Here is a 114,149-nt window from a genome sequence, read left to right on the forward strand (position 1 = left end):
CAGCGCGGTGTGCTTGGTGCCCTCACCGCCGGTGATGCCCTGGACGATGACCTTGCTGTCTTTGTTCAGAAAAATCGACATATCAAGTGTCCCTTACTTATTGGCCAGCTCGGCGGCCTTGTCGGCACCGGCGTCCATGGTCTCGGCCTGGATGACCAGGGGGTGGTTTGCCTCGGCGAGGATGCGTCGGCCCTCTTCGACGTTGTTGCCGTCGAGACGAACCACGAGCGGCTTGTTGGCCTCGTCGCCGAGGATCTGCAGCGCCTTGACGATGCCGTTGGCGACCGCGTCACACGCGGTGATGCCACCGAAGACGTTGACGAAAACGCTCTTGACCTGGCTGTCGTTCAGGATGACGTCGAGCCCGTTGGCCATCACCTCGGCCGACGCGCCGCCACCGATGTCGAGGAAGTTTGCCGGCTTCACGCCGTTGTGCTTCTCACCGGCGTAGGCGACCACGTCGAGCGTCGACATGACCAGACCTGCGCCGTTGCCGATGATGCCGACCTGGCCATCGAGCTTGACGTAGTTGAGGTCGTTCTCCTTGGCCTTGAGCTCGAGCGGATCGGTGGCGTCCTTGTCCTCGAACTCGGCGTGCCCGGGCTGGCGGAAGTCGGCGTTGGCGTCGAGCGTGACCTTGCCGTCCAAAGCAAGGATCTGATCGTCAGGCGTGCGCACCAGCGGGTTGACCTCGACCAGGGTGGCGTCCTCCTTGACGAACACCTCCCACAGCTTCTGGATGGTCACCGCGGCGGCGTCGAGCACCTCGGCCGGCAGGTGGCCCTGCTCGGCGATGGACCGGGCGAACGCCAGGTCGACACCCTTGACGGCGTCGACGGGCACCTTGGCCAGCCGGTCGGGCTTGGTCGCGGCGACTTCCTCGATCTCCATGCCACCCTCGACCGAGCACATTGCGAGGTAGGTCCGGTTGGCGCGGTCGAGCAGGAAGGAGATGTAGTACTCCTCGGCGATGTCGCTCGCCTCGGCCACCAGCAACTTCTTGACGATGTGGCCCTTGATGTCGAGGCCGAGAATGTTCTGTGCGTGCGTGAACGCGTCATCGGGCGTCGCGGCGTACTTGACACCACCGGCCTTGCCACGGCCGCCGACCTTGACCTGCGCCTTCACCATCACGGGGCGGCCGATCTCCTCGGCGATCGCCTTGGCGTCCTCAGCAGAGTCGGTCACCCGGCCGGGAGTCGTGGGAACGTTGTGCTTGGCGAACAGCTCTTTCGCCTGATATTCGAAAAGATCCATGTGCTTCCTAGCTAGGCGGTGTCGTCTGCTTGGCTTCGAACGCGCTCCGAAGCCGCCCGGTCCGGTACCTCTGACGGGCCCGGAGGCACTTTATCCACCGCCGGGTGAGCCGTAGGCACCGCCTACCACTGATGTGGTAGATCTCACCGGGGCCCTCTGGTGATACAGATCACATTCTGCGGCGGAATAGCCGCATAAGTTGCCACCATCATTGGGATTTGGTTAACGTGCCTCTGGTCCTCATAACAGACCGGTCACGACGAGAAGGATTTCCCGGGTTGCCGCAGCATCGTTCGTCCGTATCTCCGCAAGGAGTTTCGACGAAGATTCGCGACCGCAAATTCATGTCGTCCGACGAGCTGGACGCCGCGGAGATCACCGACATCATCCCCTTCAACGAGTTCGGCGACCTGGCCGATCTCGACTTCCGTGACTGCACCGCCTTCGACCGCGAGGCTCAGGTCATCCACGCCCCCGAGCTGGACGACATGCACGACACCGACGACCTGACGCCCGAACAACTGGCCGTCCCCACGCGCTTCCGCCCCAAGTCCGGCAGTGAGGGACCGTCCCGCTACGCGTACCGCGACAGCCACACCGATGTCAGCGACGGCACGGCCGCCACCGACATCATCAACATCGGCAGCCGCCGCGGCGGCGCCCACCGCAAAGAGGCCACCGGCCCCGTCAAGAGCCGCCTGATGATCGCCGCGATGGCCGCGGGAGCGACCGCCGCAGGCGCATATTCGCTCAACACGAGCGCCCAGGCCGACCCCGCCGACACCGTCCTCGCGTCGGCCAAGACCACCGCGAGCGGTGTGTCCGTGACCGGCAAGGTCGACGGCATGCAGATCGTCTCGGTCGCGTCGACCAACGATTCGTCGGTCCACGCCGAGGAGATCACCAAGGCCGCGGCCTTCGCCCAGGAACGCGCCGAGCGCGAGGCACGCCTGGCCCGCCCGCTGTTCGTGATGCCGACCAAGGGCGTGTGGACGTCGGGCTTCGGTTACCGCTGGGGCGTGCTGCACGGCGGCATCGACATCGCCAACTCGATCGGCACCCCGATCCTCGCCGCGTCCGACGGCGTCGTCGTCGACGTCGGCCCGACGGCCGGTTACGGCGCGTGGGTGAAGATCCGGCACTCCGACGGCACCGTGACGCTCTACGGCCACATCAACACGTGGCTGGTGAGCGTCGGCGAGCGCGTGATGGCAGGCGACCAGATCGCCACCATGGGCAACCGGGGTAACTCCACCGGCCCCCACCTGCACTTCGAGGTTCTCCTCAACGGCTCCGACCGCATCGACCCGGTCGGCTGGCTGGCCAAGCGCGGGCTCAGCCCGGGCAGCTATGTTGGCTGAGTGAGCGAAACCGCCGGAACCAACGGCCGTCCCGGCCCCTCCGACGATCAGACCCGCATCATCCGGCGTCAGCCCGAAAATCAGCACTCCGCTCCACTACCCGCGCAGGGCGATCTCAAAACGGGCATCATCCGGCGCCACCCGACCGGGGCCATACCGGCCGCGGCCGACGCCGAGCCCAGCACGAGCCTGATCGGCCACCCGGTCGACGACACCAAGACGTGGGGGCACCGCCCGCTTGCGGGGGATTACATCCCCCGCGCGCGGCCCGTGGCGATCCCGCGCGGCGCCGGGCAGCCCAATCCCAGGACCGCCATCGTCGCGGCCGTGGTGAGCATCCTGAGCGGTTGGGCTACCGCGCTCATCGCCACCGACCTGATCGCGGGGTGGTGGCGCACCGACCGGTTGTTCTGCGTCGCGATCGGGTTCCTCGCCGCGATCTCGGCGGCCGCCACCATCGGTGGGCTGATTGCTTTGCTGCTCCGCCGCCGCATGGGACGGCTCCTGATCGTGGTCGGCTCGATCATCGGTTTGCTGATCTTCGGCAGCCTGTTCATCGCGGGCGCCAGAGTGCACCCGGTCGTGTACGCCATGCCGGTGCTTCCGCTCGCGAGCATCCTGTTCACCCTGCTGCCGTCGACGCGCAGGTGGAACGCGAGCGCTCACAGCTTCCGGTCAGGCTGATCCAAACAATCGACCGCAAACCCGTGATGACCTGTACTGGATCGGATTTCGCGTGCGCTCGCGCCACCACCGATCCGGAGGCCCACAGGAATGTTCAGTCGAATTCTGCGCGCCGCCATGGCCCTGGCAATCGTCGCCACCGCAGTGGCCTGCTCGAACTCGGGTGACAGCAAGGGATTCACCCTGCGCATCGGTGCGACCTCGGTCACCGGAACACCCGCGGGCTCACTCGGCTGGGGTGACCGGCAGGGCATCCTGGCCGAGAAGCTCAAGGCCGCGGGCGTCGACAAGATCGAGTACTCGTTCTTCCAGTCCGGCAGCGACGTGGTCTCGGCGCTGGTTGCCGGCGCGGTCGACGTCGCCGCGGTCGGCGACAACCCGGCCCTGCGGGCCCGCAGCCGCGACCCCAAAGTCGTTATCCTGTCCCTGGATTCGATCAACGGCGACAACCAGTTGGTGGGCGCCAAAGGCGGACCCACCGATATCCGCGGGCTGATCGGCAAGACCATCACTGCGCCGCAGGGCACGATCCGCGACCGCACCGCACGCCAACTCATCGACGCCGCAGGCCTCACCGGCCAGATCCAGGTGCGCGACGTCCCCACACCCGAGTCCATCGCGGGTCTGAGTTCGGGGCAGATCGACGCCACGATCGTCAGCGGTGCCAGCGCCGTCGAACTGCAGGAGAAAGGCTTCCCGATAATCGACAGCCTCGCTCGGCACGGCTTCGGCAGCACCGGGGCCAACATCGCCCTTTCGTCGTTCACCGAGGCGCATCCAGGCTTCCGCGACGCGTGGCAGGATGCCGTCACCGCAGTCAACCGCAACATCGCCGAGAACTTCGACGACTACCTGCACTGGGTCGCCGACACCGACGGCACCAAGTTCGAGTACGTCCAGAAGTCCACGCGGGTTGAGGAATTCAACACAGAGCCGTTCCCCGAGGCAGGTATCGACCAGCTCGAAGCCGCGTACAACTTCCTCAACGCAGACGGCTCGTTCGACAACGAGTACTCGGTGCGGGATTGGGTGGGTGCCAAGTCATGACGGCCGCCGTGCGCACCGCCGCGGTCCGGGACACCGGACCGGATCTGGTCGAGGTCGTCGGAGGCCGCAGACACCGACGTGGCGTGTGGGCGCGGATTCCGCGCCCGGTACGCCGATTGCTGGGCCCCGCACTGATTCTCGCCGCGTGGGCCGTCGGCGCGGCGACCGGCCTGCTCAATCCCGACCTGTTCCCGGCACCCACGCATGTCGCGGCCACGGCGTGGCGGCTGCTCGGTGACGGTCAGCTCGCGACGCATGTCGGTGCGTCGGCCACCAGGGTGCTCACCGGCACGGTGCTCGGCATACTCATCGGTGTGCTGCTCGCGGTCGCGGCGGGGCTCACGCGTACCGGCGAGGATCTGCTGGACTGGAGCATGCAAATCCTCAAGGCCGTACCGAATTTCGCGCTCACGCCGCTGTTGATCATCTGGATGGGTATCGGCGAAGGCCCCAAGATCGTGCTCATCACGACCGGCGTGGCGATCGCGATCTACATCAACACCTACTCCGGGATCCGCGGCGTCGACCGTCAACTCGTCGAGATGGCCCAGACCTTGGAAGCTCGGCGGGCGACGCTCGTGTCGCAGGTGATCCTGCCGGGCGCGATGCCGAATTTCCTTGTCGGCCTGCGCCTCGGGCTGTCCAGCGCGTGGCTCAGCCTGATCTTCGCCGAGATGATCAACACCACCGAGGGCATCGGCTTTCTGATGTCACGCGCTCAGACCAATCTGCAGTTCGACGTTTCCCTGCTGGTGATCGTCATCTACGCCGTCGCAGGCTTGTTGTCCTACACGTTGGTGCGGGTGCTCGAACGGTTGTTGTTGTCGTGGCGCAACGGGTTCGAAGGCGTGTCATGAGCCCAGCCGTCGTCACGGTCCGGGGGTTGCGGCGCGCGTTCGGCGCGCAGCAGGTGCTCGAGGATCTCGACCTGGACATCGCCGACGGTGAGTTCGTCGCGATGCTGGGCCGGTCCGGATCGGGCAAGAGCACCCTACTGCGGGCGCTGGCCGGGCTCGACGACCAGGTCTCCGGATCGATCGTGGCACCGCGGTCCCGCGCGGTGGTTTTCCAGAATCCCAGGCTGCTGCCGTGGCGGCGTGCGTTGGCCAACGTCACGTTCGCCCTGCGCGACGCCGGGCCCGACGCCCCCAGCCGCTCGGCCCGCGCCCGCGCCGCACTCGACGAGGTCGGGCTGTCCGACAAAGTACGGGCATGGCCGTTGTCGCTCTCCGGCGGTGAGGCTCAACGGGTTTCACTCGCCCGCGCGCTGGTACGCGAGCCGGACCTGCTGTTGCTCGACGAACCGTTCGGCGCGCTCGACGCACTCACGCGGCTCAAGATGTACCGGCTGCTGCACGAGCTGTGGTCCCGCAGGCACATGGCAGTGCTGCACGTCACGCACGACGTCGACGAGGCGATCCTGCTGGCCGACCGTGTCGTCGTACTCTCCGGCGGTCGCGTGTCACTGGACCGGACTGTCGGACTGGACTTTCCGCGTAGCCGCGGCGGTGACGCAGGGTTCGACGAGCTACGCCGTGCGCTGCTGGCCGAGCTCGGCGTCCGCAAGGAGGTGGGGCATGGCTGACACTCTGAGCACCGACGTCCTGGTCATCGGTGGCGGCCCGGCCGCCACCTGGGCGGCGATCTCCGCCGTGGAGAGCGGTGCCCGGGTCGTCCTGGTGGACAAGGGTTATTGCGGCACGAGCGGGGCCACCGCCGCGGGCGGCAACAACCTGTGGCTGATCGCGCCCGGCCCGCGCCGCGAAGAGTCGGTCCGCGAACGCGAACTGGCCGCGGGCCGGATCACCGACTCCGAGTGGATGTTCCGCGTGCTGGCCACGTCGTGGGACCGCGTCGAGCAGCTGGCCGACTGGGGCTACCCGTTTCCGGTCGGTGACGACGGCCGGCCGATGCGCAGCAGCCTGCAGGGCCCGGAATACATGCGTCGCATGCGTCGCAAAGCCCACCGCAGCGGGGTACGCATCCTGGACCACCATCCCGCGCTGGCCTTGACCGCCGACCCCGACGGCGTCGTCAACGGCGCCACCGGCATCGCCCGGCAGGACGGCGGCCGGCCGTGGCAGATCAGCGCCGGGGCCGTCGTGCTGGCCAGCGGGGGCACGGCGTTCCTGTCCGGCACGTTCGGCACCAACACCAACACCGGCGACGGCCTGCTGATGGCCGCCGAACATCACGCCGAGCTGTCCGGCATGGAGTTCTGCACCGCCTATGCGCTGGCCCCCGAGTGGGGTACCCACACCAAGGGCCGCATGCTGCAGTGGGCCAGTTTCTACGACGAGCACGGCCGGCGGTTGGCCTCGCGACCCGGCCTGGCCGGCCGCCAGGACGCCCAGTGGGAACTCGCGCAGGGCAAGCGCGTGTTCGCCCGGCTGGATCGCGCGCCCGGGCACATCCGCCAGACCATGCGCGATGCGCAGCCCAACTACTTCCTGCCGCTCGACAAGGCCGGGATCGACCCGTTCACCACGGCCTACCCGATCCGCATGGTCTACGAGGGGTCCATCCGCGGCACCGGCGGGCTGCGACTGGTCGGACCTGATTGCGCGACAACCGTTCCCGGGCTCTACGCCGCGGGAGACGCGGCAACCCGCGAGCTCATCACCGGGGCGCTGTCCGGCGGCGGCAGCCGCAACGGGTCGTGGGCGATCGCGTCAGGGACGTTCGCGGGCCGCGGTGCCGCGGAGTTCAGCCGCGGCCGCAGCGCCGGCCCCGCCGTCACTCTCCCGGCACGCCCGTCCCGCACCGGCGGGCCAAGCGCCGACGAGGTGATCCGCGCCGCGCAGGCCCACGTCCTGCCCCCGTTGCGCAGCTACCTCAAGTCTCAGGACCGGCTGCGGGATTCCGCCGCGGCGCTGGAGACGTTGTGGCGCGACATCTCCGAGGGCTTCGCACCGGTTTCCGCGCGCGATGCCTACCGGCCGCGTCAGGCCGAGGCCCTGGTGGCGGCGGCTCGGTGGATCACGGCGTCGTCGCTGGCCCGGGCCGAGACCCGCGGCCTGCACCGCCGCGAGGATCTGCCCGCCGCGGACGGCGCGTTCGACCACCGGATCCTCGTTGGTGGCCTGGCCGACGTCTGGACCGCACCGGACCCCGTTGCCCCTCGGCTCGTCTCGTCAGAGTCGGCGGCATGATCGAGATCGTCAGCACGACGGCCTGCATCGCGTGCGATATCTGTATAAAGGTGTGCCCCACAGATGTTTTCGACCGTGGCACCGACGGAGTGCCCGTGATCGCCCGGCAGGCGGACTGTCAGACCTGCTTCATGTGTGAGGCGTACTGCCCCGTCGACGCGCTGTATGTTTCACCGGTTGCGGAACCCGTCGGGCCGGGCAGCCCGCATGCCTCGGTGGAGGCCGTCGCCGCGGCCGGGTTGTTCGGGGAGTACCGCGAGCTGATCGGCTGGGGCGCCGGACGCACGGCAGGTGCGCGGCTGGACAAGAATCCGGTGCTGGCTTCCGTCCCACCGCTGCCCGAGTCTCGGCTGCCGGTGCCCGCGGTGGTGGTCGACGGACCGTGGAATCACACAGGCGCTTCCCAGGCCTGAGTACGCCAGACGTCGATTCCACAACCCGTCACATGGCCAGCAGCTTCTTCTGCACCTTGCCCATGGCATTGCGTGGCAGTTCCTCCAGGAAGACCACTTCGCGCGGTCGTTTGTGGTGGGACAGTCGCGTCGCGACGAAGTCGATCAACGACTCATCGAGTTTCGTGCGGACATCGTGGTCGGCGACGACGTAGGCGACGATGCGCTGCCCCAGGTCTAGATCGGCCTTTCCGACCACGGCGACCTCCCGCACCGCGGGATGAGAGAGCAAGGCCGCCTCGACTTCGCCCGCACCGATGCGGTAGCCGCCCGACTTGATCAAGTCGACCGACTCACGGCCGACGATGCGGTGGAATCCGGCCGTGTCGATCGCGGCGATGTCACCGGTCCTGAACCAGCCGTCGTCGGTCCACGCCGCCGTGGTCACTTCGGGAAGGTTGAGGTAGCCATCGAACAGCATCGGCCCGCGGACTTCAAGGCGGCCAATGCTTTCGCCGTCGCGCTGCACGATCTCGCCGCCCTCGGTGCGGATGCGGGTTTGCACGCCGCGCAGCGGTTCGCCGACCCAGCCCGGGCGCCGCTCGCCGTCAGCGCGGGAACTCAGCGTGATCATGGTCTCGCTCATGCCGTATCGCTCGACGGGTGCGATGCCGGTGAGTTCGGCGACGCTGTCGAACACCGGGACGGGCAGCGGTGCGCTGCCGGACACCAAGAGCCGGGCGTGCCGCAATGCACGTGCCGACGTCACGTCAGCGGCGATGCGCGACCACACGGTGGGTACGCCGAAATACATTGTCCCGGTTGCGGCGGCGTAGTTCTCGGGCCGTGGCTTACCGGTGTGCACGACGCGTGAGCCGATCCGCAGTGATCCGAGGACACCGAGTACGAGGCCGTGCATGTGGAAAAGAGGCAGCCCATGCACGACCGTGTCGGACGGGGTCCATTGCCAGGCATCGGCGACCGCATCGATCCCCGCGGCCAATGCCCGATGGCTGAGATTGACCCCCTTTGGCGCGCCTGTCGTCCCCGAGGTGTACAGGATCATCGCGATGTCGTCGCTGGACGGTGTTGTAGCGCAACGCTGTCCGCCCTTGCGGCCATGCGGCACCGCCACAGCCGGCAGGTCCGAGGCAGGATGCGCAGGCCCCGCCCAGCACGTCACCCTGGCGTCGCCGAGAATGTGTTGGAGCTCGACAGGACCGGAGTCCGGGGAGATCGGTACCACAGGAACACCGGCGAGCACACACGCCGTGACGGCGACGACCGTATCCAGTGTCGGCGCAGCACAAACCGCAACGGGCTGCCGGGCGGGTAGCTCGGCACCGAGTGCGCTTGCGGCGTCCAGCAACTCGGCCCGCGACATCGTCGCAGTGCCCACCGTGATTGCATCGGCGACGTCGTGCGTCGTTGCATCAGCAGGATCGAGTGAGGTCAGAAGCATGGTGGAACAGTCACTTTCGTCATGTTGTTCGAAACTGCGCTGTTCTTCCCGCAGTGAACGCGGCAAGTCCGGCGACGAGGTCTGGGTTCGGCATGGTTCGCCAGTGCCGATCCAGTTGATCTGATACGCGGCCGTGCGCGGCGGCTTCATCGGTCATCTGTTTTGCGGCTGCCAACGTCATCGGCGACCGAGTTGCGATGGTTGATGCGATTCGGCGCACCACAGCGTCGAACTCCGCCTCGGGCGCGATGTCGGTGATCAGTCCGTATTGGCGGGCCGTCGACGCGGTGAGCGGGTCGGCAGTGAAGATCAACCGCTTGGTGGCGGCGGGTCCGATGATGCGGACAAGCCGGTCGATGGAACTACTCGGGTAGACGAGACCCAATTTCGCCGGTGTGATGGCGAAACTTGCTTGCTCCGCAGCGATCCGGAGATCGCAGGCCACCGCCAACTGGGTTCCTCCGCCGATGCAGTGACCGGCGACGGCGGCGATCGTGGGCTTCCGGCATCGCGCCAGCTTTTCCTCGATCGTGACGAAGTCGTCTTCGAGGCGTCTCTCGTGGCTGTGGGCGAATTCGGAAATATCCAGGCCGGCGCAGAAGTTGCCGCCGGCGCCGGTGAGGACGACGACGGCTACCGCCGGGTTGCGCTCGACGGCGTCGAGGTGGCCGCCCATGGCCGTCAGCATCTCCCGGGTCAACGCATTCGCCCGCGCGGCGTTGTGGATGGTGATGGTCGCGATTCCGTCGTCGACGGTGAGCGCGACGGCACCGTTCGGTGTGGTGTTCAACGGTTCGGGCTCAGAACAGGGTTCCGGGGCCGACCAGGGCGCCGACCAGGAGGACAGGTCCGATGACGACCATCGACAGGCCCCACCGCATGAGCAGGCGTGTCATACGCGGTCGCTGCTGCTCGTCGACGGTGGATGCGACGTAGGTGGCGCCGACCGTGGAGAACGGTGAGACGTCGACGATCGAAGCGCACACACCCAACGCACAGATCAGCGCCCAACCGGGGATGCCGCCGGTGGCCACCAACGGAAGAGCCAGCGGGACAAGGGCGGCCAGCATGCCGGTGGTCGAGGCGAACGCCGACACCAATCCGGCGACCAGGCAGATGAACAACGCGGCGATCAATGGAACGCTCATGTGCGAGGCGTATTCGCCGAGTAGGTCCACCGCGCCCATGTGGTCGAGAACTCCGACATAGGTGATGATTCCGCCGACGAGCAGGACTGTCGACCAGTCGATCTTCGTCACGGCCTGTCGACCGGCATCCGGGTCGATCAACGTCAGGACCGCACCGAAGGCGAAGCCGAGCACCCCGATGTCCGGATCGAAGCCCATCAGAGGTAGCACAGTCACCGCGAGCACCAGTCCGAGCATGCACACGACGGTGGCAATCTGGTTCGGGGCGAATCGCTTTCGCTCCGACGACGGCGTTGCACCGAAATCGCCGGCAGCGGGTTGAGCTCCCGTGCCGCCCGAACGGGATCCACCGACGCCGACCATCTGTTCAGTCCTGGAGGCCACCTCGGCATCCACCGGGGCGGGCCGCAGCAGCCGCAGTCCCCCGAACATGCAGAACGCGGCGACGAGAAGCCCCAGGTTGACCGCGAGCGCGACCGAGAACAGCAGCATCGGACTCAGGTCGATGCCGGCCTCGTGCGCAGTGCCGTACGTGACGATGCCGAACAGGCTGGTCGGGGCGAACGCTCCGGCACTCAAACCGGTGCCCATCGACAGCGCCATCAACATCGGGTCGATGCGGCGCTTGTCGGCGACCAGCATTCCCACCGGCGCCATCACCAATCCACCCAACGGCGAACCCATCGCGGAGATGGCACCCGTCAGCAGGAAGAACACCAATGGCAACAAGGCTTCCCGGTCTCCGACCTTCTCCAACGCAGCCTCGATGATCCGGTCGATGGTCCCGTTGCTGTGAGCGATGCCGAAGAAATACGTCACCCCCACCAGCAGCACCAGGATGCTGAGTGGGAAGCCCGCGATGACGTCGTCGATCGGCATGTGGGCGAGCCAGATGCCGGCACCGCATGCGGCCGCGAACATCAACACTCCGATGTGTGCTCGCCGGACGGTGGCGACCACGAAAACCGCGACGAACAGCGCGAGCGCCGTCAACTGTATTGCCATTGCTTTGTCCTTCCGCAGGGAAGCCGATTCGAAGGGCTTCCCATTCGGTCCACTGTGTGGCACAGTGGTCTATCAGATGAACCAGTGGCGTGTAAGGTAGCTCACAAGGCCGGGCGCCGTCAATCAAGGAGACGCGTGACCACGAACAGCGTCGTATCCGCATTCCGGGTGCTTGAAGCCGTGGGAGAGCTTCAGCCCGTAGGCCTCTCCGACCTCACCCGCGCGGTCGAACTACCCAAGAGCACGGTCCAGCGCTGCCTGCTCACACTGCAGGAACTCGGCTGGCTCAGATCCACCACCACGCAGCCGACCCGGTGGAACCTGACTTATCGCGCCTTCTCGGTCGGTTGCCAGGCGCGCGATCATCAATCGATCAGGGAAGCCGCGCTGCCGTTCCTCAACCAGCTGCAACTCGACACCACCGAGACCATCCACCTGTGTGCGCCCGATGACCGAGAACTGGTTCTCATTGAGCGCCTCGACACTGCGCACCCGTTACGCGCATTCCTGACGCTGGGCACACGAATTCCCATGCACGCGTCCGCGACCGGGCTGGCGTACCTCGCCGCCAGCCCGCCCGACTTCGTCGACACCTACCTGCGCCTCGACCTCGCGCCGCGCACCGACAACACCATCACCGATCCCGAAACCCTGCGCGCGACACTCGATGAGATACGCGAGCGCGGGTATTCGATCAACCAGGAGGGCCTCAGCACGGGGATCACCGCGCTCGGCGCCGCAATCCTCGACAGCCAAGGCACGCCCGTCGGCGCCCTCTCGGTATCAGGCCCCAGCAGCCGAATCACACCCGACAAGTTCGCCGCGCTCGGTCAGGCGGCCAGGGATACCGCCGACCGGGTCCGCACCGCATTGTAAACCGTTGCGCCGGAACCCTTAGAGCTTCTGCACCGGCGCGTGATTGTGCATGAGCTTGACGCGGCCCGCGCTGCCGAAGTCGATCAGCGACATGGCCGACTCTCCCACCCCGGATACTTCCTCGACACGGCCAAGACCGTACTTGTCGTGGGTGACGCGGTCGCCCGGCTCCAGCGTGATGATCGGGCGGTTGCGCGCGGGCGCGGGCCGAGACGGCGACGGACGTGGTGTGCCGTAGCGACCCGCGTTGCCCATCGGCGCGCTGAGCGACGACGGCTGTTCGATGCGCCGCCAGTTGATCAGCTCCTGCGGAATCTCGCGCAGGAAGCGGGATTCCGGGTTGAGCATGGGCTGCCCCCACGACGAGCGCACCTTGGCGCGGCTCAGATACAGCCGCTGCCGGGCCCGGGTGATGCCGACGTAGGCCAGCCGGCGTTCCTCGGACAGTTCGGTCGGATCACCCAGCGCCCGCATGTGCGGGAACATGCCGTCCTCCCAGCCGGTGACGAACACCGCGGGGAACTCAAGGCCCTTGGCGGTGTGCAGCGTCATCATGGTCACCACACCGGCGCCCTCTTCGGGGAGCTCGTCGGCGTCGGCCACCAACGACACGCGCTCCAGGAACTGCGCGAGCACGCCGGTGTCGGGAATGTCCTCGTCGACCGGCTCGTCGTCGGCCAGCGCCTGCGCGTTGGCCAGGTCAGTGCTGAATTCGTGTGCGACGCTGACCAATTCGTTGAGGTTGTCCAGCCGCGCCAGATCCTGCGGGTCGCTCGACGCCTCGAGTTCACGGCGGTAACCGGTACGTTCCAGCACCGCCTCGACCAGGTCGCCGAGCTCGTCGTCGAGCTTGCCGCGCAGATCGTCGAGCATCTTGACGAACGACGCGATGGCCTTCTCCGAGCGGGTGTTCAGCATCGGCACCCGACCCTCGGCGGCGGCCTGCAGAGCCTCGTTGAAGCTCAGCCCCGTGTTCTCCGAGTACACCGCGACACACGCCTCGGCCCGGTCACCGATACCGCGGCGCGGCGTGTTGAGGATGCGGCGCATGCTCACCGAATCACCGGGATTGTCGAGCACACGCAGATAGGCGACGATGTCGCGAATCTCGCGACGCTCGTAAAAGCGCACGCCGCCAACGACTTTGTACGGTATGCCGGCGCGGATGAACACTTCCTCAAGCGCGCGTGACGAGTTGTTGGTGCGGTAGAACACCGCGACGTCACCGTATTTCAGGCCCGCGCTGTCGGCCAGCGCGTCGATCTCCTCGGCGACGAACCGGGCCTCGTCGTGCTCGTTGTCGGCGACGTAGCCGACGATCAGCTCACCTTCGCCGGCATCGGTCCACAGCCGCTTCTCGCGCCGGCCCGCGTTGCGCGCGATGACCGAGTTGGCCGCGTTGAGGATGGTCTGGGTGGAGCGGTAATTCTGTTCCAGCAGAATGGTTGTCGCGTCGGGATAGTCGCGCTCGAAGTCCTCGATGTTGCGGATCGTCGCGCCGCGGAACGCGTAGATCGACTGGTCGGCGTCACCCACCACGCACAGTTCGGCGGGCGGCACCGAATCGGCCTCGGACACATGGTGGCCCACCAGCTCACGCACCAGGACGTACTGCGCGTGGTTGGTGTCCTGGTACTCGTCGACCAGGATGTGCCGGAAGCGCCTGCGGTAATACTGCGCGATCTGCGGAAAGGCCTGCAGCACCGCGACCGTCTCACCGATCAGGTCGTCGAAATCGAGCGCGTTGGCCGCGCGCAGCCGGCGTTGGTACTCGCCGTACACCTGCGCGATGATCCCGGCCATCTCCTCTTCGGCTTCCGACGCCTCGGCGGCGGCCTGCTCGGGGCCGATCAGCTCGTTTTTGAGGTTGGAGATGCCGTTGGCCAACAGCCGCGGCGAGTACCGCTTGGTGTCCAGGCCCATGTCCTTGCCGATCATCATCAGCAGGCGCCGGGAATCGTCGGAGTCGTAGATCGAGAAGTTGGAGTTCAGCCCGGGCAGCAGCGAGGCCTGGTTGCGCAGGATCCGCACGCACGTGGAGTGGAACGTCGACACCCACATGTTGCGGGCCTTCGGGCCCACCAGCTGTACCACGCGTTCGCGCATCTCGGCCGCGGCCTTGTTGGTGAACGTGATCGCGAGGATCTGGCCGACGCCGACCTCGCGCGCGGCCAGCAGGTAAGCGATGCGCCGGGTCAACACGGCGGTCTTGCCCGAACCTGCGCCAGCCACGATCAACAGCGGCGAACCCTCGTGCAGCACCGCCTCGCGCTGCTGCGGGTTGAGGCCTTCGAGCAGTTGGTCGGTTTCAGTGGCCACGGAAAGGGAAGTCATCTCGGTTCCAAACCTACCGCGCACGGCCGACAATCTTTGCGCAGGCACAGCATGGAATGGCACACTCGAATACGTGCTCACCGAGCAGCGGCGATTTTTCTACGGATACCGGCCTGCGGTACGGGGCTTTGATCTGCTCCTCGCGTGCGCCGTGGTTTAGCTGCATCCCTTCCAGCCCCGCGGTCCGCATCCGGATCCGGGGCTCGTCTCTTGTGTGAGGCCCGGAACCGGAATGAGACCCCCGCACAACGAGGAGCCCACCATGACTGAGACGATCGAAACCGTGCCTGAGATCGATGACCTGCGTCGCGAGATCGACGAACTCGACGCCACCATCCTGGCCGCGATCCAGCGGCGTACCGAGGTGTCCAAGGAGATCGGGAAGGCCCGCATGGCCTCCGGTGGCACCCGGCTGGTGCACAGCCGCGAGATGAAGGTCATCGAGCGCTACAGCGTGCTCGGTCCCGAGGGCAAAGATCTCGCCATGCTGTTGCTGCGCCTCGGCCGCGGCCGCCTGGGACACTAGCTCTCCGCTTTCTCCGCGAAACTGCATTCCCGGCGGTAAAACCGGGCACTAAGCAACCCTGCCCTCCGTCTGGCGACGGACCCAGGCTGCCCTCACCCGATCGAGGATGTCGTGCGGACGATCCTCTTTTATGACGCGGACATGCAGCCAGCCCGCGCGCTGGATTTTCCGGAGCCTGATGACGTCCCACGCATAGGTGGTGCGATCGGTGCGGTGGTGATCGCCGTCGTACTCGACAGCGATCATGACGTCCTCCCACCCCATGTCCAGGTAGGCGAACTCGAAGCCGTTCTCGTCGAGCACCGGAATCTGGGTCTCGGGTCGGGCATATCCCGCGTCGATGAGCAGCAGGCGCAGCCACGTTTCCCTCGGCGACTGCGCACCGGCATCCATCACGGCCAGGGCTTCGCGGCACCGACGCACGCCATGAGCACCGCGGAATTCATCGACGAGCGGCATGACGTGATCGGCTGCCAGGCCGGTCGCTCTGGCAAGCGCGTCGAGGTGTTCGATGGCGGCTCCCCGAGGCAGGAACCGGCCGAGGTCCAATGCCGTCCGCTGAATCGTCGCGACCGCCATACCGTTGATCTCGACGACATCGTCACAGGTGAAGCGGTCGTTGTGGGTGATGATGCCTCGCGGCGGGCGATGGTTCTGCCAGATCAGTTCGATCGGGGCGTCGGCGTCCACCCATTTCGCACCATGCAGAGCCGAGGCGGCACGTCCGGTGATCACGCCTCGTCGCTTGGACCACAACCAGGCGCCCACGGTGTTGCCGTACAGCGACGGCTCCGCCATCCGCGGTTGATAGACGTCGGGAAAAATCGGCCGATACGCCGACCGCAGTCGACCACGAGTGAGTTCGCCGCGAGCCAACGCTTCGCTGCCCAGGAAAATCGTGCCCATGCCGTCGGATCCTGCTCGGCCGCTCCGACACGCTGCCGTCATCCCCCGCGAAACTGCATTCCCGGTTGCTGCGCCGCCGATTTAACGACCGGGAATTCCGTTCCGCGGGGAAACCGGGGAAGCCGGGGAAGATAGAGAGTCGAGCAGCCACGGCGTGAGCCACTTGACGGCCTCGGCAGTCGGGTGCACGCCGTCACTACGCATCCGGATGCCGTCGACCTTCGCGGTGTAGGAGCCGCCCGGGTTGAGCTTGGCGTTGAAGTCGAGCACCGAAACGTTCGGCCGCTTGGCAGCCACCTTGCGCAGCAACGAGTTCCACTCCTGCACGCGCGCCGGCTGGTCCTCGGGGTAGAGGCTGCCGTCGGCCCGTTCGCCGCGGCGGTTGTACGGCGCGGTGGTCACCACGACCTTGGCCCCGGTCGAGGACAGGATGTCCAACGCGCGCTGCAGCTCGCCCTGCAGATACGTGTCGTACGCATCGTCGCCGATGTGCGTCCAGTTTCCGTCGTGCACGCGGTCGACGATCTCCCAGCGGCCGATCATCAACAGCACGGTGTCCGGGCGGTCGTGCTTGATGCGCTGGGTCCAGCGTTCCGGCCAGGTGTCGCACTCGGGCTTCTGGTTGAGGGTCTCCCCCGCCGAGCGGTAGGGCCCGCCGCGGGTGATCCCGCAGCCGATCGTGGTGTAGTCGCTGAAGCTGAAACCCGGCGTCTTCGGCAGATAGCGCATGAGTGTCCACGCCACCGAGTCACCGAACACCGCGACCGTCTGGGTGCCGGGGGCGCGCCGCGCGGGCGGCGAGCCGACCGCGACGGGTACCTCTGCGCCGACGTCGACCCCGGTGAGCGCCGTCGACATGACGTCGGGTCCGGGTGGCTGCGCGGGGCGGCCGCCCACCGGGATGACGACTGTCGTGACGACGGCCGCGGTGGCCACCGTCGCGGCCGCGAGCCGCAGCATCGGCACATGGGTCGGGCGCCACCGCCGTACGGGCTGCTCGATCGCCCACCACGACAGCGCCGACACCGCGATCGTGACCCCGAACCGCAACGCCATGAGCGACCACCCGGTCAGCCCCGTGCGTTCGCCGTTGAGGATCAGGAAGATCGGCCAATGCCACAGGTAGACGCCATAGGAGATGGCGCCGAGGGCGACCAGCGGCCGCCAGGCCAGGGCACGTGCGACGTACCCGTCCTGGTCGAGCGCGACGGGCGCGACCAGCAGGATCGCGCCCACGGCCACGACGATCAGCAGCCCGTGCCGGAAATCGCGGGCGTCGCCCGTCGCGAAATGCGTGGCCGCCGCGAGCACCGCGATGCCGAACACCGGCAGCACCCACGCGATCCAGCGCCGCCAACGGGTTCGGATCAAGGTGCCCGAGACCGTGAGCGCCGACCAGTCCCGCACGAGCAGCGCCGCCGCCGCGGCCCCGACCAGCAATGCCTGGGCCCGGGTGTCGGTGCCGAAGTACACGCGGTTGAGCGACTCGGGATTCACCATGAGGATCGCCTCGGCGGCCGACGCGACGACACCGACGGTCGCGATCGCGAAGACCGTCATGCGCACCGCCCGCACCGAACGCCGGCGCATCAGCAGGATGGCGCCCACCAGCAGCAGCGGCCACAGCAGGTAGTACTGCTCTTCGACACCCAGGGACCAGGTGTGCTGCAGCGGTGACGGCGTCGCGCCCTGGGTGAAGTAGTCGGTCTGCTGGGCGACGAAGACCCAGTTGGCAATCCAGAAGAACGCGGCGACGGCGTCATCACGCAGCGACGCGACAGCTTCGGGCGGGAACAGGTCTCGCGCCGCGACCACCGCGAGTGTCATCACGATCATCGCGGGCAAGAGTCGGCGCGCCCTGCGGACCCAGAAGCTCTTGAGGTCGACGCGGTCGGTCCGGCTGAACTCGTCGAGCAACAGCGACGTGATGAGGAATCCGCTGAGCACGAAGAAGACGTCGACACCGATGAAACCGCCCGCCATGCCGGGCACCCCGGCGTGGCCGGCCAACACGAGCAGCACCGCAATGGCGCGGATGCCGTCGAGCGCAGGGATTTCGCGACGGGCAGGGATCGTCCGACGTCGAACGGCAGCGCCTGCCGCAGTCACGTCCATGCCCTCCCGTCTGGCGTTGAACGACAACACTATCTCCGGCGAGCAGACGCCAAAGTCCCCCGACACCGGCGTGTCGGGGGACTTTCGCGACTGTTCGCGCTATTTGGTGACGTGGCCTACTTCGTCAACGCGATGTATTTGGTGTCGAGGTACTCGTCGATGCCCTCGGTGCCGCCCTCGCGGCCGAAGCCGGACTCCTTGATGCCGCCGAACGGGGCCGCCGGATCGGAGATGACGCCGCGGTTGATCCCGACCATGCCGGACTCGATGGCCTCGGCCACCCGCAGGGCCCGATCCAGCGACTGCGTGAAAACGTAGGCAGCCAAGCCGTATTCGGTGTCGTTGGCGGCCTTGAGCCCCTCTTCCTCGGTGTCGAATCCGGTGATCGGCGCGACGGGCCCGAACACCTCCTCCTTGAGGATGCGGGCGTCGGCGGGCACATCGGTCAGCACGGTGGCCGGGTAGAAGTTGCCGGGACCACCCGGGGCGACGCCGCCGACCGCGACGGTCGCGCCGCGCGACACCGCGTCGGAAACCAGTTCGGTGACCGTGGCGACCTGATTGGAATTGATGAGCGGACCCAATGTGGACGACGGGTCGATGCCCTTGCCGAGCGTGAACTCGCTCATGCGCTTCACCAGCTTGTCGGTGAACTCCTCGCGAACACTGTTGGCGACGTGGAACCGGTTGGCCGCAGTGCAGGCCTCACCGCCGTTGCGCATCTTGGCCAGCACGGCGCCTTCCACCGCGGCGTCGACGTCGGCGTCGTCGAACACGATGAACGGCGCGTTGCCGCCCAACTCCATCGACGTGCGCAGCAGCTTGTCGGCCGACTGCTTGACCAGTGCCTTGCCGACACCTGTCGAGCCCGTGAAGGTCAGCTTCCGGAGCCGGCCGTCGTCGATGAGCGCGGTCGAGACACCGCGCGCATCGTTGGTCGGCAGCACCGACAGCACGCCCTTGGGCAGGCCGGCCTCGTCCATGAGCTTGGCCAGCAGCAGCATGGTCAGCGGGGTTTCCTGCGCGGGCTTGACGATCATGGTGCAACCCGCGGCAAACGCGGGCCCCATCTTGCGGGTGCCCATGGCGAGCGGGAAGTTCCACGGCGTGATGGCGTAACACGGGCCGACGGCCTGCTTGGTGACCAGGATGCGGCCCGTACCGGCCGGGCTGGTCTGGAAGCGGCCGTCGATGCGGACCGCCTCCTCGGCAAACCATCGGAAGAACTCGGCGCCGTACTTGACCTCGCCCTTGCTCTCGGCGAGCACCTTGCCCATCTCGAGCGTCATCAGCGCCGCGATGTCGTCGGCCCGTTCGGTGATCTTCTCGAACACCGAACGCAGGATCTCCCCGCGTTCTCGCGGTGGCGTCGCGGCCCAGTCGGCCTGTACGGCGCACGCCGCGTCGAGCGCGGCGGTCGCGTCGTCGGCCGTCGCGTTGGCGACGGACGCGAGCACATGGTCGTCACTGGGGTCGAGCACGTCGAACGTCGACGAGGCCGCGCGCTCCTCACCGCCGATCCACAGCCCGGTGGGCACGGATGAAATCAGGTCTTCAATGGCCATACATCCATCATGTACACCTTCGAACCGCGTGCCGCACTAAGGTCAACGGAATGAGTGCTGACATCTCCTCAACACCCGCATGGCAGGCCTTGTCGAAGCACTTCGACGATATCGGCGACAAGCATCTGACCGAACTTTTCGCCGAGGATCCCAAGCGCGGCACCGAGCTCACCCTGACCGTCGGCGACCTCTACATCGACTACAGCAAGCACCGTGTCACGCGGGAAACGCTGAAGCTGCTGACCGATCTGGCCCGTGCCGCCGGACTCGAACAGCGCCGCGACGCGATGTTCGCCGGTGAGCACATCAACACTTCCGAGGACCGCGCGGTCTTGCACACCGCGCTGCGGCTGCCTGCCGACGCGGAGTTGACGGTCGACGGGCAGGACGTCGTCGCCGACGTACACGACGTGCTGAACCGCATGGGCGATTTCACCGACCGGCTGCGCTCGGGTGAGTGGACCGGCGCGACCGGTGAACGCATCAAGACCGTCGTCAACATCGGTATCGGCGGTTCGGACCTGGGCCCGGTGATGGTGTACGACGCGTTGCGCCACTACGCCGACGCGGGCATCTCGGCGCGCTTCGTGTCCAACGTCGACCCGGCCGATCTCGTCGCAACCCTCGACGGACTCGATCCCGCCACAACGCTTTTCATCGTCGCGTCGAAGACGTTCTCCACCTTGGAGACGCTGACCAACGCCACCGCGGCGCGACGCTGGCTCACGGCCGCGCTCGGTGACGCCGCGGTGTCCAAGCACTTCGTGGCGGTGTCGACCAATAAGAAACTCGTCGACGACTTCGGCATCAACACCGACAACATGTTCGGCTTCTGGGACTGGGTCGGTGGCCGCTATTCGGTGGATTCGGCGATCGGCCTTGCCGTGATGGCCGTGATCGGCCGCGAACGGTTCGCCGAGTTCCTGGCCGGGTTCCATCTGGTCGACGAGCACTTCCGCACCGCCCCGCTCGAAGCCAACGCGCCGGCCCTGCTCGGCCTGATCGGGCTGTGGTACTCGGATTTCTTTGGCGCACAATCACGTGCGGTACTGCCCTACTCCAACGACCTGTCCCGGTTCGCGGCATACCTGCAGCAGTTGACCATGGAATCCAACGGCAAGTCGGTGCGCGCGGACGGCTCGCCGGTCGACGTCGACACCGGCGAGATCTTCTGGGGCGAACCCGGCACCAACGGCCAGCACGCGTTCTATCAGCTGCTGCACCAGGGGACTCGGCTGGTGCCCGCCGATTTCATCGGGTTCTCCCAGCCCACCGACGATCTGCCGACGGCTGACGGCACGGGCAGCATGCACGACCTGCTGATGAGCAACTTCTTCGCGCAGACGCAGGTGCTGGCCTTCGGCAAGACCGCGGAAGCCATTGCCGCAGAAGGCACTCCGCCCGCGGTCGTGCCGCACAAGGTGATGCCGGGCAACCGGCCGACGACCTCGATCCTCGCCACGAAGTTGACCCCCTCGGTGGTGGGTCAACTGATCGCTCTCTACGAGCATCAGGTGTTCACCGAGGGGGTCATCTGGGGGATCGACTCGTTCGATCAGTGGGGTGTCGAACTGGGCAAGACCCAGGCGAAGGCCCTGCTGCCGGTGATCACCGCGGAGGCGTCACCGGCTGAGCAGTCCGACTCGTCGACCGATGCCCTGGTACGCCGTTACCGCGTGGAGCGCGGGCGTTCGGCGTAGCCACTCCTACTTACGGTCCGGGGATCGTCGCGCAGCCCACGTTCGGGATGCAGCCGCTCGCACCACCGGGGCCCGCGGTTCCGCCGGGGCCGTAGGGAATTTCGCCGGTGGCGCCGCCAGGTCCGGCGGTGCCGCTCGGGCCGTAAGGAATCTCGCCGGTCGCGCCGCCGGGTCCGGCGCTGCCGCCGGGGCCATACGGAATTTCGCCGCTGGCACCGCCAGGGCCGGCCGTGCCGCCCGGGCCGTAAGGAATCTGGCCCGTCGCTCCGCCAGGTCCGGCCGTCCCGATATCGGCACACGGTGTGCCGTCGGCGTTGACGCACGGCGGCGGAGGTGGCGGCTCGGCCATCGAAACCGGGGCCAGTGCGATCCCAGCTGCCGCGCCTGCAATGAACATTGGGGTGAACAGCTTTGCCTTCATGAAGACCGTCTACCCACCAGCCCCGGTGGCTGAAACGTGACGCGGGGGGTCGCGGGGCGGCGTGTCGCGGGGCGGCGGCGGGTACCGACTTGCCCGGCTGTTTGCGACAAAGTCGCAGAAACAGCCCCTTGGGGCACTCCAACCCCTTGCACCCCAAAGGAAACATCCCACCAGCCCGACCAGCCTCAAAAATCCCGCTGTTGCTCACCGGCCCCAGGCCCGCTTGTGCGCGACTTCGTCGCGCTTATGCGGGCATGTGAAAGGTGCTAGCTGCCTGTGCTGTTGAGACAAATGTGTCGAACGCGGCTGTTGCCAGTGGTGTCAGTGAGCCCAGTGTCACGCCAGTTGCGCCCTCTGCGACTTTGTCGCGCACAGCCGGGCACAACAACACCCCGGCCCGGAGCCGTGACGGGTGTGGCCCTGTGACGAACCAGTGGCGAACCCCGCCTACGCGAAACGCTTGGTGTACTTCGGCGGCAGCAGCCGCATGACCTGGGTCAACGGCGCCCACGGCCAGCGCGGTACCACCGCGCGACCCTTTTCCTTCTCGATCGCGTCGACCATGGCGCGCACGCCGGTCTCGGTGTCGACCATCAGCATGGTCGTCGCCGACTTGGCCGTCATCTCCGATTCGATGTAGCCCGGCTCGATGACCGTCACGCGGATCGGCCCCTTGTCGTACTCGGCGCGCAGCGATTCGCCCAGCGACGTCATGCCCGCCTTCGACGCGCAGTACGCCGCCTTGCCGCCGGGTACGCCCGTGTTGCCCAGCACCGACGAGATCAGCACCAGATGCCCGCCACCGGATTTCTTGAACATCTCCAGCGCAGTCTCGATCTGCACCAGACCCGCGATCAGGTTGGTCTCCAGCGTGGCCTTGTTGGCCCACGGCTTGCCCTCGCCCAGCGGCCAGCCCTTGCCGATGCCGGCGTTGACGATCACGCGGTCGATCCCGCCGAGCTCGTCGGACAGCTCGCCGAACACACGTGGCACGGCCTCGTGGTCGTTGACGTCGAGCGCCGCGACGGCCACCTTGATGTAGGGGTGGCGGTCGGCCAACTCGGCCTGGAGCTCATCGAGACGCTCGGTACGACGCGCGCACAGGGCGAGGTCACGCCCCTTTGCGGCGAACTGGCGTGCCATGCCTGCTCCGAGGCCTGAGCTGGCACCGGTGATGAGGATCTTCTGACGGGTCACTTGTGCAGGATAACCTGGTTAGACAGCTGTCAAGAAATGCCCGCCGTACGGGATGGCCGCACCAGTATGAGCACCAGGACGATTGCCACGACGGGCACCACAGTGAGGATCCAGCCGAGGGTGTGGATCGCCTCGATCATGCTCGCCTCGGCACCCTCGACGACTTCGCGGGCACGTTGCGGATCCAGCACGTTGGCCCCCGCGACCGAGCCCGCGCCACCGTGGGCGGCCCGTAGCGCCTCACGGGCCTGCTCGACGGAGATTCCCGCGCCGGCCAGCTTGTCATGCCCGGACGACAGGAACACCGCGGTTCCGATCAGGGCGAAAACCGCCGGCCCGAGCGAGTAGGCAGCCTGTCCCACACCGCTTTTCACCGCCGCGACCGCACCGCTCAACTCGACGGGAGCGGTTTCCAGCATGATGGTGGCCTCGATGGTCTCGGCGACCGCGGAACCGATCGAATTGAACGCGACGGCGGCGAACACCACCCACATGGGACTGTGCTCGCCGAGCATCGTCAGCACCAGCAGCCCGGCCAGCAACAGCAGCATCCCCGCCACGAGCACGGCGCGACCACCCAACCGCGCCGCGACGCGGCCCGCCGCCGCGGCGGCGAATGCCGACAACAACGCGGCAGGCGCCATCAGGAGACCGAGCAGCGTGGTGGGTTCGTCCCGGATGGTGACGAGATAGAACGCGAGCAGGATCGTCGTGCCACCGGTCAGGAAATTGAAGCTGACCCCGGCGTACAGCGCGGCGTCGAACGCGCCGGATCGGAAGATCCGCATGTCCAGCGCCGGATCGGCGGTGCGCAGTTCGACAGCGACAAATGCGGCGCCGGTGACCAACCCGGCGACGATGCAGATGATCGCCGTGGCGTGCACCCCCGCCTGCAGGCGCGAGAGACCGTAAACCGTCGCGAGCAGTGCGGTGGCGACCAGCAGCAGTCCGCCTACATCGAGCCGGCGGGCGGCGCGAGGCGTCTCGGGTACGTACCGCAGCAGCAGCACGAGCGCGATGAGCGCGACCGCGGGGGCGACGAGAAAGCACGTGCGCCAGCCGATTTGCGCGGCGAGCAGGCTGCCGACCGCAGGCAGCGGAACCGCCACCGCGAAGCATGCCCCGAGATGCAGTGAGATTGCGATCGCGCGCCGCTCGGGCGGAAAGACCACATTGACGATGGCCAGCGACAATCCCAGCTGTAATGCGAACGCGACACCGACTGCGGCACGGGCGAATACGAGCACTGCGGCGTTGGGTGCCGCGGCGGCGAGGACACCGAAGACGACGGTGCCCACGAGGCCCAACGTGTACATGCGCCTCATGCCGTACTTGTCCCCGAGCGCACCCGCCCCCAGCACCGCGGCCGCCAGCGTGAGCGTGGCGATGCTCGCGACGAAGCTGGCGGTGCTGGCCGACATGTGCAGGCCTGCGCGCACCGCGGAGATGTTGGCCGACAGGATGACCGGGTCGGCCGCCGTGATGCTGGAACCCAAGCCTGTCGCGAGGATGGTCATGGTCGCGGCGGTGCCCGATACCCAGGTGGGCTGATCTGCTGTGACAGTCAATTTCCCTCACAATGCATCCGGGCGATGATGCGGATTCCCGAGCAATCTTGGCAGCGCCACGCTGCCGGGACAACGATATCGAAGTTATTGACGCAGAGGAAAGCCAAAGCCGCTGGTATTCATCGTAAAAACGGACCTATCCCAGCACCGGACGTGCTACAACTTCGCCTAGCCACGGCGGCTCTGAGCAAAGGAGCGGATCCCGGTGTCACTCAATGCTGCGGAGTTGTACGCCGCGAAACTCACCACGGCCGACGCCGCCGTGTCCCCGATCGCATCCGGCGAGACCGTGTCGTGCGGCATGGCGATCGGTCAACCACCGGCCTTGCTGAGCGCAACGGCAAACCGGCTACGGAGCGGAGACCTGGGCGGCATCCGGCTGTACTACAAGATCGCTATGGAGCCACTGGGCAAAACGCTGCTTGCCGAGGACGTCATCGAAAAGGTGGATGCCCACAGCTTTTTCGTCGGGGATCCCGACCACGAGACGATCAAGCGCCAGGTGCAGACCGGGCACAAACTCGTGAGCTTCGTGCCCGTGCATTTCAGCCAGATCCCCCGCTTGTTCGAGGAGATCATCGACCTCGACACGTTCCTGGTCACGGTGTCCCCCATGGACGCGGGCGGGTATTTTTCGTTGGGCACCAACAACGACTTCGCGTCGGTCGCCGCTCGCCGGGCCAAACGGCTGATCGTCGAGGTGAACCGCAACATGCCGCGGGTGTTCGGCCAGTCGCAGATCCACGTCAGCGAGGTGGCCGCGATCGTCGAGAACGACGTCCCGCTGATCGAGGCGGGCGCAGCCGAGCCGTCGCCAGAGGGGCTCGCCATCGGAGCCCTGGTGGCTCCCATGGTTCCCGACGGCGCCACCATCCAACTCGGCATCGGCAAGATCCCGGCAGGTGTCGCGCTGGCGCTGCAGGAACACTCGGACCTTGGCCTGCACACCGAACTCTTCTCACCGGTGATGGCGGACCTCATCCGCACCGGTGTGATCACCGGTGCGCGAAAGACCCGACACCCGCACAAGCACGTCTACACCGTGGCCTTCGGCACGACGGATTCCTACGCGTTCATGAACGACAACTCCGCGATCGAAAGCTATCCGTCGTCCTACGTCAACGACATCCGGACCATCGCGGCCCACGACGACTTCGTGTCGGTGAACACCGCGATCGAAATCGACCTCTACGGGCAGGTCAATGCCGAGTTCATCGGCGATCACGAATACAGCGGCTCAGGAGGGCAGTTCGACTTCGTCAAGGGCGCGTCCCTGGCGCGCAACGGGAAGTCGATCATCGCCCTGGCGTCGACGGCCAGGCACGGCACGGTGTCGACGATCGTGCCGAAGGTCGCGATGGTGACCGATCCGCGGATGGATGTCGAGTGGGTGGTCACCGAACACGGCGCCGTGAACCTGCGCGGCAAGTCGACCAAGGAGCGTGCCGACGCGTTGATCTCGATCGCTCATCCCGACCATCGGGCCGAATTGACCGCGGCCGCACGTAAAGTCACGTTGATCTGAGCGCGCCGTGGCCCTCATCCAGACCTCGCTGGCCGACGACGTCGGTACCGTCGCGTTCGACCGCGACACCAAACGCAACGCGCTCTCTGCCGAACTGATCGCGGAAACCATCTCTGCGCTCGACGGTTTCAAGCAGAAGCGCGCCCGCGTGGTCGTGCTGCGCAGCGCGTCAGCGGGCAAGGTGTGGTCAGCCGGCCATGACGTCGCGGAATTGCCGGTGGCCGACGTGGATCCGCTGCCCTACAACGATCCGCTTGAGCAGTTGCTGCGCGCGGTCAAGGGCTTCCCCGCCCCTGTCATCGCGATGGTGCACGGCTCGGTGTGGGGCGGTGCCTGCGATCTCGTGATCGCCTGCGACCTGGTCTACGGCGACGAGACTGCCGCGTTCGCGATCACGCCGGCCAAGCTCGGGCTGCCGTACAACGTCGGCGGATTCGTGAACTTCATGAGCCGGCTGCCGCTCAACGTGGTCAAGGAGATGTTCTTCTCGGCCGATCTCATAGACGCCGAGCGAGCCGAACGCGTCGGCATCGTCAACCAGATCGTGCCGGCCGACCAATTGCAGGACACCGTCTACACGATGGCGCGGACCATCGCGTCGCGGTCCTCGGCGGCTGTCGCCGCGGCCAAGGAATCGCTTCGGGTGCTGTCACAGGCAGTGTCGATCGACCCCGCGACCTTCGAATACCTCCACGGACTGCGTCGTGATGTGTACTTCGGGCCCGACTATCACGAAGGCACGCAGGCCTTCCTGGAGAAGCGAGCGCCGAAGTTCTGACGCGAGAAAGGAATCCAAGGTGAAGATCCGAGCACTGGCCGTGGCCGCGGCCGTCGTCGGCCTGGGCTACAGCGGCATCGCGCCGGCACCGCCGGCCCGCGCCGATCACCCACTGTGGGATTGCGGTGGCTATCCCGCCGACATCTGTGCCAACTTCCCGTGGAACGCCCACGCCGGTACGGCGTTCACGTGGAACGGGCCCGAGCCTCCCCCACTGGATTTCAACGAGGGCCGCTTCGCCGGATGTGACTACAACTGGTATTGCATCTGGCATCGCATCAGGGGTGAGAACGACCTCTGACGGCGGCTACTTGAGCAGCCGAGACATCCGCCGGTCGGCCAGCACCTTGCCCCCGGTCTGACACGTCGGGCAGTACTGGAACGACTTGTCGGCGAACGACACCTCCCGCACGGTGTCCCCGCAGACGGGGCATGGCAGCCCGGTGCGGGCGTGCACGCGAAGCCCGGAGCGCTTCTCGCCCTTGAGCGTTGCGGCCTGCTGGCCCACCGAGCGTTCGACCGCGTCGGTGAGCACCGAGATCATTGCGTCGTGCAAAGCGCCGAGCTGGGCATCGGAGAGTTTGTCAGCGGTCGCGAACGGCGACAGCTTGGCGACGTGCAGGATCTCGTCGCTGTAGGCGTTGCCGATGCCGGCGATCACCTTCTGGTCGGTGATGACGTTCTTGATCCGGCCCGAATGGCCTGCCAGCAGGGCTGCCAGCGCCGTCGAATCCAGTGAGAGCGCGTCCGGGCCGAGCGACGCGATCTGCGGCACGTCCATCGGATCGGAAACGACCCACACCGCGAGGCGCTTCTGCGTGCCGGCCTCGGTCAGGTCGAATCCCGTTCCCTCCCCCAGGTGCACGCGCAGCGCGATCGGGCCCTTCCCCGACGGCTTGAGCGGCGTGGGCGCGAGCTTGTCCGACCAGCGCAGCCACCCGGCCCGCGACAGATGCGTGATGAGCCACGCCTCTCCGGCCTTCAAGCCCAGGTACTTGCCCCACCGCCCGGCATCCGTGACGGGCTGACCGTGCAGTGCGGTCACCGGCGGATCGAACGTCTTGAGCACCGACAGCGCCGCGACGTCGACCCGCGCCACGGTGCGTCCGACGGCGTGCTGGCGCAGGTAGTCGGCCAGCGCCTCGACTTCGGGGAGTTCTGGCATGCCTCCCAGTGTGTCAGCCGAATGCCGAGCATGCTGTACACATGCCGGACCGGCCCGCACCCAAGCCGACGACGAACCCGCTGCGCCGCATCTTCGTGCTCAACCCGGCGCCGCGGCGCTGGCCGTTCGCACTGCGGGCCGGGGTCTGCATGGCGGTGCCGGTGCTGGTCGGCTGGCTGGCGGGCGACACCGCGGCCGGTCTGATCGCGACCATCGGCGGGTTCACGTCGCTGTACGGCAGCGGCAGGCCGTACCTCAACCGCGGGGTCTACCTCGGCGTGGTCGCGGCATGTTTCGCCGTCGCGGTGGCGCTGGGCGACTGGGCCGCGGCGACACCGTGGCTCGGCATCGTGACGGTGTCGGTCATCGCCGTGATCGCGGTACTGGTGTGCCACGCGCTGGCCATCGGTCCGCCGGGGGCGTACATGTTCGTGCTCGCCTGCGCCGCGGGCACCGGGGTCGCCAGTGCGCACCTGTCCCCGGTCCGGATTGCCGCGCTGGTGGCCGCGGGTGGCGCGTTCGCGTGGGTCGTGCACATGGTCGGTGCGCTCGTGCGGCCCCGCGGGCCGGAACGCGCCGCGGTCGCAGCCGCGGCCGACGCCGTCGCGGGATACCTCGATGCCATCGGCGGGGATGCGGCTGCCGAGGCCGAGGCGCGGCACCGGGCCGCTCACCTGCTGCACAGCTCGTGGGTCACGCTCGTCACGTTCGAGCCCGTGCAGCCCAAACCCGACGACACGCTGTACCGGCTGCGCGTGGTCAACCGTAAGCTGCACGCCCTGTTCGCCGAAGCGATGCGCGCGGCCGACGCCGGCCGACCGGCACCCGAAGGCGGGGCCGCGCTGGCCCGGCACCTGGCAACCGTGCCCGCCGACGCCGTCACCGACGAGCATGGCGCGGAAGGCGTTCCGCTCGGTCGCCCCAGCGCGGTCTCATTGTTGCGGCGCGCTGTCACCCCCGGCTCGGAGTCCCTGCGCCTGGCCGCGCGTGCCGGTGTCGCAGTGCTCATCTCGGGCGTCATCGCCTCCGCGCTGACCATGAACCACGCCTACTGGGCGATGGCGTCCGCGGTGCTGATCCTGCACCAGGGCTTCGATTGGCTACGCACCGTGACACGCGGCGTCGAACGCACGCTGGGCACGCTCGTGGGGCTGGGCGTGGCCGGGATCATCCTCGCGCTGCACCCGCAGGGGCTGTGGCTCGTATTGATCATCGGCGCACTGCAATTCACGGTCGAGATGTACGTCATGCGCAACTACACGCTGGCCGTCGTGTTCATCACTCCGGCCGCGCTGACCATCGCGGCGGGCGGAATGCCGGTGGCCGACCTGGGCGAACTGCTGCTGGCGCGCGGCGGCGACACGCTGATCGGTTGTGCGGTGGCACTTTCGGTGTACTGGCTGACGCAGCGCAGGCGTGCACCGACCGGGCTGAGCACCGCGATTGCCGCGACGCTCGACGCCGTCGACACAGCGTTGACGCACCTGGCCGCAGGCGTCGTCACGTCCGATCGAGCCCGCACCGACCGCCGCGATCTGCAACTGCGGACGATGGCCCTGCTGCCTGCCTACGACGCGGGCATCGGTGGTTCCTACGCGCAACGCGTTGCCGCCGAAGGCATGTGGCCGGCTGTGGTCACCGCCGAGCAGCTGGCCTACCGCACCCTGGCGGCGTGCTGGGCCCTCGAGCACGACAACGACACCGAGGCCGCACGCGACACCGCGGCGGCGTTGGCCGAGCAGGTGTCAGCGGTCCGGCTGCCAGACCAGGGACAGTAGCCAGCTCACGATCGACAGCACGATCGCGGCCCAGATCGCAGTCCACCAGAAGTCATCGATCTGCAGACCCCAGTGCGTCGTGTGCTCGGTGATCCACGACGTGATCCACAGCATGAACGCGTTGATGACGATGTGGATCAGGCCCAGCGTCAGGATGTAGAGCGGGATCGACAGGATCTGCACGACCGGTTTGATGATCGCGTTGACCACGCCGAAGATCACCGCGACGACGAAGATGATCCCGACCCGGGCGAGCGCGGAATCCTCACCCCCGACAAAGCTCATCCCCGGCACGATCAGCGTGACAATCCACAGCGCGAGCCCGGTCAGCCCGGCACGCAACAGAAATGAGCCCATGGCGCTCAGTCTGCCGACCGAAGCAGGTAGGTGTCCATGATCCAGCCGTGCCGGTCGCGGCCCTCGGCCCTGACCCGCACGATCTCGTCCCCGACCTCGCCCACGGTCCCGGCCACCAGGAGTTCGTCGGGCGTGCCGAGATAGGCACCCCACCAGATGCGGGTCTCTGGCGGACAGTGCTGAAACGAGCAGTCGGCGTCGAGCATCACCACTGCACTGCCTGCCAGGCCCTCCTCGCGCAGCTTGCGGCCCGTGGTGATCAACACGGGTTCGCCGACGTCGTTGAGCGGGATGCGGTGCCGCGCCGTCAGCACCTGGATCGCCGTGATGCCGGGGATGACGTCGTGATCGAATTCGACGTGCTCGGCGACCCGCTCCAGGATCCGCAGCGTGCTGTCGTACAGCGACGGGTCGCCCCAGGCCAGAAATGCGCCGACACCGTCGGCGCCGAGTTCGGTCTTGATGGCCTGTGCCCAGATCCTGGCGCGCTCGGCATGCCAGTCCGCGACATTCTGGCGGTAGTCGCCGCCCGACGCGCGCACCGGGTCCGGCAGCTCGACGAACCGGTAGCCGGGTTCTTCGATGAACCGTTCGCAGATCAGCCGACGCAGGGCAACCAGCTCGTCCTTCTGGGCACCCTTGTCCATCGCGAAGAACACCTGCGTGTCGTTGAGCGCGGAAACCGCTTGTGCCGTCACGAAGTCCGGATCACCAGCGCCGATACCGATGACATGGATGTGGCGCACACCCCGAAGCGTAACGATACGGACAACCAGACAAAGTATGCGGTACCGTGGGTATTGACTAAGCGTTCCGGATGGCCGTAGTTTCAAAAACCTCCGAACTCCGCGAAGGGACGTCAACGGTGACTACCTCGATCAAGGCGGTCAACGCCGCCACACGTGACGAGTTCTCCGAGCGCCTGCTCAAGGGCTCGGTGAAGAAGTCCTATGCGCCCATCGTCGACATCGACTGGGATACGCCGCTGGACCCGGACAAGTTCTATCTGCCCCCGAAGACCGTGTCGCTCTACGGTACAGCGTTGTGGGACAGCATGTCTCGCGAGGAGCAGATCGAGCTGTCCCGCCAGGAGCTGGTCAACACCCTGTCGGCGGGCATCTGGTTCGAGAACATCCTCAACCAGGCCCTGCTGCGCAAGATGATGCATCAGGATCCGACGGCCCGCGCGACCCACTACGAGCTCACCGAACTCGGCGACGAGACCCGGCACATGGTGATGTTCGGCAAGGCCATCGAACGCGTCGGCGCCAAGCCCGTGCGGCCCAGGCTGTATCAGCGCATCGTGATCAACGCGCTGCCGTTCGCTTTCCGCGGTTCGCTGCTGTGGGTGGCCGCGCTCATCGGTGAGGAGATCTTCGATTCGCTGCAGCGGCAGATGATGGACGACCCCGAACTGCAGCCGATCATCCAGCGGCTCATGCGGATCCACGTCACCGAGGAGGCCCGCCACATCCAGTTCGCCCGCGACGGCCTGCGCAAGCGCGCCCCGCACATGCGCCGGGTCAACCGCATGTTCGTGGCCAACATCAACGGGCTCGGCGGCGTGTTCTTCCGCTTCCTGTTCACCAACAAGGTGCAGTACCAGCGGGTGGGCCTCGACGCCCGGGAGGCCCGCCGGATCGCGCGCCACAGCCCGCACCGCCACCAGACCCAGATCGCCGGATTCGCGCCGCTGGCGGCGTTCCTGGAAGAGGTGGGCCTGATGGGGCGTGTCGGCCGGAGGATGTGGCGTCGTACCGGGTTCCTGCCGCGGTGAACCCCATCGACATCGCGGTCATCGACGTCGACGCGGCCCTGCTCGGCCCGCTCGGCACCGTGACGGTGCTGCGCGACGTCACCGCGCAGACGTTCGACGAGTCCACCCACACGTGGGCATTGCAGACCGCTGCCGGGCCGCGGCATGCCCGCATCGTGATCAGCCGCGGTGCGGCTGATTCGCCCCTGCGGCCGTACCGCGGCGTCGCGGTGCACGGCAGGCCCAACTGGTTCTTCATCTCGGATTCCCGGCAAGCCGCGTACGTGCGGGACTGCCTGACCGCTATGGATCGCGACCGCGCGACCCGCATCGAGGTGCGCCACAGCACGCAACGGCTGTTCCACGATCGTCCCGCGCCGTGGCCCACCAGTTGGCGGCGGCGCCGCGAGCTGCGGCGGCGGATTCCGGAGGATTTCGACCTCGACTCGGCCGCCGGTGTCAGCGACGAGGTCTACGACGGCCCGGCCACCCTGCACATGGCCGGGGCAGACCGTGCGGTGCACGTCCGGTTGACGGGCCACCTGGATCCGATCGACGGTCGCTACCACTGGCAAGGCACCATCCTCGATGTTCACGACGCCGTCAGCGGGAGCGTCACGCTGACCGTGGGCGACCGGACAGCCGACGCCCGCATCACCGAGCGCACCGCGCAGGGCACGTTCTCGATCGCCGGGGTGGGTGCGCCGCCGTTCGTTCTCGACGACGTCGAGGTCATCGTCCCCGGCTGAGTACCGGCGCAGCCAGCAGTCCGACCGCGAACACCGCGCCGACGATGCCGGAAACCAGCAGCGGCAGCTGCCCGGGCTGATCGGGTATCGCGCCCCACACCAGACCGGCCCACACGCCCGCACCGAGCACCGCGAAACCGCTGAGCCCCTGGAACACGCCCTGCGCACTGCCCTGCAGATCGTGGGACACGAGCGACGAGATCCACGCCTTGCCGACACCGTCGGTGCAGCCCGTGAACAGCCCGTACGCCCCGATCAGAAGCCAGGCCAGCACCGGGTCGGTGGTAAGCCCCAGGCCGGTGTACCCGATCGCGAAGAACACCAGACCCATGCCGAACACCGGAACCCGGCCGATGCGGTCGGCCAGCACACCCGCCGGGAAGCTCGCGACCGCATAGACCGCGTTGTAGGTCACGTACGCGAGGATCACCTCGACCACCGAGAAGCCGATCTCGTTGAGCCGCAACAACAGCAGCGCGTCGGGGAAGTTGACCAGACCGAACACCACCAGCGCGGCCGTCACGCGCCAGTACCGGCCCGGCAGGTCGCGCACGTGCGAGAACGTCGGCTGCCGCGACGTGCGCGTCGTCGACCTGCGCTCGGCCACCAGGAACACCAGCGCGACGCTGAGCACCGCAGGCACCACCGCGACCCACAGCAGCGGCGCGATCTGGTGGTCGAGCAGTTCGTAGCCGAGCAGCCCGAGCAGCGGGCCGGCCACGGCCCCGAGCGTGTCCATGGCGCGGTGGAAGCCGAACACCCGCCCCCGCGCCGCGGTGTCGATGTCGGCGACCAGTAGCGCGTCGCGCGGTGCGCCGCGGATGCCCTTGCCGAGCCGGTCGACGACCCGGCCCGCCAGCACGCCCGGCCAGGCGCCCGCGGCGGCCACCATGACCTTGCCCAGCGCGGCCATGCCGTACCCGGTTGCGATCAACGGGCGCTTGGCAAACCGATCCCCCAATGGCCCCGCAGCGAGCTTGGTCATGGCGGCGGCGCCCTCGGCCGCGCCTTCGACCGCGCCGACCACGGCCGGTGGCGCACCGAGAACCGCGGTCAGGTAGATCGGCAGCAACGGGTAGAGCAGCTCGCTCGCGGTGTCCTGCAAAAAGGACACCGCGGAGAGCACTCGGACATTGCGGGTGAGCCACGCGCGCACCTGAGGAATTCTGCCGTGCCAGGGGGCGCGGATGGGATTGTCCAAGCGTAGTTTGGGTAGTCAACGCACAGTGAGGCTGCGCGATGACATACACGGATGAGCCCCTTGGGGTGGTGGCGGTCGGCGCCTCGGCCGGCGGCGTGGAAGCGCTGACCCAGTTGGCCTCCGGACTGAGCACAGATCTGTCCTACGCGGTGCTCGTGACCCTGCACATGCCTGCCAATGCCCCCAGCGTGCTCGCCAGGATTCTCGATCGTGCCGGCCCGCTGCCGGCCAAGGCCGCAGAAGACGGTGAAAGCCTCGAACCTGCCACCATCTACGTCGCCGTCCCGGACCACCATCTCCTGGTCCATGATCACCGCACCAGACTGGCCGAAGGCCCCACCGAGAACGGTCACCGACCCGCGATCAACGCGTTGTTCCGTTCGGCCGCACTGGCGTTCGGCCCGCGCGCCATCGGCGTGCTGTTGTCGGGCGTGCTCGACGACGGTGTGCTCGGCTTGGGCGCGATCCGGTCGCGGGGCGGCGTCACCATCGCGCAGACACCGTCCGACGCGCTGTTCCCCGCCATGCCGGGCAACGCGGTCCAGGCAGGAGTGATCGACCATCAGGCCGATGCCGACAACATCGGCGCGCTGCTCGAGAAGCTGACCGGGCGGGCGATTGAGGAGAGCGACATGGAACCCGACGCCGCCATGGAACTGGAGAACAGAATCGCGATGGCGAAACGATTTTCGACCGATTTCGACAGTGAGGCGCTCGGTCCGCCGTCCGGCTACGTCTGCCCGGACTGCAACGGCTCGCTGGCCGCGGTCGGCGAAGGCAACTTCCGATGCCGCGTCGGCCACGCCTGGACGGCCGAGGCGCTGTTGCACGCCCGTGACAAAGAGGTGGAGGGTGCGTTGTGGGTTGCTCTACGTAGCCTGCAGGAAAAGGCCAAACTGTCGCGGCGCCTCGCGGAAAAGGCGGGGCCCGGCCAGATGGCCGACCGATACGTTCAGGTCGCCGACGAGGCCGAGCACGCGGCATCGGTGCTCGGCGAACGATTGTCGACGGCCAACCGACGCTCGGAGGATCGCGGTGGCTAACGCACGAAGTCCGATCGCGGTATCGACACAGAATCAAGGCAATACCAGTGTCCTCGTCGTGGACGGCATCCTCGACACGACCACCTATCGGGGGCTCCGGGACACCGTGATCAAAGCCGCGCTCGAAGAACCCAGCGCGGTCATCGTCGACGTCAGTGATCTACATGTGCGCTCAGAGTCGGCGTGGTCGGTGTTCACCAGCGCACGTTGGCATGTCAGCGTGTGGCCCGACGTCCCGCTGATCCTGGTGTGCCGACACATTGCCGGGCGCAATGCGATCAGGCGCAACGGTGTGACCAGGTATGTCCCGGTGTTCGACACGATCGAATCGGCGAGCAGCGCCGTCGGCGCGGGAGAACTCGAACCCCGACGACGAGCCCGTGCCCAGTTGCCCGCGGTGCATTCGAGCCTGCGGCGCGCGCGCCAGTTGACCGTCGAATGGCTGCTGAGTTGGTCTGCGGCCAAACTCATTCCGGTCGCCACGATCATCGTCGACGTTCTCGTCGAGAACGTGCTGGAACACACCCAGAGTCCGCCGAGTCTCATCGTCGAGATCCGTGGCGACACCGTGACACTCGCGGTGGAGGACTTCAGCCACGCACCGGCCGTGCGGCACGAGGATCCGCTCCGTGGCGCCGACACGGTTTCCGGGCTGACGGTGGTCGCCGCACTGGCCCGGGTCTGGGGCAGCACACCGACGTCAACCGGCAAAACCGTGTGGGCGGTCGTCGGGCCCGAGAACTCCATCTAGCCGCGATCTAGCCGCGGGTAGTGTTCAGCAACACGACCTGTTGCCTGCGGATGGGACGCCATGGAACCGACCGACGAATCCTTCGAGGCGCTGCTGCGCTACATGCGTGATTCCCGCGGCTTCGACTTCACCGGTTACAAACGCACGTCTCTGATGCGGCGCGTGCGACACCGCATGGACCATGCCGGCTACGAATCCTTCGAACAGTACCTCGACGTCCTGCAGGCCAGCTCCGAGGAATTCTCGGCATTGTTCAACACCATCCTGATCAACGTCACCGCGTTCTTCCGCGATCCCGACGCCTGGGAGTTCGTACGCACCGACGTGATCCCCCGTGTGCTCGCCGAACGCGGACCGGACGACCCGATCCGGGTGTGGAGCGCGGGCTGCGCATCTGGCCAGGAGGCCTACACGCTGGCCATCCTGCTCGCCGAAGCCCTGGGCCCTGACGCCTTCCGGCAGCGGGTCAAGATCTATGCCACCGACATCGACGAGGAGGCCCTTGCCGAGGCCCGCGCCGCGTCATATGACGAGCGAAGCGTCGAATCGGTGCCACCGGACTTGCTGGCGCGCTACTTCGAACAGCTCAACGGCCGGTACGTCTTTCACAAGGATCTTCGGCGCGCAGTCATCTTCGGCCGCAACGACCTGGTCAAGGATGCGCCGATATCGCGCGTCGATCTGCTGGTGTGCCGCAACACGCTGATGTACCTCAATGCCGAGACACAGCGAAATGTGTTGAACCGGCTGCATTTTGCCCTCGCAGCGCAAGGCACGCTGTTTCTCGGCCACGCAGAGATGCTGCTCAGCCATGCCGACCGGTTCACGCCGCTGAACCTCAAGCACCGCGTGTTCCGCAAGGCGGCCGGCTCGCACACCGGGATGGAGCGCTACGACCCGGCCGCGTCGATGTACGACCGCCACGGCGAGCTGCCCGGCCTCAGCACAGTGCGCGAACTCGCGTTCCGCGCAAGCCCTGTCGCGCAGATCGTGGTCACGGGTGAAGACACCGTGGCGATGATCAATCAGCAGGCCGAATCGATTTTCGGGCTGTCGGCCCGCGACATCGGGCGGCTGCTGCGGGATCTGGAGGTCTCATACCGCCCGGTCGAGCTGCGCGCCTACATCGAGCAGGCCAAGGTCGAGAGGCGCTCCGCCCGGATCCAGGACGTCAAGTGGCAGCGGCCGGGCTCGGAGACCGTGTGGTTCGAGATCCACGTCAACCCGTTGGTGGACGCCGAGAACGGCCTGCTCGGCATCTCGATCGTGTTCTTCGACGTCACCGCGACCCGCGCGCTCGTCGACAAGGTGGTGCAGACCAATCGGCAGCTGGAGGCCGCCTACGAGGAACTGCAATCCACCAACGAAGAGCTCGAGACCACCAACGAGGAACTGCAGTCGACGGTCGAGGAGCTGGAGACCACCAACGAGGAGCTCCAGTCCACCAACGAAGAGCTCGAGACGATGAACGAGGAGTTGCAGTCGACCAACGACGAATTGCACACCATCAACGACACGTTGCGCGAACGCAGCATCGAACTCGACGACGCACGGACGTTCCTGGACTCCTTGGTCAACTCGATCCACGTCGGCATGGTGGTGGTCGACCGGGAAATGCGGGTTGTGGTGTGGAACCGGCACTGTGAAGATCTGTGGGGACTGCGCGCCGACGAAACCACCGGCACCGTGCTCACGTCGTTGGATGTCGGACTACCGCTCGAGCCCGTCCGGCCGCTCATCGGCAACGCCTTCGTCGACTCCGGCCAAACCGGAGAGGTTCTCCTCGACGCGGTCAACCGGCGTGGCAGGAACATCCGCGTCAGGGTCACGTGCACCGCTTTCCGCTCCGCCGAGGGCGGCGTCAAGGGTGCGTTGCTTTTGATGGAAGAGCAGGCCTAACCAATCCGACCAGGCGGTCTCACGCGCCTCGGGAGTGGCCGCCGCCCGGATGTGCGCGTTGGCGGTCCTGGCGTCGGCCGCCGCGGCGGTGTCGTGCCAATCGGCGGCATTGCGATGCATCTCGGCCGCGTCCTGGTGCCTGCTCGTATCACCATTGTTCGCCATCATGGCCGCCTGTTCGTGCGCCGCGGCGGCTCGCCGATGCGCCTGGCCGGCCTCGAAGTGTCGCTTCGCGGAGGCCTGGTGGGCCTCCATGGCCTGCTGCCACGATTGCTGTGCCCGCAGCTCCGCGGTCGCCACATCCTCGGCCGTCGGGGCCAGCCCTTGCGCGAGCGCGGCCCGCCGTTGCTGAAGCTCGGCGATCCGCAGCCGCGCGGCCGCCGCTCGCGCCCCGGGCGGGATTCGGTCGAATCCCTCAGTCGTCAACGACATCTCGTGCCCGCGCTGAATTCACGATCTCATGCGCGAGATCCGCGAGCGGGGTGTTGGAGTTCTGTGACAGGCGCTTGAGCACCTCGAAGGCCTGGACGGCATCGATCCGGTAGCGCTCCATCAACATACCCTTGGCCTGGCCGATGATGTCACGCGAGGCCAGCGCGCTGCGGAACTGCTCGTCGCGACGCAGCAGATTCCACGCCAGCGCGGTGTGGGTGGCCACGACCAGGCCGGCTTCCACCGACTCCGCGTCGAATGCACCCGACTGTTCGGCGTAGAAATTCAGCGCGCCCATGGTCTGCTTGTCGGCATAGAGCTGGAAAGCGATCACCGAACGGATCGGGGTCTCCTCGACCGCATCGCGGCAGTATGCGGGCCACCGCGATTCGTTCTCCATGTCGTTGATCCGGATGACGTGCTGTTCCCATGCCGCGCTGAGGCACGGCCCTTCGGCCCGGCGTTGCTGGATCTCATCGAGCACCTTCGGGTACTCGCCGGTCGCCGCGGCGGTCCGCACCTTGCCATCGCGAACGGCGATGGTGATGCCCGCGTGCCGGGCACCGGGCACATATTTGACACCGTTCTCGGTGAGTTCGCCGAGGACGGTGTCGACGTCGGCGACAGGATGCTCCTGGATACCACGAATCAACTCGCTGATCTGCGATGCCATCACCTGCTGGGGGCTCACTGACATGGTTTTTGCTCCGATCGCCTGCCGCCCATGGAGATGTGTTCATCGTGCGCTGAAGCGAGGGCCGTGGCAACTGTTCGGGCGTCTTCCAAGCAGGACCGTCGCCGGTCGGCGACATGTTGCCGGTGTTGAATGCTACTGGCCATTTCCCGCAAGGCTACTTGCGCCGACTTTCCCCACAGATTTAGAACACGTTCTAGTCTGGGCGTCATGCGGTTCACCTATGCCGAAGCCATGACCGACCCCACCTACTACATCCCGCTCGCCCGGGCCGCCGAAGCGGCCGGGTATCACGCGATGACCATCCCGGACAGTGTCGCCTACCCGTTCGAATCCGACTCGAAATATCCCTATACCCCTGACGGGAACCGGGAGTTTCTCGACGGCAAGGCCTTCATCGAGGCCTTCGTGATGGCGTCGGCACTGTGCGCGGTGACCACGACGCTCAAGTTCAACTTCTTCGTCCTCAAACTGCCGATCCGGCCCCCGGCCCTGGTCGCCAAGCAGGTGGGCTCGCTCAACGCATTGTTCGACAACCGGCTCGGCCTCGGGGTTGGCACCAGCCCGTGGCCCGAGGACTACGAGTTGATGGGCGTGCCGTTCGTGCGCCGGGGCAAGCGGATGGATGAGTGCATCGACATCATCCGCGGCCTGACCAGCGGCGACTATTTCGAATACCACGGCGAGTTCTACGACATCCCCAAGACCAAGATGACCCCGGCGCCCTCGAAACCCGTGCAAATCCTGGTCGGCGGCCACGCCGACGCCGCGCTGCGCCGCGCCGCGCGCTGCGACGGCTGGATGCACGGCGGCGGCACCGACGATCTCGACACACTCATCAAGCGGCTCAACCAGATTCGTGAGGAAGAGGGGCAGACCGGCCCGTTCGAGATCCACGTCATCTCAGGTGACGCCTTCACGGTCGACGGCATCAAACGCCTTGAGGACAAGGGTGTCACCGACGTGATCGTCGGATTCCGGCTGCCCTACATCAAGGGCGAGGACACCGAACCGCTCGACCGCAAGATCCGGCATCTGGAGAAGTTCGCCGAGCATGTGATCGCGAAGGTCTGACTTTCCGGCTCAGGCCCGGTCGATCGCGGCCGGGCTCAGCACCTCGTCCAAAACCATGGTGGCGCAACCGATCACGCCCGACCGGTCCCCGTAGGTCGACGGCGCGACCTGCAGCGTCCGAGTGGCCAGCGCAGTGGCGTTGCCGTACAACGTTTCTCGCAACCCGGCGACAAAGATGTCGTAAGCCCGCGCCATGTCGCCCGCCACCACGAGCATCGCGGGGTTGAGCAGATTGACCGCGGCGGCGAGCACTTCGCCGATGTGGCGACCGCTGTCGCGGATCATCCGGCGCGCGTCGGCGTCGCCGTCGTGCGCGAGCTGCACCAGATCGCGCACATGGTTGACGCCTTCGCGGTCCAGCTCGGCCACCAACGCCCAGCCCCCGGCGACGGCCTCCAGGCATCCGGTGTCGCCGCACCGGCACGGCAGGCCTGCCGCGGCCGGGGTCTTGTTGTGGCCCAACTCGCCCGCGGCCTGGACCGCACCGCGTTGCAGCGCACCGCCCGCGATGATGCCGGTGCCGATACCGGTGGACGCCTTGAGCACGAGCAGATCATCGACGGCCCGCCGGTCCTCGCTGCGCCGCTCGGCGAGCGCGATGACGTTCACGTCGTTGTCGATGACGACGGGGGCGTCGGTGAGCTCGCGAAGGTAGGTGTGCAGTTCTACTCCGTCCCAGCCGGGCAGGATCGGCGAGTCGAGGCTCGCGCCGCGCACGCGGTCGACCGTGCCCGGCAGGCTCGCCCCGACCCCGTAGACCGGCTCGCCCGCGCGGGCGTCGAGCATCGCGTCGAGCCGCTTGACCACGTCGGGCATGAGGTCGCCGGGTCCGAGATCGGGCTGCTGATCGATGTCGGTGAGGTCGAGCACGTCGCCGGCCAGGTTGCACACGGCCAGCCGGGTCCGGCTGCGGCCGATGGCCGCGGACAGCACCACGCCCGCGTCGGCGTTGAACGACAGCAGCGCGGCCGGACGGCCGCCCGTGGACGGCGCCTGCTCGGTCTCGACCACGAGCCCACGCTCGGCCAGGACCGCCACCCGGGCCGCCACCGCGGTTCGCGACAGCCCGGTCAGCTGACCGATCTCGGCGCGGGTGACATCCCGGCGTGCCCTGATCAGCGCAAGAACATCGCCGACAGTTGACATGCGTCCAGCGTAACTTCGCTCACTTTGGCATTCAAAATGCAAAAGTAAGTTGATGGAACATCAGAAGTGCCGCTAGCGTTGCAAGCGCAGTTCTCGCCAATGCCGTCCGAGAGCTCCTTTTCAAGCCTCTATCGGAAAGCCGTATCGCCATGACGACTTCCCTCGAACGCCCCGCCGGCCCCGCCTCGGTTGTCGCACCTGACCCCACGGTGCGATGGCTCGCGGTGTTCGCCCTGGCCATGGGCGGCTTCGGCATCGGTACCACCGAATTCGTCGCGATGGGCCTACTGCCCGACATCGCATCGGGCTTCGGCATCACCGAACCCACCGCGGGCCATGTGATCTCCGCCTACGCCCTCGGCGTCGTGGTCGGTGCACCCGTCATCGCGGCCCTGACCGCGCGGGTACCCCGCCGCATCCTGCTGCTCGGCCTGATGACCGTCTTCACGCTCGGCAACCTGGCCAGCATGGTCGCGCCGTCCTACGAAACACTGGTCGCTGCCCGATTCGTGGCCGGTCTGCCGCACGGCGCCTTCTTCGGGATCGCCGCGCTGGCGGCCGCACACCTCATGGGTCCGCAGAACCGGGCCAAGGCCGTCGCGCATGTGCTGTCCGGCCTGACGATCGCGACGGTGCTCGGCGTGCCGCTCGCCTCCTGGCTCGGTCAGGCCCTGGGCTGGCGCAGCGCGTTCGGCCTCGTGGTGGCCATCGGACTGGTCACCCTCACGGCCCTGTGGTTCTGGCTGCCCGATCAACTGCGGTCCATGCATGTCACGAGCCCCTTGACCGAGCTCAGCGCGCTGCGCAGGCCGCAGGTCTGGCTCGCGGTGCTCGTCGGCATGATCGGCTTCGGCGGCATGTTCGCGGTGTACACCTACATCAGCACCACGATGACCGACGTCGCCGGGCTCTCACGCTCGCTCGTCCCGGTCGCGCTCATGATGTTCGGGCTCGGCATGGTCGTCGGCAACCTCGTCGGTGGCCGGCTGGCCGATACGTCGGTGATCCGCGCGCTGTACCTGTCGATGAGCGCGCTCGGCGTGCTGCTCGCGGTGTTCGTGGTCGCGTCGCACAATCCCTGGACCGCACTTCTGGTGCTGTTCGGGATCGGCGCCGCGGGCTCAGCCGTCGGCCCCGCGCTGCAGACCCGGCTCATGGACGTCGCGCACGACGCGCAGACGCTCGCCGCGGCGCTCAACCACTCGGCGCTCAACATCGGCAACGCGACCGGTGCGTGGGTCGGCGGGCTCGTGATCGCGGCGGGCTACGGCTACACCGCCCCGGCCGCCGCAGGCGCACTGCTCGCGGTCGGCGGGCTGCTGGTGTTCACCGTTTCGGTACTGCTGCAGCGGCGCACCGCTACTCGTCGATGATGTGGACCGCGGCCTCTTCCGCAGAGGCCGCGCCCCCGTCGATGCCGACGTCACTTCCGAGCAGTTCGGCCTCGTCGTCCTCACCGAACCCCGCATTGGGCGCCACCAGCCGGCCCGAGCGCCGATCCCCCACCTCGTCGTCACCGGCCTGCTCGTCCCGATAGTCGTCATCGTCGAGTTGCATCGCCGGATCGGGTTCTTCCTCGGCCAACAACTCGTCGAGCGTCTCGTGGTCGCGGGGCTCGCGCCAGCGGTCCGGCGGCGAGTAACCCTCGTCGAGCAGGTCGTCCACACCCCGGTCGATCAGGGTGTCTTCCTGAGTCAACTGGTCATCCTCGTCGACGCTGTATTCGTCAGGACTGCTCATGACTCAACGATGCCCCATGCGGGCCGGTCCTCGCACGTCGAAGTGAGACCGAAGAGACCAAACGGGCAGGGGCAGGGTGTGCGGGGCTACAGTCCTCGGTGCGCAGCGCTCAGCTGGGCATTCGGGCTCATGTGGATAACCGCGTAGGCTGAGGTCATCGGCGGTACTTCGTCGCGTGACTGGATCAATGTCATGCCGTCGCCGGTTCGACAACATTGACCGGCTCGCGGTCAAGGCGGGAGCGTCACGATGACGCCGAAGATTCATACGTCCCCAACTCAGCGCACAGCGCCCGAACACACACCGCGATTGCGGCTGAAGCCCAAAGCTCCGTGTACCGGATATGTGGACGGCGCATGGTGGCCGCACACCAGCAACCTCAGTACAGAGCTACCAGACCTGTTGGCGGTGTTGTCCGTGCGCCTCGGACAGATCGACCGCGTGCTTTACAACGTCCACGAGTGGTCCACAGCGCCCACGAAACTCACCACCGGTGGACGGCGGGTTCGTCTCGACGGATACCAGCGGCAACCGGTCAACACCATCGAAGTCGTTGGGCTGGACCGCAACAGGATCGTGCTTCTTACGGTCCCTGCCGCGACAGATCCGGCCGAAGCGCACTGCGCGCTCATGAGTGCGGCGAGCCCCAACAACCGTTCGACGGTGACCGACCTCCTTACCGCCGCGCAGCACGCAGACTAGTTGCGTCAATTTTCCGTTGAACTTCAACGGATTTCGGTGCATATGCGTGCATCCATCCCACACGAGAAGACAGGGTCTGCATGGCTGAAGGGAATGTGACGTGGTTCGACCATGAGAAGGGCTTTGGCATCATCTCTCCACGGATGATCCGCAACCGCACCGATATCGGTTTGTCCATCGCGAAACAGCGTGCATCATATGCCGATTCGCATGTCGATCTGGCGCCCGCCGAATGTCTCTCCACCGTTGGGCACGGAAAGTGATGGTCCGCAGCATTGCCGTTGATGGACGTTTGGCGCTGTGAAAAGAGATGTGGGCGTACAGCTCGATGTCGAGATCGCCGGGCCGACTTCATTGGAATTCCAGATTGCCGTTGCTCAGCAGATGAATACCGAAGTGTTCGAGTCGTTTTGCTTTGATATGAACGGCGAGCGGGTACAGCCGATCGAGATCATGGGAATGCACGGTAGCCGTATCCACAAACTGGAGGCCGAACAAGGCCGGCTAACTGTCGATTACACGGCCACGATAATCGGCCGCGCCGAACCGTCGCCGGTGACCGAGTACGACCTTTCCATGTATCTACGTCCGAGTCGGTATGCCGAGGCCGACAAATTCTTTGGGTTCGCCGCAGCAGAATTCGGCAACTACTCAGACTCGGGAACGCTGTTGGAGAAGGTTTCGTCATGGGTTAGCAACAGGCTGAGCTATGTCCCCGGCTCAAGTGATCCGATCGACGGCGCGGTCGACACCATGCTGGCCGGTGCGGGAGTATGTCGCGACTTTGCGCACCTGGTGGTGGCATTACTGCGGGCGGTAAACGTACCCGCTCGGGTCGTGTCGGTATACGCACCGGGTTTGCAGCCAATGGATTTTCATGCGGTAGCCGAGGCATTCGTCGACGGCTGCTGGCGCGTGATCGACGGGACGCTGTTGGCGCCGAGGCAGAGCTTGGTACGCATCGCCACCGGGCGCGACTCCGCCGACACGGCGTTCCTCGACAACCACATGGGGTCGGTCACCCTTGCCGAGATGAGGGTAATCGCCGTAGTCGACGGCGAACTCCCAAGGGATTCAATCGACCAGCTGGTATCGATCTGCTGACACGGCAAGGCTCAGAAAGAGGATCACCTTGAACGCTCCATCCATGACGTATCGCGCAACCGGCCATTCCGCGCGGCGAGGTCATTCTGTTCCGCTGACATTCGGGCTGCTCACCACCTACCCGCCGACCCCATGCGGGCTGGCGACGTTCAGCGCAGCGCTTGCCATAGGGTTGGCCGCCCACGGCGCTGACGTGCACGTGGTGCGGGTAACCGATGATTTGCCGTCAACCAGCAGCCGCGTCGTCGGGGAACTCATCAACGGTTCGACGGCCTCGGTCGCGGCGTGCCCGGATCTACTCAACCAGAATGATGTCGCAGTTATCCAGCATGAATACGGCATCTATGGTGGTGCTGACGGGGATGAGGTCGTGGACATCCTCGGCAGTTTGGACATCCCATCCATCGTGGTCGCCCACACGGTTCTCGAGAAGCCGACCAGACATCAGCGTTCAGTACTCGAAGCGATTGTGGCGCTGTCGGATCGGGTCGTCGTGATGTCCGAGGCGGCGAATCGGCGATTGTGCCGGAGCTTCGATGTCGAGCACCGGAAGGTCATCACGATCCCGCACGGTGCAACCGTCCCGGTCACAGCCCCGCCCAAGCGCGCAGGCAGACCCACCCTGTTGACGTGGGGCCTGCTCGGACCCGGCAAAGGTGTCGAACGGGTCATCGACGCAATGAGCGCGCTGCGCCAGCTCAACGACCGTCCGCGCTATCTCATCGCCGGCCAGACACACCCGAAGGTTCTCGCCGTCGATGGCGAGCGGTATCGCGATGCCCGCACGGAGCAGGCGCGGCGCAGGGGTCTGTCCGATGCTGTGCACTTCGATCCCGACTACCGCGACGCGGCGTCACTGGGGGCGCTGGTCCAATCCGCTGCAGTGGTCGTGCTGCCCTACGACTCGACCGATCAGGTCACCTCTGGTGTGCTTGTCGACGCGGTGGCGAATGGACGTCCCGTTGTGGCCACAGCATTTCCGCACGCAGTCGAACTCCTGGGTACCGGGGCGGGCATCGTCGTCGGCCACAACGATCCCGATGCGCTGACCTCGGCGCTGCACGGAGTGCTCACCAAGCCACTACTCGCCCGCGACATGGCCGCGGAGGCTCGCCGGCTAGCTCCCACGTTGGCGTGGTCCGCCGTGTCCGAGTCGTATCGAACAGTGGCGCAAGAGATTCTGTCGGAACAGGCGATGAACTTGTGACCGACATACCGCAGCCCAAGTTTGACCATCTGTTACGGATGACGGACGCGCGCGGAACGTTCGAGCATGCCGAGTTCGCTGAAGCGCGGACGGAAACCGGGTACTGCACAGATGATATGGCGCGTGTCCTCGTCGTCACCGCGCGGGAACGCGGCGCCGGCGGAGCAATCCACCGCCTTGCCGGAGTAGCGCTGCGGTTCCTCAACGAGGCACAGACCCTGAGTGGCGCATGCCGTAATCGGATGGACAGCGCGGGCACATGGGTCGACGAACCGGCCGTGGAGGATCCCTGGGGTCGTTGCCTGTGGGGCCTGGGGACCGCCGCCGCACACAGTGATGTCCGAGTGGTTCGGAAGTTGGGCGTCATCCAGTTCGAACGCGCCGCGCAAAGCCGGTCTGTTTGGCCACGGGCGATGGCATACGCGGCACTGGGTGCCGCGGAGCTACTCACGGTCGTACCCGGAAACGCGGCGGCTCGGGCACTTGTCACCGACTACGTTGCTGGGATCCCCGCGCCAACCGGCAACCCGGCATGGCCGTGGCCCGAGACGCGGCTCACCTACGCCAATGCGGTTCTCGCAGAGGCGATGATTGCGGCAGGTGTTGCGCTCGACATGTCCCCTCTGTTGAACCGAGGCTTGGATCTGTTGGGTTGGCTGGTCGAGAGCGAAACATCGGACGGCCACCTCTCACCGACACCGATCACGGGTCGATCGGTCCATGATCTACGCCCGGGGTTCGATCAACAACCGATCGAGGTCGCTGCCCTTGCGGATGCCTGCGCCAGGGCCGCCACAGTGGACCCGCGGCCAATCTGGCCCGTCACCGTACGAGCGGCGGCGGCCTGGTTTCAAGGCGCCAACGACGCCGGGGAGGTCATGTGGGATCCACAGACAGGTGGCGGATTCGACGGTCTTCATGCTGACGGGGTCAACCTCAATCAGGGCACAGAATCGACACTGGCCGTGATCTCGACTTTTCAGCAGGCACAGCGTTTCTTGCCTGATCCGCCGTGACGTCACTCCGCGTCGTCCGCAGTCCGCAGCGCGTGGTGGCCGACCCGTCGCGCGTCGTCACCCGGTTGTTCGTACCGGGGCAAGAGGGGTTCGAACGACAGGAATCCCGGGCGGGGGCGGCGCTCGCGCGAATCTTGGCGCTGGACGAGGCTGAGGTGCGTTTGGCACTGGAAGACGTCATAGGTCGCCATGGCGGGCGCCACCGTAATCTCGTTGACACCCTCCGCCGGCACGCCGACGAACTCGCGGACCGGTTGAGCCCTGGCACAGACCTGTCCGAACCACGAAAGTTACTGCTGGGAGCTGTGTTCACCAATGAGTACGCCGTGGAGGGAGCAGCGCTGTGCAATCCCAGCATCGTGCAGCATCCGGATCAGGCGGGAACGCTGACGGGCAGCCTGAGATTCGTGATGAGTGTACGAGGAATTGGCGAGGGGCACCGTTCGACCATCGGTTTCCGGACGGGCACGATCGACACAGCCGGCTGCGCCGTCGTTTCCGACGCGGCGCCGTTCGCCACTACGCAGGAAGCCGTGCCGACGCTGCTAGACGCGGCTGTCTTCCGCTGCGAGCTGATGAGGCTGAACGACGCGGGCGAAACGGCCGAGTACGTGTTGGGCGCACTCGGAGACCGGTTCACCCGCTCTGACCTCGACGAGCGACTGGATCTGTTGCAGCGACACCGCAGCACTCGCCGGCACGCGCCGGAGACGATCGCGTTGTTCAGAGGTATCGCCGACCGGGCTTACGACGTCGAATTCCCCAGCGATACCGAGCTTTCCGAGCGCATACTGTGGCCGGCGACCGATGCGGAGGCCGCCGGTGTCGAGGATGCTCGCTTTGTCCGCTTCGTCGACGACGACGGAGCGGTCACCTTTTATGCGACCTACACGGCGTACAGCGGCACCCGCATAAGTCAGCAGCTCCTGACCACCACGGATTTCCGGACCTTCACCTCGGCACCGATGGTGGGGCCGGCCACCGCCAACAAGGGCTTGGCGTTGTTCCCTCGCCGCATCAACGGGCGTTTCGCTGCCATGTCGAGATCCGACCGCGAGTCCAATACCATCGCCTTCGCCGATCACCCTTTGGTGTGGGGCAATTCGCTGCCGTGTCAGCGCCCGTCAGCACCATGGGAAACACTGCAATTGGGCAACTGTGGTCCGCCTATCGAAACGGAAGCCGGCTGGCTGGTGCTTACGCATGGGGTGGGCCCAATGCGCAACTATCGCATCGGAGCCATCCTGCTCGACCTCGACGATCCGACCCAGATAGTCGGTCGAATGACCGAACCGCTACTTGCCCCAGCCGTCGACGAGAGGGACGGCTACGTGCCCAACGTCGTTTACTCCTGCGGCGCGCTGGTGCACGCCGGGATCCTGGTACTGCCGTACGGTTACAGCGACGTCGCCATCGGGATCGCGAACGTGTCCATGCGCGAACTCATTGGTGCTTTGACCACGTGAGCCGTGCCGCCGCTAATCCGTGTGTCCAACACCGCAGCCAAGTCGGCCGGTCGGTTTGCGGTTCCTGACGGCGTACGGCACAGCATCGGTCGTCAACGGGTACCCGCACCACGCTCGTTGCAGGCATGGGAAACCGCGCGACCGCCCAAAGCGGTTATTTGGCAAGGCTCCCCGACACCCGTAGACTCGATCGATGGCGCCGAAATGCCCCCGATGCGGCAGCACCGGCATGTATCCACTACCCAAGACCACTCCTAGTCCCATCGCCACCGGTGGCACCAGCGGGCGGCGCTGGGAATGTTTCGACTGCGGCAAAAAAGTCTTCCGTAAAGGATCGGACCCTGACGCTCCTGCCGTAGAGCAGGTCTGAACTCGACGACGCTCGCTCAAACACGGTGACTTGACGACTCCGAGGCGTCGAAGTAGTGGCTCCTTCGATACGAAAACTGTTCGTCTACAACATGAGTGATTACATTTCTGGTCGGTTCAGCTCAGCACGTTCATGGTCGGCCTCCACCTCACAGCGAGCGGCTGATGATCTCCTTCATGATCTCGCTGGTACCGCCGTAGATCTTGTTGACGCGGGCCGCAGCGTAGGCCCGGGCGATCGGGTACTCCATCATGTAGCCGTAACCCCCGAAGAACTGCACACACCTGTCGACGACTGAGACGCCCTTGTCGGCGGCGACGAGTTTCGCCATCGACGCGGTGGCCGGGTCGATCGCGCCGTCGATCAGCTGCTGCACGCAGTAGTCGACCGTGGTCTTGATGGACAGCACCTCGGCCTTGAGCTCTGCGAGTTCGAACCTGGTGTGCTGGAACTTGATCAGCTCGCGCCCGAAGGCTTCCCTCTGCTTGGTGTACTTGATGGCCTCCAGCACCGCGGCTTCGGCCATGCCCGCACAGATGGACGCGATCACCAGCCGTTCGCGGGCCAACTGCTCCATCAGCTGGTAGAAGCCGAGACCCTCCTGTGCGCCAAGCAGATTGGCTGCGGGCACGCGCATGTCGGTGAAGAACAGTTCGCGTGTGTCCTGGCCGTGCTGGCCTACCTTCTCCAGCACCCGGCCGCGTTCGAAACCCTGCAGCTGATCATTGGTCTCGGCGACGATCAACGACACCCCCGCCGCGCCGGCGGCCGGATCGGTCTTGGCGACGATGACCAGCAGATCGCAGTGTGAACCATTGGAGATGAACGTCTTCGAGCCGTTGATCACGTAGTCGTCGCCGTCCCGGACAGCCGTGGTGCGCACGGCCTGCAGGTCTGATCCGGTGCCCGGCTCGGTCATCGCGATCGCGAGCACCAACTCGCCGCTGATGACCTTGGGCAGCCAGCGCCGCTTCTGCTCGTCCGTGCAGTAGGTGTTGAGATAGTGCGCCACGATCGGCGAGTGCACCGACCAGCCGGAGGCCGAATCATGGGCGAGCGCAAACTCTTCGGCGACGATGGCCGAGTATCCGAAGTCACCGCCCGTCCCGCCGTACTCCTCGGGCAGGTCGAGGCCGAGCAGACCTGCGTCACCGAGCTTGGTCCAGAACTCGCGGTCCACCTGATGGTTGCGGGCCCAGCGTTCCTGGTTGGGGGTCGCTTCCTTACGCAGAAACTCCGCGGCGTGCTTGCGCAACTCGCGGTGCTGATCGCTTTCCCACGTGGCGCGGTAGTTGGGGAACAGTTCCGACATGCCGCAGACGATACACTTGTATCGTTTGTTGGTCGATCGTATAGGGGTGCGGATGCTCGACGAGGATCTGACCGCCAAGGCTCGCATTCGTAACGCAGCCCTGGAGCTGTACTCACGCCATGGCGCCGAAGGCGTCTCGCTGCGAGCCGTCGCCGCGACCGCCGGCGTTACCCTCGGCCTGGTCCAACACCACTTCAAGACCAAGGCAGGACTCGGCCAGGCGGTCGACCGACTCGTCGCGGAGCGCTTCGCGACGACGTTGGCGCAGGTTCCACCCGACGCCTCGACCGCCGAGCGCGACGAGGCCGTGCGGGAGATGCTGCGGAACAACCCACCGGTGGTGAACTATGTGCGGCGCGCGCTGCTCGATCCGGCGGCAGACCGACTGCACCTGCTCGACGTTCTCGTCGAGCTGACCCAGCGCGAGGTGAGCGCGCTGCGCCACGCCGGCCGTGCATCGACAAAACGCCGTGAGTCCACGCAGATCGTCGCGGTCCTGGTACGGCAGATGGGCGAACTGCTGCTGCAGCCGATGGTGGACGCGATCTGGGACCGCGTCGCCACACCGGCCGTCGACGGCAAGCCACGACTGCGCGTCAGCGTCGACGACTAGACACCGCGCATTCTGAGAAACTTTGCAATTTCCGCTGTGAATTCTGGAATTTTCCGACGCGATCCGGAATTGGAGGTTATAGGCGGCAACCGGAAGTAGCGGGACTACCGGTACGCCTGCAATGGAGGGTTGGGAAATGAAGAAATCTGCGTTCGTTGTGCTCGGCGCGACCGCGCTGGCCTCAACTGCATTCGCCTTCGGCGGCACGGCCGCCGCCGCACCGACACAGCAGTCGGTGGACCAGACCGTCAAGAGCCTCGAAACCAGTGGCTACCACGTCATTGTCAACCGGACCGGGGCTGCGCCGCTGTCCAGTTGCACAGTCGCCGGGGTCCGCCCGGGACAGACGCACGTCACCGAGGACTCCCGCGGTGGCGGCTCGATCAACGCCACCGTCATCTCGAAGACGGTATATGTCGACGTCCTCTGCTGAGTGGGAATAAAACAAGGCACACAATTGTTAAGGGAGCCAAACCGCTCATAACGGTTTGACGAGAATTGATGCCTGCAATCGGCCGCACAATTTGTGCGGCCGATTGTTTTTGTGTTGCGGTTCGCGAGCGATCCGACTTGTCGGACGGTCGGCGTAGCCTATCGAACATGAGTTCGACATTGATATCGGAGCGGGACATCGAGCGGACGGTCGTGGGCGACGCCCTCGATCACCTGAACGCGGCCTGCAGGGAAATAGACGCGCTGTCGGTGCACGCACTGACCCGGACGGAACTCCAGGAGGTCTTGAGCCGGCTCAACGCCGGTGAGAAACGCCTGGCGACCGCTCAACAACGGCTGCTCGGCCGGATGGTGGCCACTCACAACGTCTCGCCACCTCGGTTCGACCCGGCCGAGGTGCTGGCCAGGAGGCTGCGCATCTCACCGGCCGAAGCGCGGAGGCGGATCGCGGAGGCGGGCGAACCTCCGGGCTGAGGTCACCGCCGCGTTCGACGGCGCGCAGAGTGGGTACCCGAGTCGTCGTGGCTTTCGACCTCACCCCCACTGCCGCACAGCACGACCTGGCGCGACGGACTCACGAGTTCGCCGTACAGGTCGTCCGGCCGGTCGCGGCCGACTACGACCGCCGGCAGGAGTTTCCGTGGCCGGTGCTCGAAGAAGCAGCCGCTCAGGGTTTCTACAGTCCGCTGTTCTACCGCGACCTCATCGGTGACCCGACAGGCCTGTCCCTGCCGATGTTCATGGAGGAGCTGTTCTGGGGCTGCGCGGGCATCGGCCTTGCCGTCGTGATGCCGGCCCTGGCGCTGTCGGCGATCGGGCAGGCCGCGTCACCCGAGCAGATGCTGCAGTGGGCGCCCGAATGTTTCGGCACACCCGGCGATCTCAAGCTCGCGGCGTTGGCCATCTCCGAGCCCGAGGGCGGCAGCGATGTGCGCAACCTCCGCACCCGGGCACACCGGGACGGGTCCGGACCGGACGCTGACTGGATCATCAACGGCCACAAGATGTGGATCGGCAACGGCGGCATCGCCGATGTGCATGTGGTCAACGCGGTGGTCGACGAAGAACTCGGCCACAAGGGGCAGGCCCTGTTCATCGTGCCAGGTGGTACGCCGGGGCTGGAGATGGTCCGCAAACTCGACAAGCTGGGCTGCCGCGCCTCGCACACCGCAGAGCTGAAGTTCAACGACGTCCGGGTGCCTGCCGCGAACCTGCTCGGCGGACACGAGAAGCTCGAGCACAAGCTCGCGCGGGCTCGCGAAGCCGTCGAGGGTGCGCGGCATTCCGGCTCGGCCACGTTGGGCACCTTCGAGCAGACCCGGCCGATGGTGGCCGCGCAAGCCCTCGGGATCGCCAGGGCCGCATTGGAATACGCCACCGAATACGCCAACCGCCGGGTCGCCTTCGGCGGTCCGATCATCGACAATCAGGGCATCGCGTTTCCGCTCGCCGACCTGGCCACCCAACTCGACGCCGCGCGGCTGCTCACCTGGCGGGCATCCTGGATGGCGGCCACCGGGGTGCCGTTCGACCGCGGCGAGGGTTCGATGTCGAAACTGGCGGCCAGCGAGGTCGCGGTGCACGCCACCGAACGGGCCATCCAGACGATGGGCGGGTGGGGCTACGTCTCAGATCACCCGGTCGAGAAGTGGTACCGGGATGCCAAGTTGTACACCATCTTCGAGGGCACCAGTGAGATCCAGCGCATCGTCATCTCGCACGCGCTCGGCGCGGCCGACGGAAAGCCACCGCTGCACGTCGACCTGGAACCGTCCGGCGGGCCGTTGAACCGGTGGTTCGGACGCGGCACGCCGCTGCGCACCCGGGCGGCCAACGCGGCGCTGTCGGCCAAGGACAGCGTGCCCGCACCGATCATGCAGCTGGCGATGAAAGTGCTGCGCCCGCCCCGCAAGTGACCGTCATGGCGCCGTCACCGCATCGGCGATTTCCTCGCCGAGTGCGCTCGTCGTTGCGGTACCGCCCATATCGGGAGTGAGGGTGTCACCGCCGCGCGCCAGGACGGTCTCGATGGCAGCGAGCACCGCGGCCGCGGCGTCGGGCTCACCGAGATGTTCGAGCATCAATGACGCGCACCAGATCTGCCCGACGGGATTGGCGATCCCGCGCCCGGCGATGTCGGGCGCGGAACCGTGCACGGGTTCGAACAGGCTCGGGAAGGTGCGCTCGGGGTTGATGTTGGCGCTGGGCGCGATGCCGATGGTTCCGGTGCAAGCCGGGCCGAGATCGGAAAGGATGTCGCCGAACAGGTTTGAGGCAACGACGACGTCGAACCAGTCCGGGTGCATCACGAAGTTCGCGGTCAGGATGTCGATGTGGTACTTGTCCACGGCGATGTCGGGATAGTTCGCGGCCATCGCCTGCACCCGCTCGTCCCAGTACGGCATCGTGATCGCGATGCCGTTGCTCTTGGTGGCCGACGTGAGGTGCTTCTTCGGGCGGCTCTGCGCAAGGTCGAACGCGAACTTCAGGATCCGGTCGACACCGACCCGGGACATGACGGTTTCCTGTATCACCACTTCCCGCTCGGTACCTTCGAACATCTTGCCGCCGACGCTGGAGTACTCGCCCTCGGTGTTCTCCCGCACGACGTAGAAGTCGACGTCGCCGGGGTTGCGCCCGGCCAGCGGGCTGCGGACGCCGGGCATCAGCCGGACCGGCCGCAGGTTCACATACTGGTCGAAGGCGCGGCGGAACTGCAGCAGGCTGCCCCACAGCGAAATGTGATCGGGCACCACCTCGGGCCAGCCGACGGCCCCGAAGAAGATCGCGTCGAATCCGCGCAGCTCGTCGAACCAGTTGTCGGGCAACATCTTTCCGTGTTTGACGTAATAGTCGGCGCTGGAGTGGTCGAAATGCTCGAAGTCGAACGTCAGCCCGAACTTCGACGCCGCGGCGTTCAGCACGCGCAAACCCTCGGGCATGACCTCGGTGCCGATGCCGTCTCCCGGGATCACGGCGATGCGATGGGTCTGGGTCATGCGCGTGGTCCTCTCGTCGATCGCCTGCCTACTCCACAATGATTGCAGCCGGAACCACCGACGATGGGATGCCTGGTCCATGACTGTCACGATCGACGAGTTCGAAGTCGCGGATCCGCCGGACGCCTGGATCCGCGCTGGGTTCACGGTCGACTCCGACGCCGTCTGTCGTGTCGGCGGAGTTCGCGTCCGGCTGGTCGAGCGCGGCAGCGGCATCACCGCGTGGTCGCTGCGTGGCCTCCCGCCGGCCGTGGGCCTCGTAGACGGAATCCCGACGAGGGACTCGGCCACGGCCCCCGCACGGCCGGCCACTCACCCGAACGGCGTGACCGCGATCGACCACGTCGTGGTGATGTCCCCGGATCTGGATCGGACCGTCGCAGCACTGGCCGCGATCGGGGTGGCCCCGCGCCGCGAACGCGACGGCGAACTCGGCGGACGGCGGATCCGGCAGGTTTTCTTCCGGTTCGGGGAGGTGATCGTCGAGGTGGTCGGGTCGCCCGAGACCGCGGGTGTCGGCCCGTCGACGCTCTGGGGCATCACGTATGTCGTCGCGGATATCGACGCGACCGCACTGTTCTTCGGCGACCGCATCGGGCCGGTCAAGGACGCGGTCCAACCGGGCCGCCGGATCGCCACTCTCCGCCACCGCGACCTGGGCATGTCGTCCCCGACCGCGGTCATCTCGGCGAGTCGATGATCCGGGGAACCGCCACAGTTGCCTATCCTCAGCGCATGACCGACCGCGGTGCGCACTTCGACGGCATCCAGATCGGCCGGCCCGCGACGGGCGCGCTCATCGATGCGGGCTACCGAACCGTCGCGGATCTGCCCGCAGATCTCGATACGCTCCTCGCCCTGCACGGCGTCGGACCGAAGGCAGTGCGGCTGCTGCGTGAGGCACAGGAGAATTGATGAGTAGCGATGTCGTCGTCATCCACACCGACGGCGGATGCCGGCCGAACCCGGGCCCGGGCGGCTGGGGCGCGGTGCTGCGCCACCGTGAGCATGTGCGCGAGATGTACGGCGGCGAGTCCGGCGTCACGAGCAACAACCGCATGGAGCTGACGGCGCCGATCATGGCCCTCGAGGCACTCACCAGACCCGTGGTGGTGCACCTGTACACCGACAGCACGTACGTCCGCAACGGCATCACCAAATGGGTGCTCGGGTGGGAACGCAACGGCTGGCTCACCGCCGCCAAGGCGCCCGTGAAGAACGTCGACCTGTGGCAGCGGCTTCAGGCCGCGTGCGCGCGCCACCAGGTCGAGTGGTTCTGGGTGAAAGGACACTCAGGTGTCGGCGACAACGAGTTGGCCGACGAGCTGGCGACGCGGGGTATGCAGGAAGCGCTCGCCCCAGTCCACTGACCGCAGCGCGGCGACGCCGGCATCCGAAGAGGCGCAGTACATCACGGGAACCGAGCTGGTTGGCGCCGGCGGCCTCATCGAGAAGCGCGGCTAGGCTTGCCCGTATGGCGATCACGGTGTTGTTGGAACTCAAGTTCAAGCCCGAATCGGTGGGCGCAGCGCGCGAGTTGTTCGGTAGGGCGCTGCAGGACACGCGAAACTTCGAGGGCAATCTGGTCACCGATGTGATCATCGACGAAGCCGACGAAGCACACTGGATCATCTACGAACGCTGGGATTCCGTCGAGCACGACGAGGCGTACCGGGCCTTCCGCGCGGCCGAGGGCAGACTCGTCGATCTGCCTGCCCTGTTGGCCGAACCCGCCGTCAAGACCCGCTACCTCGACAGCGACGTCTGATGCTCGGGGTGTACGGGCGGCGAGGACGCCCATCACCCGGCAGCGTCGACCAATGCCGGTGCGGCGACGAATAATTCGGCCACCGCAAGGCGGCGGGCGGCGCGGTGCAGGGTCACCGAATCCAGCGCACCGGCGGGCGTGAAGGACAGGTCCAGGTGCAGAACACCGGCGGGGGTTCCCAGCCTCAGGCTGCGTGATCCCGATCGGCGCATCGCATGTGAGACGACGCTGCCACCCACGGTGGACGCAGCTGCGACGGCGACGGCAGAGGTGAGGCCGATCGCGGGGTGCGGGGCAAGCATCGACACCATGCGCACCGAGACGTCGTACTCGTCACCGCTGATCGCTTCGCCCGTGGTGGTGCGATAGTCCCGCGGCGGGCCGACGATACCGACCTTGGGAATGGCGTGGCTGATCGGATCTCCGGGCTTGCTCAGACCCATCCGCAGGGACGCCTCCTGCCGCAATGCGACGAGCAGCGGCAAGTGCTCGGCGATGGTGGCGTTGTCCTCGGCGCCCGTGAGACCCAGCCCGGCAGCGTCGAACAGTGCCGCCGGGGCGCCGGCAACGACCATGGTGGCCGCGTAGCGACTGCCGGCCGCGGCGACTGCGTCGATCGCGTTACCCGTGGGCAGCATCTGCGTCCCTGCCGAAAGACCGGTGAAACTCAGCCCGACAGGCACCCCCAGCGCGGTCGTGCCGGGCACAGCGGCATTGCCCTCGCTGGGGATCCGCCCACCGGGCGTGGGGATCTCGGCATTGAGGACTGCGCCGGTGTTCTGGTTTCGCATCCGGACGACGGTCACCCCGTCGTCGACGGCGACAAGACCGGACTGCAGCGCATAGAGGCCGATCGCGGTGGCGCAATTGCCACAGTTGCTGCCCCACTCCACCCGGCGGTCGCCGATCGCCACCTGGGCGAAGAGGTAATCGATGTCGATGCCGGGTTGCGGCGACCGGCGCACGATGGCCGCCTTCGATGTGGTCGAACTGCCCCCGCCCACGCCGTCCAGCTGGCGCGGATCGCCGGAGCCGAAGGCCGAGGTCAGCAGGGCGTCGAGGCCTCCTGCCTGTGCGATGAGCGGATCGACGTCGACGGCGTTGAACAGCCAGCACTTGCTGGTACCACCGCGCATCCAGGTGCTACGAAGCGTGAACATGTCTACCTGCCTTCCGCACTACGCGGCGAAAACCTGACCAGAGACAACCCTGATCGATATGGGAGTGAAGAACAATCGCGAATTTGGAGAGGGGGTTCCAGTTTTGCTAAACCCCGTGCTGCGCGGGCCTAGACGAGGGCCGGCACGGCGACCAGCAAGAGCCAGCACAGGGCGGGTGCGACGGCGACGACAACGCCGGCGTTGAGCAACAGTTGGCGGTAGAACCGCGGCCTGTCGATGCCTTGAGCGTTGGCCAGCACCAGCGCGCCGTTGGTCGAGAAGGGCGAGACGTCGACGACCGTTGCCGATATCGCCAGCGCCGCGACCACGCCGACAACCGGCAGTGCCCCGGTTTGCAGCAGCGGTAGCGCCATGGGGATGACCGCGGTGAGCAGGGCCGTGGACGACGCGAATGCCGAGGTGACGCCGATGACGTAGCAGAGCACGACCGCGACCAGCAGCGGCGCGCCAACGGTGATGGCCATCTCGGCGAGATGGTCGATGGTGCCGATCTCCTGGAGGACAGAGATATAGGTGACCATGCCCGCGACGAGGAGCACGGTCGACCAGCTGATCCCGGCGATGGCCTCGCTCTGCTTGGACAGGTCGGTGAAGGCCAGTACCGCGCCGGCGGCGATCGCAATGAAGCTGATCGGCAGGTGGAACACCAGCACGAGGACCAACACGATGCCGATGAGGGCCAGGGTGAGTTTCTGCACACGGGTCACCGGCACAGGCGCGGCGTCCAACAGAACGTCGGTGGACACGGGCCGGGTGAGCAGTCCGGTGCTGGTGGCGCCGGAAACGCCACCGGCAGGCACACGGTCAGGACCATGCGCGGGAACCGCACCGGACGGCCGGGTATCGGAGGATCCGTCGGTGATCGCGCTGCCCGTGGCGCTGAACTCCAGGTTCTGCATGCGGGCCAGGGTTGCGTAGCCGATCACGGTGAGCACCGACAGCAGCAGGTTGATGCCGTAGCTGGCAAAGAACAGCGTCCAGGCGCTCATGCTCAGGCCGCTGGACTCGACGATGTCGTGGACCAGCACACCCGAGACCGAGATCGGGGAGAACGCACCCGCGTGGGCGCCATTGATCGTCATGATGCCCATGACCAGCGGGCTCATCTTGGTCCGCGCGGCGAACGACATCGCGGCCGGCGAAATCAACGCGACCGCGGCCGGGCTGAAGGTACCCAGCGCGGTCAGCACCGAGGCACAGAAGAAGAACACCCACGGCACGACGGTGACGCGCCCCCGCACGCCGCGGATGCACGCGTTGACCAGCAGGTCGATCGTGCCGTTCTTCTTGGCCATGCCGAAGAAGTACGTCACGCCGATGATGGTCAGCACGATCGAGCTGGGGAACTCCGCCAGAATCTCCTTGTCGTCGTATCCCAGCATGAACGCGCCCACCGCGAACGCGCCGATGAAACCCAGCATTCCGATGTTGATCGGGAAGAAGGTCGCGATGACGAACATCGCCACCAACGCGATCAGGGGCAGTAATTCGACAGAGGTCATGATGTGCTCTCAGTTTCCGGCGTCACACGCGTGCATTGATGATTACGTGAATCACAGTAGGAACGGCCGCACTTAACGACAATGTCGAGTTAGTACAGTGTGGTTCAATTCTGCTTAAGGCTGGCCCGCGACGAGGTGATGCGATGGATACGAACCGCATGTTCACGTTGCGCGAGGTCGCCGCCCACGGATCCATCACCGCGGCAGCCGAAGCCCTCGGCTACACCACCTCCGCGGTGTCGCAGCAGATCGCGAAACTGGAGAAGGAGGCCGGGCAGCCGCTCGTCGAGCGGCACGCACGCGGCATCGTGCTGACCGAAGCCGGACGGTCGGTGGTCCGGCATGCGGAACGCATCATGGTCGAACTGCAAGCCGCCGACGCCGAGCTCGCCGAGATTCGGGGACTACGCGCCGGCGTGCTCGCTATCGGCACCTTCCCCACAGCCGGTTCGTCGCTGTTGCCGCTGCTCGTCAAGGAGTTCAAGACGCGGCATCCGGGAGTGAACCTGACCGTGCTCAGCGGCCGGTTCGCCCGGTTGGTCGACGCGCTGCGCCGACGGGAGACCGAGTTGTCCCTGTTGTGGGATTACGAATGGAACCGGATCGACGATCCGACGCTGACCTATCACCATCTGATGAACGATCCGACGATGCTGCTGGTGTCCGAGCATCACCGGTTCGCCGATCGCGACTCGATCAACATCAACGAGTTGCGCCAGGAGGCCTGGGTCGTGCGTGCCGACGACCATCCCGTGGCGCAGACGCTGGAAAAGCTCTGCGCGCAAGGTGGATTCACGCCACGCACCAGCGTGTTCGCCCACGATTACGGCGAGGTGCAGGCCATGGTCGCGGTCGAACTCGGGGTGGCGATCGCGCCGCGACTCGCCGTGCTCAACCCGCGACCCGACGTGCGTTCCATCAGGCTGGGGACGCGACCACCGCAGCGCCGGATCCTCATGGCCCATCTCGCCGAACGGCGGCTGAGCCCCGCTGCGCACGAAGCCATTGCGGTGAGTGCCGCTGCGGCACGCCGACTCGAGGAGGGCTTCGACGCCCGGTGACCGGGCCCGATCACTCCCACACCACCTCGTCGGGCGTCTTGTCGGGCCGCAGCCCGCGCCAACTCGGCTGGCGCAACCGGTGGTCGGTGGTGCGTTCGCTGTAGCGGACCTCGCCGACCAACTCGGGCCGCACGAACGTCACTCCCCTGGCGTCGAGCCGGGGCAGCGGTTCGTCGAACGGTGATTCGTCGGTGTGCAACGGTTTGAGCAGCTCTTTGAGCTTGGCCAGTTCCTTCTCGGTGAAGCCGGTGCCGACGCGCCCGGCGAACTGCAGACCGCCGGGCCCCGGGACGCCGAGCATCAGCGCGCCGATCCCGCTCGAACGGCCGCCCTCCCCCTGGCGCCAGCCGCCGATCACCACTTCCTGGGTGTTCCAGAACTTGTCCTTGATCCACGAGGCCGAGCGGCGGCCCGGCTGGTAGGTGGAGTCGCGCTTCTTGGCGATGACCCCTTCGAACCGCTTCTCCCGTGCGTGCTTCATCGCTGCGGGCCCGCCGTTGCCGGGCAGCAGGTCGGGAACGATCACGCCGCCCCCGGCGGCCAACGCCTCCAGGAGCCGGCGGCGGTCAGAGTACTTGGCGCGCAACAATGATCGGCCGTCGAGCCACAGGAGGTCGAACGCCCAGAACTCGACCCGGGTCGACCGGGCCCGGTTCTGCATCTCGCCGAAGCTCGGTACCCCGGTCTCGTCGAGCGCGACGACCTCGCCGTCGAGTACCACATGATGGTCGGCGAGGTCGGCGGCCAGGGCCTTGAGTTGTGGATATTCACCGGTGACGTCGCGCCCCCGGCGGGAGCGCAGCTGCAATCGCCCTCGGTTGGCGTCGACGATCAGGCGGTAGCCGTCCCACTTGCCCTCGAAGGCCCATTGCGTGGCCTTGAGTTTGGCGACTGACCCCTCGGTGGCCAGCATGGGCGCGAAGTCCTGGGGCTGCGGGGATTTCTGGTCCTTCATCCGATGCGCAAGCCAGTTCTTGCCCTCGGTCTGGATGAGCGCGTATCGCCCGTCGATGCGGTCACCGCGCAGCGTGAAGATGACCTCACCGTTCGTGGCCTCGGGATCGTCATTGACCCGGAACTTCTCAGCCTCGTACGTTCCGGTGTCCCAGATGACCATGTCACCCGCGCCGTACTCGCCTTTCGGGATCGTGCCGTGAAAGTCCAGGTATTCGAGCGGATGATCCTCGGTGTGCACCGCAAGGTGATTTACCGAGGTGGTGTCGGGCAGGTTCTTCGGTACGGCCCAGCTCACCAGCACGCCGTCGCGTTCGAGCCTCAGGTCGTAGTGCAGCCTGCGTGCGTGATGTTCCTGGATCACGAACCGGTCGTTGTCACCCGTTGTGGCAACGCTTTTCGGAACCGGTTCGGGTGTTTTCGACGCATCGCGCATGCTGCGGTACGTCGTGAGCTTGTCGGCAACGGGCGCATCGTCGTCGAGCCCGGCCAGCAGGTCGCCGTCCTCGGAAACCCGTTGCAGCACTTCGTCGAACCGCAGGTGTCGCAGGTCGGGGTCGCCGATCTCGTCCCAGGTCCGCGGTGCGGCAACGGTGGGAAACTCGCGGCCGCGCAGCGAGTAGGGCGCGATGGTGGTCTTGGACCCGCTGTTCTGGCTCCAGTCGAGGAACACCTTGCCTGCGCGCAGGCTCTTGGTCATGGTCGCCGTCACCAGTTCGGGCATGGCATGTTCGAGCTGCTGGGCCACGCGCCGGGCCAGCACCGAGGCGCCGTGCGAGCTGACCGGTTCGGTGAGCGGCACATACAGGTGCAGGCCCTTGCTGCCGCTGGTGAGCGGATACGTCGTCAAACCGATGTCGCCCATCAGCTCACGCACGGCTTGCGCCACCTCGCACAGCTGATGCATCGTGACGCCCTCGCCTGGATCGAGATCGAACACGATGCGGGTGGCCGGTCCCTGATCGTTGCCCGCGAAACGCCATTGCGGCACATGCACTTCCAGCGCGGCCTGCTGGCCGATCCAGGCCAGGCCCTCTCGGGTGTCGATGATCGGGTAGGTCGTGGTTCCGGACTTGTGCACGATGGTGCCGCGCGCCAGCCAGTCGGGCGCCGACGACGCGAGTTGCTTCTCGAAGAACGACGCTTCGGTGACACCGTTCGGCCAGCGTTTGCGGGTCACAGGCCGGCCGGCGATGTGCGGCAGCATCACGTCGGCAATGCTCAGGTAGTAGTCGAACACCTCCGCCTTGGTGGTGCCGGTGGCGGGATAGAGCACCTTGTCGGGATTCGTCAGGCGAACCCGTTCGTAGCGCTCCATCCCTCCAGGTTAGATGCGCGCGCCCGTCTCGGGATGGAACAGATGCACGACGCCGTCCGGGTGTTTGCGCAGCCGGATGGTTTCGGCCAGCTTCGGGGCGGTGCGCGGATTGCACCGGGCCACCAGTTCCACGCCGGATCCCGAACCGGCGTGCGTGTAGACGTAGGCCTCGCTACCGAGATCCTCGACCAGGTCGACGACGACCTCGACGCCGCCGGAATCGGTGATCTCGAGCTGCTCGGGCCGGATACCGATGGTCACCTCGGACAGCCCGTTCAACCGGGACATCTGGTCGCGTTCTAGTTCCAGCGTCGAGTTCTCGCCGACCCGGACGCCGTCGGCCACCGTGGGCAGCTTGACGAGGTTCATGGCGGGTGAGCCGATGAATCCGGCGACGAATTCGTTGACTGGTTTGTCGTAGAGCTCCGACGGAGAGGCGAACTGTTGCAGTTTGCCGTTGCGCAGCACCGCAACCCGGTCGCCCATGGTCATGGCCTCGACCTGGTCGTGCGTCACGTAGACGGTGGTGGTGCCCAGCCGGCGCTGCAGTGCGGCGATCTGGGTGCGGGTCTGCACACGCAGTTTCGCGTCCAGGTTGGACAGCGGCTCGTCCATGCAGAACACCTGTGGTTCACGCACGATCGCGCGGCCCATCGCCACGCGCTGGCGCTGGCCACCCGAGAGCTTGGCCGGCTTGCGGTCCAGGAACGGCTCCAGGTCAAGCAGTTTCGCGGCTTCCTCGACCTTGCGGCGCCGCTCGTCGGCGGGCACACCGCGCAGCTTGAGCGCGAAGCCCATGTTCTCGGCGACCGTCTTGGTCGGGTACAGCGCGTAGTTCTGGAACACCATCGCGATGTCGCGATCCTTCGACGGCACCCCGGTCATGTCCTTGCCGCCGATCTCGATGGCGCCCTCGTCGATGTCTTCGAGGCCCGCGAGCATCCGCAGTGCGGTGCTCTTGCCCGAACCCGACGGGCCGACCAGCACCACGAACTCGCCGTCGGCGATGTCGAGGTTCAGCGAGTCGACGGCGAGCTTGTCCGACCCCTCGTAGATGCAGGACGCATTGCGATAAGTGATTGCAGCCATTGCTCTCAACTCCCTATTTGATGGCACCGAAGGACAGTCCACGAACCAGCTTGTTCTGCGCGATCCAGCCCGCGAGAACCACCGGCAGCGCGGCCATCGTTGCCGCCGCGCACAGCTTGGCCCAGTACAGGCCCTCACCCGCGATGAAGCCGACCAGGAACACGGGCATGGTCTGCGCTTGTACCGCAGTCAGATTCACCGCGAAGAAGAACTCGTTCCACGAGAAGATCACGCAGATCAGCGCGGTCGCCGCGATACCGGGTGACACCAGCGGCAGGATCACCTCGCGCACCGAACGCCATGTGCTGGCCCCGTCCAGACTGGCGGCCTCCAGCAGCTCGCCGGGCACTTCGAGGAAGAAGGACCGCATCATCCACACCGCGACCGGCAGGTTCATCGACGTGTAGAGGATGATCAGGGCCCAGATGTTGTCCAGCAGACCGATGTTGGACACGATCACATACAGCGGGATGATCGCGGCCACGATCGGCAGCATCTTGGTGCTCATGAAGAAGAACAGCGCGTCCTGGGTCTTGCGGACCGGTTTCAGCGACAACGCGAACGCCGCCGGAATGCCAAGGGCCAGCACCAGAATAGTGGACACCGTGGTCGCGAACAGCGAGTTCAGCAGGCTTGTGCCGACCCCTTGCGAGAACACGGCCTTGAACTCGTCCAGCGTGGGGACGAAGAACAGCTTCGGCGTGGTGGTGTAGGCGTCGACCTCTTGTTTGAACGCGGTCAGCACCATCCAGAACACCGGGAAGAAGAACCCGAGCCCGACGATCCAGGCCACCACACCCCACGGATCGAACTTGCGCCGCTTGACCTTTGCCGGGGTCTCGGCCTTCTCCGGCGTCGCACTTGTCGTGACGGTACTCATCAGGCCGCCTCCTCCTTGCCCGTGAACGATTTGAAGATCAGCCGCAGCGCGAAGCTCGCGATGATCATCGTGAAGATCACGACGATCACGCCCATGGCGGCGGCCTGGCCGATGTCGAAGCCCAGGAACGCGCGCTGATAGATGTAGAAGGGCAGGTTGGCGCTTGAGGTGCCCGGTCCGCCCTGCGTCATCATGTAGATCTGGTCGAACGTGTTGACCAGGTAGATCGCGCCGAGCACCGTGCCCAGCTCGATGAACCGGCGCAGGTGCGGCAGCGTCAGTTCCCGGAACAGCTGGAACGCGCCCGCACCGTCGACTCGGCCGGCCTCCAGGATGTCTCGGGGCATCGACTGGAGGCCGGCGAGGATCAGCAGCATCATGAACGGGGTCCACTGCCACACCAGGGCCAGGATCACCGAGGACAGCGGGAACCGGCTGACCCAGTCGATGTGTTCGAGGCCGAACGGCGTGAGCAACCAGTTGACGATGCCGAAAACCGGGTCGAGCATCGCGGTCTTCCACATCAGCGCGCCTGCGACCGGAGTCACCAGGAACGGCGTGATGAGCAGCGTGCGAACCACGCCGCGGCCCAGGAAGACCCGGTCGAGCAGCAGTGCCAGGATCAGCCCGAGCACCACCGAGATCAGCACGGTCGCGACGATGATGATGACCGTGTTGACCGCCACCTGCCAGAACGTGCTGTCCCCGATGACATCGAGATAGTTCTGCAGGCCGACGAATTCGCGCGAGCCCGGGCGGACCAGGTTCCACGACAGCGTCGAGTAGTACAGCGTGAACAGGAACGGGATCTGGGTGACGACGATCATGAAGATCAGCGCCGGCAGCAACGGCCCCCGCAGCCGCCAGCCCTCGGCCCGCGAAACCCCGGGATCCTGCTTGGATTTGATGCGTGCGACGTGTTCGGCCTGGGCCGCGGCTTCGGCTTCGGCGCGCGCCTGCGTGGTGGTCATGGCTTCTCCTGATAGGTCCGGCCGACGACTTCTGCGTACTTCTGGGACTGATCGAGCGCTTCGGAGACAGGCTTGCCCGCGATGGCTGCGCTGATCTGCTGGCTCACCCGCGTGCCGAGATCCTGGAACTCAGGGATCGCCAGGAACTGCACCCCGGTGTAGGGCACGGGTTGCACGGTGGGTTTGGCGGGCGTGGCGCCCTCGATCGAATCTAGCGTGACCTGCCCGAAAGCCTTTGCGGCCTCCTTGTATTCGGGGATCTCGTAGGTCGAGAGGCGGCTGCCGGGTGGCACCCTGGCCCAGCCGAGTTCCTCACCGACCAGCTTGATGTAGTTCTTGTCGGTCATCCACGAGATGAACTTCCACGCCGCATCGGGCTTGTCGCTGCTCTTCGGGATGCCGAGCGCCCAGGTGTAAAGCCAACCTGAGTTGGGCTTTTCGACCGTCGGCGCCATGGCGTAGCCGACCTTGCCGACGACGTTGGACGAGGCCGGATCCTCCAGCACCGACACCGCCGAGGTGGCGTCGTACCACATGGCCGCGCGGCCCTGCGCGAACTGGGTCGCGCACTCACCGAAACCGCTTGTCGCAGCGCCGGGTTCACCGTGGTTGCGCACCAGGTCGACGTAGAAGTTGACGGCCTTCTCGACCTCCGGGCTGGTCAGCTGGGCGTTCCAGTCCATGTCGTACCAGCGTCCGCCGAACGTGTTGATCACGGTGTCGAGCGGGGCCAGCACCTCACCCCAACCGGGCTTGCCACGCAGGCAGATCCCGACCATGTCGGGGCTGTCGAGCTTGGCGGCCGCGTCGGCGACCTGCTGCCACGTCGGGTTGCGGGGCATGTCGATGCCGGCCTGCTCGAACAGATCCTTGCGGTACATCAGGAACGACGACTCGCCGTAGAACGGCACCGCGTACATGTTGCCCTCGTAGGACAGCGATTCGCGCAGCGACGGGATGAAGTCGTTCTCGTCGTACCCCGGGGTCTTGCGGGCGTAGTCGGAAAGGTTGACCAGCCAACCGTTTTCCGCCCACTGCGGGGTTTCGTAGTTGCTGATCATGACGACGTCGAATTCGCCGCCACCCATCGCGGTCGACGCGGTGATCTTGGCCCGCGCCTGGTTCTCCGACAGCGTGACGAACCGGAGCTTGATGTCCGGATTGGCCGCCTCGAACCGGCTCGCCAGCTCTCGCGCGTCGGTCATCTGCGAGTTGGACACCATCGCGATGGTCACGGTCTGGTCGGTGGCACCGAGGGTGCCCGCACCGGCGCAGCCCGCTGTCATGACCAGGCCGGCCGCCGCGAGACAACCCGCGAGCCGGCGTAGCAGTGAGTGTTTTCTGGGCATCTTCCAACCACCTTTCACTGCGCCAATAGCCAACGGGCGCAGTCGATATCACAGACCAGGAGACGAGCCAGCTTGCCGCGGAGCGCTCCCAGAATGGCCTGGTATTTCCCGGCACCGCCGGAGACCAGGAGGGTTTTCTCACAGGTACGGATGTCCTCCAGCGGAACCGACATGGCCCGCTGCTGAAGTTCGTCGTGCACGGGCTCGCCGTGCGCGTTGAAGAACCGGCCTCCGATCTCGCCGACGGCGCCGAGGGCGACGAGCTCGTCGAGCATGCGGGTATCCAGGAAGCTGCCCTCGAACAGCGTCGTCGACGTCGACACCGCGCCGACCCCGAACAGCATCATGTCGGCTCGCCGGCCGGCATCCAGCGTGCGCGAGATCACCGAGTCGCCCCGCATCGACACCACGGTCGCCGGGTCGGCGTACAGCGGCGCAGGCAAGCGGAAGGTCTCGGCGCGTAGCGTGTCGGCGCACCGGGTGAGGATCACCTCGGTGCCGGTCTGGTAGGCCGCGGTGGACATGGCGCCGTCGAGCTGCACGACCGCGCGGCAACTCGCCACACCGGAAACCAGGGCCGTGGCCACCGAGACCTGCTCGGGCCCCCACGTGAAACCCAGGACGTCGTCGGCAGCGATGCGGCGCATCAGCATCGCGGCGCCGGCCCGCCCGGCGTTGGCGGCCACGATGGCCTCGGTGAGGCCGAAGCGGTGTTCCAGTTCCCGTTCTTCATCGGCGTGCAGATCCTCGGAGATATCCGGGGGCACCACGACCTCGATCCGCACCAGTCCGTTGGCCTTCGCCTTGGCCACGAGCCGGCCCGCGGTCGGCCGGGACACTCCGAGCCGCGACGCGATCTCGGCCTGCGTCAGGCCGTCGAGGTAGTACAGCGTCGCCGCGCGCAGGGCGAGCCGCAGATCCTCGGGCGTCGGTCCGGTCACCGATTCTCACTTCCCATCCTGTGAACATCTGCTCAGGGGTGCGATTAGATGCTCAACACGCTAACATGGGAAATGTGACGTACACAACACCCTCGGTGCCCCCGATGCGCTTGGCCGCGTCGACGCTGGCACAGCTGCCGATTTCCGGCCCCAGCTACGCGCGCGACAAGGTGCAGATAGGCATCGTGCATTTCGGCGTCGGCGGCTTTCACCGGGCTCATCAGGCGATGTACGTCGACCAACTGCTGGAGAAGGGGCTGGCCAACGAATGGGGCATCTGCGGTGTGGGCGTGTTGCCCGCGGACCGTCGCATGGCCGACGTGATGGCCGCGCAGGACGGCCTGTACACCCTGCTGCTTGAACACCCCGACGGGCATCGCGAAGCCCGCGTGATCGGCTCGATCGTCGACTACCGCTACGCGCCCGACGACCCGGAGGGCGTCATCGAACTCCTGGCGAGCCCGTCGACCAAGATCATCTCGCTGACCATCACCGAGGGCGGCTACAACATCGACGCCCCGGCCAGCGATCCGAACGTGTTCGGCCTGGTCACCGAGGCCCTGGCGCGGCGCCGCGAGCGTGGCGTCGGATCGCCGACCATCGTGTCCTGCGACAACATCGAGGGCAACGGCGACGTGGCCCGCAATGCGTTCACCACCTATGCCGAACGCCGGCATCCCGGCCTGGGCGACTGGATCGCGGCCAACACCCGGTTTCCGAACTCGATGGTCGACCGCATCACCCCGGTGACCACGCCCGAGGTCATCGCGACCGTGGAGAACGAGTTCGGCGTCGCAGACCAGTGGCCCGTGGTGGCCGAGCCGTTCACGTCCTGGGTTCTGGAGGACTCGTTCTCAGCGGGCCGCCCGCCGTACGAGGAGGCTGGCGTCCTGCTGGTCGACGACGTCACGCCCTATGAGCTCATGAAACTGCGGCTGCTCAATGCCGGACATCAGGCGCTGTGCTACTTCGGCTACCTGGCCGGCTACCGCCTGGTGCACGACGCCGCGGCGGACCCGCTGTTCGCTGGATTCCTGCTGGACTACATGGACTCGGAGGGCACGCCGACCCTGCGGCCCGTGCCGGGCATCGACCTGGCCGACTACAAGCGCACGCTCATCGAGCGGTTCGCCAATCCCGGGGTGCGCGACACCATCGTGCGGCTGTGCTTCGGATCCTCCGACCGCATCCCCAAGTGGCTGCTGCCCGTGGTCCGGGAGAACCTGAAGACCGGCGCACCGGTCCGGCTGTCGGCGGCCGTGGTGGCGAGCTGGGCCCGCTACGCAGAGGGTGTCGACGAACAGGGCGAGCCGATCGACGTGCAAGATCAGCTGGCCGATGTGCTGATGCCGCTGGCCCGGTCGCAACGCGACCACCCCACTGCTTTCATCGAGTACACCGAGTTGTTCAGTGACCTCGCGACCGAGCCGCGCTTCGTCGAGGCGTATCTGTGGGCGCTGGATTCGCTACACCGCCACGGCGCCAGGGCCACCCTGGAATCATTGCGGTCATGAGCCGCGCCCTGGTTATCGGTGAAGCACTGATCGACATTGTCGAGCGCAACGGGCGCATCACGGGCGAACACGTCGGCGGCAGTCCACTCAACGTGGCGGTGGGCCTGGCCCGGCTGGAGCGCGACGTGGACTTCCTCACCCACATCGCCTCCGACGACCGCGGCAATCGCATCGTGGAGTACCTGAAAAGCTCTGGTGTCCAACTTGTTTCGGGTAGCAGGACGGCCGCGCGGACTCCCACCGCGGTGGCCACGCTCGACGACACCGGGTCGGCGCGGTACACGTTCGACATCGACTGGCAACTCGCAGGTACACCCGAGGTGGCACCGCCGCTCGTGGCGCATACGGGTTCGATCGCCACGGTGCTCGAACCGGGATGCCGGGCCGTCGCGGCCCTGCTCGACGCCTACCACCTCTCGGCCACGCTGACGTTCGACCCCAACGTGCGGACCGCGCTGATCAGCGACGACGAGGCCGCGCGCAACCGCATCGAACGCCTCGTCGAACGCTGCGACGTGGTCAAGGCCAGCGACGAGGACATGCGGTGGATCGACCCGCGACGCTCCCCCGAGCAGATCGCGCAGACCTGGCTCAACATGGGGCCGTCGATCGTGGCGGTGACCATGGGCGAGCAGGGCGGGTTCGCGGTGTGCCGCGCCGGTGTGGTCCGGGTGCCGTCGCGACCGGTGCAGGTGGTCGACACGGTCGGCGCGGGCGACGCGTTCATGACGGGGCTGATCGACGGGCTGTGGTCGCTCGACCTGCTCGGTGCGCAGCGCCGCCGTGACCTGGCAGCCATCAGCACCGACGCGTTGACCGAGGTGCTGTCGACGGCTGTGCTGACATCGGCGCTGACCGTCGCCAAGGCCGGGGCCGACCTCCCCGACCGCGCCGCGCGGGACGCCGCGGCGCAGGGCGCTCAGGGTTGACCGACTGCACTCGCGATCAGCTCGGCCACCGCACCCGCCTGTGTCTCGGGCAGGCGCGAATAGCCGCACACCAGACCGCGGGCACCGGGCCGACCGGCGAAGAACTTCGACAACGGCGACAGCGCCACTCCCCGGTCCCGTAGCGTCGCGGCAATCGCAACGTCGTCGGCAGCGTCCGGAAGCCGCAACACCACGTGCAGCCCCGCCTCGACACCCATCAACCCGACGCCCGTGCACGCTCGGCCGAGCGCACTCACCAGCGCTGCGCGTCGCGCCGCATACGTGCGTGCCGCCCGGGCGAGGTGCCGCGTCAGCGCACCCGAATCGATGAACCGCGCCAACGCGAAAGTGGTTATTCCACAGACTGATTCACCGGTGCGCTCGAGGGCTTCGACGACCGCGGCGCGCAGCCGGGGCGGGGGCAGCAGCCAGGCCACCCGCAACGCGGGCGTGAGGATCTTCGATGCCGTCCCGACATAGGCCACGCAGTCGCGCCCGCCGTCGATGCTGCGCAACGCGGGCAGTGCCGATACGTCGTACCGGAATTCACCGTCGTAGTCGTCTTCGATGAGCAGGCTGCCGGCCCGCGTGGCCCACCGCACCAGACCCGCACGACGCGGGGCGGGTAAGCGCGCTCCCAGCGGATACTGGTGTGCCGGAGTGCAATACACCGCCGTGTCGGATTCGCGTAGCGCTGCGGGGTCGAGGCCGTCATCGTCGACTGCCACGGCGCGCGTTCGGGCGCCGGACATCTCGAATGTGCGACGCGCTTCGGCGTAACCCGGTTCCTCGAACGCGATGTCGCGCCCGGCGAGCTCGGCCGCCGCCGCGATGACGCGCAGTGCCGACGCGACCCCGGGGACGACGACCAGTTCGTCCGGTTCGGCGACGATCCCGCGCGTGCGGCGCAGGTGCCCGGCCAGCGCGACGCGGAGCTCGGGGTGGCCCCGCGGGCCCGGCGCGGCGGCAGGCACTGGAGCAGCGGCCGCGGCTCGCCAGGCCCGGCGCCAGTCGGTGGTCGAGATGAGGTCCGGGTCCGGGTGTCCCGGCAGGAGATCCCACATGGGCGCCCGCGGTATCGGGGCGGCGGCCGCCGCAGCCGCGGCAGCGCTCGACGCGACATGGGAGGCCGCGCCGGCGCTGGCCGCGGCGTCGGCGCCCGCGGCGATCCGGGTGCCCGACCCGGGCCGCGCGGTGGTGTAGCCGGCCGCGGCGAGCTCGTCGTACGCGTCGACCACCGACGACCGTGCCACGGCGAGTTCGGCGGCCAAGCTGCGCGTCGAGGGCAGCGCGTCGCCGGGCCCGAGCCGGCCCACTCGGATCTGCTCGATGACAGCTTCGGCGATGCGCTGCCGCAGCGGCGCCCCGTTCGGTGAGAGTCGCAGGCCCAGGTTGACCTCGGGGGCGTGACGCGCCATACCGCCCACAATAGTGGTCTGGTTGTTTTCCGCAGTTCTGGATCTTCTACCCAATCCAGAAAGCATCGAGAATTTGGCGCGTGAATCAGATCAGACGACAACCGGACCGCGCCCGCAGTGACCGGGCCGACCTCGACGCGGTCCTCGACGCCGCAGCCGTGGGCACCCTCGCCACCGTGGTCGACGGGCAACCGTGGGTCGTGCCCATGCTCTACGCGCGCGACGGTGACCGCGTCCTGCTGCACGGCTCGACAGGCGCGGGCGCGCTGCGCCATGTCGCGGCCGGGGCGCCGGCCGCCTTCTGCGTGACGCTGCTCGACGGCATCGTGGTGGCGGATACGCTCTTCGATTCCTCGGCCAACTACCGATCGGCCGTCGTCCGCGGGAACCTCACGGTGATCGACCCCGCCGACGCCACGCATGCGCTGAACCTGATGAGTGATTCGCTGATCCCGGGCCGCAGCGCGGAGGTCCGCGCCAGCACCAAGAAGGAGCTCGCCGCGACCCTGGCGATGGCCCTGCCGATCACTCCCGACGGCTGGACCGTCAAGGTGCGCGATGCCCCGCCTGCGCAGCCCGAACAGATCGCCGACTCCAGCGGCTGGGCCGGTGTGGTTCCGCTCCGCACGGTGGCAGGCGAGCCGATCCCGGCGCCGTGGATAGATGCCGACGCCATCGTTCCCGAATCCGTGCACCGCCTGGTCAAAGGCACCTGACGCGGCACACCGACCGGTCAAGTCTTCGCGCCGGCGCCCATCCCAGGCCATACTGGGCAAATGCGATCCATCTGGAAAGGTTCGATCGCCTTCGGCCTGGTGAACGTGCCGGTCAAGGTCTACAGCGCCACCGAGGACCACGACATCAAGTTCCACCAGGTCCATGCCAAGGACAACGGGCGCATCCGGTACAAGCGCGTGTGCGAGGTCTGCGGCGAGGTGGTGGAGTACCGCGACATCAACAAGGCCTACGAATCCGACGACGGGCAGATGGTGGTGATCACCGACGAGGACATCGCCAGCCTGCCCGAGGAACGCAGCCGCGAGATCGAGGTGGTCGAGTTCATCCCGGCCGAGCAGCTCGACCCGCTGATGTACGACAAGAGCTACTTCCTGGAGCCCGACTCGAAATCCTCCAAGTCGTACGTGCTGCTGGCCAAGACGCTCGCCGAGACCGAGCGCATCGCCATCGTGCACTTCTCGTTGCGCAACAAGACCCGGCTCGCAGCGTTGCGGGTCAAGGACTTCAGCAAGCGCAATGTGATGATGATCCACACCCTGCTGTGGCCTGACGAGATCCGCGATCCCGATTTCCCGGTGCTGGACAAGGAAGTCGAGATCAAACCGGCCGAGCTGAAGATGGCCGGCCAGGTGGTCGAGTCGATGACCGACGACTTCAAGCCCGATCAGTTCCGCGACGACTACCAGGAACAGCTGCACGAGCTGGTGCAGGCCAAACTCGAAGGCGGAGAGGCGTTCGCGGTCGAGGAGCAACCCACCGAACTCGACGAGACCGAGGACGTCTCAGACCTCTTGGCCAAACTCGAGGCGAGCGTCAAAGCCCGTCGGGGTGGATCCGGCAAGGACTCAGGCAAGGACTCGGACAAGGACGAGTCCAAGCCCGCCAAGAAGGCTCCGGCGAAGAAGGCCGCGGCCAAGAAGGCTCCCGCGAAAAAAGCCGCCGCCAAGAAGTAGTGGAGTGCCGATCGCGGCGCGAGGCGGCCGGCCGCTTCAGCGCTTGCAGTCCAGGTCGACGTAAACCGTCGTGTACTGCAGCACCTGCCCTGGCCCCATGAGCGTGAAGTTGCCGTTGACCGGTGGCTGCGGACCGGTCACGGAGCGCCCCTGCCGGATGGCGCTGACGGTGCAGTCATCGATCGACCCGTTGCCGACCTTGCTCAAGATGACCCGATAACCCTCGCTCTGCAGCTGGTTGATGGTCTCGGTGGCCGACAACTCCGGTGACGGCGCGGCGGCCGCCGGTGCCGCGACACCCAGCCCGCCACTCATCAGCCCGAAACACATTGCAGCCAGGCGCTTCTCAGTCGGTTTCACGGGGCTTTACCGCTCCTTTCTGGTTCGGTCAATGTCCGTTAACCCTAGGCAGCGGATCTTCGGCGGCGCTCAGTGAGACCGCCAATTCATATGGAACGCATACGATTACCGCTCACACCCAATTCAGGTTGAGCTCATAGGATGTGCCCGAATCGCGTCAGGCGGGCAGGTCGACCCGCAGGGTCTCGTACTCGTCGAGGATGCGACGCAGCGCCGCGTCCATCGGATGGGCCGACTCCAGGTCATGGCAGCAGCGCCGGTCCACCGCGACGACTTCGCCCGGATGCAGGGCGACACCTTCCACCTGGTCCACGAACGCGTCGAACAAGCCGGCCGGTGTGGCGAGGTAGTGCATGTGGTGTGCGCGGTCGTCGAAGTTGGCGGCATACATCAGCCCGCACTGGGTGATCACGAAGCACTCCGAGGTCATGCCCGACCCGCCCGCCTCGGACCTGCTCCAGACCAACGCGGCGTGCCGGGCCTCGGCCACCCGGTCCTGGACGTCGTCGGTCGAGGTGAGCAACCGGTGCACCAGCGCCCTGCCCACCCGCGGATAGACGTCGACCTCGGGTCTGAAGTACCGCTGGAAGACGTCACCGAAGAAGTCGTAGGCCTGATCGTTCATCGCGGCTCCCCACGTCGTGCGGACACCTCAATTGTGCGCCCGCCGGCCGCCGCTCTGGGCCGGTTTGATCTAGTTGCAACCGCTCGCGTTGACCCATCGACCGTTGTAGCCGATGCAACCGGTCACGTTGGATCCCGGCGGCGGTGGTGGCGGCGGATCCTCGGGCAGCGGGGCGTAGTACGCCGGCGGCGGGACATAAGGAGCGACGGCGTCGGCGATGTTGATGCAGCCGCCGACGGAGATCCGGCGCCCGGCGCTCGCACACACGTCGGCGTTGGCGGTCCCTGCCGGAGCCACCAGCACGATGACACCCGGCAATGCCGTGAACGCGAGCGCGGCCGTCGCCGCGCGGAGCAAGGACGAGCGATTCGATGGCCTGAACATCATTGTCCTAGAGGCTGATCGGGCGGGGCGATCCCGCAGCGGTTGCGGAAGTCGACGAGGGGTTGACGGATGCCGACGAGATCGGCGTGCGCCTGCGGGTTGGCATCGAAGTAGACGCGGGTGGCTTCCGGCACCTCGTCCTGAGGACGGCCGCGCAGGCTGCTGTAGAAGTCGTTGACGTCGGGATGCGTGAACAGGTACGCCGACGTGGCAGCCGCGACACCGGACGCGATGCCTGCGAGGTCGGCGGCCGTGCAATTGGGTGGGCGCGGTGGCGGCTCGGCCGCGGCGGTCGCCGAGGTGAGTAGAGCGGTGATCGCGGCCCCACCGACGAGTGCCGGGCGTACCACGCGCGCCACAGACCGTGCCACGGCGGACCTCCCTTCCAGAGGTGGCCAGGCGACCATGACGTTGCCTGTGCGCTGAAACTCTAGCAGCCGTGACCGGAGCCGCAGTCCGGAATTGACGTCACCGTCGGGGTCATGGGTTGGGTTGGCGGCCTGGCGATTTAGCATCCCGGTAGGCGGTCGGCGGCAGGCCGAACCACCGCTTGCACGATCGGGTCAGCACGCTCTGCTCGGCGTAGCCGAGCTGCCGGCACAGTTGATCGAGCGTGAGATCGGTGTCCAGCAGCAGGCGCTGGGCAGCCTCGCGCCGGGTCTGGTCGACCAGGTCGGCGAACGTGGCCCGCTCTACGGCCAGCCGGCGCTGCAGAGCTTTGGGGTGCAGGCCGATGTGACGCGCGATGTCCGTCAGACCGACGGCTCCGGTGGGCAACAGCTGGCGCACCAGAGTGCGTACCAGCTGGCTGGTCTGCGGACTGAACTCGCCGATGACCTGCGCCAGATAATCCACCGCGGTCTGGTGGGCGAGCCGATCGGTCGGCAGTGGCCGCAGCAGATCGGTGGTGCGCAGCGTGAAGCCCCCGACCGGTTCGGAAAAACTGGGTGGGCAGCCGAAGTAGCTCTGGTAGTCGTCGGCAGGGGTCAGCGCGGGATGCGGCAGGTGCACCGCGACAGGCCGGTAGGAGGCACCCAGGAACAGCCGCAGCACCTGCAGCGTGACACCCAGCGACAACTCGATGGCCTGGGCCTGGGGCGGGGGCGGGTCCAGCACGTACTCGAATTCGAAGCGTCTCAGATCGGGGTCGAGGTGGGTGGTCACACGTGCGGTGATCGACGGGCTGTAGGCGGCCATGAACCGGTCGAAGATCAGGAAGGCCTCAGCGACCGTCGCGGCGTTGCGGCCAGCCAATCCGACCGGGCCGAGGATGTCGATCCCTTGGCGCAGCGCCAATCGTCGTCCGAAATCCGGGGTTTCCAGGGTCTCGGCGGCGTCTTCGAGCATTCGCGCGCCGTTGGGCAGCGAGATGAACCGGTCATGACGCCCCACGTCGTCGTAGGGAATGTGGGCGTCGGCCACCAGCGAACGACTGTCTCCGCCGAGTTCGGTAACGAGCTGATGAAAATTCGTGAGCGCCGTCCCGCGAATCACGGCCATGTCCCAGACTGTCAAAGATTTGTCCTGGAATGTCAAGACGGCGGGCGTGGGTTTGCTGCACAGTAGATGCCCGGGTCGGGGCCATGTTCCAAACCGAGGAAAGGAGCACGGTGTCTGACGTGCAGGGAGACCAGTTGGTGGCGCCGGTTTTGCCGGGCGGTGGGGTGTTGCCGTTCGCGCCGGTCCCGTCGGGCAGCATCGCGGGCCGCACGCTGCAGGAGTCCACGTACAGCCCGCGGCCCGTACCCAAGCGCCTGCACGACGACTCGCCCAACATCGTCATCGTGCTCATCGACGACGCGGGGCCCGGGCTGCCCTCGACGTTCGGCGGCGAGGTGACCACCTCGACACTCGACCGCATCTGCGCTGAAGGCGTGTCCTACAACCGCTTTCACACCACGGCGATGTGCTCCCCCACCCGGGCTTCGCTGCTCACGGGCCGCAATCACCACGAGATCGGCAACGGCCAGATCGCCGAACTGGCCAACGACTGGGACGGCTACGCCGGCAAGATCCCGCGATCCAGCGCCACCGTCGCCGAGATCCTCAAGCAGTACGGCTATGCGACGTCGGCATTCGGCAAGTGGCACAACACCCCTGCGGAGGAGACCACGGCGGCCGGGCCGTTCGAGAACTGGCCCACCGGCCTGGGATTCGAGTACTTCTACGGCTTCCTGGCCGGGGAGGCGTCGCAGTACGAGCCGAACCTGGTGCGCAACACCACCGTGGTGCCGCCGCCGAGGACGCCCGAAGAGGGCTACCACCTGTCCGAGGATCTGGCCGACGACGCCATCTCGTGGCTGCGCAGGCACAAGGCGTTCAACGCCGACAAGCCGTTCTTCATGTACTGGGCCAGCGGGTGCCTGCACGGCCCGCACCACATCATGAAGGAATGGGCGGACAAGTACGCGGGCAAGTTCGACGACGGCTGGGACGCCTACCGGCAGCGGGTTTTCGAACGCGCCAAGGACAAGGGCTGGATTCCGCAGGACTGTGCGCTTACCGAACGCGATCCGCAGCTCGCGGCCTGGGACGACATCCCGGAGGACGAGAAGCCGTTCCAGCGCCGCCTCATGGAGGTCGCCGCCGGGTACGCCGAGCACGTCGACGTCCAGGTGGGCCGCATCGCCGACGAACTCGAATCGTTGGGCTACTCCGACAACACCCTGTTCTTCTACATCTGGGGTGACAACGGCTCGTCCGGCGAAGGCCAGAACGGCACGATCGCCGAGCTGTTGGCGCAGAACGGGATTCCCACCACTGTGCGCCAGCACATCGATGCGCTTGACGAGCTCGGCGGCCTCGACGTCCTGGGGTCTCCGCTGGTCGACAACCAGTACCACGCAGCGTGGGCCTGGGCGGGCAGCACGCCGTACAAGGGCATGAAGCTGCTCGCTTCGCATCTCGGCGGCACGCGTAACCCCATGGCGGTGCGGTGGCCCGCCCGGATCAACGCCGACACCGCACCGCGCGATGTGTTCCTGCACTGCAACGACGTGGTGCCGACCATCTACGACGTCGTCGGCATCGCGCCGCCGCAGGTGGTCAACGGAGAGCCCCAGATGCCGCTCGCGGGAGCCAGTTTCGCCCGCACCCTCGGCGACCGAAATGCACCCGGTGGCAAGAAGACCCAGTACTTCGAGATCATGGGCAGCCGCGGCATCTACCACGACGGCTGGATGGCGTCGGCCCGCGGTCCTCGGTTGCCGTGGGTGCCGGGACAACCGCCGGGCATCGCCACCTGGACGCCCGACAACGACACGTGGGAGCTCTACCACCTCGACGAAGACTGGTCGCAGGAAAACGATCTCGCCGACCAGATGCCCGACAAGCTCGCCCAGATGCGGGAGATGTTCATCGTCGAAGCCGCCCGCAATGCCGTGCTGCCCATCGGTGGCGGTCTGTGGGTTCCGGTCTATCATCCCGAGCTGCGCATCGCCCCGCCGTACCAGGAGTGGGAATTCTCGGGCGACACGGTCCGGATGCCGGAGTTCTGCGCGCCGGCGCTCGGCAACAAGAACAACGTCGTCACCATCGACGTCGACATTCCAGCCAATGCCAACGGGGTGCTGTACGCCCTCGGCGCGGCGGCGGGCGGGCTGACGTTGTACATGGACGAGGGCTACCTCTGCTACGAGTACAACCTGTTCATCTTGGCGCGCACCAAGATCCGGTCAGAGACCAAGGTTCCGCCCGGCCGGGCGAAGCTCACCGTGACGACCCGGTACGCGGATCCGCGTCCAGCCGGGCCGCTCGACATCACCGTGGCCCGCAACGGCGAAACGCTTGCCAGCGGCCAGGTTCCGGTCAGCGCGCCGCTGTTGTTCACGGCCAACGACTGCCTCGACATCGGGACGTGCCTCGGCTCGCCGGTATCCCTCGACTACCGCGAACGTGCACCGTTCCCGTTCGAAGGCCACATCCACCGCGTCCACGTCGCCTACACCTAAACCCCACAACACTCCGGCCCGGCCTCCGTCGGGAGGCCATACCGTCATGCCGGAATCAAGAGAGGAAACACTTTTCGTGAACAGTCGACATCGGGTGGCCAGGCGGCTGGTCGCCTTGGGTGCCGCGCTGGCCGTGCTCGCGACGTCGGCGTGCTCGCCGTCAACGCCGGAGAAGCCCGCCGAATCCGGACAGCTGACGCCCGACGAAGCCAAAGCCATTGCGCTGGATGCCTATGTCTACGGCTACTCGCTTGTCACCGTCGAGATGACGCGCCGCGTGATGACCAATGTCGAGAAGGTGGACGGTCCCCGCGCACCGATGGGTCAGCTGATGCGGATGCGCGAGTACCCCGACGCACAGTTCCGCGACGTCACCGCACCCAACGCAGACACCTTGTACACCAACGGATTTGTCGACGTCAAAGACGAGCCGTGGGTGCTGAGCCTGCCCGACGCTCACGATCGCTACTACCTGTTCCCGATGCTCGACGGCTACACCAACGTGTTCGAAGTTCCCGGCAAACGTACGACCGGCACCGGCCCGCAGACCTACGCGATCACCGGGCCGGGCTGGAAGGGCACCCTGCCGGCAGGCGTGACGGAGTACAAGTCACCGACCTCGACGGTGTGGCTGCTGGGCCGCATCTACTGCACCGGCACGCCGGAGGACTACGCCGCCGTACACAAGATGCAGGACGAGATCTCGCTGGTGCCGTTGAGTTCGTACGGCAAGCCCTACACACCGCCGGCCGGCAAGATCGACCCCGCCATCGACATGAAGACACCGGTCCGCGACCAGGTCAACAACCTGAGCACCGAGGCCTACTTCGATCTGATGGCCGCCTTGATGAAGGACAACCCGCCGACCGAGGCCGACCGGCCGATCGTGGACAAGATGGCGAAGCTCGGCATCGTGCCGGGCGGAAAGTTCGACATCGACAAGCTCGGCTCCGACATCGCGGCGGCCCTGCAGTCGGTGCCTAAGGAGGGCGTCGAGAAGATCTTGGCCCGGTTCAAGGAACTCGACGACATCAACGGCTGGCGCTTCACCACGCAGACCGGGCAGTACGGCACCGATTACCTGCAGCGCGCGATGATCACCTACGTCGGGTTGGGCGCCAATCGGCCGCAGGACGCGATCTATCCGACCTCGGAAGCCGATACCGACGGCAAGGCCTACGACGGCGCCAACAAGTACACGGTGCACTTCGACAAGGACCAATTCCCGCCCGTGAACGGCTTCTGGTCATTGACGATGTACGACGAGGGCTACTTCTTCGTCGACAATCCGCTCAACCGCTACACCCTGAGCCAGCGAAACACCTTTGTCACCAACCCCGACGGGTCGGTCGACCTCTACCTGCAGCACGACAATCCCGGACCGCAGAAGGAAGCCAACTGGCTGCCTGCACCGGCCGGAAAGTTCAACCTCATGCTGCGCCTGTACTGGCCTAAGGAGACGCCGCCGTCAATAATTGACGGTACTTGGAAGCCGCCGGCCATCACGAAAGTCTCTTGACCGCTCGTCCCTGAGGAGAAACCGATGAAGAAACGCACAGCAGCACTGTTGGCCGCCGCGGCGATGACCGGTGCACCCCTTGCCATTGCTCCGCTCGCAGTGGCCCCGACCGCCGGCGCAGACATCTGCGCCGGGGCCGGTGGCCGCCACTTCTCCGCAGGCGGCTGCACCAACATCGCGGGCGACGTCGCGACCGGCGCTGCCATCGCGGCAGCGCACGTCCCCTATGTGCCCGGCGAAATCCCGTGCTACACAGTCGAAGGCGTGCCCTACTTCACCCCGCCGGGCGATCCCTGCTAGTACGGCGGCTTGTCGTGCTGGCCGTTGAGTGCGCGTTCGGCGTGTTTGCGTCGGGCGCGTTGGGTGGCGCGGGTGCGGGTGCGGCGGGGCATGGTGGTGCCGTCGTTGGGGATTCTGGGCCCCGGCGTTGGTAGGGCGGCGGTCGTGGTGTCCCAGTGTGGGAAGAACAGTCCGGCGCCGGGTTTCTTGACGTAGGTCCGGCCGCTGGGGGTGGTCCATTCCACGGTGCCGTCGGGGTACTGTTTGTCGTGCCAGCCGGCCCAGAAGGTCTTGAGCAGATGATGAATCCGGCAGAGACACTTCGTGTTTGACGGGTGCGTGGGGCCACCTGGGTAGGGTTCGGTGTGGTCGACGTCGCAGCGCTCGGCCGGGCGGTCACAGCCGGGGAACATGCACGTCATGTCCCGCATCCGCACCCAGGCGGCCAGTTTCGCCGAGGGCCGATACCGCGGCTCGGGCTCCGCACCGGGCGGGTCGAGGTGTTTGACGGTGGCGCCGGCGGCGATCAGATCGGCCAGCAGCGGGGTGGGAATGACCCCGCCATCGACGACCACCGCGGTCCCCGGCGACCAGGCGGGCGGGACCGGATTCTCGGCCGGGGACGCGGGCGCGCAGGCGGCAGACCCCGCGGGTTCTGCAGTGCCGGCGGGGATTTCGGATCCTGCGGGGACTTCAGGCTCGACGGTGTCGGCAGGCTCCACGGCGGGCTCGGCGCTGTCCATCGGCGTCGCGGTGTGCTCGGCAGGGGCCGCGCTGTCCATCGGCTCCGCGGTGTGCTCGGCAGGGGCCGCACTATCCGGAGGCTCCGCAGCGGGCTCGGCAAGGTCCGCACTATCCGGGGGCTCCGCGCGATCGGCGAGTTCTGTGGTGTCCATGGACTCCGCGGCGGGCTCGGCACATCCGGCCGCATCCGCACACTCCGCGGGCTCGACAGGATCGGCAGCATCGGGCTCGTCGGGTTCTGCCGTGTCGGTGGGGTCGGTGGGGTCGTCGGGTTCTGCCGTGTCGGCCGGGGCCGGGGTGTCCCAGGGGATCGGGTTGGTGTCGTGATCCCCCGGACAGATACCGGTCGGGCTGGGCGGTGAGCGCGTCGGGATCGGCCAGGATGTAGACCACGGTGTGGGCCGCCCGCGCATCGGCCACCCCCGCGGCCGGACACTCCGGGTTCCCACACCGACACGCCAACGCCTCCCCACCAACAGCGATCACCCCCACCGCATCCGAACGACGCTGCCCCAGCGTGCGCGGATCATCGGCACACACCGCACCGATCACGTGCGCCACACGCTTCCTCAGGGCCACCGCATCGGCACGCAACAACCGCCCGAAAAACGCCGTGGTCCCGGTGACGTCATCATCCTTGCCGAAACACACATCCCGCTCGCGGGCCGCCCGCCGGGTGCGGCGCACCGCGCCCGGGTCATGGCGGGTGATCAACGCATCGATGACGCCTTCCAACTTCTCCTTCGACAACACCTCCCACCCCACGGCGCGCTCGGCCAACCCGGCATCGATCGCGGCCAACGCGTCCGGGTCGTCGACCAGGTGGGTGCGCCAGGTGATCGCCGCGACCATGCGGGCACTGAGCGCACCACGGGCGAACAGCGCCGCCACCGCCGGCAGCCGGTCCCGCAGGGCCAGCGCCTTGGTCATCTCCGTCGACGCCGCCCGCTGCCCCACCCCCATCGCCACAGCCACCTCCGCGGCCGCGGCATCCCAGCCATCACACACCCACCACTGCCGCTCATCACCCTCATCCCCCAACCGCCGGTCAGCCAACGCGGCGATCATCGCCAACCGGCGACACGCCGCGGCCGCCTCCGCGCGAGTCTCCGCCTCGATCCCGGCCACCAGGGCCGCATCATCGAGGTCTTCGAACATGTGTTTGATTCTCCCAGCCACCCCCGACCCCGCACCACCCGAAAACCCCAGCCTGGGGATGAAAACCAACCTGGGGACAACGCCCGAAAAATGTCACACCCACGTGGTAGGCGGGCCGAATTAGAACGTGTTTCAGAAAGCCGCCCGCGGACCCATCGCGCACTGCTAGCGTGACCCCGACAAGCCGAATGGAGCACACGTGATTCTGGACAGATTCCGACTCGACGATCAGGTGGCGATCGTCACCGGAGCGGGCCGCGGTTTGGGTGCCGCGATTGCGCTCGCATTCGCCGAAGCCGGTGCGGACGTGGTGATTGCGGCCCGCACCAAGAGCCAACTCGATGACGTGGCCGGGCAGATCCAGGCCGCAGGCCGGCGCGCGCACGTCGTGGTTGCCGATCTCGCCCACCCCGAGGACACCGCGGCACTCGCGGCGGCCGCGAACGAGGCATTCGGCAAACTAGACATCGTCGTCAACAACGTCGGCGGAACTATGCCGAACACGCTGCTGACCACGTCGGCGAAAGATCTCAAGGACGCCTTCACGTTCAACGTCGCCACCGCGCACGCGCTGACGCAGGCGGCCGTCCCGATCATGCTCGAGCACTCCGGCGGCGGCAGCATCATCAACATCACCTCGACCATGGGCCGGCTGGCCGGTCGCGGCTTCGCGGCGTACGGAACCGCGAAGGCAGCCCTCGCGCACTACACGCGCCTGGCGGCACTCGACCTGTGCCCACGCGTTCGGGTCAACGCCATCGCGCCCGGGTCCATCCTCACATCGGCGCTCGACGTGGTCGCATCCAACGACGCCTTGCGGGAGCCGATGGAGAAGGCAACCCCGATGCGCCGACTGGGCGATCCGGTCGACATCGCCGCGGCCGCGGTGTATTTGGCGTCCCCGGCGGGCAGCTACCTGACCGGCAAGACGCTTGAGGTCGACGGCGGCCTGACCATGCCCAACCTCGACCTGCCCATCCCCGACCTGTAAGGAGCAGCATGGCCATCCGAGTCGCCGCGATCGGAACCGGAAACGTGGGCCGGCACGCGCTGACCCAACTCATCACCAATCCCGACTACGAGCTGACCGCGGTATGGGTGTCATCGGACTCCAAAGCCGGCAAGGACGCGGGCGAACTTGCCGGACTTGACGTTTCAACCGGTGTGCTGGCCACGACCGACCTGGACGCCATCCTGGCCGACAAGCCCGACTGTGCGGTCTACACCGCGATGGCCGACAACCGGCTGCCCGACGCACTCGAGGATTACCGACGGCTCTTGGCCGCGGGCGTCAACGTTGTCGGCAGCTCCGCGGTGTTCCTGCAATATCCGTGGCAGGTGCTGCCCGCAGAGCTCGTGGCCCCGATCGAAGAGGCCGCCAAGGCCGGGCAGGCCAGCCTGTTCGTCAACGGCATCGATCCCGGGTTCGCCAATGACCTTCTGCCCCTTGCCCTTGCGGGAACCTGCCAGAGCATTCAGCAGATCCGCTGCATGGAGATCGTCGACTACGCGACGTACGACAGTGCGACGGTGATGTTCGACGTGATGGGCTTCGGCAAGCCCCTCGACGAAACACCGATGCTGCTGCAGCCCGGCGTGCTCAGCCTGGCGTGGGGTTCGGTGGTCCGTCAGCTCGCCGCAGGGCTGGGGATCGAGCTCGACGAGGTGACCGAAACCCACGTGCGCGAGCCCGCTCCCGAGGACTTCGACATCGCGTCCGGCCACATACCCAAAGGAACCACTGCGGCAATGCGATTCGAAGTGCGGGGCATGGTCGACGGTCACCCTGCCGTCGTGCTCGAGCATGTGACGCGGCTGCGCGACGACCTCTGCCCGAGCTGGCCGCAGCCCGCGCAGGAGGGTGGTTCCTACCGGATAGAGCTCACGGGTGAACCGTCGTATGCCCTGGATCTCTGTTTGAGCAGCCCCAACGGCGATCACAACCACGCCGGCCTGGTCGCGACCGCGGCCCGCGTCGTCAACGCCATCCCGGCGGTGGTCGCCGCGGAGCCCGGAATCCGGACCACGCTCGAACTACCACTCGTCACTGGCAGTGGGCTGTACGCTCCCCGATAGGCACCCGCGGAAGGATCCGTCCATGAAGATTCGCTTGACAACACTTGCCGGATGTTTGATCGCCGGCGGCGCAGCGGCAGCGATCGGCATGGCTCCGCTGGCCTCGGCCGAGCCGCCTGCCAATCCGCTGCTCCCGAAGTGCGAAGTCACGGGCGGCAGCTCGATCGAAGGCGGGCAGACGACCGATTGCGCGAGCGAGGGCAACGTCCAGATCGACGCGACGCCGCCTGAGCCCGGTTACGGCATGTTCCCCTGGGACGACGAGTTCTTCGTTCTCTAGAGGATCTTTCCGGCTCTGCCGGAACTACACTTGTTCTCAGCGTTCTACGCACATCGGAGCTCGCCATGAACAAGAAGTTTCGGTTGATCACCGTCCTCCTCGCGACGGTCGGCGCAGCACTGTTCACTGCGCCCGTCACCGCGGCGGTGCCCGGATGTACGCAGACCACTCCGACGACGACGCAGTGCTCCACCAATGGCAGCACTCAGATCGTGACGTCGCCGCCTGCCATCAACTACGGACCGTGGTACGGCCCGTGGGGCGGCGGATGGGGATTCGGGGGAATCGCGATCGGGTGGTGACACCGCCAGTAGCCCGATCCAAAGGTTTCGGCTAACCTAACTTTCCTATTCGTTAATCCGGATCGGAAGCTGGGTTGGTTTGTTAGAAGACACCAGGACACGTTCGTGGCCGAGCTGGCAGCTGCTCGGGCCCGCCTTCGTCGCCGCCATCGCCTACGTCGACCCCGGAAACGTGGCCGCCAACGTCAGCGCGGGCGCCAAGTTCGGATTCCTGCTGGTGTGGGTCATCGTCGTCGCCAACGTCATGGCCGGGCTCGTGCAATATCTCTCGGCCAAACTCGGCCTGGTCACCGGGCACTCACTCCCCGAAGCAGTCGCTGCCCACACCCGCACCCCCAGCCGTATCGCCTACTGGCTGCAGGCCGAATTGGTCGCCATGGCAACAGATCTCGCGGAGGTGGTGGGCGGAGCGATCGCGCTGTACCTGCTGTTCGACCTCCCGCTGTTGCTCGGTGGCGCGATCACTGGAGCGGTGTCCCTGTTGCTGCTGACCGTGCAGAACCGGCGCGGCCAACGGGTCTTCGAACGCGTCATCAGCGGCCTGCTGCTCGTCATCGCGATCGGCTTTCTCACGAGCCTGGTCGTCGAGACTCCCCCGGCCGGCGCGGTCGCCGAAGGACTGATCCCGCGCTTCGAAGGCGCGGAGAGCATCCTGCTGGCGACGGCGATGCTGGGCGCGACGGTCATGCCGCACGCGGTCTACCTGCACTCGGGTCTCGCGCGTGACCGCCACGGCCACCCCGAGGGGCCGCGGCTTCGCATGCTGCTGCGGGTGACCAGGTGGGACGTCGGGCTCGCGATGCTGGTGGCGGGTGCGGTGAACCTCTCCATGCTGCTGGTGGCGGCCACCAATCTGCAGGGCCGCGACAACACCGAGTCGATCGAGGGCGCCCACGCCGCGGTCCGCGACACCCTCGGCCCGACGGTTGCCCTGCTGTTCGCGATAGGCCTGTTGGCCTCGGGTCTCGCCTCGACGTCGGTCGGTGCGTACGCGGGCGCGATGATCATGCAGGGCCTCCTGCGCCGGTCCTACCCGCTGCTGCTGCGCCGCCTGGTCACGCTGATCCCGGCGCTGGCGATCCTGGCAATCGGCGTCGACCCGAGCCGTGCACTGGTGTTGTCCCAGGTGGTGCTGTCCTTCGGGATACCGTTCGCACTCATTCCGCTGGTTCGGCTGACCAGCAACCCGACCCTGATGGGCGACGACACCAACCACCGCATCACCTCGGCATTTGGCTGGTTGGTGGCCGGACTGATTAGTGTGCTGAACGTGGTGCTGATTTATCTGACCGTCACAGGCTGAATGCTTCACCCGTATTTCGCCTACGGATCGAATCTGTGCGTGACACAGATGGCGCAACGCTGCCCGGGCGCCGTCAATCCTCGGCCCGCGCGGCTCGACGGTCACGACTGGCTGATCAACCAGCGCGGTGTCGCCACGGTCGAACCACTCGACGGTTACCAGGTACACGGCGTGTTGTGGCACGTCACCGACCACGACCTGGCCGCGCTCGACAGTGCGGAAGGCGTGCCGGTCCGGTACCGCCGCGATCGCCTGACCGTGCACACCGTGGACGGCCCCGCCCCGGCGTGGGTCTACATCGACCACCGCGTCGACCCCGGACCGCCGCGTCCCGGTTATCTGGAACGGATTCTCGCCGGCGCGACCCATCACGACCTGCCGCACCGCTGGATCGAATTCCTGCGGCGCTGGGATCCGGTGCACTGGCCGCAGCGCGCAGTCTCCTCTGAATCTGCTGCGCCCCAGACATTTTCAGAGTTGCTGAGCCAGCCTGACGTGGTCGAGTCCAGCACGCTGCGTTCGCGGTTCGGGTTCATGGCGATCCACGGCGGCGGCCTGGAGCAGATGACCGATGTGGTGGCCGAACGCGCCGCCGAAGCGTCGGGCGCATCGGTGTACGTCGTGCGTCATCCCGACGGCTACCCGCATCACCTGGCCTCTGCGTACTATCTGCCGACCGAATCGGCACAGCTCGCAACGTTCCTCGACCACGTCGACGCGGTGGTGTCACTGCACGGCTACGGCAGGCTGGGGCGCGGCACACAGTTGCTGGCCGGTGGACGCAACCGGGCGCTGGCCGAACACGTCGCCGAGCACATCACCATCCCGGGCTATCACGTCGTCACCGACCTCGAAGCCATCCCCCGCGAGTTGCGCGGCCAACATCCCGACAATCCCGTCAACCGAGCCAACGGTGTGCAACTGGAGTTGCCGTCCCGCGTGCGCGGACTGAGCCCGCGCAGCCCGCTGCCCGGTGACGACGGGCTTTCCCCCGTGACATCCGCGCTGGTCGACGGGCTGGCGGCAGCCGCACGAAGCTGGGCATTACGCTCGGGCCGGTGACCCGCCTCGCCGCCGGAACCGCCGGAGCCGTTGTCGCCCTCGCCCTCACCGTCGCCGTCCCGGCACGTGCCGATGTCGTCACCGATCTCGACGCCGCGGTCACTGTGCACCACATCCCGGGCGCCATCGCCGTCATCCGCGACGGCGCCACCGTCACCCGCCACACTGCCGGGTTCTCCGACGTCGACACGCAGGCTGGATTCGCACCGGAGACGCACGTTCGCGCGGCGAGCATCACCAAGTCATTCGTCGCGGCGACGGTGCTGCAACTGGTCGCGGAAGGGCGGATCGATCTCGACAGCCCCGTGGAAACGTATCTGCCCGGCCGGGTACACGGCGACGGCATCGACGGCCGTGCCATCACCGTGCGTCAGTTGCTGCGCCACCAGAGCGGCCTGCCCGAATACTTCGACGACGCCGACGAACTCCCCGCCGAGCCGCAGAGCCCCGATCAGATGGTCGATGCCGCACTGGCCAAGCCCGCCCTGTTCGCACCGGGCACCCAGATGCGCTACACCAACACCAATTACATACTGGCCGGGCTGATCATCGAGGCCGTCACGGGGCAACCGGCAGTCGACGAGATCAGCCGGCGAATCCTGCTGCCGCTGGGCCTTTTTCACACCTACTTTCCCGCGCCCGGCGACAACTGGCTGCGGTCGCCGATGGCGCACGGCTACGAGGAGGTCGACGGCGAGCAGGCCGATGTCACCGACTTCCCCGCTTCCGATGCAGGCCTGTCCGGCTCGTTGGTGTCGACGGGTGAGGACACCACAGCGTTCATCACCGCACTGCTCGACGGCCGCGTGGTGCCCCGGGCGCAGCTCGATCAGATGATGGACACCGTGCCGATGCCCGGATCCGACGGCGCGATCGACTACGGGCTGGGCCTGATGAAGATATCCCTGCCGTGTGGCGTCACGGCCTGGGGACATGGCGGCGACATCCCCGGCTACCACAGCTTCATGGCGAAAACGTTTGACGGCCCGGCGATCTCCGTGACCCTCACGCAAGACCCCGATACGGCATCGCCAGCGTCGGATCCACGGATCGCGATGATGGAATCGCTGTACTGCGCGGGCTCGTAGCTCAGTCGAACGTGGTCGTCGCAGTCGCCAGTTCGGCGATGACGTCGGCCACCTCGCGGCGCCGGCGCCATGCCCGGCGCTGCCGGATCGCGCCGTTGCCCTCCTCGGAGATGCGGGCCAGCTCGTCGCGCGCCATGTCGTAGTCCCCCAACTCCTCCAGCGCGGGACGGACGTGTTCGATGAGCCCGGCCAGCAAGACCCGCGTCGGCGCGGTGCCATGGCTGTCCAGCAGATCGATCGCCTCGCCGTCGAGGCCGTCCCGGGCCGCTTTCCAGTGCGCGGCCCGCAATGCACAGTCGGTGAGTGTGGGTGCCGGACGGGTGTTTTCGCCTGCTTCCAGGTCGTGAAGGGCTGTCATGACAACGGCCCGGATCAGGGTCGCCAGCAACACCGTCTCCGCCACCGTGGCAGGGATGTCGGCGACGCGCACCTCGACCGTCGGGAAGTTGGCCGACGGCCGCACGTCCCAATAGATCATGCCGGGGTCGAGCACCGCGCCGGCCTGCAGCAGCATCTCGACCGTGGAGTCGTAGTGCGCGGCCGATTCGAAATACGGCGGTGGCCCGGAACTCGGCCAGCGGGTCCACAGCATGCTGCGGAAGCTCGCGTACCCGCTGTCCGAATTACGGTAGATCGCCGAATTGGCGGTCAGCGCCAGCAACAGGTGGAGGTACGGCCGGATCCGGTTGCTGACCTCGATGGCCGCCTCGCGGCTGGGTACCGCGACGTGCACGTGGCAGCCACAGATGCCTTGCTCGTGGGCGATCATCCCGAACCGGTCGGCGATCTTGCAGTAGCGCGGTGTCGTGGTGACCGGGAACTTGTGCGGCACGGTCGGCGGCAGCGCGACGGCCAGCAGGTGCGCCCGGTTGGCCTCCGCGGCTTCCGTGGCGACCCGCCTGAGCCGGCTCAACTCGGCACGCAGTTCATCGCTCGTGCTCATGACATCGGTCGTGGTCTCGACCTGGCAGCTGGTCAACTCCAGCTGCAATTTGACTCCGCGGGCGGCCGCGTATTCGGCGACCGCTCGGTTGCGGGCGGCGGGTTCGCCGCTGTGCGCGTCGACGAGGAGAAATTCTTCCTCGACCCCCACGGTGGGCAGGCTGGTCATGGCTCAGGATTGCCCGGCGCGCGACCCGCCAAACGTGGCACGTGCCTAGGATCGGATGATGCCCAACGATTTCCGGTTCGGTGTGAGCCTGCGGGCCGCCGAGTCCCAAGCCCAGGTCTCCGACGACGCGCGTCGCGCCGAGGATCTCGGATTCGACGTCATCCACGTGCCCGATCACCTCGGTGCGCCTGCGCCGTTCCCGACGCTGACGACCGCGGCCAATGCCACCAAGACGCTCCGAATCGGCACCTTCGTGCTCAACGCGTGCTTCTACAAGCCGGCGCTGCTGGCCCGCGACGTAGTCGCCTTGCGCGACCTGTCGGGCGGGCGATTGGACCTCGGTCTCGGCGCCGGTTATGTGCGTGAGGAGTTCGAGGCCGCGGAGCTGCCGTTCCCGTCGGCGCGCGAGCGGATCGACTACCTGCGCCGGATGACCGAATATCTGCGTGAGCAGGCGCCCGACGTGCCGATCCTGATCGCCGGCAACGGCGACCGGCTGCTGACGGTGGCCGCCGAGACCGCCGACATCGTCGGGTTGACGGGCGGGGGCGGTGTGGACGGCGACCCGCTCGCCGAGCGGATCGCGTTCCTGCGCACTGCGGCGGGCGACCGGTTCGACGGCCTCGAGCTCAACATCGCGATCACGGCCGTACCCGCACCTGGCGCGGAGCTGCCCGACCTGTCGATCCCGCGGCACTTCCTGCCCCACCTCGACGACGAGCAGCTGCTGCGCCACCCTGGCGTGCTGTCCGGCTCGGTGCCCGCGATGGCCGATCGGATTCGCGAACTGCGGGAGACCTACGGCATCACGTACTTCATCGTGCAGGGCGCACACACCGAGACCTTCGCGAAGGTCATCGCCGAACTGCGCTAGCTAGCTGCTGACCGCGCGCCACACCCTGGCCGGGGTCATCGGCAACCGGTGCAGGCGCGCGCCGCAGGCCCGCGCGATGGCGTTGGCCAGCGCGGGAGCGACCGGGTTGTACGGTGATTCGCTCATCGACTTCGCACCGAGCGGCCCCAGGTCATCGTATGTGTCGGCGAAGTACACCTCGGTGATCGGAATGTCGACGAACTGCGGAATGTGGTAGTTGCGCAACGTCTGGGTCAACACCGTACCGTCCGGCGCGATCTGTATCTCCTCGAACAACGCCGACCCGATCGCCTGTGCGACACCGCCTTCCACCTGGCCGCGGCACTGCTCGGGGTTGATCACCACCCCCGCGTCGGCGGCGTGCACCGATTGCAGGATCCGCACCTCGCCGGTGTCGGTGTTGACCGCGACGCGGAACGCCTGCACGTTGAAGGCCACCGAACGCGGCGTGCCGTCGTGTCGCCCGCGGCCGGTCAGCGACGCCGGCAGCGCACCGAAATCCACCAGGCCGTCGGCACATCGCACGCCGTTGCGTTCCAGCGCGCACTGGGTCGGTGACGTGCCGGTCAGCCCGGCGGCCGCACTCTCCAGCGCCGCACGCAGCTGCCTACACGCCTGCAGCGTGGCCCGGCCCGCGACCACCGTACCGGCCGATCCGAACGCTCCGGTGTCGTAACCCGTTGTTGCTGTGTCTGATTGATGGACGACGATGCGGTCGGCAACGGTGTTGAGCTCATTGGCGGCAAGCTGGGCATGCACCGTCGTGGTGCCATTCCCGAACTCGGCCGTCCCGACATGCAACGTGTACACACCGTCGGGGTCGACCGACACCGACGCTTCGGCGAAATGCCCACGCGGCGGAATCGTCGCGATCATGGCCACGGCCATGCCTTCGCCCACCAGCCAACCTTCGGGCGCGGCAACGCCGTTGCCCCTTCGCAGCGCGGCCTCGGCGAGGTCGAGACACTGGTCGAGCCCGTAGCTGCCGAACGTGAGGTCATCGTCGAGCACATGCGAGTCGACGAACGGATCTCCCGGCACGACGACGTTGCGCCTGCGGAATTCGAACGGGTCCATGCCAAGTTGCTCGGCCAACTCGTCAATCGCGGATTCCACCGCGAACATGACCTGGCCGAGGCCGTAGCCGCGGAACGCACCCGACGGCAGATTGTTGGTGTAAACGGCTTGAGCGTCAACCCTTTTGTTCGCGCAGCGGTACACCGACACCGACTCGCTGCAACCGTGGAACATCACTCCGGGGCTGTGATTGCCGTAGGCGCCGGCATCGACCAGCGCGTCCACTGCCAGCGCGGTCAGTTGCCCCGAGGCATTCGCGGCGACGGTGACGTCGACGCGGAAGGGGTGCCGGCACGGCGCCACGGTGAACTCGTCGCTGCGGCTGAACTCGTAACGGACCGGGGCACCGCACCGCAACACGGCCAGCGCCACGAGATCCTCCACGAGCATCTCCTGTTTGCCGCCGAAGCCCCCGCCCAGGCGTCGGGTGAAGACATGTACGTCGTCGCGGGCCAGGCCGAAAATGTGACAGAGCTCGTCGCGAACCAGGAACGGCACCTGAGAGCTGGTGCGAATCACAAGGCGGCCCAAGCTGTCCCGCCAGCCTGTGCAACCATGTGTCTCGAGGTGCGCGTGCTGCACCCGTTGGGTCTGCCAGCGGCCTCGGACCACGGTGTCGGCGGCGGCGATTCCCGCGGTGACGTCGCCCACCTCACCGTGGAGTTCTGCGACGAGGTTGCGTGCCGGGTCGGCGATCCGCGAGTCCGGTCCCTTGTCGCCGTGCACCAGCGGTGCGCCGGGACGCGATGCGGCCTCGGGATCGAACACCGTTGGCAAGGGCTCGAAGTCGACGACGATGGCCCGGCAAGCCTGCTCGGCCACCGCGATGCTGTCGGCGACGACCGCGGCGACGCGCTGGCCGACGAACCGGACAGTGTCGTCGAGGATCACGGTGTCGTCGGGATCGTCCTCCCGGAGTTCGTGCCGGGCCGTCGAGAACGCCATCGGTGGGCTGTCCCGGTGGGTCAGCACCAGGCGTACGCCTGGAATCGCTTCTGCCGCAGACGTATCGATCGACCGGATGCGGGCGTGTGGCACCGGGCTCGGCAGGACAGCCATGTGCAGCAGGCCAGCGGGCTCGTCGTCCATGGTGTATTCCTCGGTACCGGTCACCACTCGCATGGCCGCCGGCGCGCCGATCGAGCGGCCCGCGTCACGGCCGTCGGACTTCTCGATGTTGGTCACGCCGGACAGCGCGTCGCCGATCGCGCGGTAGCCGGTACACCGGCACAGGTTGCCCTTCAACTGCTGAGGCAGATCAGCAAGCTGGTCCTCGGTGAAGGTCGACGCCGTCGTGACCATGCCGGCTGTGCAGAAGCCGCACTGGAATCCCGCGGCGTCGACGAACCGGCGCTGGACAGGGTGCAAGTCATCGGGCGTGCCCAGACCGGCGACGGTGGTGACCGTGTGCCCGTCAGCGCGAAACGCCGGATACACGCACGAGTGCACGGCGGTGCCGTCGACCAGCACCGAGCATGCGCCGCAGTCCCCGGCGTCGCAGCCCTTCTTGACCTCGAAGTGGCCGTGTTCCCGCAGGAACGTGCGCAGGCACTGCCCGGGACGGGGATTGTCCTGCCAGGTATGGCCGTTGACGGTGAAGCTCATGTCAGCTCGGCCCTGACCTCGTCGACGAGCACCGAAGTGACCGCCTTGCGCCAGTCGGGGTCGCCGTGCGCATCGCGCGTCCACGCGTCGTCCGGGATGCCTGCCAGGGCACCCCGTACCTCGTCGGCCGACGGCATGCCCGGAAATCGGAACACGTACGGCCGCACCGTCGCCGCGGTCACCGACAGCACGAACTGTCCAGTGTCGCGGCGGCCTATCACGACGACGCCGGACCGGCCAAGCGTTGACGGGGCGAGCTTGCGAAACGCCGTGCGGGCCCGCATCGCCTCGGCAGGCAGGTGGATCGAGCGCAGCACGTCAGCGGGCGCCATGACGTTGGTGCCCTCCCCCGTGACGAACTCCGCGACAGGCACGGTGTATTCGGTGCCGTCGGCACGCCAGACCGTGGCGGTTCCGTCGAGGGCGGTTGCCATCGAGATCATCGCGCCGGCGGGGAACGACAGGCAGATGTTGCCGCCCACGGTCGCGGTGGCCCAGATCTTGGCCGACGCGAGCAGCGCTGTGCAGCACTGGCGCAGCAGCACTGCCGCAGGCCATTCACTGGTCGTCGACAGGCGGGCCAGCTCGGCCAGCGTGCAGGTCGCGGCGAGCTCGATTCCACTGGCGTCCACCTCGATTGGCTGCCAGCCCAGGCGCGTGATGTCGACCAGCCTGCGCAGCCCGACCTGCGGCTCGGAGAACAACCAGGTGCCGCCGGCCAGGATCGCATCGGATGGACCGAGCGGCCACAACTCGTCGCGGCGAGTCGGCACGCTCACCATCTCGACGGTGTTCAGGTCCACTCATCGACGGTAATCGCCGGTGCGGGCGCCTGCATGCCAAAGCGGCCGAACTGCGGACCGGCGCATCGGCTGTGACAATCGGCAGATGCGTGCCTATCGCGGTCACCTCATCCACATTGCCGGGGCGCCGCGGCTCGCGCAGGCCCACGAACACCTGGTGAGCGAGCCGGACGGGGTGCTCGTCGTCGATGAGTCCGGCTTCATCGTGTACAGCGGCGACCACGCGCAGTTGCCTGCCGACCTGGCTCACGCACAGGTCGTCGACACGCGACCGGCATTCCTGCTGCCCGGCTTCATCGATACCCACATCCACTTCCCGCAGACTCACTGCACCGATTCCTATGGCGGCGGTCAACTGCTGAACTGGCTGCAGCAGTGCATCTTCCCCGCGGAAGCGGGGCTCGCCGACCCGCAGTACGCACGACAAGTCGCCCGGGACTTCTGCGCTCGCCGTGTCGATGTCGGCACCACAACGGCGCTCGTATTCGGTTCGGCATTCCCCGATGCCCAGGACGCGCTGTTCGAGGAATCGTTACGGGTCGGCCTGCGGACGGTCTCTGGCCGCGGCATCCAGACCGTCGGACCGGACTCCGCGGCACGGTTGCTGACCGACGAGCAGACGGCAATCACACTGACCCAGCACGAGATCGAACGGTGGCACGCCGCGGACACCGGCGATCCGGCGACCGCGCTCGTCCACACGGCCATCGTGCCCCGATTCGCGCTGTCGGTCACCGCAAGCACGCTGCACGCGCTGGGTGAACTCTATGATTCGGTCCGCAGCGATGGGGTCTACTTCCACAGCCACCTGTCGGAGAACACCAGCGAAATCGCCTCGGTGCATTCCAGTTACGGTGTCGAGCACTATCTGGACACCTACGACGGTCCGTACTCGCTGCTGGGCCGTCGCAGCGTGCTCGCACATGCCGTGCACTGCACCGACTACGAGTTGAGCCGCATGGCCGACACGGGCACGTCGATCGCGCACTGCCCGACGTCACAACTGTTTCTCGGCTCCGGCACGATGCCGTGGGGACGGACCACCGCCGCCGGCGTGAACGTGGCGCTGGGCAGCGACATCGCGGCCGGTGACGAATGGCTGCTGCCCCGTGTCCTCAACGACTGTTTCAAGGTGCACATCAGCGAACCCGCCGCGCTCTCGGTGCCCCCGGCCGACCTGTTGTTCACCGCGACGCTGGCCGGGGCCCGGGCGTTGGACATCGAGGATCGGGTGGGCAATCTCGACGTGGGCAAGGAGGCCGATTTCGTGGTCGTCGACCCCCAGCACCAGCCGCTGCTGCCGGAGATCCTCGCTCAGGTCGACACGCATGACGCCGACCGCTTGCTGTTCACGCTGCTGATGGGCATGCGGGAGAGCGCCGTCACGCAGGTGTATGTGCGGGGCCGTCGCCTCACCGCGGCCCGGTGAGCTCGTTGAACTTGCCGAACCGGGCCGCCGCGACCGGGTTGGCGTCGGCCACCAGGTCGCTGAATCGGTAGTTCGCGATCTTGGCGATCTCGATTAGCGCGAACGCCTTTTCCGCCGCAGGCGAATTGTCCATGCGCGACCATCCGTTCTTCAGCACCCGGTCGAAACGCTCGGTCTCCCGGGCGCAGATCACCAGCGGGAATCCGAAATGGTCGCGATACGCGGTGGCCAGTTCGACGACGTCGTCGTGGTCATCGTCGCTCAGGTTGCTCAGCGCGACGTGGTCGACCGCGAGTACGTGCCCGTTCTCGTCCTCGGCGCCCAGATCGGGAAAGGCCTGGAGGAGTTCGACGTGCTGCTCCGGAGACCCGGTCAGCACCGCATCCTGAAAGGCCTCACGCAGCGCCGCGGTGTCGGCGTACGGCCGCTGCGCGAAGGCCCGTTCGACCGCCCACGGCACACCCTGGACCACATGTCCGAACACCTCGGTGAACCGTTCTCGGGTCATCGCGTTGACCTCGTCGAGGGTGATCGAGCCGCCCCCGGCCACGCGGGGCCCGCGCGAACCGGTGTGGAAGAACACGACATTCAGCAGGATCGCGGCGACGGCTCCGATGCTGATACCGCTGCCGAACAGCAGGTCGATACCCGACGGCATGGCCTTGGCCACGTCGGGATACGACGTGACCCACAGTGCCAGGGCAAAACTCGTCGTCACGATGATCAGGTTGCGGTGGTCGGTGAAATCGACCTTGCCCAAGGTTTGGATGCCCACCACGGCCACGGTGGCGAACAGCGTCAGCGCCGCCCCGCCGAGGACGGGGTTGGGAATCGACGACACCACGGCAGCGACCTTCGGCAGGAACCCGAGCAGGATCATGATGGTGCCGGCGGCCGCCACCACCCAGCGGCTCTTGACCCCGGTGAGCCGGACCAGCCCCACGTTCTCCGAAAATGCCGTGTAGGGAAACGAATTGAACACCCCGCCGATGACGGTGGCCAGGCCGTCGGCGCGGAGCACATTGCCGATATCGGAGGGTTTGACCCGCTTGCCGACGATCTCGCCCGTGGCGATGGTCGATCCCGTCGATTCCACCGCGGTGATCATCAACACGATGATCATGGTGAGGCACGCGACGAAGTCGAACTTGGGCATGCCGAACAGGAATGGCTGGGTGAATCCGAACGTCGACGCCTCAGCCACCTTGTCGAAGTCCATGTCGCCCAAGAGGTAAGCCACCACACAGCCGATCACCAGGCCGAGCAGCACCGCGATGGTCGCCAGGAAGCCGCGGAACAAGCGCTGCATCGCGACGATGATCGCGATGGTGCCAAGCGCGTAGAGAAACCACCGGACGTTGCCTGCGTCGATCTCGCCGGTGTGCGGGTTGGTGACGGCGTCGTGCGCGCCCACCGGCACCAGGCACAGCCCGATGATCGTGATGAGGGTGCCCGTGACCACCGGCGGGAAGAACCGCAGCAGCCTGATGAAGATCGGGGCGATGAGGAACGTGAAAACCCCGGCGACGATCACCGCTCCGTAGACGTAGAGCAGGCTCGCGCCGCCACCGCCATGGGCCAACCCGATCGCGATGATCGGCGATACGCCCGCGAACGTCACACCTTGTAGCAGCGGCAGCCGTACCCCGATCTTCCGGAAGCCGACGGCCTGGATGATCGACGCGATGCCGCAGGTGAACAGGTCCGCGGTGATGAGCTTGACCAGATCTGCCTGTGGCAGGTCGATGGCCCCGGCAATGATGATGGGCACCAGGACGGCGCCTGCGTAGAACGCGACGACGTGCTGGAGCCCGTAGGTCGCGAGCTTGCCGATGGGCAGCACCTCGTCGACGGGGTGCATGCGCCGCTTCTGCTTGCGGATGGTCGGAGCCGCCATCGGTCAAGAATCCGACAGCTTGGGTGTTTTCCTGTGACGTCCGCGTTTCGCCCACGTTTAGTGTTCGCGGTATGAGCAAGGAAAACGAGAGTTTCCTTACCGTCGTCATCGCGCTGGGTGCCAACGCGTTGATCGCGGCCGCCAAGACCCTCGCCGCCGTGGTGACCGGGAGCGCGTCGATGCTGGCGGAGTCCGCGCATTCCTGGGCCGACACCGGCAACGAGATCTTTCTCCTGATCGGCACGCGCAAATCGAACAAGCCCGCGGACGCGCAACATCGGCTTGGATACGGCCGGGCCGGTTACATCTGGTCGATGTTCGCGGCGTTCGGGTTGTTCACCGTCGGCGCGGTGGTGTCGATCTGGCATGGGATCCAGTCGCTGGGCGGCGAGGCCGAAGCGACGTCGTACGGCTGGGCATATGCGGTGCTGGCGGTGTCGTTCGTGTTGGAGGGAACGTCGTTCCTGCAGGCGTTTTCCCAGACCCGCTCGGGCGCGGTGCAGCGGCGGATCCACCCGCTGCGCTACATCCGGGTGACGTCGAATCCGATGCTGCGTGCGGTGTTCGCCGAGGATCTCTCAGCACTGATCGGCATCGTGATCGCGACCTGCGGCATCCTGGCCCACCAGCTCACCGGCAACGCGATCTGGGACGCGATCGGCTCGATCCTGGTCGGTGTCCTGCTCGGCGGTGTCGCGCTGTTCCTCATCGGACGCAACATGGACTTTCTCACCGGTGAGGCCGTCACTCCGCTCGCCCGCAACAGCGCGTTGAGCGCGCTGCTCGACCACAGCGAGATCGAACGCGTCAGCTATCTGCACATGGAGTGGGTCGGTGCGGACCGCATCTACCTCGTCGCAGCAGTCGACCTCATCGGCGATGCGGCCGAATCCAACGTCGCCGAGCGCCTCAACACCGTGGCCGACGCGTTGCAGGAGCGTCCCGAGATCGTGCGGGCCGTGCTGACGCTCACGCGGCCGGGCGACACCACCGATCTGCGCCCCGGTGAGCTTCCGGACTGGTATCGCTGAGTGCTCCGTCGTCACAGTGGTCACATGCGTCGCTGTCAGGAGCGGACTGTGGTTGTGCCGGGCTGAACGACACCCTGCCGCCGCGAGTGACTGCTGAGGCACATGTGAAACCTAGGCGGACTCCACCGTTATGCGCGCATTCCGAGCGGTCTTGACCAGGGCACGCGCCAACACCGAGCCGGGTTCTGCCGCACTGGTGACGAGCGCGACCGTCGCCGTCACCGCTGGGTCGTCCAACGGCACCACCCGCACCCCGGCCGGTGGGCGCAGCGTGCGCAGCCAGGTCTGGGGCACGATGCTGGCCCATCGACCGGTGCTGACGTGGGCCAGCAACGAGACGACGGAATCGGCCTCGAGCCGCGGCGTCGGGGTGAGGCCGTGGCCGGCCAGGGCGGCGTCGAGAAGTTGGCGGCCCCGCATGCCCGTGTTCAGCAGGCACAGCGGCAGGTCCAGCGCGTCGGCCCAGGTGAGCGGATCTGGTTGGCTCGTGAGCAATTCCGCGCTCGCGAGCAGAACCTGACGTTCCTGATACAGCGGCGTAACGAGCAGATCGGCGGTGTTCTGACCGTCGGGATAGATGATGCCGGCGTCGAGTTCGAAGCGGCGGATGCGTTCGACGATGCCGGCCGAGCGCAGACTGCTCTCCAATTGCACACGGACCAAAGGATGTTCGTTGCAGAACGGGTCGGTGAGCAATGCCACCGTGCTGGACGCCGCGGGGATCACCCCGAGGCGCAGCTCACCGGTCAGACCGGTCTGCAGCGCGGTGACCTCGTGGATGAGGGCGTCATGGTCGGCCAGGATGCGCCGGGCCCACAGCACGAGCCGCTCGCCTTCCGGGGTCAGGCCGTCGAAACTCTTCCCCCGCCGCACCAACGGCACTTTCAGTTCGTTCTCCAACTTGCGGATGGCCTCCGACAGCGCGGGCTGCGACACGTAACAGGCCGCGGCAGCACGGGCAAAGTGCTTCTCGCGTGCGAGGGCCACGAAGTATTCGAGCTGGCGAAAGAGCATGAACCATTCGACCACGCGCGATAGGCGTCGCCTATCAGGCTTTCGGAAATTCCCCTTGGACTGCGTCATCGCGGGACGCGCAAACTTGGTCCATGACCGACCGGAGCACCGAACAGCACACCGAATACGAACCGGAATTTCATCCCTATCACCACCCGGCCGCCGGTTGGGGCGCAGCCAAGAGCGTCACCAAATTCCTGATCCGGGAACGCGAACCCATCGACGGGCCGCGCGCGATCATGAAGATGAACCACGAGGACGGTGGCTTCGACTGCCCGGGTTGCGCGTGGCCCGACGACATGAAGGGTCTCAAACTCGACATCTGCGAGAACGGCATCAAACACGTCACGTGGGAGATGACACACAAGCGCGTCGGCCCCGATTTCTTTGCCCAGCACACGGTTTCAGAGCTGGCCACCTGGAGCGACTTCGCGCTCGAGGACCAGGGCCGGCTCACCGAGCCGATGGTCTACAACGCCGAGACCGACCACTACGAGCCGATCAGCTGGGCCGACGCCTTCGCCCTGGCCGGCCGGGCCCTCGCCGAACTCGATGATCCGAACCAGGCCTCGTTCTACACATCGGGGCGCCTTGGCAACGAGGCCACGTTCCTCTACCAGCTGATGGCGCGCGAGCTGGGCACCAACAATCTGCCGGACTGCTCGAACATGTGTCACGAGGCCAGCGGCCGAGCTCTGCAGGCAGCGCTGGGAACCGGCAAGGGCACCGTCGATCTCGAAGACTGGGAAACCGCCGACGCGTTGTTCATCATCGGTGTCAACGCCGCGTCCAACGCGCCGCGCATGCTCACCGCGCTGTCCGAGGCCTATCGCCGGGGAGCGCAGATCGTGCACATCAACCCGCTGGTGGAAGCCGGAGCGACGCGCACCATCATTCCGCACGACTTCCTGCGGATGGCCACGTTCCACTCGACCAAGACCAGCACGCTCAACCTGCAACCGCGGATCGGCGGGGACATGGCGCTGCTACGCGGGATGGCGAAAGCGATTCTGGAGCAGGCGGAAACCGACCCCAAGGCACTCGATGCGGAGTTCATCGACCGCTACACCGTCGGGTTCGAGAACTACCGCGCGGTGTGCGACGCGACCTCGTGGGACGAGATCGAATACAAGTCCGGGGTGAGCGAGAAAGACATCCGCAAGGCCGCCAAGATCTACCGCGATTCGGACCGCAGCATCATCAGCTGGTGCCTGGGCGTGACACAGCACGAGCACGGTGTCGACAGCGTGCGCGAGATCGTCAATCTTCTTCTGCTGCGCGGTAACCTGGGCCGCGAGGGGGCCGGGCCGTCGCCCGTGCGCGGCCACAGCAATGTGCAGGGCAACCGCACGTGCGGCATCGACCACCGGCCGACCGCGGCGTTCCTCGACCGGCTCGCCGAGGTGTGCGGCATCGACCCGCCGCGTGAGCACGGGCTCGACACCGTCAACACCATCGAGGCCATGCACCGCGGCGAGGTCAAGGTGTTCGTCGGTATGGGCGGCAATTTTGCCGCCGCCGCACCCGACACCGCGTACACGTACGCCGGTCTGCAGAAGGTCGACCTCACCGTGCAGGTCAGCACCAAACTGAACCGCAGCCACGTGATCCACGGCCGTCGCGCCCTGATCCTGCCGTGCTTGGGCCGCACCGAGAAGGACCACCAGAAGGCCGGGATCCAGTCGACGTCGGTCGAGGATTCCATGAGCATGGTGCACCTGTCGGTCGGCATGAAGAAGCCTGCCTCACCGCATCTGATGTCCGAGCCGGCGATCATCGCCGGGATCGCGCAGGCCGCGCTGCCCGCCAGCCCCACCCCGTGGCGCTGGTACGTCGAGGATTACGACCGGATCCGCGACACGATGGCCAAGGTGCTCAACGGCTTCGAGGACTTCAACCGCAGGGTCCGGCTGCCGCTGGGCTTCCGCATCAAACAGCCTGCGCGGGAACTGATCTTCCTCACCGAGTCCGGGAAAGCCGAGTTCTCGGCGGCCACTCTGCCCGACGACAGCGTCGCCGAAGACACCCTGATCCTGGCGACGCTGCGCTCACACGACCAGTGGAACACCACGATCTACTCCGACAACGATCGCTACCGCGGGATCAAGAACCTGCGCACACTGGTGTTCATGAATGCTCAAGACATGGCCGACCGGGGAATCGAGGAGTTCGACGACGTGGACATCGTCGCGACCGCTCGGGACGGCAGCGTCCGCTCATTGCACCGGTACAAGGCGATTCCGTACGGCATCCCCCGCGGCTGCGCGGCCGGCTATATGCCGGAGATGAACGTGCTGTGCGCCATCGGCGATTACAGCACCCAGAGCGACCAGCCCATCATGAAGAACGTCCACGTCACCGTGACCCGCTCAGCCTGATGCGCGCGCCCTGGTTGCTCTCGGCCGTCACCCGGCTCGCCGGTTCAGTGGTCATCGGCACAGTCGTCGGAACCGTCACCGGCACCCTCACCGACACGTCGCTCGGCATCCTGGTCGGCATCGCCTGCACCGGACTGGTGCACGTCGCGGGCGGGTGGGTTCTGCTGTGGCCCATGGACGCCGAGGCCACCCACCGCCATGCCCACCAGGAAGCATTCAACCCGGTGGTCGAGGAGCTCGTGATCGTGGCGGCCGCGGTGGCCGCACTGGTCAGCATCGTGGTGCTGCTCATCCGCGGTGGCTCGCACAGCGATCCGACCGCCGCGACCGCCGCGTTGGCCGGCGTGTTCATGGCCTGGGCGGGCATGCACCTGATGTACGCCGCGCGCTACGCGTACCTCTACTACACGCCGAAAGCCGGTGGTATCGACTTCAATTCCGACGATCCGCCGGCGTTCCGGGACTTCTTCTACTTCAGCTACAACCTGGGCATGACATATCAGGTGTCCGACACCAGCGTCTCGGATCCGCTGATTCGCGCCGTCGCGTTGCGGCACTGCCTACTGTCGTATGTGTTCGGCACCGTGATCCTGGCCACCACCATCAACCTCGTCGCCGGGATCGTCACCAGCTGACATAGGGAGGAATTCACCTGATGGACAACGAGATCAACGTGACGGTCGCGTCGTGCGTGGTGCGGGTGACCGACCTGGACCGGTCCGTGGAATTCTATCGCGACGTATTCTCGTGCCACGTCGGCATCCAGTCCGAGGACATGGCACTGCTGTTGACCACCAAAGGATTCCAGATCTACCTGCACGTCAAGGAGCCGTTCCTGGCCCGCGGCATCGGTGTGCTCGGCGTCCAGCACCTGGTGTGGTCGACCGACAGCAAATCCGATCTCGAACAGATCACCCGGCGTCTGCAGGACTACGATCCGGCGGCCTACCTCCACACCGACGACGCGACGGGGCTGACCTTCCTCGACGCGTGTGGCCCGGACGCCGAGCGCATCATCATCACCTATCCCAGCCCACACGAGTTGCCGCGCACCGCAATCGCCGACCGGCTCCGCAGCTGACCTAGGGCGTCAGCGCCACCGACGCCTCGGCCGTGTAGCACTGAAACGTCACGGTCTCCTGCAAGTACAGCTGGATGACGTCGGCGTCGTGGGACAGGTATCCGATCGCGACGTCGGTACCCAACTGAAGGTCGAAATCTCCGCCAGCTGCTTGGCCGCCGCCTTCACCGGATCCCAGTTTGAGTCCTGCGCTCCCCGTTCCACGTCGTCGACGTCCCCACGTGTCACGGTGAACGGAACCCTCAGCCGCACCAGCGGTTTACTGACCCGCAGCTGCGCCACCACGCCGTCGGCAGGAGCTGCCACCTCCGTCAGATGGCCGGTGCCGATCGTGGCGGTGGTCGGCCCGCCGGGCCCGGTGACATCTACGACGCGGCGTCCCGCGATGTGGCGCTTGAAGGTCCGCGCGGCCTCCTGTTCGATCTGGGCCCAGGCGGCTTCGGTGACCGGAGCCAGCTCGCGATACAGGTTGTTCATTGCGGCGTTCCTTTCAGGCTGCCGATGGTGAGCCCGGCGGCCGGTGCGCCGTGCCCCGGCAGCGGAGGCGGATCGTCGAGGAAATCGACTGTGGGCGAAAAGAACAGGCCGCCGGTGACAGCGGTGGAGAAGTCCAGGATGCGGTCGGTGTTGCCCGGTGGATCGCCGAGAAACATGTTGCGCAGCATCCGTTCGGTGACGGTCGGGGTGCGGGCATACGCGATGTAGTACGTGCCTGCCTCGGCACGGCCCACCTCACCGAACGGCATGTTGTGCCGCACGATCTTGAGCTCGGTACCATCCGCGTCGGTGATGACGTTCAGCGCGAGGTGGGAGTTGGGCGGCTTGTCAACGTCGGGGAATTCGATGTCATCGAGCTTGGTACGCCCGAACGCCCGCTCCTGCTCGGTCACCGACAGCGCATCCCAGCCCGCCATGTCGTGCAGGTACTTCTGCACGTGCACGTAGCTGCCGCCCCGGAAATCCGGATCCTCGTCGCCGATCGCGGTCGAACTGACTGCCAGTGCGCCACCGGGGTTCTCGGTCCCGTCGACGAATCCGAGCAGATCGCGGTTGTCGAAGAAGCGGAACCCGTGCACCTCGTCGACCACGGTGATCGCACCGGCCATCGCCTTGTGCACGTGGTCGGCCAGCGCGAAACAGACGTCCATGGTTTCGGCCCGGATGTGGAACAAGAGGTCACCCGGCGTGGCCGGGGCGCGATGCCGGGGACCGTCGAGTGCGACGAACGGGTGCAGCTCGGCCGGACGCGGCCCGCTGAACAGTCGATCCCAGGCAGCCGAGCCGATCGAGGTGACCAGCGACAGCTGCTTGGCCGGGTCGCGGAACCCGACAGACCGGACCAGGCCGGACAAATCGCCGAGCGCGTCGTGCACGGCCCCTTCCCCGCCGGCATCGACGGTCGCCACCAGAAAGATCGCCGCGCGCGTCAGCGGCGCGAGCACGGGCTGCGGCACAGGTTTCGCCGTTGCCATTTGCCTCCTTGTTCGTCGAGCCGTAGCGGGCTATGACACGAGTGCTGCTTGCACGTCGTAACCGGCCGAGGACAGCACTTTCGCGAGACTCTCGTAGCTTCCCCAGTCGACAACCTTCGATGCCTTCTTGTGGGCCCTCGTGAATGCGGTGTCGAGGTGGCCGGCGTGGTGGTCGTCGACGATCGCCATGATGGCCGCCGATCCGCAGCTCAGAAACCTCTCGAGATCCTCACGCAGCTTCTTCTCGTCATGCTGCTGCACGAGCTCGTGGAGTCCGCCGCCGACCGCCGCGCCGAGAGTTGTCATCAGCAACAGCGCGGGAGAGAACAACCCCACAGCGAGTCCCCCGGCCGCGCCCAGGCCCAGATCGCGGCGCGCCCGCCGCGAATCATGTTCCTTCACTTCGACGTCCCCGTAGCCGTTACGGGTGGCCAGCACCGTCGCCCGGACGTTGACGTCCTTCAGCGTTTCGAGGGCCTCGAGGTCAGCGGTCGCGGCGACGGCGTTGACATCGTCCGGATAACTCGCGACGTACAGCAGGAGGCTATGGCTGGACACCTCGCGACAGTAGTTTTGCGGTACCGCCCTGTCGAGGCACGAGCGCGATGTTTGGCCGCCGCAACATTGCGGATTGTGTGGGGCGCCAACTCTTCTTCCCGACCTGCCGTGCCGACGTACGCTCGGAAGATGAGCAACAAGAACGAACGCGAGGAAGCGATCGAGAAGCTGCAGGAGCGCCGCGAGGAAGAGCGCGAGCGTCTGGAGAAGGAAGAAGAGCGTCGACTCCGCTAGGTGTTCTACGCCTACGTGATTCGCGGATCGTCAGGCTTGACTTTGCACTGCACCATCGCATCGGCCCGGTCTGGGTCGCTGGTCAGCCGCTCATGACCGAGTAGAACCGCCGCGGGCCGCACGACCGTGCCGGCACCGCAGCCGATCCACTGCACCGTCACGCCCTGCGGGTCAGCGGTCGGCTGGGTGATGGCACCTTCGGTCGCCACGTCCACGGGGGCCACGTGGTAGGTACGGATGTTCTCGGATACCCCGTCGACACTCGTCACGTCATAGGCGAATATCGCCACCCGTTCACCTTCGGCAGGATGCCCGGCCGGCCACGGATCATCGGCCATCCCACCGGATGGATTTCCGATTGTCTTCGCGGTGATGGTCGCGTCGCCCATGCTCTCCCCGATTCGGTCGCCTGCTGCAGGCTATGGCTGGGCGCCAGGCCGAGTCGCGTGATGTGACAAAGTTTGTCCCGCGCGTCAAAACCCGTTGTGCGTGAGAACAGCTCAGGACTTCTTGGTCTCCCAGAAGATCTTCGCGATCTCGTCGATCTTGTCGAGGAGTTGCTGCGCCACTTCCGGATCCGCCGAGCCCTTGGTTCCGGATGCGCCGGCCAGCTTGGTCGCCTCGTTCACGAGCTGATGCAGCTGCGGGTACTTCTCGAAATGGGGTGGCTTGAAATAGTCGGTCCAGAGCACCCAGAGGTGGTGCTTGACCAGTTCCGAACGCTGCTCCTTGATGATGAGCGCGCGCGTGCGGAACTCTGGATCCTCGTTCGCCTGGTACTTCTCCGCGATGGCTTTGACCGACTCGGCCTCAATCCGCGCCTGGGCCGGGTCATACACACCGCAGGGCAGATCGCAGTGTGCGCGGGCAACCAGACGCGGCGCGAGGAATCGTGGCAGTGGCATTTCGATCCTCCCTGAAAGGGTACGGAAAATGCTGCGCGGGTGGATGATCCGCGCAGAACCTGGGAGGACACGGTGGTCGTGTCGATCTCCCTTGTGGGGACATTACCCCCGGGAGCGCCGTCAGAAACGCCAAAGAGGCGATCTTTGTGGCGAGGTGGCGCACGGGCGGGCGTACGGTTCGGCTGTGATCAGCGCGAGGCACGGCATGGCCTTCGCCGCACTGGCCGTCGCAGGCATTCTCGTGGGTCGCGTGGTGCTGCGCGCCTACACCGTCGGCGTCTCGGGTCCGTCGATGGCGCCGACCCTCAACGACGGCGACGCGCTCGTGGTCTATCCGGTGCGCCGCGTGCGGCCCGGTGACGTGGTGATCGCGCGGTTCCGTAGCCGCCCCGATCTGCTCGTGGTCAAGCGTGCCGTCCGGCCCTACCGCGACGGTTGGTGGATCGAAGGCGACAATCCCCTTGTGACGGACGATTCCCGGAAGTACGGCGAGGCCGAGGTGCACGCCCGGGTCGTGTTCCGGTACTGGCGGGCAGGTTGACGACGTTGGAGGACCAGTGAACGAGACCAGGATCGCGGGCCTGGCGATGTGGGCCCGAGACCGGTTGCCCGTCCTGGTCGACGATGCCTTCGCCGCGGTCGTGGATCGGATTCCCATGTATCGCGACGGTGAGCCGGTGCCGCGCACCGACCTCCACGAGTCCATCACGCAGAACCTGCGGTTCCTCGTCGGCGCGATCGCGCACCCCGACGCGGAGCTGGATCTGACGGCTCCGCAGGAAACCGGCCGCCGCCGCGCCCACCAGGGCGCACCGCTGCCCGAGGTGCTGCAGGCGTACCGGATCAGCTTCTCGACGCTCTGGGACGCCCTCGTCGGCCACGCGCACGACACCCGGGAACCCGGAGACGCCGACGCCCTGCTCGCCGCGGCCAGTGCGATCTGGCAACTCACCGATGAGCACGCGGTCGCCGTGACCGAGGCGTATCGCGCGGCAACCGCCGAGCTCCTACTCGCGCAGCAGCAGCGCCGGTCGGCCTTGGTCGAGGCCCTGCTGACCGGCCACCCGAGCATCGACGCCAGCCCGGTGGAGGCCGCGGCGCTGTTGGGGCTGCCGCCCGACGCGCAGTTCGTCGTCGTCGCGGCCGACACCCGCGGCCTGGCGGAGGAGAGCCTGCCCGGGATCGAGCGGCATCTCGCTGAACATGGCGTGGTGTCCGGTTGGCGGTTGACCCCTGCGCTGCAGCTCGGCGTGGTCTCGTTGCGCTCAGATCAGCGCGACATCGCGCTCGAGGTGCTCCGCGGCGCGGCGAGCGCGCGCACGGGCGTGAGCCCTGAGTACCGATCTCTGGCCGACACCCCGCGCGCCTTGCATCTGGCCAGGACCGCACTGGCCACCGTGCCCGCAGGAAAAGCCGAGGTCCAGGTGTTCAGCGCGAACCCGTTGGAGGCGCTGGTCGCGCGCACGCCTGGTGAGGGCCACCGCCTGGCGCGCGAGGTTCTCGGCCCCGTGCTGGATCTGCCGCCCGACGACCGCGTGGTGCTCCTCGACACCCTCGGCGCGTACGTCGAGAACGGCGGATCGGCCGAGGCAGCGGGGAAGCTGCTGCACTGCCATCCGAACACCGTGCGGTACCGGTTGCGTCGCCTGCACGAGCTGACCGGGCGCTCACTGTCCGATCCGATGGACATCACGGAGCTCACCGCGGCGTCATCCGCGTTGCGGCTGACGCCGGCAGCGTGGTCGCGCGGAGCCGAGGTCAAGCAGCAATAGGCTTGGGCCCCTTGATGATCAGCGCGACGGCGATCGCCGCGCCGACACCGATGACGGTGTCCACACCGCGGTCGGCCAACAGCACGAGCGGTTCCGCCGGTTGCGCGAGATCGGTCATCAGCATGATCAGCGGCGTGAAGAAGCCCAGCGCCACCGCGTGGTGGTGCGCCATGAAGAGCTCGGTGGGAAACAGCAGTGCCATCACACAGATCGCCAGCACATACTCGTTGGGCTGCGGGATGAGCAGCACGGCAGCCACCACAAGTCCGACCAGGGTGCCGCCGAGCCGATGGATGCCGCGCCTGATGCGCCCGCTGGTGTCGGCGGCCGCGAGCGGCCCGGCCGCCGCGGCCATGGCCCAGTTCGCGTGGTCGACACCCAAGAAGAGCCCGGCCGTCCCGGCCGCAGCGATGGCCACCGCGTACCGCGATGCGTGCACCAAAACCTCTCGGCCGCTCGGTTCGGGGAGGGCTTGCCGTGCGCCTGCCCCGCGCGGCGCGTCCAGCACGCCCAGCAGGATGCACAGAAAAGCCGTTGCGGCACAGATGAATATCGCCGAAACGGGTGACACCCGACCGGCGGGCACCGTCGCGACGGCACCGAGCGCGAACAGGCCGTAGAACGGTCCCTCTGGCTTGAGCGCGAGGTGATCCGTCGCAACCGAACCCACGGCCGCGAACGCCGCCGCAGCGACCACCAGGATCGCGGGCACGATGTGGGAGTTGGCCAGGAACACCCCGACCGCCACGCCGAGAACCAGGATCACCGCGGCCTGCGTCTGGTGCGCGAGCCGTCGCCGCCGGGGCTCGGCGCGGCCGTACATCCCGGTGATCGCGCCGAACACCGCGTAGATGATCAGATCCGGCCGGCCCGCCAGCAACAACGCCACGCCCGGGACCGCCAATCCGAGCGCGACGCGCAGCGCCGGGCGATGGTCTCCCATCGGCGGGGTCATGGCGATGCGCACCTGCGCGTACACGCGGACGGCGCGCATGCGTTCTCTCCGATCGATCAAAATGACTGGCTGGCAACAAAAATGAGGTTGCCGGACCGCGGCGCGACGGTCAAAGCGGAAGTTCCGAGCCGGTGATCGGCGCTGCCTATCGCCGCAGCGTATGGCCTGTTGATCGGAGACGCTTATCAAGAGGTCGGAGCCAGGTCTTGGACGAGGCACCGCGCGATGAAACAGGCTTGAGGTGTCCGAATTCGTTGAGCGAAGGAGCATCGATGGCCAAGTTTCAGCGCAGTCCGTCCGCCGACCCGTACGGGTGACCGTGCCGTGGCGGATCCGACATGGCCCAGCGGAGAAGAAGGTCCGTGGACGTTCGACTCGCTGCGCTCGCAGCTCTCCGAACTCATACGCGACACCGCCACTCCGCCGGGACCACAACAGGCGCTGCCGGTCGACGTCGCGGAGACGGACGAGGCGTACGTGATCGAGGTCGACCTACCCGGGATCGACACCGCCGACATCCGCGTCGACGTGATCGGTAACGAGGTGCGAGTGCGCGGCGACATCCCCCGTCGGGACAGCCCGGGCACGTTGCGCTATCACACGCGCCGCGAGGGCCATTTCGACAACCAGGTCGCGCTGCCCAGCGAGGTCGACCCGCTTCGCACCGCCGCCGCGTTGCGCAACGGTGTCCTCACGGTGCGCGCCCCCAAGACGTTCGCTTCCGGACCGTCGTACGCGGAGCCGGTGGCCGTACCCGTCACCGGACCGCTATGAGGACCACGGTCCGATCCAAAAATGTTGCAAACCCATTGATCTGGCGATGCGATGATCGATCGCAGATCGCCCTTCCATCAATCGACCATGGCTAGGAGCTTTTCTGATGAGTGATTTCGACGATTTCTTCGACGATGTGTTCCAACGGTTCTTCGGGCCGGGGGCACGGTCGCGGCCGCCTGTGCAACAGGTCGACCTGGGCCGGCTGCTCACCGACAGCGCCAAGCAGCTCGTCGGTGCGGCGCGCGACGCCGCCGTCGAGTGGGGCAACCCGGAGATCACCACCGAACACCTGCTGTACGCCGCGGCCACCAACGAGCCGACGCGCGACGCCATCTCGAGCCTGCAGCTGGACCCCGATCAGGTGGCCGAGCAGATGAAGGCCGCGGCCGGCGCCGGTGACGGCTCCGGCGGCACGCCGGTCCTGAGCCCCGGCGCCAAGCGCGCGATACGCGTCGCGCAGCAGCACGCCGCGCAGGCCGGGCAGAGCTACATCGGACCGGAGGACATCCTGCTGGGCATCGCGGCCACGCCTGACACGGCCGCGACCAAGGCGTTGGCAGGCGCGCCGGGTCTGCGCTCGGCCGCGAGCGGTAAGCAGCAGCCGGCCAGTGAGACGCCCACGCTCGACGAGTACGCGCGCGACGTGACCGCCGACGCCCGCGCGGGCAAGCTCGACCCCGTCGTCGGCCGCGCCGACGAGATCGCCCAGACCGTCGAGATCCTGTCCCGCAGGCGCAAGAACAATCCGGTGCTCATCGGAGATCCCGGCGTCGGCAAGACCGCGATCGTCGAAGGCCTCGCGCAGCGCATCGTCAACGGTGACGTGCCCAAGACCCTGGCCGATCGCCGGGTCGTCGCGCTGGACGTCGGTTCACTCGTGGCGGGCAGCAAGTATCGCGGCGAGTTCGAGGAACGGCTGACCAAGATCCTCGACGAGGTGCGCGACCATTCCGACGAGCTCGTGGTGTTCATCGACGAGTTGCACACCATCGTCGGCGCCGGCTCGACCGGCGACGGGTCGATGGATGCCGGCAACCTGCTCAAGCCTGCGCTCGCCCGCGGCGATCTCAACGCGATCGGCGCCACCACCATCGATGAGTACCGGCGCTACATCGAGAAGGACGCCGCGCTGGAGCGGCGGTTCCAGCCCGTGATGGTCTCGGAGCCGTCGGTCGATGACACCATCGAGATCCTGCGCGGCCTGGCCGACGTGTACGAGGAACACCACCAGGTGCACTACAGCGACGAGTCGCTGGTGGCCGCGGCCGAGCTGTCCGACCGCTACATCACCGACCGGTTCCTGCCCGACAAGGCCATCGACCTGATGGACCAGGCCGGCGCCCGGGTGCGGCTGCGCACCAAGACGCCGAGCGCCGACGCGAAATCACTCGAAGATCAGCTGGCACGGCTGAACCGGGAGAAGGACGCCGCCGTGGCCGCCGAGGACTTCGAGAAGGCCAACGAGCTCAAGAAGGAGATCGCGCAGCAGGCCGAGAACGCCAAGGAACAGGTCGGCGAAATCGAGGCCGGGGCCGAACCGGAGGTCGGTGTCGTCGACATCGCCGAAGTGGTGTCCCGCTCGACCGGGATCCCTGTCACCGAGCTGACCGCCGAGGAACGCGACAAGCTCATGGCGCTGGAGGACGTGCTGCACAACCGCGTCGTCGGGCAGGAGGACGCCGTGACCGCGGTCGCCGAAGCGGTGCGCCGGTCCCGCGCCGGGCTCGCCGACCCGAACCGGCCCATCGGGTCGTTCCTGTTCCTCGGGCCCACCGGGGTCGGCAAGACCGAGCTGGCAAAAGCGTTGGCGGAGGCCGTGTTCGGCGACGAGGGCCGCATGGTGCGCTTCGACATGAGCGAGTTCCAGGAGAAGCACACGGTGTCCAGGCTGGTCGGCTCTCCCCCGGGCTACGTCGGGTACGAGGATGCCGGGCAGTTGACGGACAAGGTTCGGCGCCAACCGTATTCGGTGATCCTGTTCGACGAGATCGAGAAGGCCCACCCCGATGTGTTCAACGTGCTGCTGCAGCTGCTCGACGACGGCCGCGTGACCGACGCCCAAGGCCGCACAGTCGATTTCAAGAACACCATCGTGATCCTGACGAGCAACATCGGTTCCGACCTGATCCTCGACGCGCCCGACGGCGACGTCGAGAAGATCACGCCGAAGCTCATGGAGCTGCTGGGCACGCGGTTCCGGCCCGAGTTCCTCAACCGCATCGACGAGACCATCGTGTTCCACCGGCTCGACCAGGCCCAGTTGCGGCAGATCATCGGGCTCATCCTGGACAGCACCCGGCGGCTGCTGCACGCGCAGGACATCGAACTCGACGTCACCACCAAGGCCGAGGACTGGCTCGCCGAGGAGGGCTTCGACCCCAAGTTCGGGGCCCGGCCGCTGCGCCGCACAGTGCAACGGCAGCTCGACAACAAGCTCTCGGCGCTGCTGCTCAAGGGCACGCTGCGCTCGGGTGACACCGTGCGCGTCGACGCCGACGACAACGGTCTGGTGATCGAGTCCGTCACGCCCAAGGGCGTGGAGGGCACGGTGGACGGCGAGGTTCCGGCGTCCGACGCGGCTGCCAGCAACGGCGAGGGCGGCAAACCCGCCAAGAAAGCCGGCGCAAAGAAGGCCGCGTCGAAGAAGGGGGCGAGCAAGTCCGATGCCAAGTAAGGCGCGGATCCGGGTGCGGCGGGTCTACGAGGATCCGAGTCCCGACGACGGGGCTCGGGTGCTCGTAGACCGGCTGTGGCCCAGAGGCGTCAGCAAGGAACGTGCCGACCTCGAAGAATGGTGCAAACAGATCGCCCCGTCGACCGAACTGCGCAAGTGGTACGGCCACGATCCGGCACTCTTCGACGAGTTCCGGCAACGCTACGAGGCCGAGCTGGCCGATCCCGAACGCGCGGCCCAGCTCGCGCACCTCAAGGAGCTGGCCCGCAAAGGCCCCGTGACCCTGCTGACCGCAACCAAAGATCCCGAGATCAGCGAGGCGGCCGTGCTGGCCGACGTGCTCTCGGGCAAGTAACGGACCGGGGCCGGTGAGGCGGCGATGCCGCCTTACCGGCCCCGGCGTTGCGCAGGGTTTTTGCCCGCCCACTACACTCACAGCTGCCATACGGCCCTCGGGCCCCCGTAGCTCAGGGGATAGAGCACGGCTCTCCTAAAGCCGGTGTCGCAGGTTCGAATCCTGCCGGGGGCACAACGATTCGCAAATATGTTCGAGTACGAGCACCAAGCACAGAGGTCGGCGCAGCAATGTGCCCGACCTTTCGCGTGACGATCGGCACATGTCGGTGGCCGGACCTACACTCGCTTCGCACCCACTGACCTCTGTAAAGGAGTTTGAATCTCGTTAGGATTGTTGGCTATCGGCAGGGGATTTTGCAGCTTTATAGACAACATACGTACCCCTGTTGGATGTACCGATAGAAAAGCGAATTTAGCATTCCACTATTGCGAGCACTAAGTGTTAAGCACATGATTGTAGCTAGCAGGGAGAATTAGGGTCACAGAAGGGGCGCGCAACACGTGAACACAATACTCGTCTCATATGACCTCAATACGCCGGGCAAGGATTACGACGGCCTGATCAAAAAGTTGAATTCGTATGGTATTTATTGGCACCATCTCGATAGCTTCTGGCCGATAAAGACAAACGATACTCATAAAGAAGTCCGCGACCTACCGAGACCATACCTGGGCAAGAACGACGAGCTACTCGTGATGAATGTAACTGGCGATGCGGCCGCTTGGGCCGAATTTACGGACCGAGGCGGCAAGTGGTTAAAGGATAATCTATTATGAGTTTGACCGACAACGACATCAAGCTCATCGTCGGGGCAAGCGCTGCAGTCAGTGCCCTCTCGGTCGCGTTCCTGTCTGCTGCTCTCGCTCGCATCTTCGCGCAGCGGGATCGCCGACGGCAGATGTATGGCGAAGCTTTCCGGACTGCCCTTGCGTGGCACGAGATGGTTTACCGCGTCAGGCGGCGTGATAACACTGATGAGCATGATCGCGTATTAGTCGACAAATTTCACGAATTGCAAGAACGCCTTGACTACTACGAAGGATGGATCGGTAGCGAGTCGAAGTACATGCGGCGCAGCTATCGGAAACTTGTCAACGCTGAAAAGTCTTCGACGGCTTCCGATCTGAACGTGGCGTGGGATAAGCCGGGCAAGAAAGGCAACGCGGATTCCGAGGACAATCACCCGGCCGTGGAGCGGGCGATACGTGACGGGTACTTGCGCGACGTTCGCGGTCACCTATCTCTGCAACCATGGCGGTGGCTCTTCGTCGCGTTCCGCAACTGGAGCGAGCCGTGAGCGACATCCAATCTCACTTCGACACTTTCCTCGACGAGATTTCGCTTGGTCAGACCCAAGTCGATCGAATCGTAAGTGCGTCGAATACATTGAGAAACTTCCTGACAGAACACTACGGACTCAGTGACGCTGACGTATTTCTTCAGGGTTCATATGCCAATGGCACCGCGGTGAAGCCAGTCGAGGGCGGCGATTACGACGTAGACATCGTCTGCGTGTCGGCTTCAGCCGACGACACCGCCCCAGGCGCAATCCAAGATCTTTACGACGCGCTTGACAGTAACGGGCGATATTCCGGGAAGCTCACATCGAAGCAGCCGTGCGTCCGCATCCAGTACGCCGACGACGCAATTGGTAGCTTCCACGTCGATGTCGTCCCAGCCCGAATCGGTCAATCAGACGGACCGCTCGATGCGCCGCGCAAGGCCACCGGATGGCACGCGACTGCCCCAAACGAATACACCAGCTGGTGCGAGCGACAAGGCGTGCATTTCCGGCAGATAGTCCAGATGCTTAAACGCTGGCGCGACGAACATCAAGGCGTCCGCAGTGCCATCAAATCAATTGTGCTGCAGGTGCTCATCGCTGAACACATGCCGCAGATCGCCGTCAACGACGCCGATTGGATCGCGCAAACGATCCTCAATATGAACGACGCGCTTCAGCCACTCAACTCACCGCCGGAGGTCTGGAATCCGGTTCTGCCATCGGAGAACCTCGCGGCCCGTTGGACCAACGAAGCATTCACCGACTTCAAGCGCGAACTCGCCGAGGCCGCCGACCTCATCACGAAGGCGACCGAGACGGATGACCTTGTGGAGCAAGTCGAGCACTGGCAAGACCTATTCGGCGAGGACTTCCCAGATGTCGACAAGGATCTCTTCCATGTTGAGCTCGCGGACACCTCCCATGCTCAGTCACCCGAAACAAAAGGCTGGTACGAACTACTCGACTCGCGCTACAGCGTGTCACTGCGAGCCTGTAGCCAACTCGGCAAAAGGGCCAAACGAGTCCCTTATCCCAACGATGGCGGGCTGCTATTCAAGGGCCGAAATCTTGTTTTCAAAGCCACGGCTAGTGGACCGACCGACTTCAGCGTCTGGTG

110 protein-coding genes, 1 tRNA gene and 2 pseudogenes (2 of these 113 running past the window's edge) are annotated in these 114,149 nt (G+C 66.6%); 65 read left to right on the forward strand and 48 right to left on the reverse strand.

The window, feature by feature from the left end:
* Both sucD and sucC read right to left on the reverse strand, forming a co-directional pair.
* A protein-coding gene (sucD, locus tag G6N67_RS04400) for a succinate--CoA ligase subunit alpha (protein ID WP_036433979.1) crosses the window boundary here: on the reverse strand, nt 1-81 show its start. The gene continues 819 nt to the left of window position 1, outside the view; 81 of the gene's 900 nt are visible here — the first part of the coding sequence; it begins with the start codon at nt 79-81; the stop codon falls past the left edge of the window.
* A 12-nt stretch (nt 82-93) separates the two neighbouring features.
* A complete protein-coding gene (gene sucC / locus G6N67_RS04405; RefSeq protein WP_036433977.1) occupies nt 94-1,257 on the reverse strand; it encodes an ADP-forming succinate--CoA ligase subunit beta in 1,164 nt (387 codons plus the stop codon).
* 278 nt (nt 1,258-1,535) lie between these two features.
* On the opposite strand from sucC, the gene G6N67_RS04410 reads away from it, so the two are divergent.
* The 7 genes from G6N67_RS04410 to G6N67_RS04440 all read left to right on the forward strand — a co-directional run bounded on the left by G6N67_RS04410 (nt 1,536) and on the right by G6N67_RS04440 (nt 7,914).
* A complete protein-coding gene (locus G6N67_RS04410) occupies nt 1,536-2,618 on the forward strand; it encodes a M23 family metallopeptidase (protein WP_036433975.1) in 1,083 nt (360 codons plus the stop codon).
* Complete coding sequence (locus G6N67_RS04415; protein WP_036433973.1) at nt 2,619-3,302, forward strand: hypothetical protein; 684 nt, start codon at nt 2,619-2,621, stop codon at nt 3,300-3,302. It abuts the gene before it with no gap.
* Between the two features lie 90 nt (nt 3,303-3,392).
* Nucleotides 3,393-4,349, forward strand: coding sequence for an ABC transporter substrate-binding protein (locus G6N67_RS04420; protein WP_036433971.1), 957 nt, complete (start codon nt 3,393-3,395; stop codon nt 4,347-4,349).
* Nucleotides 4,346-5,206 carry an ABC transporter permease gene (locus tag G6N67_RS04425; protein WP_036433969.1) on the forward strand — a complete coding sequence of 287 codons (861 nt, stop codon included), beginning with the start codon at nt 4,346-4,348 and terminating at the stop codon, nt 5,204-5,206. Before G6N67_RS04420 ends, G6N67_RS04425 begins: the two co-directional genes overlap by 4 nt.
* Entirely contained in the window at nt 5,203-5,934 is a 732-nt protein-coding gene (locus G6N67_RS04430; RefSeq protein WP_036433967.1) for an ABC transporter ATP-binding protein, read from the forward strand. Before G6N67_RS04425 ends, G6N67_RS04430 begins: the two co-directional genes overlap by 4 nt.
* A complete protein-coding gene (locus G6N67_RS04435) occupies nt 5,927-7,501 on the forward strand; it encodes an FAD-dependent oxidoreductase (RefSeq protein WP_036433965.1) in 1,575 nt (524 codons plus the stop codon). Before G6N67_RS04430 ends, G6N67_RS04435 begins: the two co-directional genes overlap by 8 nt.
* On the forward strand, nt 7,498-7,914 hold the full coding sequence (locus tag G6N67_RS04440) for a 4Fe-4S dicluster domain-containing protein (RefSeq protein ID WP_036433963.1): 417 nt from the start codon (nt 7,498-7,500) through the stop codon (nt 7,912-7,914). Before G6N67_RS04435 ends, G6N67_RS04440 begins: the two co-directional genes overlap by 4 nt.
* A 28-nt stretch (nt 7,915-7,942) precedes the next feature.
* On the opposite strand, the gene G6N67_RS04445 is transcribed toward G6N67_RS04440, so the two are convergent.
* Genes G6N67_RS04445 through G6N67_RS04455 form a run of 3 tightly spaced genes read right to left on the reverse strand, consistent with a single transcriptional unit; the run spans nt 7,943 to nt 11,508 of the window.
* The gene (locus G6N67_RS04445) at nt 7,943-9,355 is read right to left on the reverse strand and encodes an acyl-CoA synthetase (RefSeq protein ID WP_036433961.1); all 1,413 of its coding nucleotides are present in this window, start codon (nt 9,353-9,355) and stop codon (nt 7,943-7,945) included.
* Nucleotides 9,356-9,374: 19 nt separating this feature from the next.
* Nucleotides 9,375-10,145 carry an enoyl-CoA hydratase/isomerase family protein gene (locus G6N67_RS04450; protein ID WP_036433959.1) on the reverse strand — a complete coding sequence of 257 codons (771 nt, stop codon included), beginning with the start codon at nt 10,143-10,145 and terminating at the stop codon, nt 9,375-9,377.
* A 10-nt stretch (nt 10,146-10,155) separates the two neighbouring features.
* On the reverse strand, nt 10,156-11,508 hold the full coding sequence (locus G6N67_RS04455) for an SLC13 family permease (RefSeq protein WP_036433957.1): 1,353 nt from the start codon (nt 11,506-11,508) through the stop codon (nt 10,156-10,158).
* A gap of 135 nt (nt 11,509-11,643) precedes the next feature.
* Here G6N67_RS04455 and G6N67_RS04460 point away from each other — a divergent pair, with 135 nt between their 5' ends.
* The gene (locus G6N67_RS04460; protein ID WP_036433955.1) at nt 11,644-12,384 is read left to right on the forward strand and encodes an IclR family transcriptional regulator; all 741 of its coding nucleotides are present in this window, start codon (nt 11,644-11,646) and stop codon (nt 12,382-12,384) included.
* Nucleotides 12,385-12,402: 18 nt separating this feature from the next.
* Here G6N67_RS04460 and pcrA read toward each other — a convergent pair whose 3' ends face one another.
* Nucleotides 12,403-14,718, reverse strand: coding sequence for a DNA helicase PcrA (gene pcrA / locus G6N67_RS04465; RefSeq protein WP_036433953.1), 2,316 nt, complete (start codon nt 14,716-14,718; stop codon nt 12,403-12,405).
* Between the two features lie 262 nt (nt 14,719-14,980).
* Here pcrA and G6N67_RS04470 point away from each other — a divergent pair, with 262 nt between their 5' ends.
* The gene (locus tag G6N67_RS04470) at nt 14,981-15,244 is read left to right on the forward strand and encodes a chorismate mutase (RefSeq protein WP_036433951.1); all 264 of its coding nucleotides are present in this window, start codon (nt 14,981-14,983) and stop codon (nt 15,242-15,244) included.
* A gap of 48 nt (nt 15,245-15,292) precedes the next feature.
* Here G6N67_RS04470 and G6N67_RS04475 read toward each other — a convergent pair whose 3' ends face one another.
* The 3 genes from G6N67_RS04475 to G6N67_RS04485 all read right to left on the reverse strand — a co-directional run bounded on the left by G6N67_RS04475 (nt 15,293) and on the right by G6N67_RS04485 (nt 19,830).
* Complete coding sequence (locus tag G6N67_RS04475; protein ID WP_036433949.1) at nt 15,293-16,150, reverse strand: putative endonuclease domain-containing protein; 858 nt, start codon at nt 16,148-16,150, stop codon at nt 15,293-15,295.
* Between the two features lie 81 nt (nt 16,151-16,231).
* Nucleotides 16,232-18,265 (reverse strand): acyltransferase family protein, encoded by a 2,034-nt coding sequence (locus G6N67_RS04480; RefSeq protein ID WP_036433947.1) that lies wholly within the window; start codon nt 18,263-18,265, stop codon nt 16,232-16,234.
* Nucleotides 18,266-18,381: 116 nt separating this feature from the next.
* Nucleotides 18,382-19,830 (reverse strand): NAD-dependent succinate-semialdehyde dehydrogenase, encoded by a 1,449-nt coding sequence (locus G6N67_RS04485; protein ID WP_036433945.1) that lies wholly within the window; start codon nt 19,828-19,830, stop codon nt 18,382-18,384.
* A 50-nt stretch (nt 19,831-19,880) separates the two neighbouring features.
* Here G6N67_RS04485 and pgi point away from each other — a divergent pair, with 50 nt between their 5' ends.
* A complete protein-coding gene (pgi, locus tag G6N67_RS04490; RefSeq protein WP_036433943.1) occupies nt 19,881-21,530 on the forward strand; it encodes a glucose-6-phosphate isomerase in 1,650 nt (549 codons plus the stop codon).
* A gap of 10 nt (nt 21,531-21,540) precedes the next feature.
* Here pgi and G6N67_RS04495 read toward each other — a convergent pair whose 3' ends face one another.
* From G6N67_RS04495 to G6N67_RS04505, 3 genes are all read right to left on the reverse strand, one after another.
* Nucleotides 21,541-21,951, reverse strand: coding sequence for a hypothetical protein (locus G6N67_RS04495; RefSeq protein WP_374762462.1), 411 nt, complete (start codon nt 21,949-21,951; stop codon nt 21,541-21,543).
* A 447-nt stretch (nt 21,952-22,398) separates the two neighbouring features.
* On the reverse strand, nt 22,399-23,148 hold the full coding sequence (locus tag G6N67_RS04500; protein ID WP_036433941.1) for an SDR family oxidoreductase: 750 nt from the start codon (nt 23,146-23,148) through the stop codon (nt 22,399-22,401).
* 29 nt (nt 23,149-23,177) lie between these two features.
* Nucleotides 23,178-24,716 carry an MFS transporter gene (locus G6N67_RS04505; RefSeq protein ID WP_036433939.1) on the reverse strand — a complete coding sequence of 513 codons (1,539 nt, stop codon included), beginning with the start codon at nt 24,714-24,716 and terminating at the stop codon, nt 23,178-23,180.
* Nucleotides 24,717-24,921: 205 nt separating this feature from the next.
* Between G6N67_RS04505 and G6N67_RS04510 the strand changes: the two genes are divergently transcribed.
* The 3 genes from G6N67_RS04510 to G6N67_RS04520 are packed head-to-tail and all read left to right on the forward strand — an operon-like array spanning nt 24,922 to nt 27,320.
* Entirely contained in the window at nt 24,922-26,241 is a 1,320-nt protein-coding gene (locus G6N67_RS04510; RefSeq protein ID WP_197747951.1) for an acetyl-CoA hydrolase/transferase family protein, read from the forward strand.
* A 7-nt stretch (nt 26,242-26,248) separates the two neighbouring features.
* Nucleotides 26,249-27,019, forward strand: a complete 771-nt coding sequence (scpB, locus tag G6N67_RS04515) for a methylmalonyl-CoA decarboxylase (protein WP_036433935.1) — start codon at nt 26,249-26,251, stop codon at nt 27,017-27,019.
* A 19-nt stretch (nt 27,020-27,038) separates the two neighbouring features.
* Complete coding sequence (locus G6N67_RS04520) at nt 27,039-27,320, forward strand: hypothetical protein (RefSeq protein ID WP_036433933.1); 282 nt, start codon at nt 27,039-27,041, stop codon at nt 27,318-27,320.
* 6 nt (nt 27,321-27,326) lie between these two features.
* Here G6N67_RS04520 and G6N67_RS04525 read toward each other — a convergent pair whose 3' ends face one another.
* Nucleotides 27,327-28,184: an Fpg/Nei family DNA glycosylase gene (locus G6N67_RS04525; RefSeq protein ID WP_036433931.1), complete on the reverse strand. Its 858-nt coding sequence runs from the start codon at nt 28,182-28,184 to the stop codon at nt 27,327-27,329.
* Nucleotides 28,185-28,225: 41 nt separating this feature from the next.
* On the opposite strand from G6N67_RS04525, the gene G6N67_RS04530 reads away from it, so the two are divergent.
* Nucleotides 28,226-29,962 (forward strand): FUSC family protein, encoded by a 1,737-nt coding sequence (locus G6N67_RS04530; RefSeq protein WP_036433929.1) that lies wholly within the window; start codon nt 28,226-28,228, stop codon nt 29,960-29,962.
* On the opposite strand, the gene G6N67_RS04535 is transcribed toward G6N67_RS04530, so the two are convergent.
* Entirely contained in the window at nt 29,930-30,319 is a 390-nt protein-coding gene (locus tag G6N67_RS04535; RefSeq protein ID WP_036433927.1) for a phage holin family protein, read from the reverse strand. The two genes, G6N67_RS04530 and G6N67_RS04535, sit on opposite strands and share 33 nt — an antisense overlap.
* A gap of 5 nt (nt 30,320-30,324) precedes the next feature.
* Nucleotides 30,325-31,065, reverse strand: coding sequence for a precorrin-6A synthase (deacetylating) (cobF, locus tag G6N67_RS04540; protein WP_036433925.1), 741 nt, complete (start codon nt 31,063-31,065; stop codon nt 30,325-30,327).
* A 119-nt stretch (nt 31,066-31,184) separates the two neighbouring features.
* Between cobF and G6N67_RS04545 the strand changes: the two are divergent.
* Nucleotides 31,185-32,090, forward strand: a pseudogene (locus G6N67_RS04545) (AurF N-oxygenase family protein); the annotation flags it as partial.
* A 2-nt stretch (nt 32,091-32,092) separates the two neighbouring features.
* Entirely contained in the window at nt 32,093-32,824 is a 732-nt protein-coding gene (locus tag G6N67_RS04550) for a DUF4873 domain-containing protein (RefSeq protein WP_163642111.1), read from the forward strand.
* Here the strand turns inward: G6N67_RS04550 and G6N67_RS04555 are convergent.
* A complete protein-coding gene (locus G6N67_RS04555) occupies nt 32,808-33,989 on the reverse strand; it encodes an MFS transporter (RefSeq protein WP_036435844.1) in 1,182 nt (393 codons plus the stop codon). The genes G6N67_RS04550 and G6N67_RS04555 overlap by 17 nt on opposite strands.
* 74 nt (nt 33,990-34,063) lie before the next feature.
* On the opposite strand from G6N67_RS04555, the gene G6N67_RS04560 reads away from it, so the two are divergent.
* From G6N67_RS04560 to G6N67_RS04570, 3 genes are read left to right on the forward strand one after another with little or no spacing between them, the layout of a single operon-like run.
* Entirely contained in the window at nt 34,064-35,068 is a 1,005-nt protein-coding gene (locus G6N67_RS04560; RefSeq protein WP_036433921.1) for a chemotaxis protein CheB, read from the forward strand.
* Complete coding sequence (locus tag G6N67_RS04565; RefSeq protein WP_036433920.1) at nt 35,061-35,819, forward strand: STAS domain-containing protein; 759 nt, start codon at nt 35,061-35,063, stop codon at nt 35,817-35,819. Before G6N67_RS04560 ends, G6N67_RS04565 begins: the two co-directional genes overlap by 8 nt.
* A gap of 60 nt (nt 35,820-35,879) precedes the next feature.
* The gene (locus G6N67_RS04570) at nt 35,880-37,718 is read left to right on the forward strand and encodes a CheR family methyltransferase (protein WP_036433918.1); all 1,839 of its coding nucleotides are present in this window, start codon (nt 35,880-35,882) and stop codon (nt 37,716-37,718) included.
* A 415-nt stretch (nt 37,719-38,133) separates the two neighbouring features.
* Here G6N67_RS04570 and G6N67_RS04575 read toward each other — a convergent pair whose 3' ends face one another.
* Nucleotides 38,134-38,847, reverse strand: coding sequence for a GAF and ANTAR domain-containing protein (locus G6N67_RS04575; RefSeq protein WP_036433916.1), 714 nt, complete (start codon nt 38,845-38,847; stop codon nt 38,134-38,136).
* Nucleotides 38,848-39,054: 207 nt separating this feature from the next.
* Here G6N67_RS04575 and G6N67_RS04580 point away from each other — a divergent pair, with 207 nt between their 5' ends.
* On the forward strand, nt 39,055-39,918 hold the full coding sequence (locus G6N67_RS04580) for an LLM class flavin-dependent oxidoreductase (RefSeq protein ID WP_036433913.1): 864 nt from the start codon (nt 39,055-39,057) through the stop codon (nt 39,916-39,918).
* A gap of 9 nt (nt 39,919-39,927) precedes the next feature.
* Here G6N67_RS04580 and G6N67_RS04585 read toward each other — a convergent pair whose 3' ends face one another.
* On the reverse strand, nt 39,928-41,064 hold the full coding sequence (locus G6N67_RS04585; RefSeq protein WP_036433911.1) for an ROK family protein: 1,137 nt from the start codon (nt 41,062-41,064) through the stop codon (nt 39,928-39,930).
* Between the two features lie 149 nt (nt 41,065-41,213).
* On the opposite strand from G6N67_RS04585, the gene G6N67_RS04590 reads away from it, so the two are divergent.
* Nucleotides 41,214-42,437 (forward strand): MFS transporter, encoded by a 1,224-nt coding sequence (locus G6N67_RS04590; protein WP_036433909.1) that lies wholly within the window; start codon nt 41,214-41,216, stop codon nt 42,435-42,437.
* Here the strand turns inward: G6N67_RS04590 and G6N67_RS04595 are convergent.
* Nucleotides 42,424-42,804, reverse strand: coding sequence for a DUF5709 domain-containing protein (locus G6N67_RS04595; RefSeq protein WP_036433907.1), 381 nt, complete (start codon nt 42,802-42,804; stop codon nt 42,424-42,426). The two genes, G6N67_RS04590 and G6N67_RS04595, sit on opposite strands and share 14 nt — an antisense overlap.
* A 249-nt stretch (nt 42,805-43,053) precedes the next feature.
* Here G6N67_RS04595 and G6N67_RS04600 point away from each other — a divergent pair, with 249 nt between their 5' ends.
* The 6 genes from G6N67_RS04600 (at nt 43,054) to G6N67_RS04625 (ending at nt 48,299) form a co-directional block, all read left to right on the forward strand.
* On the forward strand, nt 43,054-43,506 hold the full coding sequence (locus tag G6N67_RS04600) for a DUF5994 family protein (RefSeq protein ID WP_036433905.1): 453 nt from the start codon (nt 43,054-43,056) through the stop codon (nt 43,504-43,506).
* 80 nt (nt 43,507-43,586) lie between these two features.
* Nucleotides 43,587-43,769 carry a cold-shock protein gene (locus G6N67_RS04605; RefSeq protein ID WP_131524722.1) on the forward strand — a complete coding sequence of 61 codons (183 nt, stop codon included), beginning with the start codon at nt 43,587-43,589 and terminating at the stop codon, nt 43,767-43,769.
* 37 nt (nt 43,770-43,806) lie between these two features.
* Nucleotides 43,807-44,610, forward strand: a complete 804-nt coding sequence (locus G6N67_RS04610) for a transglutaminase-like domain-containing protein (RefSeq protein WP_036433903.1) — start codon at nt 43,807-43,809, stop codon at nt 44,608-44,610.
* Nucleotides 44,611-44,653: 43 nt separating this feature from the next.
* On the forward strand, nt 44,654-45,817 hold the full coding sequence (locus G6N67_RS04615; protein ID WP_036433901.1) for a glycosyltransferase: 1,164 nt from the start codon (nt 44,654-44,656) through the stop codon (nt 45,815-45,817).
* A 38-nt stretch (nt 45,818-45,855) separates the two neighbouring features.
* Nucleotides 45,856-46,833 (forward strand): hypothetical protein, encoded by a 978-nt coding sequence (locus G6N67_RS04620; RefSeq protein WP_051578820.1) that lies wholly within the window; start codon nt 45,856-45,858, stop codon nt 46,831-46,833.
* A gap of 35 nt (nt 46,834-46,868) precedes the next feature.
* Complete coding sequence (locus G6N67_RS04625; protein ID WP_230022249.1) at nt 46,869-48,299, forward strand: glycoside hydrolase family 130 protein; 1,431 nt, start codon at nt 46,869-46,871, stop codon at nt 48,297-48,299.
* A 518-nt stretch (nt 48,300-48,817) separates the two neighbouring features.
* On the opposite strand, the gene G6N67_RS04630 is transcribed toward G6N67_RS04625, so the two are convergent.
* Nucleotides 48,818-49,981 (reverse strand): acyl-CoA dehydrogenase family protein, encoded by a 1,164-nt coding sequence (locus G6N67_RS04630; protein WP_036433895.1) that lies wholly within the window; start codon nt 49,979-49,981, stop codon nt 48,818-48,820.
* Between the two features lie 52 nt (nt 49,982-50,033).
* Here G6N67_RS04630 and G6N67_RS04635 point away from each other — a divergent pair, with 52 nt between their 5' ends.
* The 4 genes from G6N67_RS04635 (at nt 50,034) to G6N67_RS04650 (ending at nt 52,963) form a co-directional block, all read left to right on the forward strand.
* On the forward strand, nt 50,034-50,594 hold the full coding sequence (locus tag G6N67_RS04635) for a TetR/AcrR family transcriptional regulator (protein WP_036433893.1): 561 nt from the start codon (nt 50,034-50,036) through the stop codon (nt 50,592-50,594).
* 136 nt (nt 50,595-50,730) lie between these two features.
* The gene (locus G6N67_RS04640) at nt 50,731-51,027 is read left to right on the forward strand and encodes a hypothetical protein (RefSeq protein ID WP_036433891.1); all 297 of its coding nucleotides are present in this window, start codon (nt 50,731-50,733) and stop codon (nt 51,025-51,027) included.
* Between the two features lie 167 nt (nt 51,028-51,194).
* Nucleotides 51,195-51,521, forward strand: coding sequence for a hypothetical protein (locus G6N67_RS04645; RefSeq protein ID WP_036433889.1), 327 nt, complete (start codon nt 51,195-51,197; stop codon nt 51,519-51,521).
* A 47-nt stretch (nt 51,522-51,568) separates the two neighbouring features.
* Nucleotides 51,569-52,963, forward strand: coding sequence for an acyl-CoA dehydrogenase family protein (locus tag G6N67_RS04650; protein WP_036433887.1), 1,395 nt, complete (start codon nt 51,569-51,571; stop codon nt 52,961-52,963).
* A gap of 3 nt (nt 52,964-52,966) precedes the next feature.
* Here G6N67_RS04650 and G6N67_RS04655 read toward each other — a convergent pair whose 3' ends face one another.
* Nucleotides 52,967-54,046, reverse strand: coding sequence for a tartrate dehydrogenase (locus tag G6N67_RS04655; protein WP_036433885.1), 1,080 nt, complete (start codon nt 54,044-54,046; stop codon nt 52,967-52,969).
* Nucleotides 54,047-54,125: 79 nt separating this feature from the next.
* Here G6N67_RS04655 and G6N67_RS04660 point away from each other — a divergent pair, with 79 nt between their 5' ends.
* From G6N67_RS04660 to G6N67_RS04675, 4 genes are all read left to right on the forward strand, one after another.
* Nucleotides 54,126-54,746, forward strand: a complete 621-nt coding sequence (locus G6N67_RS04660; protein ID WP_036433883.1) for a VOC family protein — start codon at nt 54,126-54,128, stop codon at nt 54,744-54,746.
* Between the two features lie 35 nt (nt 54,747-54,781).
* Entirely contained in the window at nt 54,782-54,961 is a 180-nt protein-coding gene (locus tag G6N67_RS04665; protein WP_036435842.1) for a helix-hairpin-helix domain-containing protein, read from the forward strand.
* The gene (gene rnhA, locus G6N67_RS04670; RefSeq protein WP_036433881.1) at nt 54,961-55,416 is read left to right on the forward strand and encodes a ribonuclease HI; all 456 of its coding nucleotides are present in this window, start codon (nt 54,961-54,963) and stop codon (nt 55,414-55,416) included. The genes G6N67_RS04665 and rnhA overlap by 1 nt, the downstream gene beginning before the upstream one ends.
* A gap of 104 nt (nt 55,417-55,520) precedes the next feature.
* Complete coding sequence (locus G6N67_RS04675; RefSeq protein WP_036433880.1) at nt 55,521-55,814, forward strand: putative quinol monooxygenase; 294 nt, start codon at nt 55,521-55,523, stop codon at nt 55,812-55,814.
* A gap of 32 nt (nt 55,815-55,846) precedes the next feature.
* Here G6N67_RS04675 and G6N67_RS04680 read toward each other — a convergent pair whose 3' ends face one another.
* On the reverse strand, nt 55,847-56,974 hold the full coding sequence (locus G6N67_RS04680) for a PrpF domain-containing protein (RefSeq protein ID WP_036433878.1): 1,128 nt from the start codon (nt 56,972-56,974) through the stop codon (nt 55,847-55,849).
* 128 nt (nt 56,975-57,102) lie between these two features.
* Nucleotides 57,103-58,497, reverse strand: a complete 1,395-nt coding sequence (locus G6N67_RS04685) for an SLC13 family permease (RefSeq protein WP_036433876.1) — start codon at nt 58,495-58,497, stop codon at nt 57,103-57,105.
* Nucleotides 58,498-58,640: 143 nt separating this feature from the next.
* On the opposite strand from G6N67_RS04685, the gene G6N67_RS04690 reads away from it, so the two are divergent.
* The gene (locus G6N67_RS04690) at nt 58,641-59,558 is read left to right on the forward strand and encodes a LysR family transcriptional regulator (protein WP_036433874.1); all 918 of its coding nucleotides are present in this window, start codon (nt 58,641-58,643) and stop codon (nt 59,556-59,558) included.
* A 10-nt stretch (nt 59,559-59,568) separates the two neighbouring features.
* Here the strand turns inward: G6N67_RS04690 and G6N67_RS04695 are convergent, their stop codons facing one another.
* From G6N67_RS04695 to G6N67_RS04720, 6 genes are read right to left on the reverse strand one after another with little or no spacing between them, the layout of a single operon-like run.
* On the reverse strand, nt 59,569-61,830 hold the full coding sequence (locus G6N67_RS04695) for an ATP-dependent DNA ligase (protein WP_036433872.1): 2,262 nt from the start codon (nt 61,828-61,830) through the stop codon (nt 59,569-59,571).
* Nucleotides 61,831-61,839: 9 nt separating this feature from the next.
* Nucleotides 61,840-62,919 (reverse strand): ABC transporter ATP-binding protein, encoded by a 1,080-nt coding sequence (locus G6N67_RS04700; protein WP_036433870.1) that lies wholly within the window; start codon nt 62,917-62,919, stop codon nt 61,840-61,842.
* A 13-nt stretch (nt 62,920-62,932) separates the two neighbouring features.
* Entirely contained in the window at nt 62,933-63,799 is an 867-nt protein-coding gene (locus tag G6N67_RS04705) for a carbohydrate ABC transporter permease (protein ID WP_036433868.1), read from the reverse strand.
* Nucleotides 63,799-64,770, reverse strand: a complete 972-nt coding sequence (locus tag G6N67_RS04710; protein ID WP_036433866.1) for a carbohydrate ABC transporter permease — start codon at nt 64,768-64,770, stop codon at nt 63,799-63,801. Before G6N67_RS04710 ends, G6N67_RS04705 begins: the two co-directional genes overlap by 1 nt.
* Nucleotides 64,767-66,119, reverse strand: coding sequence for an ABC transporter substrate-binding protein (locus G6N67_RS04715; RefSeq protein WP_036435840.1), 1,353 nt, complete (start codon nt 66,117-66,119; stop codon nt 64,767-64,769). Before G6N67_RS04715 ends, G6N67_RS04710 begins: the two co-directional genes overlap by 4 nt.
* 14 nt (nt 66,120-66,133) lie before the next feature.
* The gene (locus G6N67_RS04720) at nt 66,134-67,060 is read right to left on the reverse strand and encodes a sugar-binding transcriptional regulator (protein WP_036433864.1); all 927 of its coding nucleotides are present in this window, start codon (nt 67,058-67,060) and stop codon (nt 66,134-66,136) included.
* 104 nt (nt 67,061-67,164) lie between these two features.
* Between G6N67_RS04720 and G6N67_RS04725 the strand changes: the two genes are divergently transcribed.
* The gene (locus tag G6N67_RS04725; protein ID WP_036433862.1) at nt 67,165-68,574 is read left to right on the forward strand and encodes a mannitol dehydrogenase family protein; all 1,410 of its coding nucleotides are present in this window, start codon (nt 67,165-67,167) and stop codon (nt 68,572-68,574) included.
* Nucleotides 68,571-69,503 carry a carbohydrate kinase family protein gene (locus tag G6N67_RS04730; protein WP_036433860.1) on the forward strand — a complete coding sequence of 311 codons (933 nt, stop codon included), beginning with the start codon at nt 68,571-68,573 and terminating at the stop codon, nt 69,501-69,503. Before G6N67_RS04725 ends, G6N67_RS04730 begins: the two co-directional genes overlap by 4 nt.
* On the opposite strand, the gene pdxR is transcribed toward G6N67_RS04730, so the two are convergent.
* Complete coding sequence (gene pdxR / locus G6N67_RS04735) at nt 69,494-70,921, reverse strand: MocR-like pyridoxine biosynthesis transcription factor PdxR (RefSeq protein WP_036433858.1); 1,428 nt, start codon at nt 70,919-70,921, stop codon at nt 69,494-69,496. The genes G6N67_RS04730 and pdxR overlap by 10 nt on opposite strands.
* Nucleotides 70,922-71,001: 80 nt before the next feature.
* Here pdxR and G6N67_RS04740 point away from each other — a divergent pair, with 80 nt between their 5' ends.
* Complete coding sequence (locus G6N67_RS04740; protein WP_036433856.1) at nt 71,002-71,637, forward strand: pyridoxamine 5'-phosphate oxidase family protein; 636 nt, start codon at nt 71,002-71,004, stop codon at nt 71,635-71,637.
* 60 nt (nt 71,638-71,697) lie between these two features.
* A complete protein-coding gene (gene ku, locus G6N67_RS04745) occupies nt 71,698-72,612 on the forward strand; it encodes a non-homologous end joining protein Ku (RefSeq protein WP_036433854.1) in 915 nt (304 codons plus the stop codon).
* A gap of 36 nt (nt 72,613-72,648) precedes the next feature.
* Here ku and G6N67_RS04750 read toward each other — a convergent pair whose 3' ends face one another.
* The 5 genes from G6N67_RS04750 to G6N67_RS04770 all read right to left on the reverse strand — a co-directional run bounded on the left by G6N67_RS04750 (nt 72,649) and on the right by G6N67_RS04770 (nt 75,481).
* Entirely contained in the window at nt 72,649-72,927 is a 279-nt protein-coding gene (locus G6N67_RS04750; RefSeq protein ID WP_230023645.1) for an LSm family protein, read from the reverse strand.
* A gap of 202 nt (nt 72,928-73,129) precedes the next feature.
* Nucleotides 73,130-73,597: a glucose-6-phosphate dehydrogenase gene (locus tag G6N67_RS04755; RefSeq protein WP_036433850.1), complete on the reverse strand. Its 468-nt coding sequence runs from the start codon at nt 73,595-73,597 to the stop codon at nt 73,130-73,132.
* Nucleotides 73,598-73,666: 69 nt separating this feature from the next.
* On the reverse strand, nt 73,667-73,981 hold the full coding sequence (locus G6N67_RS04760) for a hypothetical protein (RefSeq protein WP_036435838.1): 315 nt from the start codon (nt 73,979-73,981) through the stop codon (nt 73,667-73,669).
* On the reverse strand, nt 73,981-74,388 hold the full coding sequence (locus G6N67_RS04765) for a heme-binding protein (RefSeq protein ID WP_051578818.1): 408 nt from the start codon (nt 74,386-74,388) through the stop codon (nt 73,981-73,983). Before G6N67_RS04765 ends, G6N67_RS04760 begins: the two co-directional genes overlap by 1 nt.
* 73 nt (nt 74,389-74,461) lie before the next feature.
* The gene (locus G6N67_RS04770) at nt 74,462-75,481 is read right to left on the reverse strand and encodes an AraC family transcriptional regulator (protein WP_036433846.1); all 1,020 of its coding nucleotides are present in this window, start codon (nt 75,479-75,481) and stop codon (nt 74,462-74,464) included.
* Between the two features lie 83 nt (nt 75,482-75,564).
* Between G6N67_RS04770 and G6N67_RS04775 the strand changes: the two genes are divergently transcribed.
* The 3 genes from G6N67_RS04775 (at nt 75,565) to G6N67_RS04785 (ending at nt 79,750) form a co-directional block, all read left to right on the forward strand.
* Nucleotides 75,565-77,931, forward strand: coding sequence for an arylsulfatase (locus G6N67_RS04775; protein WP_179976802.1), 2,367 nt, complete (start codon nt 75,565-75,567; stop codon nt 77,929-77,931).
* A gap of 133 nt (nt 77,932-78,064) precedes the next feature.
* Nucleotides 78,065-79,450, forward strand: coding sequence for a DUF1254 domain-containing protein (locus G6N67_RS04780; RefSeq protein ID WP_230023649.1), 1,386 nt, complete (start codon nt 78,065-78,067; stop codon nt 79,448-79,450).
* Nucleotides 79,451-79,474: 24 nt separating this feature from the next.
* Nucleotides 79,475-79,750: a hypothetical protein gene (locus G6N67_RS04785; protein ID WP_073912958.1), complete on the forward strand. Its 276-nt coding sequence runs from the start codon at nt 79,475-79,477 to the stop codon at nt 79,748-79,750.
* Here the strand turns inward: G6N67_RS04785 and G6N67_RS39620 are convergent.
* Nucleotides 79,747-80,625 carry an HNH endonuclease signature motif containing protein gene (locus G6N67_RS39620; RefSeq protein WP_407663323.1) on the reverse strand — a complete coding sequence of 293 codons (879 nt, stop codon included), beginning with the start codon at nt 80,623-80,625 and terminating at the stop codon, nt 79,747-79,749. The two genes, G6N67_RS04785 and G6N67_RS39620, sit on opposite strands and share 4 nt — an antisense overlap.
* Nucleotides 80,582-81,631, reverse strand: coding sequence for a DUF222 domain-containing protein (locus G6N67_RS39070; protein WP_235684108.1), 1,050 nt, complete (start codon nt 81,629-81,631; stop codon nt 80,582-80,584). Before G6N67_RS39070 ends, G6N67_RS39620 begins: the two co-directional genes overlap by 44 nt.
* Nucleotides 81,632-81,830: 199 nt before the next feature.
* Here G6N67_RS39070 and G6N67_RS04795 point away from each other — a divergent pair, with 199 nt between their 5' ends.
* From G6N67_RS04795 to G6N67_RS04825, 7 genes are all read left to right on the forward strand, one after another.
* A complete protein-coding gene (locus tag G6N67_RS04795) occupies nt 81,831-82,622 on the forward strand; it encodes an SDR family oxidoreductase (RefSeq protein WP_036433842.1) in 792 nt (263 codons plus the stop codon).
* Nucleotides 82,623-82,630: 8 nt separating this feature from the next.
* Nucleotides 82,631-83,707 (forward strand): NAD(P)H-dependent amine dehydrogenase family protein, encoded by a 1,077-nt coding sequence (locus G6N67_RS04800; RefSeq protein ID WP_036433840.1) that lies wholly within the window; start codon nt 82,631-82,633, stop codon nt 83,705-83,707.
* A 22-nt stretch (nt 83,708-83,729) separates the two neighbouring features.
* The gene (locus G6N67_RS04805; RefSeq protein ID WP_036433838.1) at nt 83,730-83,987 is read left to right on the forward strand and encodes a hypothetical protein; all 258 of its coding nucleotides are present in this window, start codon (nt 83,730-83,732) and stop codon (nt 83,985-83,987) included.
* A 65-nt stretch (nt 83,988-84,052) separates the two neighbouring features.
* Nucleotides 84,053-84,289 carry a hypothetical protein gene (locus G6N67_RS04810; protein WP_036433836.1) on the forward strand — a complete coding sequence of 79 codons (237 nt, stop codon included), beginning with the start codon at nt 84,053-84,055 and terminating at the stop codon, nt 84,287-84,289.
* A 79-nt stretch (nt 84,290-84,368) separates the two neighbouring features.
* Nucleotides 84,369-85,592, forward strand: coding sequence for an Nramp family divalent metal transporter (locus tag G6N67_RS04815; protein ID WP_036433834.1), 1,224 nt, complete (start codon nt 84,369-84,371; stop codon nt 85,590-85,592).
* On the forward strand, nt 85,593-86,654 hold the full coding sequence (locus G6N67_RS04820; RefSeq protein WP_036433832.1) for a poly-gamma-glutamate hydrolase family protein: 1,062 nt from the start codon (nt 85,593-85,595) through the stop codon (nt 86,652-86,654).
* On the forward strand, nt 86,651-87,742 hold the full coding sequence (locus G6N67_RS04825) for a serine hydrolase domain-containing protein (protein ID WP_036433830.1): 1,092 nt from the start codon (nt 86,651-86,653) through the stop codon (nt 87,740-87,742). The genes G6N67_RS04820 and G6N67_RS04825 overlap by 4 nt, the downstream gene beginning before the upstream one ends.
* 1 nt (nt 87,743) lies before the next feature.
* Here the strand turns inward: G6N67_RS04825 and G6N67_RS04830 are convergent, their stop codons facing one another.
* Nucleotides 87,744-88,853 (reverse strand): glutamate--cysteine ligase 2, encoded by a 1,110-nt coding sequence (locus G6N67_RS04830; protein ID WP_036433828.1) that lies wholly within the window; start codon nt 88,851-88,853, stop codon nt 87,744-87,746.
* A 58-nt stretch (nt 88,854-88,911) separates the two neighbouring features.
* On the opposite strand from G6N67_RS04830, the gene G6N67_RS04835 reads away from it, so the two are divergent.
* Nucleotides 88,912-89,727, forward strand: coding sequence for an LLM class F420-dependent oxidoreductase (locus G6N67_RS04835; protein ID WP_036433827.1), 816 nt, complete (start codon nt 88,912-88,914; stop codon nt 89,725-89,727).
* Here the strand turns inward: G6N67_RS04835 and G6N67_RS04840 are convergent, their stop codons facing one another.
* Nucleotides 89,728-92,409, reverse strand: coding sequence for a molybdopterin-dependent oxidoreductase (locus G6N67_RS04840; protein ID WP_036433825.1), 2,682 nt, complete (start codon nt 92,407-92,409; stop codon nt 89,728-89,730).
* Nucleotides 92,406-93,212: an FAD binding domain-containing protein gene (locus G6N67_RS04845; protein ID WP_036433823.1), complete on the reverse strand. Its 807-nt coding sequence runs from the start codon at nt 93,210-93,212 to the stop codon at nt 92,406-92,408. Before G6N67_RS04845 ends, G6N67_RS04840 begins: the two co-directional genes overlap by 4 nt.
* Before the next feature lie 85 nt (nt 93,213-93,297).
* On the opposite strand from G6N67_RS04845, the gene G6N67_RS04850 reads away from it, so the two are divergent.
* Nucleotides 93,298-94,641 (forward strand): guanine deaminase, encoded by a 1,344-nt coding sequence (locus G6N67_RS04850; protein WP_036433821.1) that lies wholly within the window; start codon nt 93,298-93,300, stop codon nt 94,639-94,641.
* Here G6N67_RS04850 and G6N67_RS04855 read toward each other — a convergent pair.
* Nucleotides 94,625-96,538 (reverse strand): PbuX/PucJ/PucK family nucleobase permease, encoded by a 1,914-nt coding sequence (locus G6N67_RS04855; RefSeq protein WP_036433819.1) that lies wholly within the window; start codon nt 96,536-96,538, stop codon nt 94,625-94,627. The genes G6N67_RS04850 and G6N67_RS04855 overlap by 17 nt on opposite strands.
* A gap of 71 nt (nt 96,539-96,609) precedes the next feature.
* Here G6N67_RS04855 and G6N67_RS04860 point away from each other — a divergent pair, with 71 nt between their 5' ends.
* Nucleotides 96,610-97,569 carry a cation diffusion facilitator family transporter gene (locus tag G6N67_RS04860; RefSeq protein WP_036433817.1) on the forward strand — a complete coding sequence of 320 codons (960 nt, stop codon included), beginning with the start codon at nt 96,610-96,612 and terminating at the stop codon, nt 97,567-97,569.
* A 111-nt stretch (nt 97,570-97,680) separates the two neighbouring features.
* On the opposite strand, the gene G6N67_RS04865 is transcribed toward G6N67_RS04860, so the two are convergent.
* A complete protein-coding gene (locus G6N67_RS04865; protein ID WP_036435834.1) occupies nt 97,681-98,583 on the reverse strand; it encodes a LysR family transcriptional regulator in 903 nt (300 codons plus the stop codon).
* Nucleotides 98,584-98,675: 92 nt separating this feature from the next.
* Here G6N67_RS04865 and G6N67_RS04870 point away from each other — a divergent pair, with 92 nt between their 5' ends.
* From G6N67_RS04870 to G6N67_RS04880, 3 genes are read left to right on the forward strand one after another with little or no spacing between them, the layout of a single operon-like run.
* Nucleotides 98,676-100,961, forward strand: a complete 2,286-nt coding sequence (locus G6N67_RS04870) for an FdhF/YdeP family oxidoreductase (protein ID WP_036433815.1) — start codon at nt 98,676-98,678, stop codon at nt 100,959-100,961.
* Entirely contained in the window at nt 100,961-101,596 is a 636-nt protein-coding gene (locus G6N67_RS04875) for a DUF1345 domain-containing protein (RefSeq protein WP_036433812.1), read from the forward strand. Before G6N67_RS04870 ends, G6N67_RS04875 begins: the two co-directional genes overlap by 1 nt.
* 20 nt (nt 101,597-101,616) lie before the next feature.
* Nucleotides 101,617-102,042 (forward strand): VOC family protein, encoded by a 426-nt coding sequence (locus G6N67_RS04880; protein ID WP_036433810.1) that lies wholly within the window; start codon nt 101,617-101,619, stop codon nt 102,040-102,042.
* Between the two features lies 1 nt (nt 102,043).
* On the opposite strand, the pseudogene G6N67_RS04885 reads toward G6N67_RS04880, so the two are convergent.
* The 5 genes and pseudogenes from G6N67_RS04885 to sodN form a co-directional block, all read right to left on the reverse strand.
* A pseudogene (locus tag G6N67_RS04885) lies at nt 102,044-102,519 on the reverse strand (family 1 encapsulin nanocompartment shell protein).
* Nucleotides 102,516-103,514 (reverse strand): Dyp-type peroxidase, encoded by a 999-nt coding sequence (locus G6N67_RS04890; RefSeq protein WP_036433808.1) that lies wholly within the window; start codon nt 103,512-103,514, stop codon nt 102,516-102,518. Before G6N67_RS04890 ends, G6N67_RS04885 begins: the two are co-directional and overlap by 4 nt.
* Nucleotides 103,515-103,544: 30 nt before the next feature.
* Nucleotides 103,545-104,072: a hypothetical protein gene (locus G6N67_RS04895; protein WP_051578816.1), complete on the reverse strand. Its 528-nt coding sequence runs from the start codon at nt 104,070-104,072 to the stop codon at nt 103,545-103,547.
* Between the two features lie 245 nt (nt 104,073-104,317).
* Complete coding sequence (locus G6N67_RS04900; protein ID WP_036433806.1) at nt 104,318-104,695, reverse strand: hypothetical protein; 378 nt, start codon at nt 104,693-104,695, stop codon at nt 104,318-104,320.
* 111 nt (nt 104,696-104,806) lie between these two features.
* Nucleotides 104,807-105,211, reverse strand: a complete 405-nt coding sequence (gene sodN / locus G6N67_RS04905) for a superoxide dismutase, Ni (protein WP_036433804.1) — start codon at nt 105,209-105,211, stop codon at nt 104,807-104,809.
* 184 nt (nt 105,212-105,395) lie between these two features.
* Here sodN and G6N67_RS04910 point away from each other — a divergent pair, with 184 nt between their 5' ends.
* Nucleotides 105,396-105,752: a S24 family peptidase gene (locus G6N67_RS04910; RefSeq protein ID WP_230021363.1), complete on the forward strand. Its 357-nt coding sequence runs from the start codon at nt 105,396-105,398 to the stop codon at nt 105,750-105,752.
* 16 nt (nt 105,753-105,768) lie between these two features.
* A complete protein-coding gene (locus G6N67_RS04915) occupies nt 105,769-106,983 on the forward strand; it encodes a PucR family transcriptional regulator (protein ID WP_230021365.1) in 1,215 nt (404 codons plus the stop codon).
* Here the strand turns inward: G6N67_RS04915 and G6N67_RS04920 are convergent.
* Entirely contained in the window at nt 106,970-107,977 is a 1,008-nt protein-coding gene (locus G6N67_RS04920) for an FUSC family protein (protein ID WP_036433802.1), read from the reverse strand. The two genes, G6N67_RS04915 and G6N67_RS04920, sit on opposite strands and share 14 nt — an antisense overlap.
* A gap of 285 nt (nt 107,978-108,262) precedes the next feature.
* On the opposite strand from G6N67_RS04920, the gene G6N67_RS04925 reads away from it, so the two are divergent.
* The 7 genes from G6N67_RS04925 to G6N67_RS04955 all read left to right on the forward strand — a co-directional run.
* A complete protein-coding gene (locus G6N67_RS04925) occupies nt 108,263-108,712 on the forward strand; it encodes an Hsp20/alpha crystallin family protein (RefSeq protein ID WP_051578815.1) in 450 nt (149 codons plus the stop codon).
* A 106-nt stretch (nt 108,713-108,818) separates the two neighbouring features.
* Nucleotides 108,819-111,389 (forward strand): ATP-dependent Clp protease ATP-binding subunit, encoded by a 2,571-nt coding sequence (locus G6N67_RS04930; RefSeq protein WP_036433800.1) that lies wholly within the window; start codon nt 108,819-108,821, stop codon nt 111,387-111,389.
* Nucleotides 111,379-111,744, forward strand: a complete 366-nt coding sequence (locus G6N67_RS04935) for a DUF488 domain-containing protein (RefSeq protein WP_036433798.1) — start codon at nt 111,379-111,381, stop codon at nt 111,742-111,744. Before G6N67_RS04930 ends, G6N67_RS04935 begins: the two co-directional genes overlap by 11 nt.
* 101 nt (nt 111,745-111,845) lie before the next feature.
* Nucleotides 111,846-111,918: transfer RNA gene (locus G6N67_RS04940), tRNA-Arg, on the forward strand.
* A 329-nt stretch (nt 111,919-112,247) separates the two neighbouring features.
* Nucleotides 112,248-112,523, forward strand: a complete 276-nt coding sequence (locus tag G6N67_RS04945) for a SinR family protein (RefSeq protein WP_131524720.1) — start codon at nt 112,248-112,250, stop codon at nt 112,521-112,523.
* The gene (locus tag G6N67_RS04950) at nt 112,520-113,044 is read left to right on the forward strand and encodes a hypothetical protein (RefSeq protein ID WP_036433796.1); all 525 of its coding nucleotides are present in this window, start codon (nt 112,520-112,522) and stop codon (nt 113,042-113,044) included. The genes G6N67_RS04945 and G6N67_RS04950 overlap by 4 nt, the downstream gene beginning before the upstream one ends.
* Nucleotides 113,041-114,149: the 5' portion of an SMODS domain-containing nucleotidyltransferase gene (locus G6N67_RS04955; protein ID WP_230021367.1), read on the forward strand. Its footprint extends 241 nt past the window's final position; 1,109 of the gene's 1,350 nt are visible here — the first part of the coding sequence; it begins with the start codon at nt 113,041-113,043; its stop codon lies off the right edge, out of view. The genes G6N67_RS04950 and G6N67_RS04955 overlap by 4 nt, the downstream gene beginning before the upstream one ends.

It is taken from the genome of Mycolicibacterium mageritense, assembly GCF_010727475.1.
GTDB classification, from domain to species: Bacteria; Actinomycetota; Actinomycetes; order Mycobacteriales; family Mycobacteriaceae; genus Mycobacterium; species Mycobacterium mageritense.

Bases quoted from the DNA above. Each gene is read 5' to 3' on its own strand.
- G6N67_RS39620 (WP_407663323.1), bottom strand. From the start codon at position 80,625: ATGGACACCACAGAACTCGCCGATCGCGCGGAGCCCCCGGATAGTGCG.
- G6N67_RS04455 (WP_036433957.1), bottom strand. From the start codon at position 11,508: ATGGCAATACAGTTGACGGCGCTCGCGCTGTTCGTCGCGGTTTTCGTG.
- G6N67_RS04725 (WP_036433862.1), top strand. From the start codon at position 67,165: ATGCGCTTGGCCGCGTCGACGCTGGCACAGCTGCCGATTTCCGGCCCC.
- G6N67_RS04950 (WP_036433796.1), top strand. From the start codon at position 112,520: ATGAGTTTGACCGACAACGACATCAAGCTCATCGTCGGGGCAAGCGCT.
- G6N67_RS04475 (WP_036433949.1), bottom strand. From the start codon at position 16,150: ATGGGCACGATTTTCCTGGGCAGCGAAGCGTTGGCTCGCGGCGAACTC.
- G6N67_RS04715 (WP_036435840.1), bottom strand. From the start codon at position 66,119: ATGCCCAGAAAACACTCACTGCTACGCCGGCTCGCGGGTTGTCTCGCG.
- G6N67_RS04655 (WP_036433885.1), bottom strand. From the start codon at position 54,046: ATGACCCAGACCCATCGCATCGCCGTGATCCCGGGAGACGGCATCGGC.
- G6N67_RS04620 (WP_051578820.1), top strand. From the start codon at position 45,856: ATGACGGACGCGCGCGGAACGTTCGAGCATGCCGAGTTCGCTGAAGCG.
- G6N67_RS04635 (WP_036433893.1), top strand. From the start codon at position 50,034: ATGCTCGACGAGGATCTGACCGCCAAGGCTCGCATTCGTAACGCAGCC.
- G6N67_RS04730 (WP_036433860.1), top strand. From the start codon at position 68,571: ATGAGCCGCGCCCTGGTTATCGGTGAAGCACTGATCGACATTGTCGAG.
- G6N67_RS04605 (WP_131524722.1), top strand. From the start codon at position 43,587: ATGGCTGAAGGGAATGTGACGTGGTTCGACCATGAGAAGGGCTTTGGC.
- G6N67_RS04850 (WP_036433821.1), top strand. From the start codon at position 93,298: ATGCGTGCCTATCGCGGTCACCTCATCCACATTGCCGGGGCGCCGCGG.
- G6N67_RS39070 (WP_235684108.1), bottom strand. From the start codon at position 81,631: ATGTTCGAAGACCTCGATGATGCGGCCCTGGTGGCCGGGATCGAGGCG.
- G6N67_RS04480 (WP_036433947.1), bottom strand. From the start codon at position 18,265: ATGGACGTGACTGCGGCAGGCGCTGCCGTTCGACGTCGGACGATCCCT.
- G6N67_RS04645 (WP_036433889.1), top strand. From the start codon at position 51,195: ATGAGTTCGACATTGATATCGGAGCGGGACATCGAGCGGACGGTCGTG.
- G6N67_RS04615 (WP_036433901.1), top strand. From the start codon at position 44,654: ATGACGTATCGCGCAACCGGCCATTCCGCGCGGCGAGGTCATTCTGTT.
- pcrA (WP_036433953.1), bottom strand. From the start codon at position 14,718: ATGACTTCCCTTTCCGTGGCCACTGAAACCGACCAACTGCTCGAAGGC.
- G6N67_RS04600 (WP_036433905.1), top strand. From the start codon at position 43,054: ATGACGCCGAAGATTCATACGTCCCCAACTCAGCGCACAGCGCCCGAA.
- ku (WP_036433854.1), top strand. From the start codon at position 71,698: ATGCGATCCATCTGGAAAGGTTCGATCGCCTTCGGCCTGGTGAACGTG.
- G6N67_RS04425 (WP_036433969.1), top strand. From the start codon at position 4,346: ATGACGGCCGCCGTGCGCACCGCCGCGGTCCGGGACACCGGACCGGAT.
- G6N67_RS04560 (WP_036433921.1), top strand. From the start codon at position 34,064: ATGACATACACGGATGAGCCCCTTGGGGTGGTGGCGGTCGGCGCCTCG.
- G6N67_RS04445 (WP_036433961.1), bottom strand. From the start codon at position 9,355: ATGCTTCTGACCTCACTCGATCCTGCTGATGCAACGACGCACGACGTC.
- G6N67_RS04595 (WP_036433907.1), bottom strand. From the start codon at position 42,804: ATGAGCAGTCCTGACGAATACAGCGTCGACGAGGATGACCAGTTGACT.
- G6N67_RS04435 (WP_036433965.1), top strand. From the start codon at position 5,927: ATGGCTGACACTCTGAGCACCGACGTCCTGGTCATCGGTGGCGGCCCG.
- G6N67_RS04835 (WP_036433827.1), top strand. From the start codon at position 88,912: ATGCCCAACGATTTCCGGTTCGGTGTGAGCCTGCGGGCCGCCGAGTCC.
- G6N67_RS04705 (WP_036433868.1), bottom strand. From the start codon at position 63,799: ATGAGTACCGTCACGACAAGTGCGACGCCGGAGAAGGCCGAGACCCCG.
- G6N67_RS04685 (WP_036433876.1), bottom strand. From the start codon at position 58,497: ATGACCTCTGTCGAATTACTGCCCCTGATCGCGTTGGTGGCGATGTTC.
- G6N67_RS04920 (WP_036433802.1), bottom strand. From the start codon at position 107,977: ATGCGCGCCGTCCGCGTGTACGCGCAGGTGCGCATCGCCATGACCCCG.
- G6N67_RS04630 (WP_036433895.1), bottom strand. From the start codon at position 49,981: ATGTCGGAACTGTTCCCCAACTACCGCGCCACGTGGGAAAGCGATCAG.
- pdxR (WP_036433858.1), bottom strand. From the start codon at position 70,921: ATGGCGCGTCACGCCCCCGAGGTCAACCTGGGCCTGCGACTCTCACCG.
- G6N67_RS04530 (WP_036433929.1), top strand. From the start codon at position 28,226: ATGCCGGACCGGCCCGCACCCAAGCCGACGACGAACCCGCTGCGCCGC.
- G6N67_RS04695 (WP_036433872.1), bottom strand. From the start codon at position 61,830: ATGGAGCGCTACGAACGGGTTCGCCTGACGAATCCCGACAAGGTGCTC.
- G6N67_RS04770 (WP_036433846.1), bottom strand. From the start codon at position 75,481: ATGGCCGTGATTCGCGGGACGGCGCTCACGAATTTTCATCAGCTCGTT.
- G6N67_RS04800 (WP_036433840.1), top strand. From the start codon at position 82,631: ATGGCCATCCGAGTCGCCGCGATCGGAACCGGAAACGTGGGCCGGCAC.
- G6N67_RS04420 (WP_036433971.1), top strand. From the start codon at position 3,393: ATGTTCAGTCGAATTCTGCGCGCCGCCATGGCCCTGGCAATCGTCGCC.
- G6N67_RS04690 (WP_036433874.1), top strand. From the start codon at position 58,641: ATGGATACGAACCGCATGTTCACGTTGCGCGAGGTCGCCGCCCACGGA.
- G6N67_RS04830 (WP_036433828.1), bottom strand. From the start codon at position 88,853: ATGACCAGCCTGCCCACCGTGGGGGTCGAGGAAGAATTTCTCCTCGTC.
- G6N67_RS04585 (WP_036433911.1), bottom strand. From the start codon at position 41,064: ATGTCAACTGTCGGCGATGTTCTTGCGCTGATCAGGGCACGCCGGGAT.
- G6N67_RS04680 (WP_036433878.1), bottom strand. From the start codon at position 56,974: ATGTTCACGCTTCGTAGCACCTGGATGCGCGGTGGTACCAGCAAGTGC.
- G6N67_RS04590 (WP_036433909.1), top strand. From the start codon at position 41,214: ATGACGACTTCCCTCGAACGCCCCGCCGGCCCCGCCTCGGTTGTCGCA.
- G6N67_RS04580 (WP_036433913.1), top strand. From the start codon at position 39,055: ATGCGGTTCACCTATGCCGAAGCCATGACCGACCCCACCTACTACATC.
- G6N67_RS04785 (WP_073912958.1), top strand. From the start codon at position 79,475: ATGAAGAAACGCACAGCAGCACTGTTGGCCGCCGCGGCGATGACCGGT.
- G6N67_RS04525 (WP_036433931.1), bottom strand. From the start codon at position 28,184: ATGCCAGAACTCCCCGAAGTCGAGGCGCTGGCCGACTACCTGCGCCAG.
- G6N67_RS04860 (WP_036433817.1), top strand. From the start codon at position 96,610: ATGAGCAAGGAAAACGAGAGTTTCCTTACCGTCGTCATCGCGCTGGGT.
- G6N67_RS04760 (WP_036435838.1), bottom strand. From the start codon at position 73,981: ATGTTCAGGCCATCGAATCGCTCGTCCTTGCTCCGCGCGGCGACGGCC.
- G6N67_RS04805 (WP_036433838.1), top strand. From the start codon at position 83,730: ATGAAGATTCGCTTGACAACACTTGCCGGATGTTTGATCGCCGGCGGC.
- G6N67_RS04575 (WP_036433916.1), bottom strand. From the start codon at position 38,847: ATGTCAGTGAGCCCCCAGCAGGTGATGGCATCGCAGATCAGCGAGTTG.
- G6N67_RS04870 (WP_036433815.1), top strand. From the start codon at position 98,676: ATGACCGACCGGAGCACCGAACAGCACACCGAATACGAACCGGAATTT.
- G6N67_RS04440 (WP_036433963.1), top strand. From the start codon at position 7,498: ATGATCGAGATCGTCAGCACGACGGCCTGCATCGCGTGCGATATCTGT.
- pgi (WP_036433943.1), top strand. From the start codon at position 19,881: ATGAGTGCTGACATCTCCTCAACACCCGCATGGCAGGCCTTGTCGAAG.
- G6N67_RS04700 (WP_036433870.1), bottom strand. From the start codon at position 62,919: ATGGCTGCAATCACTTATCGCAATGCGTCCTGCATCTACGAGGGGTCG.
- G6N67_RS04775 (WP_179976802.1), top strand. From the start codon at position 75,565: ATGTTCCAAACCGAGGAAAGGAGCACGGTGTCTGACGTGCAGGGAGAC.
- G6N67_RS04930 (WP_036433800.1), top strand. From the start codon at position 108,819: ATGAGTGATTTCGACGATTTCTTCGACGATGTGTTCCAACGGTTCTTC.
- G6N67_RS04820 (WP_036433832.1), top strand. From the start codon at position 85,593: ATGCTTCACCCGTATTTCGCCTACGGATCGAATCTGTGCGTGACACAG.
- G6N67_RS04755 (WP_036433850.1), bottom strand. From the start codon at position 73,597: ATGAACGATCAGGCCTACGACTTCTTCGGTGACGTCTTCCAGCGGTAC.
- G6N67_RS04810 (WP_036433836.1), top strand. From the start codon at position 84,053: ATGAACAAGAAGTTTCGGTTGATCACCGTCCTCCTCGCGACGGTCGGC.
- G6N67_RS04570 (WP_036433918.1), top strand. From the start codon at position 35,880: ATGGAACCGACCGACGAATCCTTCGAGGCGCTGCTGCGCTACATGCGT.
- G6N67_RS04495 (WP_374762462.1), bottom strand. From the start codon at position 21,951: ATGAAGGCAAAGCTGTTCACCCCAATGTTCATTGCAGGCGCGGCAGCT.
- G6N67_RS04675 (WP_036433880.1), top strand. From the start codon at position 55,521: ATGGCGATCACGGTGTTGTTGGAACTCAAGTTCAAGCCCGAATCGGTG.
- G6N67_RS04665 (WP_036435842.1), top strand. From the start codon at position 54,782: ATGACCGACCGCGGTGCGCACTTCGACGGCATCCAGATCGGCCGGCCC.
- G6N67_RS04535 (WP_036433927.1), bottom strand. From the start codon at position 30,319: ATGGGCTCATTTCTGTTGCGTGCCGGGCTGACCGGGCTCGCGCTGTGG.
- rnhA (WP_036433881.1), top strand. From the start codon at position 54,961: ATGAGTAGCGATGTCGTCGTCATCCACACCGACGGCGGATGCCGGCCG.
- G6N67_RS04855 (WP_036433819.1), bottom strand. From the start codon at position 96,538: ATGGCGGCTCCGACCATCCGCAAGCAGAAGCGGCGCATGCACCCCGTC.
- G6N67_RS04765 (WP_051578818.1), bottom strand. From the start codon at position 74,388: ATGGTCGCCTGGCCACCTCTGGAAGGGAGGTCCGCCGTGGCACGGTCT.
- G6N67_RS04875 (WP_036433812.1), top strand. From the start codon at position 100,961: ATGCGCGCGCCCTGGTTGCTCTCGGCCGTCACCCGGCTCGCCGGTTCA.
- G6N67_RS04640 (WP_036433891.1), top strand. From the start codon at position 50,731: ATGAAGAAATCTGCGTTCGTTGTGCTCGGCGCGACCGCGCTGGCCTCA.
- G6N67_RS04900 (WP_036433806.1), bottom strand. From the start codon at position 104,695: ATGGGCGACGCGACCATCACCGCGAAGACAATCGGAAATCCATCCGGT.
- G6N67_RS04935 (WP_036433798.1), top strand. From the start codon at position 111,379: ATGCCAAGTAAGGCGCGGATCCGGGTGCGGCGGGTCTACGAGGATCCG.
- G6N67_RS04880 (WP_036433810.1), top strand. From the start codon at position 101,617: ATGGACAACGAGATCAACGTGACGGTCGCGTCGTGCGTGGTGCGGGTG.
- G6N67_RS04840 (WP_036433825.1), bottom strand. From the start codon at position 92,409: ATGAGCTTCACCGTCAACGGCCATACCTGGCAGGACAATCCCCGTCCC.
- G6N67_RS04485 (WP_036433945.1), bottom strand. From the start codon at position 19,830: ATGGCCATTGAAGACCTGATTTCATCCGTGCCCACCGGGCTGTGGATC.
- G6N67_RS04710 (WP_036433866.1), bottom strand. From the start codon at position 64,770: ATGACCACCACGCAGGCGCGCGCCGAAGCCGAAGCCGCGGCCCAGGCC.
- G6N67_RS04865 (WP_036435834.1), bottom strand. From the start codon at position 98,583: ATGCTCTTTCGCCAGCTCGAATACTTCGTGGCCCTCGCACGCGAGAAG.
- G6N67_RS04660 (WP_036433883.1), top strand. From the start codon at position 54,126: ATGACTGTCACGATCGACGAGTTCGAAGTCGCGGATCCGCCGGACGCC.
- G6N67_RS04750 (WP_230023645.1), bottom strand. From the start codon at position 72,927: ATGAGTGGCGGGCTGGGTGTCGCGGCACCGGCGGCCGCCGCGCCGTCA.
- G6N67_RS04890 (WP_036433808.1), bottom strand. From the start codon at position 103,514: ATGGCAACGGCGAAACCTGTGCCGCAGCCCGTGCTCGCGCCGCTGACG.
- sodN (WP_036433804.1), bottom strand. From the start codon at position 105,211: ATGCCACTGCCACGATTCCTCGCGCCGCGTCTGGTTGCCCGCGCACAC.
- G6N67_RS04430 (WP_036433967.1), top strand. From the start codon at position 5,203: ATGAGCCCAGCCGTCGTCACGGTCCGGGGGTTGCGGCGCGCGTTCGGC.
- G6N67_RS04470 (WP_036433951.1), top strand. From the start codon at position 14,981: ATGACTGAGACGATCGAAACCGTGCCTGAGATCGATGACCTGCGTCGC.
- sucC (WP_036433977.1), bottom strand. From the start codon at position 1,257: ATGGATCTTTTCGAATATCAGGCGAAAGAGCTGTTCGCCAAGCACAAC.